The organism is Comamonas sp. BIGb0152 (genome assembly GCF_024809975.1).
GTDB lineage: Bacteria > Pseudomonadota > Gammaproteobacteria > Burkholderiales > Burkholderiaceae_C > Comamonas.
The window spans coordinates 565971-680465 of sequence record NZ_JANUDY010000002.1 but is presented as its reverse complement, the minus strand read 5'-3'; the positions used below and the strand labels follow the sequence as shown (position 1 = coordinate 680465).

Genomic DNA, 114495 nt, shown 5'->3' with positions numbered 1-114495 from the left:
GCCCCCGATGGCGGCTACCTGACTTTTTGCCGCGATGCGCTGGCAGCCCAGATGAACGGTGTGCAAAAGGCGCTGTTTGTGCCTTTTGCGGGCGTGACGCTGAGTTGGGATGACTACACCGCACAGGTGCAGGAGGCCATTGCGCATACCGGCGTGCAACTGGTGGGAGCCCACCAGGACGATGCCCTGGGTCAGTTTCTGGCCGGGGATATGCAGGCGATCATCGTCGGCGGCGGCAACACCTTCCAGCTGCTGGCCGAATGCCGCAAACGGGGCTGGCTGGGGCGCATGGGCGATGCGGTGCGCTCGGGCCGCATGTCCTACACCGGCTGGAGCGCAGGCGCCAATCTGGCGGGCCTGACGATCAACACCACCAATGACATGCCCATCGTCGACCCGCAGGGCTTTGACGCGCTGGGCCTGGTGCCGTTTTGCATCAACCCCCACTACAACAACAGCCTGCCGCCTGGCCACCAAGGCGAGACCCGGGACCAGCGGCTGGCAGAGTTTTTGATCGCCAACCCGGACAAGCAGGTAGTGGCTTTGCCGGAAGGCAGCTGGCTGAGCGTGCAAGGCGGCCAAACCCAGGTGGCTGGTCAGTTTGCGGCCAAGCGCTTTACAGCGGGCAAGCCGGTGGAAGACTTACCCGTAGGGACTGCGTTAATGGTCTAGAAGATCGAGGTCTTAGACGCGTTCGAAAATAGCCGCAATGCCCTGGCCGCCACCAATGCACATGGTGACCAGCGCGTAGCGGCCGCCGGTGCGGTGCAGCTCGTGGATGGCCTTGACGGTGATGATGGCGCCCGTCGCACCAATCGGGTGGCCCAGCGAGATGCCTGAACCGTTGGGGTTGACCTTGGCCGGGTCGGCGCCCAGGCCCTTGGTCACCGCGCAGGCCTGCGCGGCAAAGGCTTCGTTGGCTTCGATGACATCCATCTGGTCCAGCTTGAGCCCCGTCTTGGCCAGCACCGCCTTGGAGGCGGGGATGGGGCCAATGCCCATGATCTTGGGATCGACACCCGCATGGGCGTAACCCACCAGGCGGACCAGGGGTTTGGCGCCGCGCGCCTTGGCAGCGGCCGCCTCCATCAGCACCACCGCAGCGGCGGCGTCATTGATGCCCGAGGCGTTGGCGGCGGTGACGGTGCCGTCTTCCTTGACGAAGACGGGCTTCATCTTTTGGAAATCTTCGATCTTGGCGCCGCTACGGAAGTGTTCGTCCTTGTCAAAGGCGATATCGCCTTTTTTGCTCTTGAGGATGACCGGCACGATCTGGCCCGCAAAGCGGTTCTCGGCCCAGGCCTGTTCGGCGCGCTGGTGGCTGCTCAGCGCCAGTTGGTCCTGGTCATCACGGCTGATGCCGAAATCCTTGGCCACGTTCTCGGCGGTAACGCCCATGTGGATGTTGTGGAAAGGATCGTGCAGCGCACCGGTCATCATGTCGATCATCTTGAAATCGCCCATGCGTGCGCCCCAGCGGCTGGTGGTGCTGGCATAAGGCGCGCGGCTCATGTTCTCGGCACCGGCACCGATGGCCACGTCATAGTCGCCCAGCAAGATCCCTTGGCTGGCCGTCACAATCGCCTGCAGGCCCGAGCCGCAGAGGCGGTTGACGTTCATCGCTGGCGTCTCTTGCGGGCAACCGCCCTGGATCGCAGCCACGCGGCTCAGGTACATGTCCTTGGGTTCCGTGTTGACCACATGGCCAAACACCACATGGCCCACGTCCTTGCCTTCAATGCCGGCGCGGGCCAGTGCATCCTTGACGACCAGCGCGCCCAGCTCGGTCGGTGGAACATCCTTGAGGCTGCCGCCAAAGGTGCCGATAGCTGTGCGCACAGCGCTGCAGACAAGTACTTCACGGGACATGGAAAGCTCTCCTGGTTGGGATTGGAATAGGGATGTTGCCTTGCAGCATTATTGCCAGCCCGGCCGCCTCTGTGCAAAACCGATGCGCACAGGGCGCGCCTTGGTGACAGCCCATGGCGGGCATGGGCGGTGCAGCACGCCCTGTGGTGCGATCAAGCCTCGCGCACGTCAGCAATCACGTTCTGGCCAAAATCGGCGCGGTCCAGCCAGGCCAGCACCTTGGCACCGGCTTCGGCCGGAGAGCTGAGTTTGCCGCCTTCATGCAGGCCTTTGAAGTTGCCCACATCCGGGAAGGCGCCGGCATCGGCATTGCGCAGCTGCACCTGCATGTCGGTGTCGATCACGCCGGGCGCGAGCGAGACGATCTTGGCGCCATGGGGTTTGTGGGCCTCTTCCAGGGCCACGCAGCGGGCATAGGCATCCATGCCGGCCTTGGCTGTGCAATACGCGGCCTGCGATGCCATGGGGCGGCGGCCCAGGCCGGATGAGACATTGAGCACTTTTTTTGGAACCGTCCAGCCCTCGGTCGCACCCAGGAACACACCGGTCAGCGCCATCGGGGATTCCAGGCCCACGCGCAGCGCATTGCGCAGGTCGGGGGTGGGCACGGCCGACAGCGGGGCGATTTGCGGTATCACGCCGGCGTTGTTGATCAAGGTGATGCTGGCCCAGTCGGCGGCATCAAGGCTGCGCAGCCAGTCGCCCAGGCGCTGGGCGGCGGTATCGGTATCGCCCAGGTCTTGTTCCCATTGGATGAGCTGAGCAGGGGCGGTAGCTGCAGCGGCCAGCTCGCTGGATGAGCGGCGCGCAATGCTGAGCACAGTGTGGCCCTGGGCCAGAAGTTGCTGGCCCATGGCCAGGCCCATGCCGCGCGAGCCGCCGGTCAGGATAGTGAGGTGTTTGGTGGTCATAACTGACTATCGTAACGGCAGAAGGGGCTGCGCGTTACGGCGTTTTTCCCGGATGCCTGCATTGGCGCGGCGGCTTGGTTAGGATGGGTAGCTTTGGAACCATAGAGACAAAGGAAGCGCAGTATGAACCAATCCAAAGTAGCCATCGTCATCGCCGGCGGATCCGGCATGGGCGCAGCGGCAGCCCGCCAGCTGCACCAGGCCGGTTATGCGCTGGGGATTTTGTCGTCCTCGGGCAAAGGCGAGGCATTGGCCCAGGAGCTGGGCGGCGTGGGGGTGACGGGTTCCAACCAGAATGTGGCCGACATGCAAAAGCTGGTGGATGCGGTGATGGCACGCTTTGGCCGCATCGATGTGCTGGTCAATGGCGCCGGCCATGGCCCCAAGGGCGATCTGCTGTCCATCAGCGATGAGGACTGGATCAAGGGCCTGGAGGTGTACTTCTTGAACGTGGTGCGCGCGACGCGCCTGGTGGCGCCGATCATGCAGCAGCAGGGCGGCGGTGCCATCATCAATATCTCGTCGGCCTGGGCGTTTGAGCCGGCGGCGCTGTTCCCCACCTCGGCCATGGCGCGCTCGGGCTTGGCGGCTTTTACCAAGATCTTCTGTGACGAATACGGCAAGCACAATATCCGCATGAACAATGTGCTGCCCGGCTGGATCGACAGCTTGCCCAAGAAGGACGAGCGCCAGGCGGCGGTGCCGCTGCAGCGCTACGGCAAGGCAGAAGAGATTGGGGCAACGGTCGCCTTTTTGGCCTCCGAAGGTGCGGCGTACATCACGGGGCAGAACATCCGGGTCGATGGCGGCCTGATGCGCCACGTATAAGGCAACCCGGCCGTTCCAGGACGGCCTTTAGAAGTCTGCTGCCAGCCGGCAGTCCAGCCGTGCACCCGTCACCGGGTGTGCAAAGCCGAGCTGCTGCGCCTGCAGCAGCAGGCGCGGCGCCATGGCTTGCACCGCCGCGCTGGCGTACAGGCCATCACCCAGCATCGCATGGCCGATGGCCTGCATGTGCAGGCGCAGTTGGTGGGTGCGGCCGGTCAGCGGCTCCAGCCACAGGCGGGTGCTGCCGGCGGGGATGGCTGGCAGGCTCGCCGCTTCTTCAGCGCTTACCGCACGCCACCAGGTCTGGCTGGGCTTGCCGCGCTCCCAGTCCACACGCTGCAAGGGGCGGCGCTCCCAGTCGGCGTTCAGCGGCAGGTCTACCAGGCTCCAGGCTTGGTGGTCCTGCGGCATTGCCGCATGCAGCGCATGGCCAGGCGCCAGAGGCTGTGCAGCCGGGCTGCCGCAGACGACGGCCGCATAGCGCTTGCGCACCGCACGCGCGGCAAAGGCATCGCCCAGCGCGCGTTGCACGGCCGGGTTGCGCGCCATCACCACCAGGCCGGAGGTGGGCTGGTCCAGCCGGTGCACCACCAGGGCATCGGGCCATTGCTGCTGGGCCCGGGCGCTCAAGCAGTCCTGCTTGTCTTCTCCCCGGCCAGGCACGCACAACAGGCCCGATGGCTTGTTCAGCACCAGCAGGTGCGCGTCGATGTATTCGGGGATCAGCATGGAAGCGGTTCTAAGAGCAGCGCCCGATTCTAAGTCCTGCAGCCTAGGTGACAGGGCGCACTGCGCGTTGCGACCGCCAGCCTGTACTGTATGTGTCGTTATAAGCGGCAGGCATTTGCGCATGTGACCCAGGCGCAGTGCGGGTTGCTACGATGCCCTTTGCCGCGCACAAGCGCTATAAAAACAGATGCATGCCGGCGGCGGGGTGCGCAGCATGGCCTGCGCGCCGCCACGGCCCATTTCCCAAGGAGACCCAATGCTAGGCCTGATGCAAAAGCAGCAACTGCTGACTTCCAACCTGCTGGAGTTTGCAGAGCGTTACCACCGCGATACCGAAATCGTCTCGCGCCGTGTGGAAGGTGATATCCACCGCTATACCTATGGGGAGTTTGCGCAGCGTTCCCGCCAGCTGGCACAGACCCTGGACGGCATGGACCTGGCAGCCGGCGCGCGCGTGGCGAGCCTGGCCTGGAATGGCTACCGCCATATGGAGCTGTACTACGGCGTGGGCGGCTCGGGCCGGGTCATTCATACCTTGAACCCCAGGCTGCACCCGGACCAGGTGGTCTGGATCGTCAACCACGCCGAAGACGAGGTGCTGTGCTTTGACAGTTGCTTTTTGCCCATCGTGCAGGCCATCCACGCGCGCTGCCCCACGGTGCGCCAATGGGTGGCGCTGTGTGATGCCGACAAACTGCCCGCCGATACCGGCATCCCCGGCCTGGTCGCCTATGAGGCCTGGATTTCCCAAGCCGATGGCGCTTACCAGTGGCCCGAGTTTGACGAAAACACCGCCTGCGGCATGTGCTACACCAGCGGCACCACGGGCAATCCCAAGGCGGTGCTGTATTCGCACCGCAGCACCACCTTGCATGCCTATGGCGCGTCGCTGCCCGATGTGATGGATATTTCGTCGCGCGATGTGGTGTTGCCGGTGGTGCCGATGTTCCACGTCAACGCCTGGGGCCTGCCGTTTTCCGGGCCGCTCAATGGCGCCAAGCTGGTGTTTCCCGGCCCGGCGCTCGATGGCCCCTCGGTCTACGCGCTGATGGAGGCGGAGAAGGTGACGTTTGCGGCCGGGGTGCCCACGGTCTGGCAAATGCTGCTGGGCCATGTGCAAAGCCAGAGCCTGCGCTTTAGCAGCCTGCAGCGCACCATCATCGGTGGCTCGGCCTGCCCGCCAGCGATGATCAAGACCTTCCAGCAAGACTATGGCGTGACGGTGCTGCACGCCTGGGGCATGACGGAGCTCAGCCCACTGGGCACCGTGTGCACCCTCAAACACAAGCACCTGGCATTGCCCGCAGAGGCGCAAGCCCAACTGCTGGCCAAGCAGGGCCGGGTGATTTATGGCGTGGATATGAAGATCATCGGGGACGATGGGCAGGACCAGCCCTGGGATGGCAAGACCTATGGCGACCTGCTGGTGCGCGGCCCTTGGGTGGTGGCGGACTACTTCCGCAACGAGGGCCCTTCGCCGCTGGTCACTGACGCACAAGGCCGAGACTGGTTCCCCACCGGCGATGTGGCGACCATCGATGCCGATGGCTTTATGCAGATCACCGACCGCAGCAAGGATGTGATCAAGTCGGGCGGTGAATGGATCAGCTCCATCGATATCGAGAATATTGCGATGGCACACCCCGCCGTCGCCATGGCCGCCTGCGTGGGCATGGCCCACCCCAAGTGGGATGAGCGGCCGGTGGTGTTTGTCGCGCTCAAGAAGGACGCAGCGGTGAGCGAGGAGGACCTGCTGGCCTTCTACCAGGGCAAGATGGCCAAGTGGCAGATTCCCGATGCCGTCCTCTTTGTGGACGCCATCCCCCTGGGCGCTACGGGCAAGATGCTCAAGACCCGGCTGCGCGAGCAGTTCAAGGACTATGTGCTGCCGACCTGAGCGTCCACCTGGACGACTCTTCACGCATACAAGGAGGCCATCGCATGGCGCGCAAGATTGGGCAACTTCTGGATTTGACGGGCAAAACAGCGTTGGTGACGGGCGGCTCGCGCGGGCTGGGGCTGCAGCTGGCCCATGCCTTGGGCGAGGCCGGTGCCAAGGTGGTGGTCAGCAGCCGCAAGGCCAGCGAGCTGGAGGCCGCAGTGGCGGAGCTGAGCGGCGCAGGCATTGATGCGCGCTGGATTGCGGCCGACTGCGCGGTGGACAGCGAGATCGAGCGCCTGGCGATCGAGGTGCTGGAGCGCGTGGGCGATGTCGATATCCTGGTCAACAATGCTGGTGCCAGCTGGGGCGCGCCGGCCGAAGACCACCCGGCCGCTGCCTGGGACAAGGTGATGAACCTGAATGTGCGCGGCTATTTTCTGCTGTCGCAGCAGCTGGCCAAGCGCTGCATGATTGCACGCAGGCAGGGCGCCATCATCAACCTGGCATCGATTGCCGGGCTGGGCGGCAACCCCGTGGGCATGAAGACCATTGCCTACAACACCAGCAAGGGGGCGGTCATCAACTTCACCCGCGCGCTGGCGGCCGAGTGGGGGCCCTACGGCATCCGCGTCAATGCCATCGCACCGGGATTTTTCCGCACCAAGATGGCCAATGGCCTGATCGACCAGATTGGCGAGGACAGCATGACCGCTGGCGTGCCGCTGGGGCGCCTGGGCGGTGATGACGATTTGAAGGGCGCGGCGGTGTTGCTGGCCAGCGATGCGGGCAAACACATCACCGGCCAGTGCCTGGCGGTGGACGGCGGCGTCAGCATCGTCACGGCGGGCTGACCTGATTCAAAGGCCAGCCGGGCTTCGGTGATCAGCTGTGGTCCGTCTGGGCCAGGTAGAACCACTCGCGGTTCACGGCGGCATCGGCCTGGGGAAAGATCACGCAGCCATCAAACGGGGCCAGAATTTGGCTGCCATCGGCGCGGGTGGCGAGCAGGTCACCCTTGGTGAAGGGGTCAAAGTTCTGCCAGTCCTTGTGCATCTGGTCGTCCGCGCTTTGGCGCATGAACACCTGGCGCATGTGGTGGGTGGTGTACTGGGCCACGGGCTCGACGGTCACATCGGCCATGTCCAGCAGGTTCAGCACCCCGGCGATGCAGCGGTCGGCGATCTCGATGGCTTGGGGCTCTTCGTGCGAGCCCGACTCCACGGTGATCGCATAGCCGCCCCGGCTGCGCATGAACTCATTGGTGCCAATGCCGTGCTCGGGGCGAATGGCGCCGCCGCTGGCTTGCACCGCCTGCTCATACACCTCCAGCCAGCCTTGCACAATCACCGGCAGACCCACGGCCTTGGCAAAAGCCTCTTCCTCTTGCTGGCGGGCAAAGGGCTCCAGGCTGCCGCTGTTGTTGAGCGGGCCGGTCATCGCAAAGGGCTGGCCATCGCCGCTGTAGGAGTGCAGATCGAGCAGGGCGTCATGGCTCTCCAGCAAAGGCGTGAGCGCATTGACCATGTGGTCCTCAAAGTTCTGCGGCTGCGCTTGGGGCACAAAGTTGCGGTTGAGGTTGCGGTCGCCTTCGCGCTCGTTCTTGATAAAGGCCTTGGGGTTGGCCACGGGCACCATGGTGAGGCGGCCGCGCTTGAGGCGCACCTGGCCCGATTCAAAACGCGCGATCCAGCGCTTGATCGCATGGGTGCCACTTTGCTCATTGCCGTGCACGGCGCCAAAGATCAGCAAAGACGGGCCTGGCACGGCCGATGCCCAGCCGTAGCTGCGCAGCGCGGCAGGTTGCTCGGCGGAGTCGCTGTGGTTCAGAGGGGTGATGTGAAAGCGAGAGACGGTCATTGCAGTTTTCCGGTGTGATGGCATGCCAGCCCGGGCCGCTGCATCACAAGCCTTGCATCCCGCCAGGGGCTGTCGCACCAGAGCAGGGCGCAAGGTTTATACCCACAACCGTGGGGCAGGGGGCGGTCTATGCCATTGGCAGCAGCACGCTGATGCCAGCGGCCATCCTACCGCATCGGGCGCTGCAGGCATCCCGTACTGCTATCAATTTTGATAAACAAAGCCACTGTTACGCAGCCAGCAGGCTGCGCCCAGACGCGGCAGCGCTACCGAAGTGCACAAAAGGCTGCCGAGGCAGCCTTTTTGGGGGTATGCGGGAACGCAGTCCCGTATCGCTTACTGGGCGCGGGTGAACACCAGATCCCAGACACCATGGCCCAGGCGCAGGCCCCGGTTTTCGAACTTGGTCAGCGGGCGGTACTCGGGCTGCGGGGCATAGCCCTCGGCGGTGTTCTTCAGGTCGGGGTTGGCCGAGAGCACCTCGAGCATCTGCTCGGCATAGGGTTGCCAGTCGGTCGCGCAATGGATGTAGCCACCGGGCTTCAAGTGGGCCACGAGCTGAGCCACAAACGGCGTCTGGATCAGGCGGCGCTTGTTGTGCTTTTTCTTGTGCCAGGGATCGGGGAAGAACACATGGATGCCATCGAGCGAGCCTGGCTGCAGCATGTTCTCCAGCACTTCCACGGCGTCATGCTGGAAGATGCGGATATTGGTGATGTCCTGCTCGCCAATGCGTTTGAGCAGTGCGCCCACGCCGGGCTCATGCACTTCGCAGCACAGAAAGTTGTCGTCCGGGCGAACGCGCGCAATGTGCGCCGTCGCCTCGCCCATGCCAAAGCCGATCTCCAAAATCACCTGGGCCTGGCGGCCAAAGGCGGCCTCGGCATCGAAGGCCTCGCCGGTGTAGGGCAGCACATAGCGGGTGCCCAGGGTTTCAAAGGCTTTGGCCTGGCCGGTGGTGGTGCGGCCTGCACGGCGCACATAGGAGCGGATGGTCTTGGGATGGGCCACATCCGCAGGCGCATGGCCAGGGGCGCTGCTGGCATCGCGTGCGTTGGTGATGATGGGCTCGGGCACGGGGCCGGCAGCAGGCGTCGAAGAAGATTGCATGGTCATGGAGGTGCCGCTCAGCACAAGCGGCAGGGTGGCGCTTGTCCCGCAAGGGGCGCTCGGCCGCGTCAAAAAAGGGGCTATTGTAGATTTTTCCAGTCTGCATTGGCAAAACGCTGGGAAATCGCCGTGTGCACTGCCGGCTAAGCGGCAGCAAAGTCGCTGCCTATAATGCCTTTTTCAATGTGAAGTCTGTCGTGATTGCAGGTCTGTATACGACAGGAAACACGGGGTAGAGGCTCGGGCGCCGCTTGCGTCTGGCGGCCTTTTTGCCCCATGGCTTCCGGTATGGGCCTGCCTTTGCGCCAGCATCTGGAGCAGCATGGACATCCTTTCGTCGTTGGAGCCGATCGTGCGCGAGCTTATCGCGCCGGGGGCCGCGCATACCGATAGCCAGGCGGTCTACCCACGCCAGGCGCTGCAGGTCTTGGGCAGCCAGGGGCTGCTGGGCCTGATCAGCGCCCCCGAAGTGGGTGGCATGGGCGCCGGCCTGCCCGAAGCCGTACAAGTGGTCGAGCGCATTGCCCAGGATTGCCCTTGCACGGCCATGGTGCTGACCATGCACTACTGCGGCGTGGCGCTGATCGAGCCTTTTGCCGAAGAAGACACCCGGCGCGCCATCGCGCAGGGCCGCCATATCACCACCTTGGCGGTCTCTGAGACCGGCTCGCGCAGCCATATCTGGGCGCCCACGGGGACGGCCGCTGCACAAGGCCAGGACACGGTGCTGCTCAATGCCCACAAAAGCATGATCACCTCGGCCGGCGAAGCCGATTCCTATGTCTGGATCTCCCGGGCGAGCAGGGGCGAGGGCAATACGCTGTGGCTGGTCGACAGCCGTCTGCCGGGCCTGCAGATTCCGTCGCGCTTTGATGGCATGGGGCTGCGCGGCAATGCCTCGTCACCGATCATCGCCCAGGATGTGGCCGTGCCGCTGGCCTGCCGCTTAGGCGAGGATGGCCAGGGCGAAGACGTCAAGGCCCGCTACCTGATGCCGTATTTCCCCACCTTGATTGCGACCACCTCGGTGGGCCTGATGCAAGGCGTGATGCGCCGCGCGGTGCAGCATGTGGCCAACACCCGCTTTGCCGAAAACGGCAGCGGCCTGGCCGACCTGCCTACCATCCGCGCCTACCTGGCCAAGGCCCAGCTCAAGGCCGACCAGGCGCGCTTGCTGCGCGATGACGCTGTGCAGGCCGTGCTGGCGGGCCGGCCTGATGCCAAAACCCGGCTCCTGCAATGCAAGGCCGCTGCGGCCGAGGCGGCGCTGGAGGTGAGCGATACCGCCATGCGCGTCTGCGGCGGCGCGGCCTTCCGCAAGGATTTGGGCATTGAGCGGCTGTTCCGCGATGCCCGCGCGGCTTCGGTGATGGCGCCCACTACCGATGTGATCTATGACCTGCTGGGCAAGGCGCTGTGCGAGGCCGCAGCCTGATCCTTTCGTGTTCCACCAACCGGAGATATACGCATCCATGACCGCTTCTTACACCACCCTCAAAATGGGCGCCGTGGCCTATGCGCCCAAGGTCATCACCATCTGGGAGGGCTTCAAGGCCCACTTCATCGAGCAGGGCTTGTACTTTGACTATGTGCTGTATTCCAACTACGAATCGCTGACCGAGGCGCTGATGGAGGGCACGGTGCAGCTGGCCTGGAACTCGCCGCTGGCCTTTGTGCGCGCCGAGTTGATGGCCCGGGCCGCTGGCCAGCAGGTGCGCTCGATCGCGATGCGCGACACCGACATGGATGTGCAGTCGCTGCTGGTGGTGCGAGCAGACAGCCCGGCGCAGACCTTGGCCGACCTGCGCGGCCAGACCCTGGGTTTTGGCGCCATTGATTCGCCCCAGGCCACCTTGATTCCGCTGGACCACCTGCGCCAACACGGCATGCTGGCGGGTAAGGACTTTCAGGCGCGCCGCTTTGATGTGCTGGGTGGCAAGCATGGCGACCATATTGGCGGTGAGCGCCTGGCGGCCAAGGCCATGGTGGCCGGCGAGATTGCCGCTTCCTGGATGGTCGCCAAGAATTACCTGGGCTTTGCCGCCGAAGGGACCTTGCCCGCGGGTGCCACACGCGTGCTCGATACCTCGCAGCCTTTTGACCACTGCAATATGACTGCCGGCCCGAGCATCAGGCCCGCCGATGCGGCGCGCTTTACCGAGATTTTGCTGGCCATGTCCTGGGACGACCCGCTGATTCGCCCCTTGCTGGAGTTGGAAGGCCTCAAGGTCTGGCACCCCGGCCGCGCCTCGGGCTATGTGCCGCTGGCTCGTGCGGTGCGCGATGAGCGCTTTTATGATGAGGCCGGCCGCATCCTGGCGGCGGACTACCGGTACTGAACCCCATGGAAAAACCGCCAGCCCCCTTCAGCAGCCCTGGCAGTCAAAGCCAGGCCGACCCCGCGAGCTTGCCGCCGGTGGATTTGGGCCGGCTGGGCTTTGATGCCGGCGCGCACCTGCTGGTCAAGCACGGCCTGGCCGCTGTCGCCGTAGGCGATGCCATCCGGGTCAGCGGCCAGGCACCGGGCTGGCAGGCGCAGTTGGCGGCCTGGTGCCAGGCCCAGGGCCATGCGCTGCAAACGCCCACCGGCTGGTTGCGCCAGCCCGCCTTGCTGGTGCGGCGTGGCAGCGCGCAAGCGGGCCGCTGGCGCCATGCGGCATTGGCGGGCCACAGTGATGCCAGCCAGCCCGGCGCGGTAGTGGCGCAGGCGGACCCGGCCTGGGGCTTGGCGGCGCGGGGAGCGGCGGTGGAGGCGGGCGCGCCGGCCTTTGCCTTTCGCCTGCAGGACAAGGCCGAGTTCTGGTCCGACCAGGCCGGGGATCTGTATGCGCAGGCGGTGGCCGCGCAATGGAATGCCGACACCGATATCGACTGGGGCCATGCGCCCGAGCCGCCAGCGGTGATCGAGGACGCCATCGTGCAGGTGATGACCTATATGGTCGAGAACGAGAATGCGGCGCTGATTGTGCCCGCCCGCTTTCTGGGCGAGCTGCACCCGCATTACCGTGAGCTGCAGGCGGCGCTGGCGATCCAGGTGGCCGACGAGGCACGCCATATCGATGTGTTCACCCGCCGCATTCGCCGCCATGGGCGTGAGCCAGCGCTGTCCACCGCAGGCGGCCAGGCCTCGTTGCACAGCCTGCTGGCGGAAAAGGATTTTTCGGTCGCAGGCTTTTTGCTCTCGGTGCTGGGCGAGGGCAGCTTTGTCAACCTGCTGCAGTTTTTGCAGACCTATGCGCCCGATCCGCTGACCCGCCAGATCTGCCGCCTGGCTGCCCGCGATGAGGCCCGCCATGTGGCGCTGGGCATGTCGCACCTGCTGCACCGCCTGAAGCAGGAGCCGGATTTTCGCCACCGTCTGGCCCAGGCGGTAGAGGCGCGCCATGATGCCTTGGCCGGCACATCAGGCCTGAACGAAGAGGTGTTTGATGCGCTGATCCTCGTGGGGGCCGGTGCCTTGTCCGCCGATGCGCTGGCGCTGGGCAGCCAGCGCGTGCAGCAGCTGATGCAGGACATGGCCGATGGCCGCTACACCAAGCTGGTGCGGCTGGGCTTTGAGCGAGGCCATGCGCAGGAGCTTGCCTCCTTGCACACGCGCAATTTCATGTAGTGGCCAGGTGGCGGCGCGCCCATTGCGCCGTCCAATCGGCCAGCGCATCGGCAATGCTGCTGGCCTGGCCAGCCTCCAGCCCCAGGTGCTGGGCGGACTGGCGCAGCACGGCCATGCGCTGCTCGGCGCTGTCCACCAGCACGGCTGGCGCGCCATATTGCTTGGAGAGCTTTTCGCCATCAGCCTGCAGCACCAGCGGTGTGTGCATGTAGCGCGGTGCCGGCAGGCCCAGCGCGCGCTGCAGCAGCAGCTGGCGCGGTGTGTTGTCGGCCAGGTCCGCGCCGCGCACCACATCGCTGATGCCTTGCTCGGCATCGTCCACCACCACGGCCAGCTGGTAGGCCCAAAGACCATCGGCGCGCTGCACCAGAAAATCACCAACGCTGGCGGCCACATCCTGCTGCAGCGGGCCCAGCCAGCGGTCTTGCCACAGCAGTTGCTGGTCGCTGTGCAGCACGGGGTGGTCGGGTTTGGCTGCCTGGTCATCCTCTGCCGCCATGGCAACCACCTGGCCTTGGTAGCGCTGTGTGTGAAAGCGCCAGCTGCGGCCGGTCTTGCCGTGCAGGCCATCGCGGCAGGTGCCCGGGTAGGGGCGCTCGCCATGGCGCTCATGCACATGGCCTTGTGCGGCGAGTGCGGCATCCATATCACGGCGCGTGCAGGCGCAGGGGTAGGCCCAAGCGGCTGCCTGCAGCTGCGCCAAGGCCTGGGCATAGAGGCCGTGGCGGGCGGATTGCCATTGGGGCGGGGCATCGGGGACCAGTTGCAGCGCATGGAGCTGGCGCAGGATTTCCTGGTCCATGCCCGGCGGGCAGCGCGGCGGGTCGATGTCTTCAATGCGCAGCAGCCAGGTGCCATGGTGGGCGCGGGCGTCCAACCAAGAGGCGAGCGCTGCCACCAGCGAGCCGGCATGCAGCGGGCCGGTGGGCGAGGGGGCAAAACGGCCGGTATAAGCGCTTGAAGTCATCGGAGGGGGAGTGTAACCCGGGTGATTCGGCACATTCGGCGCAGTCGCTGCCATCGCTGCCATCGGACCATGCAGATGCGACAACGCCACCGCAGCCAAGCCCGGTGGCGTTCAAAAGCAAGGGTCAGGAGGCGGGCGCGTTTACTCGCCCAGCACGGTCAGCGCCATCTCCAGGCCGGAGACAAAAGCGTCTTCGACCCGGTAGCCCAGGCACCAGTCGCCGCACAGGCCGATGGCGCTCTTGGCATTCCACAGGTGGCTGCGGGCCTGGCCCTTGGCATCCTTGGGCAGGGGGTTGATGGTCTTGGCGTAACCCCATTGCACGACGCGGATGTCGCTAGGGGTGGCGCGGATGCGGGTCAGCTCGGAGAAGGCCTGCAGCATCTTGGCGGCGACGCGCTGGGGTTCGTCGTTCTCATGCTTGCGCGCCCAGTCGGGGCTGGCCTGCACGGTCCAGCGCTCGACCTTGCCGCGCCCGGGTTTGGACGACTCGCGCGACAGCCAGGTGATGCGGGGGTGTTCGGTGCGGGCGGCATTCCACTGCGGACCCATATTCGTGATGCCGGGGTCTACGGCATGGGCAAAGGTCAGCAGCAGGGTCCAGCTCGGGGCGATGTAGACATCGGACAGCTGCCAGTCAGCGGGCACCGTCGTTTCGCTGTCGGCCAGCAGTTCCTGCGCTTCAGGCGAGGGGATGGCTAGCACAACGCCATCCAGCCCGGCGTAGACATGCACGCCACCATCAATATCTTCGGTGCGCAGCTGCCACTGGCTGGCGTTGAGGGCATCGCGCTCAAAGGCCAATGCATATTCGTTGAGGTGCACGGTCAGCGGCGCGGCCCAGGAGGCGACCAGGCTGTCCATCGTGGGCACACCGATCAGGTGGGCTTCCATGCCGCGCTGGGTGGTGACGGCGACCTTGCCGGTGGCGTCCAAGGTGCGGATGGCGTTGACGCTCCAGTTGCGGGTGACATGGGGCGTGGTGTCCAACGCCAGCTGAAAGCGCGGGTCGCGCACGGTAAAGAACTGGGCACCCACATCGAAGCTGCCGTGCGCGCTGTGGCGGCTGGCCATGCGGCCGCCGACCTGGGGTTGGGCCTCGATCACGGTGACCTGGTGGCCCGCCTGCTGCAAAGTGCGTGCGCAGACCACGCCGGCCATGCCGGCGCCCACCACGGCATAGTGCTTGCGGGTAGCCACAACAATGTTGGAAGAGGATGCAGATCGTTTGGGTTTGGGGGGAATGCGAGAAGACATGAAAGACTTTCTGTACTGTTTCGACAAACGATAAGGCTTCACAGATGGCTGTATGCGCAGCGCTATCTGGGGAACCACTCTACACGGTGTTTACACCCATTTTTCTCAGGATTTATCCCACATAGTGATTGCTCAGTAAAGAAGTGCGTGTGGCCTCGGACTGCAGCTGGTCCAGCCACCACTGCAGCGCCTTGCCCGGACTGGTGCCGCGCCAGGCGTAGCGCAGCTTGATCTTGCGCGGTGGGCGCATCAGCTCGCGCTCTACGAGTTGGCCGCTGCGCAGGTAAGGCAGGGTCATGTTGTCGGGCAAAAAGCCGCCGCCAATGCCGCGCAGCTGGGCTTGGAGTTTGGCCTGCATGGTATCGACGGTCAGCACATCCTGGCCGTTGAGCACGCCGATGGTCTGGCCATGGCCGCTGCGCGAGGAGTCGGCCACGGCAATGATGCGGTGCTGGCGCAGCACCTCGTCGCTGATGGGCTGCATCTCGTCGGCCAGACGGTGGTGGGGCGCTACGACATAGCGGAAGGTGATCTCGCCCAGATCGAGCTGCTGCAGGCCCGCCACATGGGAGGCATCGACGGCGATTCCAATGGCCAGGTCGGCACGGCCCGAGCTGAGTGCCTCCAGGGTGCCGGCCAGGATGGAGTCCGTGATCTTGAGCCGGGTGGGCGGCGCAATGGTGTAGAAGGCCTCGATCAGCTCCAGCAAGGTGGTGCGGGAGATAACGCCATCGACGGCAATGCGCAGCTCGGGCTCCCAGCCCGTGGCCACGCGGCGCACGCGGTTGGCCACGGCATCGACCTCGGCGAGCAGGCGCCCGCCTTCGCGCAGCAGCTCCTGGCCGGCCTCGGTGGGCCGTGCCTGGCGCGCGCTGCGGTCAAACAGCAGCACATCCAGCGCATCTTCGACCTGGCGGATGCGGTAGGTCAGCGCGCTGGGCACCAGGCCGAGCTGGCGTGCTGCGGCGGCAAAACTTCCGGTGTCGGCCACCAGCTGCAGCAAGGCCAGGGTATCGGGGGTGAGGACATCGCGATCACGCAACAAGGCCATTTGACGGTTCTTTCCTACATGCGGCACGCAGCAGATCGGTAAATCTTCGCTGCTGAGGCCGGCTTGGTTCAGGCCTGAAAACGTATTGGCAATTTCTACGCGGTGCGAGGAGATCGTTAATACGTTCTTGAAAAGCCCATCAGATTTTTTGAATGATGCCATCAAAACCGCTGCCCCGCAGGCAGGATCGGCGGTTTTACAGTCATGGACATGGTGATGAACAGCGCAATGTGCGCTGTTTGCCAGACAGGAGATCAAAAATGTTGATGGTTCGTAAATCTGCTGATCGTGGCCATGCTGACCATGGCTGGCTGCGCTCCAACCACAGCTTCTCGTTTGCCGGTTACTACGATTCCCGCTTCATGGGCTGGGGCAATCTGCGCGTGATCAATGAAGACCGGGTCGCGCCTGGCAAGGGCTTTGGCACCCATGGCCACCGCGATATGGAAATCATCAGCTATGTGCTGGAGGGCAATCTGGCCCACAAGGACAGCATGGGCCATATCGAAGGCCTGCCCCCTGGCGATGTGCAGCGCATGAGCGCCGGCACCGGTGTGGAGCACAGCGAGTTCAACCATGCGCATCAGGAAACGCACTTTCTGCAGATCTGGATTGAGCCCGATAAAAAAGGTATTGCGCCCAGCTATGCGCAAAAAACCTTTGCCGATGCGGACAAGCGTGGTCGGCTGCGCCTGATGGTCTCGCCCGATGGGGCGGATGGCTCGATCAGCATGAATGCCGACGCACGTATGTACGCCGGCCTGCTGGATGGCCAGGATGAGGCGAGTGTGGCGCTTGCGCCTGGGCGCAAGTCCTATGTGTATGTGGTGCGCGGTGAGGTGTCCGTCAATGGCACGGCGCTGCACACCGGTGATGCAGCCTATCTGGACCAGGAAACCTCGGTGCGGCTGGCGCAAGCCCGTGATGCCGAAGTGCTGGTCTTTGATCTGGCTGCTTGATGCAAGGGGGCGCTGCCATGGCGGCCAGCGCCCCCGTTTTTGGTGTGATGGTGGTGGTGTTATTTCAAGGAGAAAAATATGAACGCTTTGCAAAATCCTTTGGCCCTGCTGGGCCGCATTCTGATCGCCTGGTTCTTTCTGATCCCGGGCTGGGGCAAATTGACGGGCTTTGCCGGGGCGGTGGGCTATGCCCAGTCCGCCGGCATGCCGATGCCCGAAGTGGGCGTGGCCGTGGGCCTGGCGATTGAGATCTTGGGTGGCCTGGCCTTGCTGCTGGGCCTGGGCACACGCTATGCGGCGGCCATTCTGGCCATCTTCACGCTGGCCGCCACGATGATTTTCCATGCCTACTGGGCCGTTCCCGCCGAGGCGGTGGCGATGACCAAGCTGCTGTTCAACAAGAACATCGCCATCGTGGGCGGCCTGCTGGCCTTTGCCGCTTTTGGTGCCGGCGCCTGGAGCCTGGACGCCAAGCGCCGCGCTGCCTGACAGCGCTTTTGCAAAGCGCCGAGCCCCTTGGCCGACAGCTCAGGGCTCGGTCTTGAGGGCCGTCTTGCGCAAGCCGTCATCGACGGCGCGGCGCTCGTCAAACACAAAGCAGCTGCCCTGGTAGCCGCTGCCATCGGTTTGCTCAAAGTACTTGAGGATGCCGCCTTCGAGCTGGTAGACATGCGAGAGGCCTTCTTCCTGCATCAGGATGGCGGCCTTTTCGCAGCGGATGCCGCCGGTGCAGTAGCTGACCACCGTCTTGCCTTCCAGGTCTTGGCGGTGGGCGCGCAGCTGTTCGGGGAACTCGGTGAACTTGCGCAAGCGCCAGTCGATGGCGCCGATGAAGGCGCCTTCATCCACTTCGTAGTCATTGCGGGTGTCCAAGGTGACCACCGGGCGCCCTTCGTCGTCATGGCCTTGCTGCAGCCAGCGCTGCAGATCGCGGGGGCTGACGGAAGGCGCACGGCCACTGGCAGGGCGTATGGCCGGGTGGTCCATGCGGATGATCTCGGGCTTGACCTTGACCAGCATCTTGCGAAACGGCACCGTTTTTGACCAGCTCTCTTTGGGCTGCACATCGGCAAAGCGCGGGTCCTCGCGCAGCGCATCGACCCAGCGGTGGACGGCATCGGATGGCCCTGCCAAAAAGAAATTGATGCCTTCTTCTGCCAGCAGCACGGTCCCCTTGAGCGCCAGATCGGCGGCGCGCTGGGCGAGCAGATCGCGCAGCGCTTCGCAGTCGGGCAGGTTGACAAACTTGTAGCAGGAGATATTGAGAATCGAGGGCACGGTGGTTTCTGGCAAAGCTTCTGTTAAGAAATAGCCGCTTGCGTTGGGGCGCATGGCGGGCGGCTATTTTAGCCAGGCAAGCGCCGGCCCTTCAACACCGTGCTGGGCTGCGGCCTGGAACACCGAGGCCGCCGGGCTGGCCTAGATGGCGTATTCGATCCCGTCGTCGCTGTGCGCACGGCTCATCGCCTGCAGAAACTCGGCATCGGTGCGGTACATGCGCAGATGGGGGTTGTCCTGCAGCAAACCCGCGCGTTTGAGGCGGGCCTCCACCGGCAGCTTCATGCCCACGATATGCAGCATGCCGCCACGTTTGGCGGCCATGCGCTCCAACCGCACAAAGGCTTCAACACCGGTGATATCGATCTGGTTCATGGGCTGGGCCAGCAGCGCCAGTTGCCGGTAGTGCGCGTGCTGGGTCCAGACATTGGCGGCCCGCTCTTCCAGCGCGGCGGCCGATGCAAAGTCCAGCTCCGAATCCATGCGCAGAGCCAGCAGGTCGGGTGCCAAGGGCGGCAGTTGCCAGAGATGGCGGTCACGCAGGCTGCCGTCGGGATGCAGGCCCACCTCCACAATGCGGGGGTGCAGGCGGTTATAGAGAAAGTAGCAGGAGCTGAGCAGAATGCCCGCGAGCACGCCCCAGTAAATGCGCGGTGCGGTCAGCAAGGTGATGCCGAAGGTGGCGACCGCGATGCTGCCTTCGATACGCGAGATCTTGAACAGGTAGACAAGGGTGCGGGGCTTGACCAGGTTGGCCACGGCCGTCATCACGATGGCGGCCAGCGCAGCCTGGGGCACATGGTAGAGCGCGGGGATGAACCACAGCACCACGGCGACGACCAGCAAGATGGAAAACACATTGGCATAGCCCGTTTTGGCACCGGCCAGTAGGTTGACGGCTGAGCGCGAGAAGGATGCACTGGTGGCAAAGCTGCCAAACAGGCCGGCGCTCATCTTGGACAGGCCTTGCGCGACCAGCTCCTGGCTGCTGTCCCAGCGCGTGCCCGCCTGCTGGTGTTCAACCTGGGCGCTGGAGGCTGTCTCCAGCGCGCTGACCAGCGAAATCACCAGCACCGGCATAACGAGCAGGCCGAACTGCGACCAATCGAGCATGCCGGGCCAGACCAGCTGAGGCAGGCCCGTGGGCAGGTGGCCGACCACGGCGCCGCCCTTGTCGGCAAAGTCGGTCGCCCAGCTGATGAGACCGGTGCAGCCAATGACAAACACAGCGGAAGGAAAGGCTGGGCGCCACTTTTTGGCAAGCACCAGCAAAGCGATGCTGGCCAGGCCCAGCAGAATCGAGCGCCAATCAAACAGGCCCAGCGAAGGGTTGTCCCAAACGGTAGCCCAGTCGCTGCGCATGCCCAGCAGGCTGGGCAGCTGCGAGGCCAGAATCAGCAACGCTGCCGCCTGCGTGAAGCCGGCGAGCACGGGCGAGGTCACCAGGTTGAGCAGCCAGCCCGCGCGCACCAGGCCCAGGCTGAACTGAACCAGGCCGGCCATGATGGCCATCCAGGCGGCCAGTACCACCCATTGGGCCGAGCCCGGTTCGGCCATACCGGTAAGCGAGGCGCCGATGAGCAAGGCACTGAGGGCCGTAGGCCCAACGCCCAAACGCGGCGAGGGGCTGAACAAAATCGCAATAGCGGCCGGAATGATCGAGGCATAGATGCCGGTAATCAAAGGCATGCCGGCCAGATGCGCGTAGGCCACTCCCTGGGGCACCAGCATCAGGCCGACGGTCATCCCCGCCATGAATTCGCCCCGCAACAGCTGTTTCGTCGGTCTGGGCCAGCGCAGGAACGGGAAAATTCGGTAAATCAGGGAGGGCTGCATGGCTGCATTGTCGCTGCATAGCCCCCGGTTTGCAGCGTGGCCCCTGCGCAAGGGCGACTGCCGCCGCGCGGCCATTGCCGACCTGTGAAGAATTGCCAAGCCTGCGTGTCTTGCAGGTATAGCTTGCTGCGGCTTGTCGCAAAGCCTTGGCAGGCCGCCGCCGTGCCGCCACAATCAGCGCTGCTGCCAGTACCTTGCTGGTGCGCCTCAGCCCTTGCTGCCTTTGCCCCTGCCTCCCATGCGCTTGTTCTGCCGTCCATCCCTTAGATGCATTGCCGTTGCGGTGCTGGCGCTGGCTGCCATCGGCGCGCTGTGGCAGGGCGGGGCCCTGCAGCAGGCCTGGCGTTGGAGCCAGGGGCTGGCGCAGACGCTCGATGCTTCGGGCCTGCGGGCCAGCCAGGCGGTGGAGCGTGCCGCAAGGGCCAACCGCCGGCGGGCCGACGATGATGCCATTTCCTCGCAGGTGATGGATGCGCTGGCCGCCTCGCAAAGCGAGGAGCTGGGGGCCCTGCAGGTCGAGACCTCCCATGCCATGGTGACCCTGCGCGGTACGGTCTCGTCCCGGCCTTTGCTGGACCGGGCCGTGGCAATTGCCAACAATGCACCCGGCGTGCAGGGCGTGTTCAGCCTGATCCAGGTGCGCCCGGATGCGCTGGGTTGACGAGGCGCAGCCCTGCCTAGCCCATGGCATTAGCCCAGGCCTGGTCCGCAGGTAAGGCCATTGGCCGCATAATGCCGCCCAACGCCGATGGTCGGGGTTTTGTGCGCAGAACCCGGCACCGTCCTTTCTTTTTTGGCGGCCCAGCGCTTGCCTTATCTCTATCTAGTTTGCCGCCATGCACCAGCACGACCACTCTCATGACCATGACCCTGGTCACTGCGACCACGCGCATTGCCAGCACCACCATGCACACGGCCCCAAGCATATTTATGTGTACTCGCCCTCGGGTGCGGTGCGCGACAAAAAAGCGTTCCAGCGGGCGGTAAAGCGCCTGGAGGCCATGGGCCACCGGGTGGAGGTGGATGCAGATGCCCTGGCCTCCAGCACCCGTTTTGCCGGCGACGACGAGACGCGCCTGGCCGCCATCTCACGCGCCTGCCAAAGCGGCGCCGATGTGGCGCTGATCAGCCGTGGGGGCTATGGGATCTCGCGCCTGTTGCACCGCATCGACTACGAGCAGATCGCCTCGGCGATTGCCTCGGGTACGCGCTTTGTGGGACTGAGCGATTTCACGGCCCTGCAACTGGCGCTGTATGCCAAGACCCGCGCAGTGACCTGGGCAGGCCCGGCGCTGGTGGGGGATTTCGGCGCAGCCGACGGTGTGGACGACATCATGCAGGATTGCTTCGAAGACCTGCTGAGCGGTGCGGGCGAAGGCACGGGCTGGCGTCTGGCGCCTGAAAAGGCAGGCACGGTCACGGGCGCTTCGGCCTCGGGCGATGTCTACATCCCCAAGGCAACGCTCTGGGGCGGCAACCTGGCGATGTTGGCTTCTTTGGTGGGCACCCCGTACCTGCCCAAGGTCAAAGGCGGCGTGTTGTTTATCGAGGATGTGGGTGAGACGCCGTACAAGGTCGAACGCATGCTGACGACCCTGCTGCACGCTGGCGTGCTGGCACAGCAAAAAGCCGTGGTGTTTGGCCAGTTCAGCGATTACCAGCTGAACGCGCATGACAAGGGCTTCAAGCTGGCCAGCGTGGTGCAGTGGCTGCGTACCCAGATAGAGGCCCCGGTGTTCACCAACCTGCCTTTTGGCCATGTGCCCACCAAGGTGCTGCTGCCAGTGGGTGCCCAGGTGTCACTGAGTGTGGAAGGCCGTGATGCGCTTATTTATTGGGGCCATCAATAAGCAATCTGCATGGCTGGCGTTCGCCGCAACGGTGATTCTCTATTTTCCATGCGGCCTAGCGCGTGTTTGTGGTATCAGTGCCGTATCAGCCCCGTCTGACCATATTAAACAATTCGTAAGTTAATTGGGCGGGGCGGGACTGGTGGCGAGCCCTGGTTTGCAGTGTAATATGCAGGGTCGCTATTGATGCATAGGCTGGCGTTGCTCCTGGGGAGGAGGTAGCACCTGCCGTAACAAGAAAATCCATGACAACTGTCGCCACCGTGGTATTCATCGATATCTCGGGCAGTACCGCATTGTTCGAAACCTTGGGCAACGAGCGGGCTGCGCGAGCAGTCGCGGGCATGACGGATGCGTTCAAGCAAGTCGTCGTGCAAGCGGGCGGGAGGGTGGTCAAAACCCTGGGTGACGGTGTGCTGGCCATTTTCACCAGCAGCGCCTTGGCCGTGAGCGCCATGACCATGCTGATGCGCCGCCACTACGGTCAGTGGGATTCGCTGCCGGCTTCCCAAAAATTCCATGTCCGTGTGGGCATGAGCACCGGCGAAGTCGTGCTGATGGAGGGCGACTGCTACGGCGACTCCGTCAACATGGCTGCCCGTTTGTGCGAGAAGGCCGGCCACCGCGAAGTCTGGGCGGCGTCGTCGACGATGGAGTCTGGCGCCCGTGTCGACACCGTTTTTGTGCCCATGGGCTGGATGGATGTGCGCGGCAAGGCCGAGCAGCAAATGCTCTACCAGGTGCAATGGACCGAGCCCGAAGCCCAAGAAGTGGTGACGGCCTATGACTCCGTGCTGCCGATGAAGCCCGAGGCGGTGGTACACATGCGCCTGCGCTTGGCCTCCGGCGGTGTTGAGCGCTTTTTCAACACCCAGGAGATGCCCGTTTTTGTGGGCCGTTCTTCCGATTCGGAATGGGTGGTGCTCGACAGGCGTGTCTCTCGCCAGCATGGTCGCATCGACTGGCGGGGAGGCAATGTGATCTACACCGATTTGAGCCGCTATGGCACCTGGGTGAGTTTTGGGGCCAATCCGGCCACGGCCGTGCGCCGCGAGTCGGTGCAGTTGCATGGCGTGGGCGTGGTGTATTTCGGGGTCTCGCCCGAGGACCCGACGGCACCCAGCACGGCGTTTTCAGTCACGCCGGCCTGATTACCCGCTGCCCACTCGCTGAGTCAGGGCGTTGGCAAGGCGGCCAGCATCGCAGCCATGCTGGCCCCATCGGTGGGCCGAACCACCCTTGCCACTTCCTGGCCATCGCGCAGCAGCACCAAGGTAGGCCAGAGCTTGACGCGGTAGCTGCGCCCCAAGGGGCGGCCTGGGCCATCTTCCACTTTCAGATGCCGGATATCGGCGCGCGGGCCCAGCGCTGCTTCGATCAGCGGTTGTGCGCCCAGGCAATGGGGGCACCAGGGTGTGCCAAATTCCAGTACCGTCCAACCGGCTTGGGTATCGACATCGGCGCGCAAGGGCTCCTGGCTGAGGTGTTGGGCAGAGTAGGTCAAGATAAGGTCTCGGTGTCGCGTGGCGGATTCAGCCCTTATAGCACTGGGGTGGCGCCAGGCGCTCAGCGATGCGTCACCTGTGCATCGGCTTGTAGCCAGGCCAGTTCTTCGGGCGTATTGGCGTTGTAGAACGCCTGGGGCTCGTCAAATGGAACCAGGCAGTGCGCATGCAGGCCCGCCCACTGCCGAACACGGCGCCCGCCTTGGGCCAGAAATTGCCGGGCACTACCTGCCAGGCTGTGGTGGATCAGGCAAAACGTGGGCTGGGGCACCGGGCGCTGGCTGTCGGCGTCCGTCGCTGGGCTGCAGGCGATGGCCACCAGGCTGTTGTGGGCCACCGCCGCCTGCGCCAGGCGCTGGGCCAGGTTCTGGGGGAAATGCGGTGTGTCGCAAGCCACCGTGACCAGCCACGGGGTGGGGCAGGCGGCCAGCCCCGCCGCAAAACCTGCCAAGGGGCCGGGATAGGCTTCGGCCTCGGGAAGCGGCAGGTCTTGCAGCAGCGCGTAGCCCATGGCCTGGTAGGCATCCAAGTGGCGGTTGGCATTGATCAGCACCTGGCCTACTTGGGGTTGTAGGCGCTGGGCGCAATGCAGTGCCAAGGGCGTATTGGCCAGCAACTGCAGGCCTTTGTCCGCGCCGCCCATGCGCGAACCCTGGCCGCCGGCCAGCACCAGGCCGGTGATGTGTTCAGGGGCAATGAAGGGCAGGGGGAGGGGCATGGTCGTGGAAGGCGGTGTGGCACGGGGAGGTTGCGCAGGCCCCCGGTCGGCATCAGCCGCCGATATAGCTCATCTCGACGCGCCGGCGCTGCAGGGCCATCTCCGGGTGCAGGCTGCGCTGCTCGCTGTAGTTGTCGCTGCGCTGGCCCCAGACCTGGGCAAGCGCCTGGCGGATATCGGTGTCGCTGGCGCCATTGCGCAGCATGGCGCGCAGGTCCCAGCCCTCGCTGGCAAACAGGCACAGGAAAAGTTTGCCTTCGGTCGACAGGCGCGCACGGTTGCAGTCCTGGCAAAAGGCGTGGGTGACGCTGCTGATCAGGCCGATCTCTCCCAGGCTGGGGTCATGCTGGCCATCGGCCCCTACGTAGCCCCAGCGCACGGCGGTCTCGCCAGGCGCCGTCGCTGACAGTGGTGTGAGCGCAAAAGCAGACTGCAAGCGCTCCAGCAAGGCATCGGAGGGCAGGACTTCTTCCAGCCGCCAGCCGTTGGTGGCGCCCACATCCATGAATTCGATAAACCGCAAGGTAACACCGCTGCCCCGGAAGTGGCGCGCCATGGCAACCACTTCCTGGTCATTGACGCCACGCTTGACAACCATGTTGACCTTGATATTGGCAAAGCCCACGGCCTGCGCGGTCTCTATGCCCTGCAGCACCGTGGCCACGGGGAAATCCATGTCGTTCATCTGGCGGAACAGCGGATCGCTCAGACTGTCGAGGCTGACCGTCAAGCGCTTGAGCCCGGCGTCTTTGAGCGCTCTGGCCTTGCGCGCCAGAATGGAGCCATTGGTCGTCAAGGTCAGGTCCATGGGCGAGCCATCGAGCGTATCGAGCTGCGCCAACTGGGCAATCAGTGCTTCCAGGTTTTTGCGCAGCAGCGGCTCGCCGCCGGTGATGCGCAGCTTGCCGACGCCCAGCTGCGCAAACAGCCGGGCAGCGCGGGTGATCTCTTCGAAGCTGAGCAGGTCACGGTGCGGCAGGTACGCGTGGTCCTTGTCAAAAATATCCTTGGGCATGCAGTAGCTGCAGCGGAAATTGCAGCGGTCAGTCACGCTGATGCGCAGATCGCGCAAGGGGCGGCTGCGTTGGTCGTAGACATAGCCGCCACTGACCAGTGCCGCAGCCGGTGCTGCAGGCATGGCGCGGCCTGCCTCGCGCAGGCGCAGGTCAACCAGGGGAATGACGGGACGATCCATGTACTCAATGGTACTAGAGCAGGCCTGCCGATGCGGGCTTGCGGATATGCGGTGGATCAGCGGTTGGCGAAAAGTACCAATCATTGGCCGCTGGGGGCCGGACTTGGTGTAAGGTTCGCCCCCTTGTTCTCTTTTGATTTGCCTCTGCCATGACTTTGCCCAGCCACGCCCTTTCTTCGCCCGCCATGGTGGATGTTGCCGTCATCGGGGGTGGCCCGGCTGGATTGATGGCCGCCCAGCGCCTGGCCCAAAGCGGGCTGCAGGTGACGGTGTATGACGCCATGCCTTCCGTGGGGCGCAAGTTCCTGCTCGCCGGTCGTGGCGGTCTCAATCTCACCCATTCCGAGCCCATGGCCTCGTTCGTTGGACGTTATGGCTCGCAGCAGGCCGTGGTGGCTTCCTGGCTGCAGTATTTTGGCGCTGCCGAGGTGCAGGCCTGGGCCAAGGAATTGGGCGTTGAGACCTTTGTGGGCACCTCGGGCCGGGTTTTTCCCGCCGATATGAAGGCTGCGCCCTTGCTGCGGGCCTGGTTGGTAACGCTGCGAGCTGCCGGTGTGCGTTTTGCGATGCGCCACCGCTGGCTGGGCTGGGACGAAGCCGGTGCAATGCGCTTTGCCATGCCAGACGGGGAGATTCAGGTACCCGCCCGCGCGACCGTGTTGGCGCTGGGGGGCGGCAGCTGGGCACGCCTGGGCTCTGATGGTGCCTGGGTGCCGCTGCTGCAGCAGGCGGGCATCGCAACGGTGGCGCTGGAACCCGCCAACTGCGGCTTTGATGTGCGCATGCTGCCGGCGCCCGGCGGCGAGACGCAGCCGGGCTGGTCGCCTTTCTTCAGCAGCAAGTTTGCCGGCCAGCCGTTCAAATCGGTGGCCATTCGCTTTGAGGGTGAATCAGGCGCGGTTTTTGCCCGCCGGGGCGAGTTTGTGGCGACCGACACGGGCGTGGAAGGCAGCTTGGTCTATGCCGTGTCTGCGCTGCTGCGTGAGGCTGTCAAAACCCAGGGCAGTGCGACATTTTTGGTGGATTTGCTGCCCGACCACAGTGCCGAGCGCGTGCTGGCCGAGGTGCGCCATCCGCGCGGATCGCGCAGCCTGGCTAGCCACCTCAAGAGCCGTCTGGGGCTGGAGGGGATCAAGGCTGCGCTGCTGTTCGAAGTGCTGGGCAAGGACGGTATGCAGGATGCCCAGCGGCTGGCTGCCACCATCAAGGCAGCGCCCATCACGGTCACAGCCACCCGGCCAATGGATGAGGCGATCAGCACCGCAGGTGGCGTGGCATTCAATGCGCTTTCGCATGACTTGATGTGCCATGCCCGGCCCGGGCTCTTCTGCGCGGGCGAAATGCTGGACTGGGAAGCGCCGACCGGCGGTTATCTGTTGACGGCCGCCTTGTCCAGCGGCGTGCGGGCGGCCCAGGGCGCGGCGCATTTCCTCAAGGGCTAAGGCAGCCCCAGGCAGCGCCGGCTAGGACGCCGCTGCCAAACCATTCTTGAAGTGCAGCATCACGCAGGCGCGTGCTGCGGCGCTGTTGCGCGCGGCCAGCGCCTGCATCAGGGCACGGTGCTCCTGCAGTGATTCCTCAATGCGGCCGGACTTGAACAGCGAGTTGTGGCGGTTGAGCTTCATCACCTTGCGCAAGTCGGCCACCATCTGGCTGAGCCACTTGTTGTCCAGCAGCTCCAGCACGTGCATGTGAAAGCGCTCGTTGGCGATAAAGAAGGCGTCGCGCTCGTGCACAGCCGCTTCCAGCGCGTCATGCAGAGCCTGCAACTCGGCCAGCTGCTCGGCGCTGGCGTTGCTGGCCAATTCGGCGGCGGCATCGCTCTCCAGCAGGGCCAGCAGGTGGTAGACCTGGAGCAGGTCTTTTTGCGAGACCTCGGTGACATAGGCGCCTCGGCGCAATTTCATAGTCACCAGCCCTTCGGTGGCCAGTACCTTCAACGCCTCGCGCAAGGGCGTGCGGCTGATGCCGATTTCTTCGGCAATCTTCAATTCGTCGATCCAGCTGCCTGGCGGCAGTTGGTGCGCAAAAATACGTTGCCGCAATAGCTCGGCAACGTCCTGGTACAGCGCGCGTGGCGCAAAATTGGGGAGGCTCATCGGTGGCGCCATTGTACAGAAGGCGACTGAAATTCAAAATTTTGCATTCATAATTATGAATAATGTACACTTGCCTGGCGGCCGTGGGTCGGCCAATATGCACTGTCTATAACGTATTTCGAGCTTGAGACATGACTGATTCCGCGAAGCACAACACTGCATCCGAGTTTCCCAAGGCCGACCGCGCCGCTTGGGACAAGGCCGCCAGCAAATCCGCCCCTGGCGGTGATGTGGGCGCCCTCGATTGGCTCACGCCCGATGGCATCACCGTCAAGCCGCTGTACACCGCAGCCGACACGGCCGACCTGCCGTTTGCCGATACCTTGCCCGGTTTTGCGCCATATCTGCGCGGGCCCCAGGCCACCATGTACGCTGTGCGGCCCTGGACCATCCGCCAATACGCAGGCTTTTCGACCGCCGAAGAATCCAATGCCTTCTACCGCAAGGCGCTGGCCGCTGGCGGCCAGGGTGTGTCCGTCGCCTTTGACCTGGCCACCCACCGTGGTTACGACAGCGACCACCCGCGTGTGACTGGCGATGTGGGCAAAGCCGGTGTGGCCATCGATTCGGTCGAGGACATGAAGATCCTCTTCAACAGCATCCCGCTCGACAAAGTCTCGGTGTCGATGACGATGAATGGCGCGGTGCTGCCGGTGCTGGCCGGCTATGTGGTCGCGGCCGAAGAGCAGGGCGTGCCGCAGGACCAGCTCTCGGGCACCATCCAGAACGATATTCTCAAAGAGTTCATGGTGCGCAACACCTATATCTACCCGCCCAAGCCGAGCATGCGCATCATCGGCGACATCATCGAGTACACGAGCCAGAACATGCCCAAGTTCAACTCGATCTCGATCAGCGGCTACCACATGCAGGAAGCCGGTGCCAACCAGGCGCTTGAACTCGCCTTCACCCTGGCCGATGGCAAGGAGTACGTGAAAACCGCCATCGCCAAGGGCATGGATGTGGATGCCTTTGCCGGCCGCCTGTCGTTCTTCTGGGCGGTAGGCATGAATTTTTACCTGGAAATCGCCAAGATGCGCGCCGCCCGCATGCTGTGGTGCCGCATCATGACCGGCTTTGAGGCCAAGAACCCCAAGAGCCTGATGCTGCGCACCCACAGCCAGACCAGCGGCTGGAGCCTCACCGAGCAGGACCCCTACAACAATGTGGTGCGTACCACCATCGAGGCCATGGCCGCCGTGTTTGGCGGCACGCAGTCGCTGCACACCAATGCGCTCGATGAAGCCATTGCACTGCCCACCGAGTTCAGCGCCCGCATTGCGCGCAACACCCAGCTCATCATCCAGGAAGAGACCCATATCACCAACGTGATCGACCCCTGGGCCGGCAGCTACATGATGGAAAAGCTGACCCAGGACATGGCCGATGCGGCCTGGAAAATCATCGAAGAAGTCGATGCCATGGGCGGCATGACCCAGGCCGTGGACAGCGGCTGGGCCAAGCTCAAGATTGAGGCGGCCGCTGCCGAGAAGCAGGCGCGCATCGATTCGGGCAAGGAAGTGATTGTCGGCGTCAACAAGTACAAGCTGGCCAAGGAAGACCCGGTCGACATCCTTGAAGTGGACAACGTCAAGGTGCGCGACAGCCAGATTGCCCGGCTCAACCAGATCAAGGCGACGCGCGATGCGGCTGCGGTAGAGAAAGCGCTGCAGGCGCTCACGGCTGCCGCTGAATCCGGTGAAGGCAACCTGCTGGACCTGGCCATCCAGGCCGTGCGCCTGCGTGCCACCGTGGGGGAGGTGTCGGATGCGCTGGAAAAATCATATGGCCGCCACCGCGCTGACACACAAAAGGTGACTGGCGTCTACGCGGCCGCGTATGACTCTGCCGAAGGCTGGGATAACCTCAAGGGCGAGATCGCCGCGTTTGCCGAGGCGCAAGGCCGCCGCCCGCGCGTGATGATCGCCAAGCTGGGCCAGGACGGCCATGACCGGGGTGCCAAAGTAGTGGCCACGGCCTTTGCCGACCTGGGCTATGACGTAGACATGGGCCCGCTGTTCCAGACCCCCGAGGAATGCGCGCGCCAGGCCATTGAGAACGATGTGCACGCTGTCGGCGTCTCCACCTTGGCCGCCGGCCACAAGACCTTGGTGCCCGCCATCATTGAAGAGCTGAAAAAGCAGGGCGCCGACGACATCATTGTGTTTGTGGGTGGCGTGATCCCGGCGCAGGATTACGACTACCTCTACAACGCGGGTGTCAAAGGGGTGTACGGCCCCGGCACGCCGATCCCGGCCAGCGCCAAGGATGTGCTGGAGCAGATCAAGGCCAGCTTGACCGCCTGAGAGTTGATATATACCATTGATATATATCATTTTCGAAAGTGCAGCATGTCTGATCTCGCCATTGCCAAAATCTTTATGAATGGCCGTAGCCAGGCCGTTCGCCTGCCCAAGGAGTTCCGTTTTGACACCGATGAGGTGACAGTGGAGCGCCTGGCAGATGGCTCGTTGGTCTTGCGGCCCGTGCCGGTGGATGCCCATGCCGCGTGGTTGGCGCGTTTGGACGGCATAGTGGGCCGATTCGAGGGCCTGCCTGAAGAGATTGAGCGAGACAAGACACCGCCGCGTGACATCGGTCTTGACTGAAGCAGTGAGCCGCACGCCATCCTTATGCCCCGTTACTACCTTGACACCAATATCTGCATCTATGCCTGGCATCGCCAGCATGCGCCAGTGCTGGAGCGCATGCGCAGCGTCGTACACACCAGTATGGTGATACCGGCGCTGGTGGCGGCAGAGTTGGCCAGCGGCGCCATGCGAAGCATGCATCCGGACCGGAATCGCGCACTGATGGAAGCGGCACTGTCGCTATTTAGCATTGAACCTTGGGGCGGTGATGCCATCTGGCACTACGGCGAGCAGTCGGCACGGCTGCGCAAGGCCGGCACCCCCATTGGTGCCATCGACCTGATGATTGGTTGCCAAGCGCTGGCGGATCCGGATGGCATTCTGGTAACGCATAACGTACGGGAGTTTGAGCGCATTGAAGGTTTGCAGATTGAGGACTGGATGGAGGAGGCAGTATGAAACTCTGGTTCGCGCCCGTCTCCGATGCGGACTTCGAAGCGCTGTTTGCGCTGCGCATCGCCGCCATGCGCCCGAGCCTGGAGCGGCTGGGTATCTTCAATCTGGACAACGCCCGCCAGCGCTTTCAAGGCCAGTTCGACCCGCAGTACATGCAGCATATCTGTGTGGATGAGGGCGCGGGCGAAGGGCCTCAGCGCGCCGGTTTGATGACGGTGATTCCCACCCAAGACGGCCGCCTGAAACTGCAGCACCTGTACCTGCTGCCCGTCTGGCATAACCGCCGGATTGGGGACTGGGTTATGCAGCAGGTGCAGGACCGGGCGCGACGCGACGGCCGCGCCGTGTGGCTGGAGGTGCTCAACCACAGCGATGCCATCCGGTTTTACGAACGCCATGGCTTTGTGCACATCGGCGGTGACCCGATCGACCTGTTGTACCAGTGGAGCCCGGCGCAGGGAATGTGACATGGTATTTGCTCTAAAAATGATAGCTTCCGTGGTTCTCAAGACCAACGCTGGCAAGCCGCTTTTCAGCAAGGTGCAGGCATGAGCGCAGAGATAGCCGAGCGCATAGCCGCCATCACGCAGACCGGTGCGCCAGCGGTGCAGCGCCGCGCGATGGCCAAGGCGATCACCTTGCTGGAATCCACCCGTGCTGACCACCGCGCGCTGGCAGATGAACTGCTGACGGCCTTGCTGCCGCACACCGGCAAGTCATTGCGCCTGGGCATCAGCGGCGTGCCGGGCGTGGGCAAATCCACTTTTATTGAGACCTTGGGCCTGTACCTGATTGGCAAGGGCCTGCGGGTGGCGGTGCTGGCGATCGACCCCTCGTCCACCGTCTCCGGTGGCTCCATCCTGGGCGACAAAACGCGCATGGAGCAGCTGTCGATGCGGCCGGAGGCCTATATCCGGCCCAGCCCATCGAGTGGCACCTTGGGCGGGGTCGCGGAGAAGACGCGCGAGGCCACCCTGGTCTGCGAGGCCGCCGGCTATGACGTGGTGATGGTGGAAACGGTGGGTGTCGGGCAGAGCGAGATTGCGGTGCATGGCATGACGGACATGTTCTGTCTGCTGCAGCTGCCCAATGCCGGCGATGACCTGCAGGCCATCAAAAAGGGTGTGATGGAGCTGGCTGACCTGGTCGTGATCAACAAGGCCGATATCGACCCGAATGCGGCCACCCGCGCGCAGTCGCAGATCACATCGAGCCTGCGTTTGTTGGGCATGCATGGCGGGCACGACCATGCCGCCCAGGGCGCGCTGTGGCAGCCCCGGGTGATACAGATCAGCGCGCTGCTGGGGCAGGGCGTGGAGGCATTCTGGGAGGCGGTGAGCAGCTACCAGCAGATGCAAACGCACAATGGCTGCCTGGCGCAGCGGCGCGAGAAACAGTCATTGGCATGGATGTGGGAGCGCATTGACCACGGCCTCAAGCTGGCGTTCCGCGCCCACCCCGCTGTGCGCGATATGCTGCCGGAGGTACAGCGCCAAGTGGCGGCAGGCCAATTGGCGGCTTCTACAGCAGCCAGAAATTTGCTGCAGGCACAAACCGGCCTGGCAACGATTCACAAAGCGGATTGACGGGCGGCAGCGCAGCCCGGATCCAGACACAGAGACAACCTAGCTTCAAGGATGGAACATGCAAGATATCTTGGAACAACTGGAAAAAAAGCGTGAACTTGCCCGCCTGGGCGGCGGACAAAAGCGCATCGATGCGCAGCACAAAAAAGGCAAGCTCACCGCTCGTGAGCGCATTGAGCTGCTGCTCGATGACGGCACCTTTGAAGAATGGGACATGTTTGTCGAGCACCGCTGCACCGACTTTGGCATGGAAGACACCAAGATCCCGGGCGACGGCGTGGTCACCGGCTACGGCATGATCAATGGCCGCCTGGTGTTTGTGTTCAGCCAGGATTTCACCGTGTTTGGCGGCGCGCTGTCCGAAACCCATGCCGAGAAGATTTGCAAGGTGATGGACCAGGCGATGAAGGTGGGCGCGCCGGTCATCGGCCTCAATGACTCGGGCGGTGCCCGTATTCAGGAAGGTGTGGCGTCGCTGGGCGGCTATGCTGACGTGTTCCAGAAGAATGTGCTGGCCTCGGGCGTGGTGCCGCAGATCTCGATGATCATGGGCCCCTGCGCGGGCGGCGCGGTGTATTCGCCGGCGATGACGGACTTTATCTTCATGGTCAAGGATTCGAGCTATATGTTCGTCACCGGCCCGGAAGTGGTCAAGACCGTGACGCATGAGCAGGTCACCGCTGAAGAGCTGGGCGGCGCGCTCACGCACACCAGCAAGAGTGGCGTGGCCGACATGGCTTTTGACAACGATGTGGAGGCGCTGATGATGCTGCGCCGCCTCTACAACTACCTGCCACTGAACAACCGCGAAAAAGCGCCGGTGCGTGCCACCACCGACCCGGTCAGCCGCGCCGATATGTCGCTGGACACCTTGGTGCCCGAGAATCCGAACAAGCCCTACGACATGAAGGAGCTGATCCTCAAGACCGTGGACGATGGCGACTTCTTTGAGCTGCAGCCTGAATACGCCAAAAACATTCTGATTGGCTTTGCCCGCATGGCCGGGCAGACCGTGGGCATTGTGGCCAACCAGCCCCTGGTGCTGGCCGGTTGCCTAGACATCAAAAGCTCCATCAAGGCCGCGCGCTTTGTGCGCTTTTGCGATGCCTTCAATATACCCGTGGTCACCTTTGTCGATGTGCCCGGCTTCATGCCCGGCACCAGCCAAGAATACGGCGGCATCATCAAGCATGGCGCCAAGTTGTTGTATGCGTATGCAGAATGCACGGTGCCGAAAATCACCGTCATTACCCGCAAAGCCTACGGCGGTGCCTACGATGTGATGTCTTCCAAGCACCTGCGCGGCGATGTGAACCTGGCCTGGCCGCAGGCGGAAATCGCGGTGATGGGTGCCAAGGGTGCTGTCGAAATCATCTTCCGCGAAGACAAGAACGACCCGGAAAAGCTCTCCAAGCGCGAAGCCGAATACAAGAGCCGCTTTGCCAACCCCTTTGTCGCCGGTGCCCGGGGCTTTATCGACGATGTGATTCTGCCGCACGAGACGCGCAAGCGCATCTGCCGCAGCCTGGAGATGCTCAAGAACAAGCAGCTTGAGAACCCTTGGCGCAAGCACGGCAATATTCCGCTGTAAGCGCGAGCACCCTGAATGACCTCGCTCGCCGCCATCGCCTCCCCCATCGCCGCACAGCGGGCGCGCTGCGCCCTGGGCGCAGCGGTGGTGCTGGCGTTGGCCGTGGCTGCAGCCGATGTGGCGGCACAGCCCCAGTCGCAGCACTCTCCCTCTTTCGGTATGGATGCAGGCGGCCAATGCGTTGCACGCAGCGGTGCCACCCTGGCCCAGGCCTGGCAGTATGTTTTTGCCTACCAGGGCGATTGTGAAAACGGCCTGGCCCAGGGCGAGGGCAGGGCGCAGTGGCAGCCACGCAGCCCAGGCCATGCCGAGCCCATCGTCTGGCAAGGCCGTTTTGACCGGGGCATTTTTCTCAGCCGCACGGCTGTGCTGGCGGCCCGGCCCTTGGCCGACAGCCAGGTGCTGCTGGACTTGGGCCCGCTGGCCGACAGCGAAGGCAAGGGTGGGCGCCTGTGGGTACAGGCGGCGCTCGATGGCCGGCAGCCCGCAGATGCCTGCGCGCCTGTCGCCTTGCATGTGCTGGTGGATATCCATTCGGCGCTGGGCTCCGAGCAGGTCGCGCGGCAGTGGCTGCAGGCCGCCCTGCGGCACTGGCAGTTGGCCTGCACATCGGCCAAACCCACAGCGGTGCAGGGCCTGGTGCGCTTGATGCTGCACCAGGGCTTTGAGCTGGCGGTTGATGCGGACGGCCACCTGCCCGTGCCAGTAGTGCGGGCAAGTGCCTCGCTGCAGGGCCGCGAGCTGCTGTTTCAGCAGTACAGCAACAATGCCAGCGCGCAGCAGCAGCGCAATGCCGGCCAGCCCGAGCAGCGCAAAGAGTACAGCGCCAATGCGCAACGCCTGCAGGCGATGGTGCGCAAGTATGGTGCCCAGCGCGTGCTGGACCTGCCCACCTTGGACAAGAGCCTGCCCCACCTGCGCGGGCAGGTGGTGCTGGTGGGGGTGCGGCCCGAGCGGGTCTTGTCTCGCAAGAAGGCGACCGTGCGCACTGCGCACCGCGACGGCTGGGACAACACGGCTGCCGTGGTCGAGGGCCCGGAGATCGCGCAATGGGGCAAGGACAGCCGCGTGCTGGCCGTCAAGGTCCTGGGGCGCTCTACCGATGTGCGCACGCAAGACCAGGCCATATTGCAATTGCTGGGCAGTGCGCGCTGCAGCGAGGTCGATTGTGAAGACTATTTGCTCATGCCCGGCGGGCAATGGGCGCAAGACAGAGCGCTGCCGTAACGACGGCAGCATGGCGGCCAAACAAGAGATTCAACCGAGAGACGACAAACCATGTTCAGCAAAATCCTGATTGCTAATCGCGGCGAGATTGCATGCCGTGTGATCGCCACTGCCCGCACCATGGGCATCAAGACCGTTGCGGTCTACTCCGATGCGGACAAGGAAGCGCGCCATGTGAAGCTGGCCGACGAGGCCGTGCACATTGGCGCAGCCCCCAGCCGAGAGTCCTACCTGCTGGCTGACCGCATCATCGAGGCCGCCCGCCAGACCGGCGCCCAGGCCATCCACCCCGGCTACGGCTTCTTGTCGGAGAACGAGGCCTTTGCCAAGCGCTGCGAGGACGAAGGCATTGCCTTTATTGGCCCCAAGGCGCATTCGATTGCTGCCATGGGCGACAAGATCGCATCCAAGAAGCTGGCAGGCCAGGCCCAGGTCAACACCATCCCCGGCTACAACGATGCCATCGAGAACGCGGAAAAAGCCGTCGGCATTGCGCAGGGCATTGGCTACCCGGTGATGATCAAGGCATCGGCCGGCGGCGGCGGCAAAGGCCTGCGCGTGGCCTATAACGACAAAGAGGCGCTCGAAGGCTTTACCGCCTGCCAGAACGAGGCGCGCAACAGCTTTGGCGATGACCGCATCTTTATCGAAAAGTTCGTGCAGGAGCCGCGCCATATCGAGATCCAGATTCTGGGCGACAGCCACGGCAATGTGGTGTACCTGAACGAGCGGGAATGCTCCATCCAGCGCCGCCACCAAAAGGTGATCGAAGAGGCGCCATCGCCCTTCATCAGCGATGCCACCCGCAAGGCCATGGGCGAGCAGGCCGTGGCGCTGGCCAAGGCGGTGCAGTACCAAAGCGCTGGCACGGTGGAGTTTGTCGTTGGCAAGGACCAGGACTTTTACTTTCTGGAGATGAACACCCGCTTGCAGGTGGAGCACCCGGTGACCGAGTGCATCACCGGGCTGGACCTGGTCGAGCAGATGATCCGAGTGGCCGCTGGCGAGAAGCTGGCCTTCACCCAGGCCGATGTCAAGCGCGATGGCTGGGCGATCGAATGCCGCATCAATGCCGAAGACCCGTTCCGCAACTTCCTGCCATCCACCGGCCGCCTGGTGCGCTTTGAGCCGCCCAAGCAGACCATGTGGCAAGCCGATACCGCGCATTTGCAGGGCGTGCGCGTGGATACCGGTGTGTACGAGGGCGGCGAGATCCCCATGTACTACGACTCGATGATTGCCAAGCTGATCGTGCACGGCAAGGACCGCAAGGAAGCCATTGCCAAGATGCGCGAGGCGCTCAACGGCTTTGCGATCCGGGGCATCAGCTCCAACATCCCGTTCCAGGCAGCGCTGCTGGCCCATCCCCAATTTGTCTCGGGCCAGTTCAACACCGGCTTTATTGCCGAGCATTACGGCCAGGGCTTCCATGCCGAGGACGTGCCGCACGAGGACACCGATTTTCTGGTGGCGCTGGCCATGTTCCGCAACCGCCGCTACCGCGCGCGCGCTTCCACCATCAGCGGCCAGATGCTGGGCCACCAGCTGCGTGTGGGCCACAGCTACACGGCAGTGGTGCTGGGCGCCGAAGGCCAGCACAGTTTTGTGGCGGCCGAGGTGACCGATTTCGACGACGAAGCCCGCGTCTGCAAGGTCAGCATTGGTGACAAGATCTACCAGTTCAGCAGCGAAGCGCTGCTGCGTGATGTCGTCACCCACGGCAGCTGCAACGGCCAGCCCTTTACTGCACAGATCGAGCGCGGCACGGCCAAGAACCCGCTGGCCTTGCGCGTGATCCACAATGGCACGCAGCGCGACATTCTGGTGCTGTCGCAGCGCGGGGCCGAGCTGTACGAGCTGATGCCTTACAAGGCGCCCCCGGATCTGTCCAAGTTCCTGCTCTCGCCCATGCCCGGCCTCTTGGTGGATGTGGCGGTGCAGACAGGGCAGAAGGTGCAAGCGGGCGAGAAGCTGGCCGTGATCGAGGCCATGAAGATGGAAAATATTCTGTTTGCCACCCAAGACGGCGTGGTCAGCAAAGTCAGCGCCTCCAAAGGCAACTCACTGGCGGTGGACGATATCATTCTGGAATTTGAATGATCTGACTGCTTCGCCATGACGCAGACCCGCTGCCCGCAGCGGGTTTTTTTGTGGTGCCGTGTGGGTGTGACGAGAGGATCGGGAATGCTACGAGGTTTATTGGCGGCTGCCGCCCTGGTGCTGTTGGGGCTGGGCATCGTGCCCTTGGCGGCCGGGCACTTTCACCTGGGGGTGCTGGTGCCTGTGGGACTGGGTCTGGTGGGGGGCTACTTGGCCTGGCGCTGGGCCGCTGTGCAGGGCTGGTGCGCCGTCGCGCCTTGGCGGCGCTGGCTGTGGCGTGCTGCCTGGCTAGGGCTGCTGCTCTGGGTGATCAGCGTGGGCTGGCTCTGGCAGATGATCGCTGGCCTGGGGCAGACGCCCGCCGCCGTGCCGACCGTGGCCGCCATCGTGGTGCTGGGCAGTGGCACCGAAGATGGCAAACCCCGCCCGGCGCTGGCCATGCGGCTGGATACCGCTGCGCAGTTGGCCGCGTTGCAGCCCCAGGCGGTGCTGGCGGTGACGGGCGGCGTGGATTTTGGGCAGGACGAGAGCGAGGGCGCCATCATGGCGCGCTACCTGGCGCAGGTGCACGGCGTCGATCCCCAAACCATGGTGGTCGAAGAGCGCAGCACCAGCACGGTGCTGAACCTAGAATGGACGGGGCCGATGCTGCAAGCGCGGGGTGTGAACCTGGCGCAGCCCATTGCCATTGTCAGCAGTGATTTTCACCTGTGGCGTGCGCTGCAGATTGCCCGAAGCCAGGGTTTTAGCCAGCCGATTGGTGTAGCGGCACCCACGCCACTGCTCACCCGCTTCAACGTGTGGCTGCGCGAGTACTTTGCGGTGGCCAGCAGCTGGGCGCTGGGGGAGTGGTAGTGGCCTAAAAAGGTAGTAGCCTAAAAGCGCTTAGCTGCTGGCACGCCGCACCAGGTGGTAGCCCAGATCCAGCCGAGGCTGGGCCACCGGCTGGCCTTGCACCAGCTGCAGCAGCATGGTGGCGGCCTGCGCGCCAATGGCGCTGCGGGGCGTGTGGATGGTGGTGAGGGGCGGCACCATCTGGGCGCTGCCAGGCAGGTCGTTAAAACCGGCAATCGCCATCTGCGCAGGTACCGACAGACCCAAGCGGTTGGCCGCCAGCAGGGCGCCCTGGGCCAGGTCGTCGTTGCAAAAGAACACGGCATCCACGCCACCACCTAGCTGCAGCACCTGCTCCAACAGCTGGGCGCCCAGCGCAAGCGATGAGCGCTCGGGGCTCAAAATCTCCAGCCCCGGATCAGCCAGGCCGGCTTGCTGCAAGGCCTGGCGGTAGCCCTGCAGGCGCTGCATGACCCGGGCATCAAGCTGCGCGCCGCAAAAAGCAATGCGGCGGTGGCCTTGGGCCAGCAGGTGCTCGGTCATCGCGGCGCCGGCATCCGCCTGGGAGAACCCAACGCTGTAGCGCGGTGCCGGCGGATGGCTTTCGGGGTGCAGCTCCATCAAATGCACGCAGGCCGTGCCACTGGCCGCCAGCAACTGGGCGCTGCCGGCGCTGCGCTCGTAGCCGGTCAGCATCAGCCCGGCAGGGCGCATGGGCAGGTAGGCACGCAGCAGCTGCTCTTCCTCGGCGGGGCTGTAGTGCGACACCCCAATCAGCAAGTGGTAGCCCGCCGCAAACAGCACCTTGTGGGCGGCTTCGATCAGATCGACAAACAAGGTGTTGCTCAGCAACGGCACGATGACCAGCACCTGGTTGCTCTTTTGCGATGCCAGCGCGCGTGCGGCCGGGTCGGGTACATAGCCCAGGCGCAATGCGGTCTGGCGCACCTTATCGGCCAGCGCAGGTGCCACCCGGCGCTCGCCACGCAGTGCGCGAGAGACGGTCATCGGGCTCACGCCGGCGGCGTCGGCCACATCTTGCAAGGTGATGCGCCCGCTTGCGCGTGAGCGGCGATGGGCAGGTTCTGGCACCGGTTCTGGCAAAGGGGCGGGAGAGGCAGATGGGGGCAGGGGCAAACGGGTCTCCTGGGGCGCTGCAGCAAATATCCGGTATGATAGCGCTATCCCATTCTCCATGGGCAGGAATGCCATGCCCCGTTGCTGCGGCAAAGCTGGGTCGTTGCATAAATGCATGCACGCCCGGCTTTAACAGTTTTATCGCAGGCAGTGCTTATTTTTTATCTATGCTGGATAGCGCTAACACAATGAACAAACCTTCTGTTGATTCTGCTGCTCGGCGGCCCCTGGCACTGGTGGTGATGGGGGTGTCGGGATGCGGCAAATCCAGCGCGGGCGCGGCGGTAGCCCAGTGCCTGGGCTGGCGTCTGGTGGAGGGCGACAGCTACCATGCCGCTGAAAGCGTCGCCAAGATGCAGGCCGGTATTGCGCTGACCGATGCGGACCGCGCAGGCTGGCTGCAGCGCCTGGCACAACTGCTGGCCGAGGCGGGGGAGGGTGATGGCGTGGTGCTGACCTGCTCGGCCCTCAAGCGCCAGTACCGGGAGCTGTTGCGTGCCGCCCAGCCACGGTTAGGTTTTGTGTTCCTGGATCTCCGCTACGACACGGCATTGGCACGGGTGCAGCAGCGCGCCGGCCATTTCTTCTCGCCTGAGCTGGTGGCTAACCAGTTTGCGACTTTGGAAGACCCGCGCGATGAGGCGCAGGTGTTCACGGTAGATGCGGATACCCCCATCGACGCCATTGCCGCACAGGTGCAGCAATGGTTGGCTGCGCAGCAGCCTTGAGCGGCCACAAAGCCTAGCGCCAGCGCTGCAAGTGGCTGCTGTGCTATAAAAATTACATAAAGAAAAGGGGTGCAACAGCCATGTCTGCGCGCCCCATTTGATGCAAAGGATTCCCCATGATGCAGATCCACCCGGTGGTTCAAGCGGTCACCGACCGCATCCGCGCCAAGAGCGCAGACACACGCAGCGCCTATTTGGCGCAGGTCGATGCGATGGCCCAGCGCCCGCCGCAGATGCGCTCCATGGGCTGCGCCAATATTGCGCACGCCGTGGCGGGCGTGCCGGCCAATGACAAGCTGCGCATTGTCGAGATCAAGGGCCCGAACGTGGGCATTGTGACGGCCTACAACGATGTGCTCTCAGCCCATGCGCCGCTGCAGCGCTACCCCGATATCTTGAAGGACGAGGCTCGCAAGCACGGCGCCACGGCGCAGGTGGCGGGCGGCGTGCCCGCCATGTGCGATGGGGTGACGCAGGGCATGCCGGGCATGGAGCTGAGCCTGTTCAGCCGCGATGCGATTGCGATGGGCACGGCCGTGGCGTTGACCCATGACACCTTCGATGCCGCGCTGATGCTGGGGGTGTGCGACAAGATCGTGCCTGGTCTGTTGATCGGCGCCTTGCATTTTGGCCATCTGCCGATGGTGTTTGTGCCGGCCGGGCCGATGACCTCGGGCCTGTCCAACAACGACAAGGCCAAGGTGCGCGAGCTGGCCGCACAAGGCCTGGTTGGCCGCGAAAAGCTGCTGGAGGCCGAGATGGCCGCCTACCACGATGCGGGCACCTGCACCTTCTACGGCACGGCCAACAGCAACCAGATGCTGCTTGAAGCCATGGGCCTGCACGTGCCAGGCAATGCCTTTATCAACCCGGAAGATGGTGCACGCGAGCTGCTCACCCGCGAGGCCATGCGCACGGTGCTGGACATCACCGCGGGCAAGCGTTTTGCGCCGATTGGCCGGGTGGTGGATGAGCGCTGCATTGTCAACGCCATGGTGGCCTTGCTGGCAACGGGCGGCTCGACCAACCACTTGATCCACTGGGTGGCCGTGGCGCGCGCTGCGGGCATCGCCATTGACTGGAATGATTTTGAGCAGCTGTCCTCGGTCGTGCCCTTGCTCGCTCGCGTCTACCCCAATGGCGCTGCCGATGTGAACCAGTTCCAGGCCGCAGGCGGCCCCGGCTACGTGATTGGCCAGCTGTTGGCTGCAGGGCTGATGCACGGCGATGTGCTGACGGTGCGGGCAGGGGGCCTAGCGGCCTATGCCAGTGTGCCGCGTGTGGAAGCGGGCCAACTGGTCTGGCAAGCGGCCACCGAATCCGGTGACGACAGCGTGCTGCGCCCGGTCAGCGCGCCTTTCAGCCCTACTGGCGGGCTCAAGCTGCTGACGGGCAACCTGGGGCGCAGCGTGATCAAGGTCAGCGCCGTACCCGCGGATCGCCATGTGCTGCGTGCCCCCGCCTGGGTGTTCGATTCGCAGGATGCGCTGCAGGAGGCTTTTAAATCTGGCGCGCTGGAGCAGGCTTGCCAGACCAATGGGTACAACGGCGTGGTCTGCGTGGTGCGCTGGCAGGGGCCGCGTGCCAACGGCATGCCGGAGCTGCACAAGCTCACCCCACCGTTGGCGGTGCTGCAGGGCAAGGGCTACCAGGTGGCCTTGGTGACGGACGGCCGCATGAGCGGTGCCTCCGGCAAGGTGCCGGCTGCCATCCATGTGTCGCCAGAAGCTCTGGCGGGAGGCCCTCTGGCCAAAATTGAGAGCGGTGACCTGGTGTTGTTGGACGCTGAAACCGGTATCATGCAGGCCGAGGTGGATAGCGCCGTCTGGGAGGCGCGTCCGCTGGCCACGATACCGGCCGAGCAGCTGCGCGCCAATGGCCGTGGCCTGGGCCGAGAACTGTTTGCCGGATTCCGGCGCAATGCGCTGAGCGCAGAAGAAGGAGCCTGCACATGGCTGAGCAACTGACCGCCTTATCCATCATGCAAGACGCACCGGTGATTCCGGTGATCGTGCTGCGCGACGTCAACCACGCGGTGTCCATGGCCAAGGCCCTGGTCGCTGGCGGCATCCGGGTGCTGGAAGTGACCCTGCGCACCCCCCAGGGTCTGGCCTCGATCGAGGCCATCGCCAAGTCGGTGCCCGAAGCGATTGTGGGCGCAGGCACGGTGCGCAACCCGGCCGATGCGCGTGCGGCGGCCGCTGCCGGTGCGCGTTTTGCGGTCAGCCCGGGCTACACCACGAGCGTGGGCGAGGCCTGCCGTGAAGCTCGCTTGCCGCTGCTGCCCGGCGTGGCGACCAGCAGCGAAATCATGCAGGCCCAGCAAGACGGCTTCAATGAGCTCAAGTTCTTCCCCGCACTGCAAGCAGGCGGCATCAACATGCTCAAGGCCTGGCAAGGTCCCTTCGCCGAAGTGCGCTTTTGCCCCACCGGCGGTATCACGCCGACCAATGCGCCAGAGTTTTTGGCACTGAAGAATGTGGTGTGCGTGGGTGGATCCTGGCTGGTGCCCACCGACACCCTGGAGCGTGGCGACTGGGAGCACATCACCTTGCTGGCGCGTGAGGCCGCTGCCTTGCCCCGCAAAAGCGTATAACGCCCGGGTCAGTTAGCAAAGCGGCCCCAAAAAGCAAAAGGGCAGAGGCCGTTACGCGGCTTCTGCCCAAGACGCGCGAGGCGCCAGAGGTACCAAGGATTCAAAGGGCCAATGGCCGGTCATGCGGGATCCATCAACAGGCGTTTTGGCTTGCGCCTGGCACGCTGTTGTTCGGCAAGGCAGCCGGTCATCCAGGCAGGGCCCAGGCCTGCAGGTCTGCCTGGATCCGCACCAGAAGCCTTATTTTTTCGGCCGGGCCTGATCGGTTTGCGCATAGCCGGGCGACTCTTCGCTCCAGGCTTTGTACCTGCCCGAGTCAGGCTGGAATTGTTGGCCGGGGAACAGGGTGCGCTCAATGTCGCGCAACACCGTCATGCCCACGCCATTGAGCTTGAGCAAGCGCTCCGGATAAGCCTCGACCACCTGGTCGACGGTGGTTATTGCATGCCTGCCAAGGCTATTGAGCGTTCTGCGGGATAGCCGTTTGTTTAAGAGCAGTTCAGTGGCCATGGGATCTTCAATCTATATAACAGGGCAGCGATGTCTGTCCCTGGAACGAAGATAGGGCTTGCAAGCCTGCCAAGTCGCCCTCAGCCGGCTTGCTACGCCCCGCGCTCACGGGGACAAAGGTGGATACAAATCATGCGTAATCGCATTTGTTATTCATTGATTCTATCATCATATATGTAATATGTATTTGAAGTCTGGCTGAATTGGTGTCGCCCAATAGCCATTCCGAGGAAATCAATGTAATAAAATGTATTTGAATGCCGCCGGGTTTCCCGTGCTGGGCTGCACCCAGGCTGTGTTTTCTCTCACTGCCATTCTCGTATTAAAAGCAGGTATTTTCGGATCCCGAGCGTCGCCTAGTTGCGTGGTCTGCAATGAAATCGGTTTCTTAAGAGCTGAGAACGCATTGACGTCTTTGTTTTAGGCTGCAGCAGTTCAATAAACCGTTTGATTTATTACATTGGCCTATCAGCTTATGTAACCCATAAAAACGGTTAAAGTAAGATTTTCATTGCCAAAAAATACCCAATACCTGCTGGCAGTTGTCGCCAAAGCCATCTCTTCGCCCGGTTATGCCCACCCGTAAAGCTTCGTCGCTGACGATCACCTTGATTTTGCCTTTTGTGATGCTGATTGCATTGCTTACGGGTGTGCTGGGGGTGCTGTGGTATTGGACGGGGAGCAAGACGGTGTCCATGCTGTCCAAGCAACTGATGGTGGAAATGGCCGAGCGCATTGGGCAGGCGGTTGACCGGCATATCTTCAGCTCGCGCTCCATCATCGAAGCCAGCTTTCCCCGGGGTTTGCCAGCACCTGCGCGCATTGAAGATGACCTGCCTGCACTGCGCAGCCGCTTGTGGGCGGCGACATCGCTTACGCAGCGCCAGGGCGACTACGTCTATTACGGCAATAGCCTGGGCCAAGGCCTGGGGCTGCTGCGCAGCAACGAAACCCAGGCAGAGTTGCGCATCAAACTGCACGCCCAGGAGGTGCGCAGCATCTACCTGCTGCCGGGCATCCGGGCCGAGCCGCTCTTTTTGCACAAGGAAAACAATCTTTTCGATCCGCGCACGCGTCCCTGGTACCGCATGGCCCAGCAGGCGCCGGGACATATCTGGACGCCGGTGTACATCGACTTCAATGCCAAGGACCTGGTGATGACCCTGGCACGCCATGTTCTGGGAGAAGACGGCAAGGTCGCCGGTGTGGTGGCCACCGATGTGTTGTTGAACCAGTTGCGGCTGTTTGTCGATGGCCTGCATCTGGCAGAGGGTGCGCAGGCCTTCATCATGGAGCCCAACGGTGACCTGGTTGCCGCCACCGGCATGGACAACATCCGTGCACAGGCGAACCAGCAACCTAGCCGCGTGAATGCAGCCAGCGCCGGCAATCCCTTGATGGAGATCACCTACCAAAAGCTCAGGCACGAGTTTTCTGAATCGAACGAAGTGGCCCGGACGGCGCTGATTTTTGATGCCGAAGACCAGGCCATCGAGGTGGCCTACCTGCGCGTGACCGATGATGCCGGCCTCAACTGGCTGGCCGTGGTGGCGGTGCCGCACCAGCAGATGCTGGCCGGCATTCGCGCGCATGTGGTGCTGGTGATTGCCTTGGGTCTGCTGGCTCTGGGTGCGGCGCTGGCTTTGGGCCTGCACATCTTTGGTGGCCTGGCCAAAGACATGCGCTCGCTCACCTATGCCGTGCGCAGGGTGGGCCAGGGTGAGATCGATGTGCCCATTGGCGTGGAGCGCAATGATGAGATTGGCGAGCTGGCCAACAATGTCCACCACATGCGGCACCGGTTGTTTACCGATGCCCTCACAGGTGCCGCCAACCGCAGTGCGCTCAACCATATTCTGGAGACCTTGACCCGCCCTGGTGCGGCCAAGCCGGCCGTATTCGCGATTTTGTTCATCGACCTCAACCAGTTCAAGCCACTGAACGACCGCTGGGGCCATGAGAACGGCGATATGGCGCTGATCGAGGTGGTGCAGCGTTTGAAAGAGGTACTGCGCAGCAACGATGTGTTAATCCGCTTGGGCGGGGATGAGTTTGTCGCCGTGCTGCAGGGCATCTCCAGCCAAGAGCAGCTGGAGGTCGTGCAGGCCAAGATCCGTGAAGTGCTGGCCCCCGCCTTGACCAGCCTGAAGGGGCTGCCTGAAGGGGAGTTGGTCCACCTGGGCGCTTCGATCGGTCAGGCCATCTATCCGGTCGATGGCGCAGATCCGCAAAGCCTGCTCAAGCATGCCGATCTGGACATGTACAAGAACAAGCAGCAAGGCGGCGACGGCCGCTGACCGAGGGCCGCAAGGCGCAGGCAAAAAAGCCAGGCGAAGGCCTGGCTGCTTGGGTGCTGAAAACCGGCGCTCAGGGGCTTAGCGCAAACCGCCACCCGTGCCGCTTTCTGCGCGCTGGATCAATTCAATCTTGTAACCATCGGGGTCCGTCACAAAGGCGATCACGGTGGTGCCGCCTTTGACGGGGCCGGCCTCGCGGGTGACATTGCCGCCATTGGCCTTGATCTTCTCGCAAGCGGCATAGGCATCGGGCACGCCCAGGGCGATATGGCCATAGGCGTTGCCCATGTCGTAGCTCTCAGTGCCCCAGTTGTAGGTCAGCTCGATCTCAGCCTGGCCGGGGTTGCCGTCTTCATAGCCCACAAAAGCCAGCGAATACTTGTACTCGGGGTTTTCCGAGGTGCGCAGCAGGCGCATGCCCAGCACCTGGGTGTAGAAATCGATGGAGCGCTGGAGGTTGCCAACGCGCAGCATGGTGTGCAAAAGACGCATGGGGTTTTCTTTCTTGTAAAGGCAGCGGCAGCGCAGGGCTGCCGCAAGGAAGAAGGCCGACCTTCAGGGGCCAGCCAGAGCCATCCGAGTGTAGCGCCGCACAGTGGCGGGCTGCAGCCCACAAAGCACAACCCCTGCACGGGGCAGGGGTTGCAAGTACAAACGAGGTGGCGAGAATTACTCGACCTTGGCCTTTTCACGCAGCTCTTGCTGGTACTTCTGGATTTGTTGCTGGCGCAGTTGCTGCTCGATCTGGGGCTTGACTTCCTCGAACTTGGGCAGCTGTGCTTCGCGCACATCGTCCACGCGGATGATGTGGTAGCCGAACTGGGTCTTGACGGGGGTGTCCGTCATCTGGCCCTTCTTCAGCTTGGTCATGGCTTCGGAGAACTCAGGCACGTAGTTGGCTGCGTTGCCCCAGTCCAGATCGCCACCGCGCTGGCCCGATCCTGGATCCTTGGATTCCTTCTTGGCCAGGTCTTCGAACTTGGCACCCTTCTTGATTTGGGCGATCAGGGCCTTGGCCTTGTCTTCGCTGTCCACCAAGATGTGGAAGGTATGGTATTCCTTGCCCTTGTTGGTCGCGACAAACTTGTCGTACTCCGCCTTGGCAGCGGCGTCAGAGATGGGGTGGGCCTTTTCATAGGCGGCAAACAGCTCCTGGGTCAGGATGCCTTGGCGCGCCAGCTCGACTTGGCCCTTGAAGGAGTCGGTTGCATCCAGGCCCTGGGCCTTGGCGGCCTGGGCGTAGATTTCACGCTCAATGATGGCTTCCTTGATCTGGCCTTCTTGATCGGCGCTCACAGGGCGACCGCTGCGCTCCATTTGTTCCTTGAAGGTCTGCAGCAGCGACGAAGGCACGGGCTTGCCATTGACGATGCCAATGTTCTGGGCCACTGCGGGCAGCGCAGCTGAGCCAAGCAGCGCAGCTGCAACCAGACCGGACAAGAGCTGTTTTTTCATGCGAAATCCAAATCGTTTATCTGTAAAGGAAATATACACCAGTGATTTCATTGTTTTGGCGTATTGAGGACTTCAATGGCAAGGGCATGTAAACCCGCGTCAATGAATGCTTGGAGCGCATCATACACAAGGCGATGCTGGCCAATGCGTGATGTGCCGGTAAATAAGGGTGAAGCGATGCGCAGCCGAAAATGGGTGCCAAAACCGGTGCCGTTCGCGCCTACATGGCCCGCGTGCAGGCCGCTTTCATCGATCACTTCCAGTTGGGTGGGCGAGAGCTTGTCGCGCAGCGCAGCCTCAATGGCGGCGGCGGTAATGTCCTGGGGGTGCATAAGAGATAAGGAGAAAGTAGCGCTGGCGGGGTAGGGCCTTGCAGGGGTGCAGCAGGATCGCTGCACGCCAGGCCATCCGGGCTTCAGGGTTGGTCTTCGGGGCTTTGCTGGATATGGCGGCTGAGGTACATGGCCTGGCCGATGACAAACACCAGCATCAGGCCCAGGCCGCCGAACATCTTGAAAGTGACCCAGGTATCCAGGTCGTACTTGTAGGCCACCCAGATATTGACAATGCCCATGATCGTGAAAAAGAGCGCCCAGCTGTAGTTCACGGTGTTCCAGACTGCTTGTGGCAGCTGCACCTGCGACGACATCAGCTTTTGCATCAGGTTTTTATTGAAAAGCCACTGACCGCCCAACAAAACCACCGCCATCACCCAATACAGCACCGTGGGTTTCCACTTGATAAAGGACTCATCGTGAAAGAGCAGGGTGGCGCCACCAAACACCACGATCACGCCCAGGCTGATCCACTGCATGGGCTCGACCTTGCCGACTTTGAAACGCAGGTAAGCGATCTGGGCAATGGTCGCAGCAATGGCGACCCCGGTGGCCACGAACACGCCCCAGACCTTGAATGCCGCGAAAAACAGCAGGATGGGGAAAAAATCAATCAAAAATTTCATATCAGGCGATGCGGGCTGTGCGTGGCGCGGCTAAAAAGCAGGCGCGCTGTGCGGACAAGAAAGCAGGGCTTTGGGTGCTTGTGTTTCGTTGAGTAGGGCGTCTGCAGGCAAGTTGCCAATGATACGCGAGCTATTTTGGCGCCAGCTTAAGCCGGGCTGAAGCTTCCGCCCCGGTTTGCCGGGGTGTCAGAGCACCAGCCGCTGCCAAAGTTCCACACGGCGTCACACAGAGCCATCGGCGCCAGGTGTGCCCCGGTCTTATTCCGGCTTTTCAAAGTCCAGCGCGGCCGAGTTCATGCAGTAGCGCAGGCCCGTGGGCTGGGGGCCATCGGGAAACACATGGCCCAGGTGGGCGCCACACTGGGCGCAGACCGTCTCCACCCGCACCATGCCATGGCTGCGGTCCACATTTTCCTGGATCGCGCCGGGGATGGCTTCGGAGAAGCTGGGCCAGCCGCAACCGGCATCGAACTTGGTATCGCTGTCAAACAGCTTGGCGCCGCAGCAGATGCAGTGGTAGCTGCCATCGGCCCAGTGCGCCTCGTACTTGCCGGTAAAGGGGCGCTCGGTAGCCGCATGGCGGGTGACCTGGAAAGCCACCGATTCGGCTTGCTTGGATGCGAGTTCGGCCTGCCATTGGGCATCCGATTTTTGAACGGGAAAGCTCATGATGAACAGCTGATTTCAATGTGTTGCGCCCAGTCGGGCGGGAGGGCGGCCAGGTCTTCGCAGCCGGGATGCTCTGCATATGGTGTTGCCAGCACGGTTTGCAAGCGCTGAAACGGTGTCCAATTGCCCTGCTGCGCCGCAGTAATGGCCTCCTGGCCCAGATGGTTGCGCAGCACATAGCGCGGATTGGCGGCAAACATGCGCGCGGCGGTGGCGGCTGCATCGCCGGGCTGCAGCAGCGCTTGGTACTGCGCGCGCCAGGTTTCAAAGCCAGCGTCGCCATGGAACCAATGCGCCAGCGCAGGCAGGCTGTCATCGGCCACCGCTTGGGAAAGCGCACGCCAGAACAGGCTGTAGTCCGTGCGGTGCTGCTGCATCAGCGCCAGCAAGGGGTTGACCACAGCGGCCACCGCCTCGGGCGCGGTGCTGCGGGCAGGGTCCAGCCCCAGCTTGGCGCCCAGCGCGCGCTGCATGGCCGGCTCCAGCGCGGTCTTGTAGCGCTCCAAAGCCGCCAAGGTGGTCGCTTCGTCTTCGATCAGCGGTAGCAGCGCCTGGCCCAGGCAAAACAGGTTCCAGTAAGCCACTTGCGGTTGGCGCGCAAAGGCGTAGCGGCCGCCGGTATCGCTGTGGTTGCAGATATGGTTGGCGTCGTAGTGGTCCAGGAACTGGAAGGGGCCGTAGTCAATGGTCAGGCCCAGAATGCTCATGTTGTCGGTGTTCATCACGCCATGGCAAAAGCCATGCGCTTGCCACAGCGCAATCATGCGCGCCGTGCGCTCCGCCACTTCACCCAGCAGCGCGGCATAGCGCTGTGCCGAACCGCTGGCATGCGCGGCCGCTTGCGGGAGGTAGCGCTCGGCCACATAGTCGGCCAGGCGGCGCAGGCTGCCGATGTCATCCCTGGCTGCGAAATGCTCAAAATGCCCAAAACGCACAAAGCTGGGCGCCACGCGGGCCACCACGGCCGCCGTCTCTACCGTCTCGCGGTAAATAGGCTGGGGGGAGGTGACCAGAGACAGCGCGCGCGTGGTGGGCACGCCCAGGCCATGCATGGCTTCGCTGCACAGGTACTCGCGGATGGAAGAGCGCAACACTGCGCGGCCATCGCCCATGCGGGAATAGGGCGTTTTGCCCGCGCCTTTGAGCTGCAGCTCCTGGCCCTGGGCGGCTGCATCGGCACTGACCTCGCCCAGCAAGATGGCCCGGCCATCGCCTAACTGGCCGGCCCAGTGGCCAAACTGGTGGCCGCTGTAGACGCTGGCCAGCGCGTCCATGCCTGGCAGCAGCGCATTGCCGCCCAGCACCTGCGTGGCTTCGCTGCTCGCCAGCCAGTCGGGGCGCAGGCCCATGTCCTGGGCCAGCGCATCATTGCCTGCCTGCATGGCCAACTCCGGCATGGGCGTGGGTTGCAGACGGGTGTAGAAGACGGGCGGCAGGCTGGCAAAGCCGTTGTGCCATTGGCTGCCTGGCTGCAGCGCAGCCTTGGCCGAAGAGGGGGCGGGGGGGGATGACAGGCTGGAATCCATGCAGAGATTGTCTGCCTACCGGCTTTTCCCAGGTGGGGTTGTGTCTATACCGCCGCTGCCGCGCCGCAACATTATTTGACCCTGCTCTGGGCCCATAACCGCAATGGCCGGCGCTTTTGTCGGTGGTGGGCCGGGAGGGCACGTTATTATGTCGGCCTGAGTTCTACCGCTTTGTTCAATAGAAGACATCACAAAGCCGCTGGCAGCTGCGCGGATACCGGGGTTTGCCGCTGGCTGCGGCCTGCCCCGACGGTGATACCGCCAGGCAAGGCATAGCGGCCCACCCAAGAGAAAACGAGCACCGTGCGCCTCAATTCCATCAAGCTTGCTGGCTTCAAGTCCTTTGCGGAGCCCACCAACTTCATGCTTCCAGGTCAGCTGGTTGGCGTGGTTGGTCCCAATGGCTGCGGCAAGTCCAACATCATGGATGCGGTGCGCTGGGTGCTGGGCGAGTCCAAGGCCAGCGAGCTGCGTGGCGAGTCCATGCAGGACGTCATCTTCAACGGCACCACCCACCGCAAGCCGGCCAGCCGCTCCAGTGTGGAGCTGGTGTTTGACAACAGCGACCACCGCGCTGGCGGCCAGTGGAGCCAGTACACCGAGATTGCCGTCAAGCGCGTGCTCACGCGCGACGGCAGCAGCAGCTACTTCATCAACAACCTGCCGGTGCGCCGGCGCGATGTGCAGGACGTGTTTCTGGGCACAGGCCTGGGCCCGCGTGCCTACGCCATCATCGGCCAGGGCACCATCAGCCGCATCATCGAGTCGCGCCCCGAAGAGCTGCGCCTGTTCCTGGAAGAGGCCGCCGGCGTCTCCAAGTACAAGGAGCGCCGCCGCGAGACCGAAAACCGCCTCAACGACACGCGCGAGAACCTGACCCGGGTCGAAGACATCTTGCGCGAGTTGAATGCCAACCTCGACAAGCTGGAAAAGCAGGCGGAGGTGGCCGCCAAGTACAACGCGCTCAACGCCAGCGCCACCTTGAAGCAGCACCAGCTGTGGTTCTTGAAGCGCAGCGACGCCGAGCAAGAGCAGGAAAAGGTGCGCATCGATGGCCTCAAGGCCGTGAACGACCTGGAGTCGCGCCTGGCCGATCTGCGCCACGTCGAAGCCGATCTGGAGACCATTCGCCAGTCGCACTATGCAGCGGGCGATATCGTCAACCAGGCACAGGGCAAGCTCTACGAGGCCACCGCCGAAGTCGGCCGGCTTGAAGCCGAGATCCGCTATGTCGTCGAAGGCCGCCAGCGCGTCGAAAACCGCCTGGTGCAACTGGCTGAGCAGATCGCGCAGTGGACCATCCGCAAAGACGAATCCGAGGGCGAGCTGGAAAATCTCGCTGGCCAGGGCATGGACGCCGAAGAGCGCGCCGAGACACTGGCCGCCCAGCTCGAAGAGCAAAACCTGCAGCTGCCCGATATGGAAGAGGCACTGCGCCAGGCCCAGCAGCGCGCTAATGAGCAGCGCAGCTCCGTCACCCAGGTGCAGCAGCAGATCCAGGTGCTGGCCGCAGAGCAGCGCAGCTTGAACGAGCAAAGCCGGGGCCTGGAAGTGCGCAGCGAGCGTTTGCGCGGTGACCGCAATGCCATGGCCGCCCCCGACGAAACCCGTTTGCTCAATCTGCAGCAGCAAAACGAGGAAGCCGCCGAGGCCGCCGAAATTGCCGAAGCGCGCTTGATGGAGCTGCAAGACAGCGTGCCGCAGCTCGATGACACCCGGCGCAGCAAGCAGCAGCAAGTCAACCAGGAAGGCGCCAAGCAGGCCGAGCTGGCCGCACGGCTGGAGGCGCTCAAGGCGCTGCAGGAAAAGGTCAAAACCGACGGCAAGCTCCAGCCCTGGCTGGCCAAGCATGGGCTCGATGGCCTGCAAGGTTTGTGGAGCCGTATTCAGGTGGAATCCGGCTGGGAAAACGCGCTGGAAGCCGCTTTGCGTGAGCGCCTGGCGGCATTGGAAGTCAGCCGCCTGGACATGGTGCGCGGCTTTTTGGGCGCCGGCGCCCAGGATGCACCGCCTGCCCGCCTGGCTTTCTACAGCGTGCCCCAAGCGCCTGGTACTGCCCCTGCTGGCCAGATGGCGCAGCTCTCGGATTTGCTGCGTGTGCACGATGCAGGCCTGCGCGCGGTGCTGGTCGACTGGCTTTGCGGCTGCTACACCTGCCCCAGCCTGGATGAGGCGCTGGCCCAGCGCAGCCGCCTGCAGCCCGGTGAAGCCATTTTTGTGCCCACGGGCCACTCCGTCAGCCTGCACAGCGTCAGCTTTTATGCCCAGGATTCCGAGCAATCGGGCATGCTGGCCCGGGCACAGGAAATCGAGCACCTGGAAAAGGAACTGCGTGCCCAGTCGCTGATTGGTGAAGAGGCGCGCAATGCCTTGGTACGCGCCGAGAGCGCCTACGCCGATGCCTCGCAGCGCCTGGTCGCCGTGCGCGCCGAGGCCGCACAAACCCGCAACCGCGCCCATGAGCTGCAGGTCGAGACTTTGCGGCTCACCCAGCTGGCCGAACAGGCCCGGGCCCGCACGGCGCAAATTGATTCCGACCTGGGCGAGGTGGTGCAGCAGCTCGAAGAGATCCAGGAGCGGCGCATTGCGGCCGAGGCCCGTTTTGAAGAGCTGGACATGCAACTGGCCGACAGCCAGGAGCAGCATGCCCAGTTCGACGAGAAGGTGTATGACGCCGAGCGCAAACTGGCCAACGCCCGCGAGCAACTGCGTGCGCTGGAGCGCCAGTCGCAGGAAGCGGTATTTGGCCAGCGCAGCATGGAGGCGCGTCGTGCTGAGCTCAACCGCACCATGGAGACCGCGTTGCAGCAGGCCAAGGCCCTGGGCGATGAGCAGCTGCGCGCGCAAGAAGAGCAAAAGCGCCTCAACGACGCCGCTGCGCAAGGTGGCTTGCAAGATGCGCTGAACCTGAAGATGGAGCGCGAGAAAGACCTGGCCGCGCGCCGCAGCGAATACGACGATCTGACAGCCCGTCTGCGCAGCAGCGATGAGCGCCGCCAGCAGTTTGAGCGCGAGCTGCAGCCGCTGCGCGACCGGATCACCGATTTCAAGCTCAAGGAGCAAGCGGCCCAGCTGGGGCTGGAGCAGTACACCACCTTGCTGGAAGAGGCGCAGGCCGATCTGGACGCCATTGCCGCTTCGGTCAAGGATGGCCAGGTGCGGCTGACGGGCCTGCAAAGCGAGATCGACCGCCTGCACCGCGAGATTGACGCGCTGGGCGCCGTCAACCTGGCCGCGCTCGATGAGCTGAACCATGCCCGCGAGCGCAAGACCTTCCTGGACTCGCAGATGGATGACCTGACCCAGGCCATGACCACCTTGGAGGACGCGATCAAGAAGATCGATGCCGAAACCCGGCAGTTGCTCTCGGGCACCTTCGATACCGTCAACACCCATTTTGGGCGCATGTTCCCCGAACTGTTTGGTGGGGGCCAGGCCAAGCTGATCATCACCGGCGACGAGATTCTGGACTCGGGTGTGCAGGTGATGGCCCAGCCGCCTGGCAAGAAGAACCAGACCATCCATTTGCTCTCGGGCGGTGAGAAAGCGCTGACCGCGATTGCGCTGGTGTTTGCGATCTTCCAGCTCAACCCGGCGCCGTTCTGTTTGCTCGACGAGGTGGATGCACCGCTGGACGATGCCAACACGGAGCGCTATGCCAAGCTGGTGGCCTCGATGAGCCGCAGCACACAGTTTCTCTTCATCAGCCACAACAAGATCGCCATGGAGATCGCCCAGCAACTGATTGGTGTGACAATGCAGGAGCAGGGCGTCTCGCGCATTGTGGCTGTGGATATGGAATCCGCCTTGTCGATGGCGGATTCGGCGTGATAGATTTTTAAAAACGAAGTCGTATGAGTAATTTTCAACTGGCGTTGGTGATCACCTTTGGTGTCATTCTGGTTTTGTACATCGCCTACAACACCTGGTCGGCGCGCCGCAACGAGCCCAAAAAACCCCGACCCGAAGAGCCCGGCCAGTCGGGTGAATCCTCTGAGATGCGCTACGAACCCGGCTTTGACGGCCGCGCTGCGTCGTCCGCCACCGGCGACCCGGTTTTTGATGCCCAATTGGGCGGTCATGGCAGTGGCGATGCCTTTGCAGCAGGCGCCACGGCGCGCAGCGGCAACCCCGGCACCTACCTGGGCGATCGCCAGCAAATCCTTGACCCACTGACCGATGCGATTGCGCCCATCCACACCGATGGCATCGTCTCGGGCAATGCCGCGATTGCCGCCATGCCCAGCAGTTTTCGCGCCGGCAACAAGGCTTTCAACATTGAGGGCCTGAACGACAGCAGCCAGACCTGGGAGCTGCCCCGCGCCGGTGCCCGCTATACCGCCTTCCAGGCTGGCGTGCAGCTGGCCAACCGCCACGGCCCAATGAACGAGATCGAGTTTTCCGAGTTCGTGACCAAGGTCCAGCAGTTTGCCGACAGCATTGGCGCGGCGCATGACGCGCCCGATATGCTGCAGGAGGTGGCCCGCGCACGCGAGCTCGATGCCTTTGCCAGCGAGCATGATGCCCAACTGGCCTTTATGCTGCGTGCCAAGCGCGCTTCCTGGAGCCCCGGTTATGTGGCCCAGGTGGCAGCCAAGCATGGCTTTGTGCCCGCTGGGCCCGGCCGCATGGTGATGCCTTCGGGCATCGAGCAGATGCCGGCCATTTTGGCGCTGACCTATGATGCCCAAGCCGCCCTGGCCGACGACCCAGAAGCCAGCGCCTTGCGCGATGTGCTGCTGAGCCTGGATGTGCCCCATGTCGCCCGCAGCGAAAAGCCGTTTGACAAGATGCGTACCGCTGCCGAGGCGCTGTGCGCCGAGATGGACGGTGTCATCTGCGACCAAAATGGCACGCCCTTGCCGATCATGGTGGTCGACCCCATTGCCCAGGATCTGGAGAACTTGTACGACCAGCTGGAGCAGCGCGATCTGGCCGCAGGCTCGCTGGCCGCCCGGCGTTTGTTCAGCTAAGCCTGTGCCGTTTCCCCCAAGGCTGCTTGCGCAGCCTTTTTTGCTTTATGCCCGCCGCTTTATAAGCCCAGACGCTGCGGCTTTGGCCGTATAGTCGCAGGCATCAGAGCCCGCAGAGCCCCGCGCTTTGCCAGATTTTCGGAGTCAAGCCGCATGGCTGAGAATATTGATCTTTTCGCGTCGCCCGCTGCTGGCGATGCCCCCCAAGACGCCGCTGCCCAAGTGCAGGCCCTGCGCGCGCAGCTGCTGCAGTGGGCGCATGAATACTATGTGCAGGATGCGCCTTCGGTGCCCGATGGCGAGTATGACCGGGTCTACCAGCAGCTCGAAGCGCTGGAGAAAGCCCATCCCGAGCTACACAGCCCCGACTCGCCCACCCAGCGCGTCATCGGCGCCATTCTGGATGGATTGACCCCGGTGCGCCATGCGGTGCCCATGCTCAGCATCCGCACCGAAACCGACAACGAGGCCAGCGGTGCGCAGGCTTTTGATGCCCGCATCCGCAAGGAGCTGGGGCTGGATGCCGCCGATCCTGCGGTGGAGTATGTGGCCGAGCCCAAATTCGATGGCCTGGCTATGAACCTGCGCTACGAAGGTGGTCGCCTGGTGCAGGCCACCACCCGGGGCGACGGCGAAGTCGGCGAGGACGTCACCCACAATATCCGCACCATCCGCCAGATACCGCTGCAGCTGCGCCAGGATGCAGGCGCGCCGCCGGTGCTGGAGGTGCGCGGCGAAGTCTATATGCGCCGCGATGATTTCGATGCCCTCAACCGCAAGCAGGAGGCCGCGGGCGGCAAGACCTTCGTCAACCCACGCAATGCCGCAGCCGGTGCCGTGCGCCAGCTCGACTCGAACATCACCGCCCAGCGTCCGCTGTCCTTTTTTGCCTATGGCGTGGGCGAGGTCACGCCGCCGGCCCAGGGCGGTGTGCAGTGGGACAGCCACTACGCCATGCTGATGCAGCTGCGCGCCTGGGGCTTTCCGGTGGCGCCCCAGGTCTGCGTCGCCAAGGGCGCTGCCGAGTTGGTGGCTTTCCACCAGCGCATGGGGGCCGAACGTGCCAACCTGGGTTATGAGATCGATGGTGTGGTCTATAAGGTCAACAGCCGTGCGCTGCAGCAGGAGCTGGGCTTTGTCAGCCGCGAACCGCGCTGGGCCGTGGCCCACAAGTACCCGGCTCAGGAGATGGTCACCCGGCTCGAGGGCATTGATGTGCAAGTCGGCCGTACCGGCAAGCTGACGCCGGTGGCACGGCTCGCGCCGGTATTTGTGGGCGGCGTGACCGTCACCAACGCCACCTTGTCCAATGTGTTCGACATCCGCAAGAAGGGCGTTCGCATCGGTGACGATGTCATCGTGCGCCGCGCGGGCGATGTGATCCCCGAAGTTGCGGGCAGGGTGCCGGGCGAACGGGCCCAGTATGTGCCCAACTTCTCAATGCCCCGCCAATGCCCGGTTTGCGGCAGCGATGTGGTGCGTGAAAAAGGCGAGGCCAACCACCGCTGCACCGGCGGCCTGTTTTGCGTGGCCCAGCGCAAAGAGGCCATCCTGCACTACGCGCACCGCCGCGCCCTGGATATTGAAGGCCTGGGCGACAAGCTGGTCGATCAGTTGGTCGACAGCGGCGTGATCCGCAGCCTGCCCGACCTCTACAAACTGGGCATTGCCACGCTCTCGGGTCTGGAGCGTATGGCGGAAAAGTCTGCCCAGAATGTGCTGGCCGCGCTGGAGGCCTCCAAGAAAACCAGCTTGGCGCGCTTTGTGTTCGGCTTGGGGATTCGCCATGTGGGCGAGTCCACCGCCAAGGACCTGGCCAAGCACTTCGGGGTGCTCGACGCCATCATGGACGCCTCAGTCGAGGACTTGCTGCAAGTCAATGACGTAGGGCCGGTGGTGGCCAACAGCCTGCACACCTTTTTTGCCCAGCCGCACAACCGCGAAGTGGTAGAGCAGCTGCGTGCTGCGGGTGTGCATTGGGACGAAGCCGTGCCCGCAGAAAAGCCCGCGCAGATTCTGGCCGGCATGACCGTGGTGCTCACCGGCACCTTGCCCACGATGGGGCGCGATGAGGCCAAGGACCTGCTCGAAGCCGCCGGCGCCAAGGTCTCCGGCTCGGTCAGCAAGAAGACCCACTACCTGGTGGCCGGTGCGGATGCCGGCAGCAAACTGACCAAAGCCCAAGAGCTGGGCGTGAGCGTTTTGGACGAAGCGGCCATGCTGCGGCTCTTGCAAAACGGTGCGCCTTGATGGGCTGCCATCGGCTGGTTCGGCAGGGCTGCTTAGCATAGGAGGGGTTGCTAGGGATAGGGGCTTTCTCTGACATCGGTAGGCAGCAGATGTCAATACGATGAAAAAGTCAGTGGCTGCCATCCTGCAGCCCTGCTTTTTTATGCAGAGGAGATGCCGTGAGCTATACCCTGAGACAAGTTCAGACCTTGCTGACCAAGCCAGAGTTGGAGCTGTTCCAAGCCAGCCGTGCGACTGTGATCAAGGATCTGACGGAGCGCCAGCTCAGCAGCAAGATCACCCGCGCCCGAACCTTGCGCGCCAAGTACCGTGATCTCTTCCAACGCCAGACGGTGAAAACCCAGAAGGGCCCGGCTGCGGCACGTCGGCCATCGGGCAATGACAACAGCCGCACGGAGGCCAAGGCCGAGGTCATGCAAGAAGTGCTGGGGCGTTTTGAGGAGAGCTTGGCCAAGGTGCAAGCTGCGGCCCTGAAGGCCGCTGCCAAACCTGCAGCTGCCAAGCCCGCAGCAGCGAAAGGCAGCAAGACAGCGGCGCTGAAGAGTGCTGCCAAAAAGCCGGCCGCCGCAGCGAAGAAAACCACCCCCGCAGCACCGCGCAAAGCAGCCACCAAACCGGCAAGCAAAGCGACACCTGCAGTCGCGACAAAAGCTGCCGCAGTGAAGAAAGCCGCAGGCGCCAGCAAGGCCGCCAAGGCTCCGGCCAAAAAAGCGGCGTCGTCCGCTGCTGCACCGGCCAAAGCGCGCAAAACCGCTGCTGGCACTGCCAAGGTGGGCGGCAACGCCGCTGCTGCGGCCCAAGGCGCCGTACCCACCCGCCAGCCTGCAGCGGCCAGCCGGGGCAATCCCATCAAGGCCCAGCCGGTGAACAAGAAAATCAAGGCCAGTGGCCAGTCCAAAACCCGGGCCGCCCAGGCCAAGCGCGACAGCCGCTGATCAGCCATCCAAAAAATGCCGTACCCGCTTGTTGCTGGGTACGGCATTTTTCATGGAGGGCCGGCGCTGAATAGGCCCAAGGCCTAGGCAAGCCTGGGCCTCAACCGGTTCAAGGCTTCTGTTTCTTGGGGCCTCCAGGGCTGGGTGCCGCTGCCGGTTGCTGGGCCTTGGTGTAGGCCTTGGCCATCATCTCGCGCAGCAGGGCTGAGCTGGACTGCTGCATGACCCGGTTGATGTCAGCCTGTTTGCTTTGCATCAGCTGCGCATGGGGCGATTGCGGGCCCTGGTTGAGCAGCGATTGCAGCTGTGCTTCGTTGAAGTTTTGCGCATAGGCGGTCGCCAGCTGGGTGTCCCAGCGCTTTTGGTAATCGGCGGCCACGGAGCGGGTTGCGGTGATCATTGCCTGGCCCGCTTGCTGCTGGCCCATTTTGTCGATCAGCGCCTGGTACTCCGGCGATTTGGCTGCAATCTGCAAACCCACCTGCGGCAGACTGTGGCCGAGCTTGTATTTCTCAACCAAGGCCAGTGCAATGTCTTGCAGCTTGGCGGCATGGGCAAAACCGGGCAGCAGGCTGCCGGTGGCGGCCAACGCCCAGCCGCAGAGCAGGCGACGGCGAACGGCGGAGGTGGTGGTGAAAGTGTTCATCATGGCTAGCGATCCGGTCAAGACGAGGTAGGCGCGGTAGAAGGCTTGGGCGTGACCAGCGGGCCCGCAGGAGCCTCCAGGTCGATGACATGGATGTCAAACACACCGCGCTTGCGGTCTTCAAAATAGCGCTCCAGCGTGACTTTGACCGTGCGGAAAGCGATCTCGTCCCAGGGGATCTCTGCCTCGCTGAACAGTCTGGCTTCCATGGTCTCCCAGCCCGGGTTGAATTCGGTGCTTTGGAGCTGGGCCAGGTAAAACAGATGCACCTGGCCGACATGCGGCACGTTCACCAGCGAAAAAAGCGGGCCCATCGTGATGTCGGCGCCGGCTTCCTCATCGGTCTCGCGCGCTGCGCCCTGGCCGGTGGTTTCATCCAACTCCATAAAGCCGGCAGGCAAGGTCCAGTAGCCCTTGCGCGGCTCGATATTGCGCAGGCACAGCAGCACTTTGTCGTCTAGGAAGGGGACGGTACCCACCACGTTCAGCGGGTTCTCGTAGTGCACCGTGTGGCAGGCAGGGCAGATGGCGCGGATCTTGGTGTCGCCATCATCGGGCAGGCGGTGCTCAACTTTGCTGCCGCAGCGGCGGCAAAAATCAACGGGGGCGCGAGAAGTCATGCGTTCTATTGTGCTTCATGGACGCTGTGCTGGCGGCCGTGGTCAAAAAAAAGCGCCACCGCAGCGGGTGGCGCGTTGCAGTGGTATTACACCAGTGCAATTTTCAAAGGGGGCAGTCCGGTCACGCCGCCTTCGAGCACATCGCCCTTGACCACGGCGGCCACGCCTTCGGGGGTGCCGGTGAAGATCAGGTCGCCCGCTTGCAGCTCCCAGGCTTGCGAGAGCACTTCGATGGTCTCGGCGATGTTCCAGATCAGCTTTTGCACATTGCTGTGTTGGCGTTCGGCGCCGTTGACCTGGAGCCAGATCTCGGCGTTGTTGATATCACCGGCCTGGGCGGCAGGCACCAAAGGTGCCATCGGGGCGCTGGCTTCAAAGGCCTTGCCAATTTCCCAGGGGCGTCCCTGCTTTTTCATCTCGTTTTGCAGGTCGCGTCGCGTCATGTCCAGGCCCACGGCATAGCCCCAGATGTGCGCGGCTGCGTCGGCAGCCGCGATGTTCTTGCCGCCCTTGCCGATGGCCACTACCAGCTCGATTTCATGGTGCAGGTTGCTCGTCAGGGTCGGGTAAGGGATCTGGCCGGTGCTGCCAGCAGCCACGGGCACAACCGCATCGGCAGGCTTCATGAAGAAAAAGGGCGCCTCGCGGCCGGTAAAGCCCATCTCTTTGGCATGATCTTCGTAGTTGCGGCCCACGCAGTAGACGCGGCGCACGGGGAACAGCTGGTCGCTGCCGAGGACAGGCACGCCGGTTGGCGAGGCTGGAGGGATGACGTATTGGCTCATGCTGGACTTTGGTTGGAGGCGGAGAAAACCGCCCGATTGAAGCGGTGTCAAAAATTATGCGGCAAAACAAACCGCTCTGCAGAATCCCCAGCCGCGCCCATGCTGGTCTTGGCATGCCAGATCGCTACCGCTGTCATGCGGGTGACTGGGTGGCCCGCGGCTACAGCGCCCTGCGTTATGCTCGGTCGCCATGAAGCTGCACAATTATTTCCGCTCCTCGGCGTCGTACCGGGTGCGCATCGCCATGCAGGCCAAGGGCCTGGCCTATGACTACCTGCCGGTGCACCTGGTCAAGGCCGAGCACCGCGCCCCGGCCTTTGCCAGCCATGTGGGCGATGCCCTGGTGCCGGCACTGGAGACCGATGACGGCCTGTGGCTGAACCAGTCGCTGGCGGTGATCGAGTGGCTGGACGAGGCCTACCCGCAAACGGTCTCCATGCTGCCCGGCAATGCACTGGCGCGTGCACGCATCCGTGCGCTGGCCTTGCAGGTGGCCTGTGAGATCCATCCGATTAACAACCTGCGGGTGCTGGCCTACCTGACGGCTGAGCTGGGCCACAGCGATGCCGAAAAAGCCCTGTGGTACCAGCACTGGTGCCGCACCGGCCTGGAGGCCTTTGAGCGCCAGCTGGTGCTGCTGGCTGCAGAGCGCCAGGCGCAGGGTCTGGCGCCCTCGCGCTTTTGCTGGGGCGATACCTTGACCATGGCCGACTGCGCCTTGGTGCCGCAGATCTTCAATGCCCAGCGCTTTAAGGTCAGTTTCGATGGCCTGCCGCTGACCATGGCGGCGTATGAGGCGGCGTTGGCGACCGATGCGGTGCAAAAGGCCCAACCTGCCGTCTGCCCGGATGCCCAGCCATGAGTGCGGCTGCACAATCCGCCTTCCCCAGCGACTGGCTGCTGCCGCAGTGGCCCACACCGCCGGGTGTGTTTGCGTTGTGCACCACCCGGGGTGGCGGCGCCAGTGAGGGCCTGTTTGGCGCCTCCAACCTGAGCTTTAATGTGGGCGATGTGCCGGGCCATGTACAGCACAACCGGCAGCTGCTTGCCCAGGCCATGCAGGCGCTGGAACTGCAGGCCGGGCATGGTGCGGACAAGGCCAGGCCACGCCAGCCGGTGTTTGTGCGCCAGGTGCATGGCAGCCATGTGCAGGTGCTGGGCGAGGGCGGAGGCCAGGAGCAGCCAGCGGATGCCAGTGTCAGCGATGTGCCCGGGCTGGGCTGCACCGTCATGGCGGCCGATTGCCTGCCAGTTCTGTTTTGCCACCAGCACCTGCCGGTGGTGGGTGCAGCTCACGCCGGTTGGCGCGGTTTGTTGGGGCAGGGTGGAACAGGGGTGCTGGAGAACTGCTTTGCCGCCTATGCGGAGCGCGTTCGCCAACAAGCGGGCCAGGCAAGCTTGAGCAATGCGCAGATTGCCACGCAGACTTTGGCCTGGCTGGGCCCTTGCATCAGCCAGCCGGCGTTTGAGGTGGGCGCCGAGGTGCAATCCGCTTTTGTGGGGCAAGACCCGGACTGTGCAAGCCTGTTTGCTGCTGGTAACCCGGGCAAGTTTTTTGCCAACCTGAGCGGCCTGGCCCGCCACCGGTTGCAGCGCAGCGGCATCCAGCAGCTGTATGGCAACGATGGCAGCCAAGACTGGTGCACGGTGGCCAATGCGGCGCGATTTTTCTCGCACCGCCGCGATGGTGCCCCTGGGCTGCTGGGTGGAACAGGGCGCTTTGCCGCCTGCATCTGGATTGGCTAAGCAGACAAAAAGAATATAAACGTACTCATTTTGATAAAAATGCGTACTTTATGAATCTTTTTGGTAAAAGAAATGCTGCTTAATATACTCTTTGTGATTGAAAAGAGTAGAATGGGTAACATGACTAGCTCTTTAATCGCCACCTTGGTGGCAACACGCAAAGCCCAGCAACTGACCCAGGCCCAATTGGCCGAGCAAGCCGGGCTCTCGCGCATGGCGGTGCAGCGCACCGAGACCGGTGATGTGGATCCGCGCTACTCGACCGTGGCTGAAATGGCCCGTGTGCTGGGGCTGGAGTTGGTGGCAGTGCCCGCCGATCTGCTGCCCGCACTGCAGGCCTTTATCCAGTCGGGCGGTAAATATCTGGGCCAGCCCACCGGCGCCGATGCCCCGCTGTCGGTGGTGGATAGGCTGGCGGCGCCGACGCGCTGAGCACCACTGGATTCGGGCGATGCCATGAGCACATCCATCCGCTACTTGCGGCTCTACATGCACCAGCCTGCAAGCCTGGGTGGTGGGCGGCGGCCCATCGGCTACCTGTCGCAGTACGGCGATATCTTGCGTGTCTCGTTTGAAGACAGCTACATCGAGGATCCCAACCGGCCTGCGCTGTCGCTGAGCTACCAAGGCGCATCAGAGCCCGACACCCAGCGCATTTTGCGTGCGGCCCGCGATGCCCGGCTGGTGCGCACCGATGGCCGCTGGCCGGTGTACTTTCAGAACCTCTTGCCCGAAGGCCATAACCGCCAACGCCTGGCAGCCGAGCGGGGCTGCTCACCCGATGACGAGTTTGAGCTGCTGGCCGCTGCCGGCCATGACCTGATGGGCGGGCTGGAGGTGGAGCCCATGCCGCGCGACGAAGCCATCCCGGATGTGGTGCGCCACTGGCACACCTCCCAAGGGCTGGATGTGCTGGAGCCGGGCTTTGTGGAGTTTCCGGTGGCGGATGCGGCATCGTTGCCAGGCATTGTCACCAAGTTCAGTGCGGTGCAGGACGGCCGGCGCTACACGGTACGCCGCAAAGGTGCTGCGGGCAGCGTGATCCTCAAGCTTCCCAGCACCCAGCATCCCGACCTGGTGGCCAATGAATTCAGCTGCTACCAGCTATGCCAGGCTTTGGGGCTGACCACGGCTGACGTGCAGATCATCAGCCGCGCCCAAGCCGATTTGCCTGAGCACCTGCCTTTTGACGAGATTTTGGCCGTGCAGCGCTTTGACCACCTGCCCGATGGCAGCCGTGTGCATATGGAGGAGTTCAACCAGGCGCTGGGTTATGCGCCGCGCCACAAATATGGCAAAGGCCTGCAGCAGGACTGGCCCACCATGCTGCGCGTTCTCGACCGCTTGAGCCCGCAACCCGTGGCGGATACGCGCGAGTTTCTGGCGCGCACCGTGGCCGCCATTTTGATGGGCAATACCGATGCACACCTGAAGAACTGGGCGCTGGTCTACCCCGATGGGAGGCATCCGCGCCTAGCACCCGTTTATGACTGCGTTTGCGTGGCGGCGTTCTTTGAAGGATCGGCCGCGCAGCAGTATGCCGTTAACAAGGCCATCGACCGTACGATGCGGGCGCTGCGCTGGGACGATGTGGCCGCCTTGCTGAATGCCGCCGGTTTGTTGCGCGTACCCCGCCATATTGCCTTGCTCAAAGAGGTGGTGCGGCAGGCGCAGCACAGCTGGCCCAGCCTGTTAGCGCAGGCCCCTGCAGGCATGGCGGCGGTGGTGCAAGAGCGGCTGCGCGGTGGCGTGGCGCTTGCGGGCAGTTAGGGGGCCTCTGCAAAACTCTCTGCCATGGGCTGAACGCGGTCTCGGGCGATCCACATCCATCCCCTTTGGGCGAGGGTTTTGCAGCGCCTGCGTAGGCGCTTGCACATATTTCCTGGTCGGCTGTCGCTTGCAGGTCAGGGTTTGCCCCAGGGTTCCTTGCAAAAGCGTTATGCTCTCGGCTTGCTTGTTGCCGGAGCCTGTGCTGTGCTGCCCTTTGAAGTTGAAATTCCCTTTGTCAGCCACCTGGGCTTTCGCTTGCACCGCTGGGAAAACGGCGAGGCAGAGCTCCATTACCAAGCCCGGCCCGAGCACCTCAACAGCTTCGAAGTCACCCATGGCGGTGCGTCGATGACCTTGCTGGATGTGACCATGGCCCATGCCGCGCGCAGCGCCATCCCCGGCAGCGGGGCGGTGACCATAGAGATGAAGACCAGCTTTATGGCTCCGGCCAAAGGTGGCTTGGTGGCCAAGGGCAAGCTGCTCTCGCGCAGCAACCGCATGGCTTTTTGCGAAGCCTGGCTGTACGACGAGCAAGGTGTCTTGTGCAGCCATGCGACGGGCACCTTCAAGTACGTGATGCCCGAGGTGGTGCAGTCCTTGCAGGCCGCCAAAAAACAGATCAAGACCGACTGACCATCGGATCGGCCGGGTGGATAGACGGCGGGGCCACAGCCGTTTCCCAAGGTTCCTGATAGATGAACAGAACATGCCAAAGCCTTCTTCAACCGCAGACCAGCTGAGCTGGTCCTTCCAAACTTTTTCCGAACTGAGCCCGCAGCAGCTGTATGACTTGCTGCATGTGCGCTGCCAGGTCTTCATTGCAGAGCAGGTGGCGTTTCAGGACCTGGACTACAAGGACCAAAGCGGCTGGCACTTGTCGGGGCGTGATGCAGCCGGTGTATTGCAAGCCTATGTGCGTGTGCTGCCGCCGGGCCTGGCCTACGCGGAGCCATCCATTGGCCGCGTTGCCGTCATGCAGGCGGTGCGCGGCACGGGCGTGGGCTGGGAGCTGATGCGCCATGCCATGGCGGAGACGGACCGGCTCTGGCCAGGCTCTGCCATTCGCATCGGGGCCCAGGCCTATTTGCAGAAGTTCTATGAAGGCTGTGGTTTTGAAGTGGTCTCTGACCTCTACCTGGAGGACGATATCCCGCACCTGACCATGCTCTACGCCGGTCCATCGCAAACCCAGGCAGCCAGCACACGATGACAAACACGGCATTGGTCTGGTCGGCAGCCCGCTGCGCTGCATCGGTGGTCCCGCATGGCCATTAGCAACGTTCAAGCCTCCTATTCACAGGAGGGCCTGCCCATGCGCGAGCGGCGTTGGGCTATGTTGGTGATTGTGCTGGGCTTGATTGTGGCGGTGCTCGACGGCAGCATCATGAACCTGGCGCTTCCCACGGTCGCTAAGCAATTGAATGCATCCCCAGCCGAAGCCATCTGGATCATCAATGCCTACCAGCTGGGCACCCTGGGCTTGCTGCTGCCGCTGGCGGCCTTGGGTGAGCGCATTGGCTACCGCAAGGTCTACCTGATCGGTCTGGTGTGCTTTACCTTGGCATCTGCGGTTGCCATGCTGGCCCAGTCGCTGTGGCTGCTGATTGCAGCGCGGGGCCTGCAAGGCATGGGTGCCGCAGGGGTGATGGCCGTCAATGCAGCGTTGGTGCGTTTGACCTACCCGGCAGCCAAGCTGGGCAAGGGCATGGCGCTCAACTCGCTGGTGGTGGCCATCTCCTCCGTCGCTGGGCCAGGTGTTGCGGCGCTCATTTTGTCGGTGGCCAGTTGGCCCTGGCTGTTTGCCATCAATGTGCCTTTGGGGATCTTGACCTTGTGGCTGGGCCGCAAGGCCTTGCCGCGCAATCCACAGCAGCTGCTGGATGCGCCGCATGCCAAATTGACGCCGATTGATGTGGTGCTGAACTTTGCGATGTTCTCGCTGGTGTTTTTGGGCGCGGAACGCATCGGCGCGCGGCATGGCATGGAGTCGGGTGGCTCGGCCGCATCGGGCTGGCTGATGCTGGGCCTGGGCCTGCTGCTGGGTGCCTGGTATGTGCTGCGCCAGCGCAAGCTCAGCCTGCCTTTGCTGCCGCTGGATTTGCTGCGCATTCCCATTTTTGCGCTGTCCATGGGCGCCTCGGTGGGGGCCTTTGCGGCGCAGATGCTGTCCTTCATCGCGCTGCCATTTTTGCTGCTCGATGCGCTGCAGCGCAGCCATTTTGCGGCGGGCATGCTGATGACGGCCTGGTCGGTGGCCATTGTGCTGGTGGCTCCGATGGCAGGGCGCTTGATAGGCCGGGTGGAAGACGGCTTGCTGGGCGGCATTGGCATGGCCATCCTGGCGCTGGGCCTGCTGAGCCTGGCACTGCTGCCGCTGGACCCGAGCGATCTCAATATCGGTTGGCGCATGGCCTTGTGTGGCCTTGGCTTTGGCCTTTTTCAGTCGCCCAACAACCACACCATCGTGACCTCTGCACCGCTGGCACGTGCGGGTGCTGCTAGCGGCATGCTGGGAACGGCCCGCCTGACCGGGCAATCCCTGGGTGCTGTGCTGGTGGCCATCATCTTTACCATGTGGCCCGTCTCCAGCGGACACGGCACGACGGTGGCGCTGTATCTGGCTGCCGGTTTTGCGGCGATGTCGGGGGTGTTCAGCAGCCTGCGCCTGCGCCATTCAGCGCACTAGGACGGATCTGGCGGGGGCGGGGCAGACGCCGAGGCTTCTCGGGCAGCCGCTTCTGCCCGGTGGCGGCCGCGGCGCCGGGCCGGCGTGCCGGCAATGAACAGCAGCAAACCCAGTGGCAGCGCACCATAGAGCAAGAGCGTAAAAAACGCCCCCAGCACGCTGCCCTGGGGGCTGGCGGCTTCCACCACCGCCATCAAGACCACCACATAAAGCCAGGCTATCGCGATCAGGTACATGCCCTGGAATTTACCCGAAGTTGTGGACCACCGGCACGCGGCTGCCATTTTTTGCCTCTAAGATGCACAGAGTTCCATGCCCTGCATGGTGCCTGACCAGGGAGACGATGATGACGCAGCAACCGTATTGGGGACTGGGCAGCGACCAGATCCAGCAACTCAGCCAGATGACCAAGCAATGGATGGAGCGCATGCAGTCCTTGCAGACCATGGCCCCGCCGTTCAATGCCATGGGCGCTCCCACGGGGCTGATGGCCGGGCTGGGGCAGGCCCCAGCGGCCACCCCTGCCGTCAGTTTTGACATGGAAAAACTCCAGGCCATTCAAGCGCAGTATGCGCAGGCGGCGCTGGCTTTGTGGACCGAAGGCGCCAAAGGCGAGGTGGCCCTGCCCAAGGACCGCCGCTTCGCCGGCGATGCCTGGCAGCAAAACCCAGTCTCCACTTTCACCGCTGCCAGCTATGCGCTGCATGCCAAGACCATGATGGACATGGTCGATGCCGTGCAAGGCGATGAAAAAACCCGTTCACGTGTCCGTTTCGGTGTGGAGCAATGGCTGGCGGCAACGGCCCCCAGCAACTTTCTGGCCTTCAATGCCGAAGCGCAGAAAAAGGCGCTCGACACCCAGGGGCAGAGCATTGCGCAGGGCTTGCAGAACATGCTGGCCGACATGCGCCAAGGCCATGTCTCGATGACGGACGAGTCGCTGTTCGAGGTCGGCAAGAATGTGGCTACCAGCGAAGGGGCGGTGGTCTTCCAAAACGAGCTGTTCCAGCTGATCGAGTACAAGCCGCTGACCACCCAGGTCTATGAGCGGCCGATGCTGTTTGTGCCGCCCTGCATCAACAAGTACTACATCCTGGATTTGCAACCGGACAACTCGCTGATCCGCCACAGCGTCGCGCAGGGCCACCGCACCTTTGTCGTCAGCTGGCGCAACCCGGATGCCAGCCTGGGCGGCAAGGGCTGGGACGACTATATCGGCAGCGCCGTGCTTGAGGCGATCGAGGTGGTCAAGGCCATCTCTGGCCGCCCACAGATCAATGCGCTGGGCTTTTGCGTGGGCGGCACCATGCTGGTCAATGCGCTGGCCGTGCTGGCGGCACGGGGCGATGATTCGGTGGCCAGCGCCACCTTGCTCACCACCCTGGTTGATTTTGAAGACACGGGCATTCTCGATGTCTTCATTGACGAGAATTTCGTCAAGTTCCGCGAGCTGACCCTGGGCCAGAATGGCCTGATGGCGGGCCAGGAGCTGGCCTCCACCTTCAGTTTTCTGCGTCCTGTCGACCTGGTGTGGAACTATGTGGTCGGCAACTACCTCAAGGGTGAAACCCCGCCGCCATTCGATCTGCTGTACTGGAACAGCGATTGCACCAATCTGCCTGGGCCGTATTACGCCTGGTACCTGCGCAATTTCTACCTGGAAAACAAGCTGGTTCAGCCCGGAGCCCTCACCGTGTGCGGCGAGAAAATTGATGTCAGCCAGATCGACATGCCCATTTATCTCTACGGCTCGCGGGAAGACCATATCGTGCCCATTGGTGCAGCCTATGCCTCCAGCCAGGTGCTGGGGGGCGACAAGCGCTTTGTCATGGGTGCATCGGGCCATATCGCCGGTGTCATCAACCCGCCCGCCAAAAACAAGCGCAGCCACTGGTTGCGTGAGGATGGCCAGCTGCCGGCCGATATTGATGCATGGATCGCCGGTGCCGAGGAACTGCCTGGCAGCTGGTGGACGGACTGGAGCCAGTGGTTGGCGGGGCATTCCGGCAAAAAAGTGGCGGCACCCAAAAGCTATGGCCGTGCCCGCACCGCCTACCAGGCGCTGGAGCCGGCACCAGGGAGCTATGTCCAGGCCAAGGCCTGATCACCACGCGCAGGCAGCCTGGTTGCAACAGCCGGGTCGCCATTCAAATGCTGCGGTGCAATAATTAGCACCGCATTGCAGCCTGACAAGACGGCCTCAGTGCCTATTTTGAAAAGGAAAAAATCATGGAAGACATCGTCATCATCTCGGCCGTGCGTACGGCTGTCGGTAAATTTGGCGGCTCGCTGGCCAAGGTGCCTGCCACCGACCTGGGCGCTACAGTGATCCAGGAGGCGCTGACCCGTGCCAAGGTCGCGCCTGACCAGGTCGATGAAGTCATCATGGGCCAGGTGCTGGCCGCTGGCGTGGGGCAAAACCCAGCCCGCCAGGCAATGATCAAGGCTGGCGTGGACAAGAAGACGCCCGCACTGACGATCAATGCCGTCTGTGGCTCTGGTCTCAAGGCGGTGATGCTCGCGGCCCAGGCCGTGGGGCAGGGCGATGCCGAGATCGTGGTGGCCGGTGGCCAGGAAAACATGAGCCTCTCGCCCCACGTGCTCAATGGCTCGCGTGACGGCCAGCGCATGGGCGATTGGAAGATGACCGACACGATGATCGTTGACGGCCTCTGGGACGTCTACAACCAGTACCACATGGGTATCACCGCCGAGAACGTGGCCAAAGAGTTCCATATCGACCGCGACAAGCAGGATGCCTTTGCACTGGCCAGCCAGCAAAAAGCAGCCGCTGCGCAGGACGCCGGCAAGTTTGACGAAGAAGTGGTCACCGTGCTGATACCGCAGCGCAAGGGCGATCCGGTGGCCTTCAAGGCGGATGAATACATCAACCGCAAGACCAATGGCGAAGCACTGGCCAGCCTCAAGCCCGCTTTCGACAAGGCCGGTTCGGTGACCGCCGGCAATGCCTCTGGTCTGAACGATGGTGCCGCTGCGCTGGTGATCGCCAGTGGCAAAAAAGCCAAGGAACTGGGCGCTGAGCCGCTGGCCCGCATTGCAGGTTTTGCCACCGTAGGCCTGGACCCCAAGATCATGGGCATGGGCCCCCTGCATGCCGTGCGCAAGGTGCTGGCCAAAACCGGCTGGAAGGCGGAAGAGGTGGATCTTTTCGAACTCAATGAAGCCTTTGCCGCACAAGCCTGCGCGGTGAACCAGGAGCTGGAGCTGGACACCAGCAAGGTCAATGTGAACGGCGGCGCCATTGCCATCGGCCACCCCATCGGTGCATCCGGTGCGCGCATTCTGGTCACCTTGCTGCACGAGATGAAGCGCCGTGGTTCCAAGCGCGGTATCGCTGGCCTGTGCATTGGCGGCGGCATGGGCGTGGCACTGGCCGTAGAACGCCTTTGAGTGCAACGCCGCCGCGCAACCACCAACCGCCCGCATGGGCGGTTTTTTTATCGCTGCTTGCCATGCCTATGCCCGGCTTCTTTCAGTTTGACGGGCGCTGGCCCTGCGCTCGTTACTCCGGATTCATAGACCAATGCTGTGTAGCAAGCAGGGTGATGAATACCTGACTATGGCTCGGTATTTATTGATAGGGTTATCCATTAAATCCGCGAAAACGATCAAAACCGCGCCTGTTTAAGGCTCGTTTGTGATCGTAATCGGGGTCAAAATTACCGTTATTTGCCGTGACTGCAAGAATTTGTTTGCTTGGCGTAAACGAGAATTTTTGCACCAGCTTTCTTGGTTACAGTGAGAGTTCGCAAGCATTCCAAGCAAAACCAAGGAGATGTCAATGAGTCAAAAAGTGGCCTATGTAACCGGCGGTATGGGAGGCATTGGGACGGCCATTTGCCAGCGTTTGCACAAAGACGGATTCAAGGTGATTGCGGGCTGCGGCCCCACCCGTGACTTCGAAAAATGGTTGGGCGAGCAAAAAGCGCTGGGCTATGAATTCCACGCCTCAGTGGGCAATGTCGGCAATTGGGAATCTACCGTGGAGGCGTTTGCCAAGACCAAGGCAGAGCATGGCAGCATCGATGTGTTGGTGAACAATGCCGGCATTACCCGCGACCGCATGTTCATGAAGATGACGCCCGAGGACTGGCAGGCAGTGATCGAGACCAATCTGAACTCCATGTTCAACGTGACCAAGCAGGTCGTGGCCGACATGGTGGAAAAAGGATGGGGCCGGATCGTCAATATCAGCTCCGTCAATGGCGCCAAGGGCCAGGCAGGCCAGACCAACTACTCGGCTGCCAAGGCCGGCATGCATGGCTTCTCGATGGCCCTGGCCCAGGAATTGGCAGGCAAGGGCGTCACCGTCAACACCGTCAGCCCCGGCTATATCGGCACTGACATGGTCAAGTCCATCCGCCCCGATGTGCTGGAGAAAATCGTGGGCACCATTCCCATGAAGCGCCTGGGGGAGCCCAACGAGATTGCTGCGATCATCGCCTGGCTGGCATCGGTCGATGGTGGCTATGCAACAGGTGCAGAGTTCTCGGTCAATGGTGGTTTGCACACGCATTGATGGCAAATACAAAGCCATGAAAAACGCGCCTTACAAGGCGCGTTTTAGTTTTGTATGGAGCGGGTGATGGGAATCGAACCCACATTATTTGCTTGGGAAGCAAGAGTCCTACCACTGAACGACACCCGCGTCTCGGGCAGATTGTAGCGGGAGAAGGCGTCGGCGCGCCATCACTGGTTGCCGTATTTCTGCGCAGCCCCGCCGGCAGAGCTTCAGTTGCTTTTCTTACCCGGGAGCTGCCAAGCCTGCTTTTTGTCATCCAGTGGCTGGAGCTTCCATTTTTGCAACTCTGCGTCACGCTCCTTGTCACGCCGCACATCAATGCGCTTGGCCGTGTGTCTGGCAACCACGGCCAGTTTCTGCAAATCCGTTTCGCGCAGCGTGGGGTCGGGCTCGGTGCTGAAGCAGCACAGCGTGCCGTAGATCTGGCCATCGGCCAGGATGATGGGGCTGCTCAGATGTGCGCCAACGCGAAAGGGCGTGGCGGGGAGCTTGGCTGACTCGATGTGCTCGGCGGCGTCATGCACCAGCGGCGGCAGGCGGCCATCGAGCACGCATTGGCAAAAGGACTGCTCCAGCGACGAGCCACCGCCGGTCTTGATCAAGGCCTTGTCAGGGTGGTGATCCACATGCTTGAACATGCGCTGGCCGTTGTAGATCTCGGAGACAAAAATCACGTCCATCTTCAGGTGTTCGCGCAGGCCGTGCAACACCTCCTTGACGTTCTGGTCAATCAGTTCATCGGAGGACTCTGCCGTGGCCACCAGCAGTTCGCTCATCGATACTTCCAGCGCGTCAGGTGCGTAATCCCATAGATGGATAGCCATAGATACTCTCTCTATTTCCATGCGCTACCCGCTAGCGCATCTTCGACGCGTTTCATGATAACGGCAGAGAAAAGCAGCCGCAGGCCCTGGCGCGTGAATGAATTACTCTTTTACATGATGAACAAGCCGTACTTGGCTTGGCGGCTCCATCAGTCCGTGGGGTCAAGCCAGACCAGCCGGCCTTGACCGAGTTCATTCATGCGGCTAACAAAGTCGGGGACCTGCGATGCCACCAGCGCAATGTCGGCCAGCACATCATGGCCGTGGGTCACTTCCAGCAACTGGGCGTTTGCGGCGCTGACTTCACGTCGCATGCCGCCTTCTAGGGCATAAGGCAGCCGACACAGCAGGCGGGCCATGGTCTGGCGCTCGATTTTTTCTGCCAGCAGCATGGCCTGGGCGATAGCATCGGTGTAGGCCCGCACCAGGCCGCCGGCACCCAGTTTGACGCCACCAAAATAACGCACGACGGTGGCCAGTGCGCCCTCGATCTGCTGGTGGCGCAGGACATCGAGCATCGGCCGGCCTGCGGTGCCACTGGGCTCGCCATCATCGACTGCGGCCGACTGGCCGCCCGCCATCAATGCCCAACACACATGGTTGGCACCCGGGTGCTGGGCGCGCAGGCCCTGCACAATCAGCAGGGCTTGCGCACGGTCCTCAACGGGCTGAACACAGCCAATGAAGCGGCTTTTCTTGATGACCAGTTCGCTATGAACCGCCTGGGCCAAGGTATAGGGCATGCGTGGCGAGAAGAAGACGTTTGCTTACAGTGTTATGCGTCAACGTCGCGGAGATGTCATGCGTTAGACACATATCATTGTTTCAATGACAGAAGTGCTCCAGTGATGGAGTTGCTACTGCAGCGGAGACCCATCGTGCAGCGAGGCTGCGAGTCTACCCCGATTTTTTTAGAACCACTCCTACCCACCGACTGACACATTAGCCTGGAGCGATCATGCAACACCAACTGCAAACCAATTTGGATTCCTTGAACAACCATGGGTTCGGACGTGCAGGTTGGGAGACGCCCGCCTATGTGACCGAAGTGTGCGCTGCCCTGCCAACCACCCCCAGTGCCAACGATGATGGCGGCTATATCGATCTGGCCCAGCGCGTGCGCGAAGGCGGTGAGTGGTAAGCCACTGAAGCGCATCCGTCTGTGGGCGGGCTTTGCCGCTCTTTGATTCGATCCGCAAGCGCAAACAGGCAGCAGAAGCTGCCTTTTTTATTTGCAGTGAACGGGGCAGCCATGCGACAATGTGCGGCTATTTGATGCAGCGCAATAAAGTCTGACGTTTGAGCCGGCTTGTGCACATGGCCAGCGCTGCCGCCCTGGCATGGGGCTTGCATCCACAGATGCTCCGAAATACATAGCATCAATACCCGTACAAATGCGTGCTACGGGCTATTTTTATAGAATATCGGACCCTGCCGTTCCTGGCTCCGAGCCTCTGCGCGCATTACCCCACGACTGTTGTTGCCCATGTCTGCCCCGATTGATGTCTCTTTCTTTGAACGCGCTGCCAAGCCGCTGACCAGCTACAAGCCCTATTGGGCCAAACGCTTTGGCCCTGCGCCATTCTTGCCCATGAGCCGGGCCGAGATGGACCAGCTGGGCTGGGATAGCTGCGACATCATCTTGGTGACCGGCGATGCCTATGTGGACCACCCCAGTTTTGGCATGGCGGTGATTGGCCGTGTGTTGGAAGCGCAGGGCTTTCGCGTGGGCATCATTGCGCAACCCGACTGGCAAAGTGCCGAGGCCTTCAAGGCTTTGGGCAAGCCCAATCTGTTTTGGGGTGTGACCGCGGGCAATATGGATTCGATGATCAACCGTTATACGGCGGATCGCAAAATCCGTTCAGACGATGCCTACACCCCCGGCGATGTGGGTGGCAAACGCCCGGACCGCGCCGCCATTGTTTACAGCCAGCGCTGCCGCGAAGCCTACAAGGATGTGCCGATTGTGCTGGGCGGCATCGAGGGTTCGCTGCGCCGCATCGCCCACTACGACTACTGGAGCGACAAGGTACGCCGCTCGATCGTGGTGGACAGCAAGTGCGATATCTTGCTCTACGGCAACGCCGAGCGCGCGCTGGTCGAAGTGGCCCACCGCATTGCCGCGCGCGAGCCGGTGGAGAACATCACCGATGTGCGTGGCACGTCGTTCTTCCGCCGCGCCTCTGAAGAAGGCTGGTTCGAGGTGGATTCGACCACGGTCGATGAGCCCGGTGAGGTGGAACCCCACATCAACCCCTACATGACGACCAGCGAGCAGGCGGAGGCCCAGGGCCAAAGCTGCGCGAAGGAAGATGCCGAGAAAGAGGGCGCCGATGCCTCCGCTGGTGCAGCGGCTAGTGGCGGCGGCTCGGGCGGTGCTGCGAGCTTGTCAAATGTGCAGCCCCTGACGTTTGTGCCCAACCTCTCGCTGCGCCACAAATCCAAGATGCCGGCGCGCGACCGCACGGTGTTGCGCCTGCCGAGCTATGAAGAGGTCAAAAGCGACCCGATTCTCTATGCCCATGCCAACCGCGTGCTGCACCTGGAGACCAACCCCGGCAATGCCCGTGCACTGGTGCAAGCCCACGGCGAAGGCACCACGGCGCGCGATGTCTGGATGAACCCGCCACCCATTCCGCTCACCACCGCCGAGATGGACTGGGTGTTTGGTTTGACCTATGCCCGCAGCCCGCACCCGTCCTATGCCGACGAGAACGGCAGCCACGAGGCCGCCACCAAGATCCCGGCTTGGGAGATGATCCGCACCTCGGTCAACATCATGCGTGGCTGCTTTGGCGGTTGCACTTTCTGCTCCATCACCGAGCATGAAGGCCGCATCATCCAAAGCCGCTCGGAAGACTCCATCATCCAGGAGCTTGAAGACATCCGCGACAAGGTCAAGGGCTTCACCGGCACCATCTCGGACCTCGGTGGCCCCACCGCCAATATGTACCGCCTGGGCTGCAAGAGCCCGCAGATCGAGGCTGCCTGCCGCAAGCCTAGCTGCGTATTCCCCGGCATCTGCCCGAACCTGCATACCGACCACGGCCCGCTGATCAAGATCTACCGCCGCGCCCGCAAGCTGCCCGGCATCAAGAAGATTCTGATCGGCTCGGGCCTGCGCTATGACCTGGCGGTCAAGTCGCCCGAGTACATCAAGGAGCTGGTGCAGCACCATGTGGGCGGCTACCTGAAGATTGCTCCCGAGCACACCGAGGCAGGACCGCTGGGCAAGATGATGAAGCCCGGCATTGGCAGCTATGACCGCTTCAAGCAGCTGTTTGAGAAGTTCAGCGAAGAGGCGGGCAAGAAGCAGTTTCTGATTCCCTACTTCATCGCCGCCCACCCGGGCACCAGCGATGAGGACATGATGAACCTGGCCATCTGGCTCAAGAAGAATGGCTTCCGTGCCGACCAGGTGCAGACCTTCTACCCCAGCCCCATGGCCACGGCCACGGCCATGTACCACAGCGGCCGCAATACGCTGACCAAGGTGCGCCGGCAGATGCGGGACGAGGCCGAAGAGCGCGTGGACATTGTGCGCGGTGAGAAGCGCCGCCGTCTACACAAGGCTTTCTTGCGCTACCACGACCCCAATAACTGGCCGATACTGCGTGAAGCGCTCAAGACCATGGGCCGTGCCGATCTGATCGGCAATGGCAAGCAGCACCTGATCCCGACCTTCCAGCCGCTGGTGGATGGCAGCTACCAAAGTGCGCGCAAGAAAAACAGCACCAGCTCCAAAAGCGGCAGTGGCCTGGGCTACACCACCAACAAGGATGGTAAGGCCGTGGCGCTGGCACCGCGCCGCCCGCAAGAGCAGCAAGAGCCCAAGGGCGATGTGCGTTTTCGCAGTGCCCAGCCACAAGCGGGCCAGCTGCTGACCCAGCACACCGGCTTGCCGCCGCGTGCGGGTGTGCGTGCTGCCGCAGGCAAGCCTGGCCCGGCCAGAAAACCCGGTGCGGCCCGCAAGCCTGGTCGTTAAGCCAGCTTCGCAGCTGCGCTAGTACCGCAAAAAGGCGCCAAGCACGATGGGCTTGGCGCCTTTGTTTTGTCAGCGGGTGCAGGCATCTGTGCTGGCGGTCACAGCCCTTCAGTCCAGCAGCTTTCGCCCCAGGTGGTGGAGTGTCGCAATGCCGGAGACCACCAGCAGCAGGCCTGCCCAGACACCGCTGACTGGCACGGACTGCACCACGCCTGACCGCTTGCTGCTCCCCAGCGTGTGGAGGGCTTGCTGGCTGGCTGTATCTGCAGCACCGCTTGGGCTGGCGTGCTCGGCCTGGACCGAGGCGACGCGCAGCGCTGCCAGCGCTGGCGATGGGGCATTGTCCGCAACCCCAATGCCCCAAGGGCTGCTGCCGACAGGCACGGTCTCCAGCAGCTGCTGGGTGGCGGTGTCGATGATAGACATGGTGTTGCCCCCTTGGTTGCTGACATAGGCGTGGGTACCCAGCGGGTTGAAGGCCACTTGCTGCGGTGCGCTGCCCAAGGCAATCCATGCCGCTACCGCATGCTTGCGCGTATCCATCACCGCGACCGTGCTATCGCCCTGGTTGATGACATAGGCTTGGCTGCCTGCAGGATGGAAGGCCAGGTCGCTGGGTGAGCGGCCCACGGCGACGGATGCGGACACGGTGTGGGTCCGCGTGTCAATCACGGTCACGCTGCCCTGGTTGCCGTGCGAATCAGCGTGGAGCACATAGACAAAGCCACCGCTGGGGTGGACCTTGATGGCAGTCGGCTCAGCGCCGATGCGGATATGGTCGAGCACGGCGCTGTTCAAGGGGTCGATCACGGTCACCCTGGCGCTTCCCGGATCATTTTGCGGTTCCAGCGAATAAAGGCGCTCCCCATCGGGGCTGAGGGCCAAGCCCTGCGTTTTTTGCGCACCGCTAGCAAAGCTGCGCAGGACCTGGAGGGTGGACGTGTCGATGACGGCGATCATCGCTCCGCCCGGTGTATTGGTATCGGCATAGGCCAAGGGTCCGTGGGGATGGAGGGCGACACCATTGCTGGTGGCGTTCAAAGAAATGCGCGTCAGCAAGCTGCGCTTGTCCAGGTCCAGCACGGTGAGGGTGGTGGACCAGATACTGGACAAGTAAGCGCGGCGGCCATCTTGGCTGATCGTAATGCGGTGGGGGGAGGCCATTCCTGCGGGAATCGTTGAGACAACGCGGTTGTGGGCCACATCGACCACCGAGACATTGCTGTCCTGGCGGTTGACAACGTAGGCAAGCGGCGCAGCTTGGGCCAGCGCTGCCAGACAACACAAGGCCATGGTGCAGGCCCAGAGCAGGGTGATTTTTAACGCCCTCTCTGCATTGGTAAACATGATTGCTAATGAGTGATTAATTAATAATATTAATGTACACCAGCGACTAGAAAAAATACATAAACAAATTCATGGGCTTAAGATTGTTCGCAATTGGTGGTGTATGCACCAGTGCACGCAGCGGTGCGGCATGGCGCCCATGCTGAGAACCTGCCAGGTATGCGACGGGCCGCGCCTCGGTCTGCGCCATGGCTGAGCTGGACCTCGCTGCAGCTTGCCGCTCCAGTTAGCAACGCGGAGGGGCGCCCAGAATCATCCGATAGCGGTAGTACAGCACGGGGCTGCCGCATCAGGCGCTGGCCGGCGCTTAGCAGCAGCGGCAATCGCGGCCTGCGTCAACAGCTAGTGCAGGCTGTTGGTAGGCGGCGCAGCGGCAGTCGGGTCAGAGAAGGGCTGGGGACGGCTGATGGCATAGCCTTGTGCGTAGTCGATGCCCATGCTGCGCAAGGCCTCGACAATCTCTGGGGTCGAGGCAAACTCGGCAATGGTCTTCATGCCCAGCGCATGGCCCAGGTGGTTGATGGCTTCGACCATCGCCCGGTGGGCCGGCTCGTGCAGCATGTCCTTGACGATGGCGCCATCGATTTTGAGGAAATCCACAGGCAGGTTCTTCAGCGAACTAAAGGACGAGACACCGGCACCGAAGTCGTCCATGGAGAAGCGGCAGCCCAAGGCCTTGAGTGCATTGACCAGACGAATGGCATTGGGCAAATGCGTGATAGCCGCCGTCTCGGTGATCTCGAAGCACAAGGTATGCGGGTCAACGCCATGCAGCGCGATCTGTTCTTGCAAAAAGCCGAGCAGGCGCTCGTCACCCAGCGATGTTCCCGAGAGGTTGATTGCGCAGCAGGAAATGGCCGGAGCCTGTGCGGTTTTTTGCAGATGCGCCAAGGTCTGCAGCGTTTGCTTGACCACCCAGCGGTCCACCATCGGCATCAGGCCATAGCGCTCCGCAGCCGGGATAAAAAGCACCGGGCTGATGATATTGCCGTCGGGCAAGCGCATGCGTATTTGCACCTCGATATGCAAACCGCCTCCGGCCGCTGCATCGGCCGTGCTGCTGAGCGCGCCAATCGCCTGCGCGTACAGGCAAAAGTGCCCGCCTTCGAGCGCAGACTTGATGCGTTCCACCCACTCCATCTCGCCGACATAGCGGGCAATCTCCTGGTCCACCCCCGGATCGTAGGCGTACACCGTATTGCGGCCCCGCTGCTTGGCGCCGTAGCTGGCCATGTCGGCCACGCGCAGCACTTCTGCGACCGAGCTAAGCGGGGAGGCGAGCTTGACCAGACCAATGCTGATGCCCGCGCTCAGGCTGCGCTCGCCCCATTGGATACGCACGTTTTGCGCCGCATCGCGGATTTGCTCGGCGAGGCGCTGGGCCTCGTCAAAGTCGCAGTGGGTGAGCAAGATGGCAAACTCGTCGCCGCCGACGCGGGCCAAAGTGTCTCCTGCACGCAGGCAGCGCTGCAGCATGGCGCTGATGGCCCGCAGCATGGCATCCCCGGCCATGTGGCCAGCCGTGTCGTTAATGACCTTGAACTGGTCCAGGTCCAGGTACATGATGGCATTGCCCGTGGCATGCACTGGGCCATGGGCGGTCTGTGCCAGCAGCAGCCCCAGCAGGCGTTCGAACTCATAACGGTTGACCAGCCCGGTGAGCTGGTCATGGGTGGCCTGCCAGGCCAGCTCGCGGATATAGCTTTGCTCCTGGCTCACATCGTGCAAGACAAACACGGCCTCGATGGTGCCGTCCTGGTCCCCGATGGGGGTGAAGGCGAGCTTGACTTCACGCGTGTGGTGCTGCGCGTCGTAGAGCCTAAAAATGGTGTCGCGCGGGTGTTCACGGCCCTGAAGCGCCTCTGAAATGGCGGTTTGAACCAGGGGAATGGCCAGGTCCTGACTCGGGCTGCTCGGCGGCGCTGCATGCATGTGCTGCGCCAGCTCGCAGGACAAAAGCTCGTCAAGCGACAGGCCCAGAAGCTCCTCGGCTGCGCGGTTCATGTACATCACATGGCCTGCTGCATCCGTGGTGATCACCGCCTCGCCAATGGCGGCCAAGGTGGTGGATGCACGTTCACTGACGATATCCAGCTCATCTTCGGCGCGCGCCGTCTTACGCTGCAGCCGCCAGGTGTGGCCCATCAGCAAGCTGAGCATGGCCACTGCAATGCCGATATTGATGGACCAGAGCCAGGCATTGAGGGTGCGGGACGTGTCACCCAGTACTTTGTTGAAGGCCCGCTCCGCTTCGGAAAGCTGTATCTGCAGCGCATTGATCTGGGCCAGCCAGCTTTGCTTTTGTGCCGGCGTGGGCGGCGCCAGCTGCAAGCAGGCGTAGATGTCTCCCGCCAGGGTTTGGAGCGCCTGCAGGGGCTCATCGCTGTCCCGCCAGCGCGCCAGCAATTGGCCAATAGTCTCGGTGTGTTTGAAATACACGGTCAGCCAGATCAGCGCATTGATCTCTTCGGGCTCGTTGTGTCCCTGCAGCAGCAGCATGGAGGCTTGCGGCCTCGCGGGATAGCCTTGTTCTTCCAGCATGAGCCGCGCCTGCAGATCGCTCAGCGGAATATGCAGGCCTTGGTGAAACTGCTCATAGGCGGCAGGATCGGCGCTGACCGCATAGCGCGCCAGTGCGTAAGTGGCATCTTTCTGGCCTTTGCTCCACTGGCTCTCGCCAGAGCTGAAGGCCCGCATGGCGCCCAAGATGTGCAGGCTGGAGATGGCCAGCACGGTCTGCACAATCGCCAGCGCCACAAATGGCCAAATGCTTTGCAGCAAGCGCTGTTTGCGCCGGGGCGCGGCAAGATGGGCCGCAGGCTTCGGCTTGGCGGGCTGCATAAGGGACGATAAATGGCTTAAAAAGGGCATGGCTGTCCTGATGGGGCGCAGGAAAGCCGCGTCGGCACGGCCAGTGGGGCGCGCGAACGGTACGTCAGGCGAGGGGGAGCAGCAGGCATGGTGGGCGCATTTCAAGGCAGCGAGACGCTGCCTAAAAAATCATTGAAATATAGTAATACGCTATTCGATGATTGAGTCTTGTTAATTGTAGTTATTAAGGGAAAACACTGTGCACCTTTCTGCCATGGTTTTAGCAGCAATGTGTAAACGGTGTGGAGCAATTCATACAGAAGCAGGGAGGCCCTGGCGCGGACCTGGGGTCGCGATTGGCACCGCCAGCGGTCCCAAGCCTTGGCACAATGGCTGCTGCACACGCATTACACATTCAAGTGAAGGAGCCACAGGCATGTCCGCGCAACGTCCATTTAAGGTATTGGGAATTCAGCAGGTCGCCATTGGCGGCACTGACAAGGAACGCATGAAAAAACTCTGGGTGGAGATGCTGGGTCTGTCACAAATATCTACGTTTCGCAGTGAGCGCGAGAATGTCGATGAGGACATTCTGGCCATGGGCAAGGGCGCGTTCGCCGTTGAGGTGGACATCATGCAGCCGCTCGATATCGACAAAAAACCTGCCGTGCATGCCACCCCGCTCAACCATATCGGCCTGTGGATTGACGACCTGCCAAAAGCGGTGGAATGGCTGAGCGCCCAAGGCGTGCGCTTTGCGCCAGGGGGCATCCGCCCAGGCGCTGCCGGCCATGACATCTGCTTTCTGCACCCCAAGAGCAACGACGAGTTCCCCATTGCCGGCGAAGGGGTGTTGATCGAGTTGGTGCAAGCCCCCGCCGATGTGATTGCCGCCTTGTCTTGAGAGGAGCGCAACCATGGCCGAAACCCCTTTGTTCAACAACTGCGTGGTCCCCGTGCTGCGCAGCTTTGACGACCAGCGAGCCAGCGAGTTCTACCAAGGCTTTTTGGGCTTTGTGCAGGATTGGACACACCGCTTTGGCGATGACTTCCCGCTTTACCAGCAGCTCAGTCTGCGTAGCCCCGCTGGCCAAGCATGCGTGCTGCACCTGAGCGAGCACCATGGCGATGCCTGCCCCGGCAGTACGGTGCGCATCGCCTGGTCGCAGCTCCAGGCTTTTCAGCAAAGCCTGATCGCTAAAAACTACCGCCATGCCAAGCCGGGGCTGCAGTCCATGCCCTGGGGCATGCTGGAGATGCGCATTGCCGATCCCTTTGGCAACCACCTGGTGTTTTTTGAAGATCTGCCGCCTTCGTCAGAGCACGTGGCCAGCTGATCTGGCCCCCGGCAAACCCACAGCCGCCTCACCCCTGGCGGCTTTTTTACGCCTGGCCTGGCGCGCAGCCCAGCGGCACCCGCCTGGTGCTGGCAAAGACCCTTGGTGCTGCTGGGGCTAAAGCAGCGCTGCGCCGTCAATAAGCTCCCAAATACTGCCAAGGCGGATCGCAAAAATCCAGCGCTGGAGTGGGGTACCAGGCCTGCAAGGCGTTCTGCGCTGTCTCCGCTCCCTTAACTGCTTGCAACTGGCTGTCTTGTTGCCGCCACCGACCAGGGCCAGCCTTGCAAAATGCGCGCGGTTGGCACTGCAATAGCAGCTGTTGCACGGATGCACTGTCTTCTTGCCGGCAACATGCCTTCAACAGCGCGTTAAATTAAGCGCAGCGCAAATCTGCCATGGCATGCGTTGGCCGGCGCTGGCCCATCACCCACAGAAGCGCTGGCCTTGTACACAATAAGTGCCATACCCAGGCATTCCGCACTGGATAGCGATTCAGGAGGCGTCCATGTCCAGCACAGCAACACCAGAACCAGCACCCGCACCAGCCATTGGCACCGCAAGCCTTCATTGGCACCGCAGAACCGAGGCGACGGTACCACCCGCCCCAGAGCCCTGGCCCATGGCCCAAGTGCAGGCGCTGTTTGACCTGCCGTTTATGGTGCTGATGCGCCGTGCACAGGCCGTGCACGAGGTGCATTGGCCTGCAGGCGATATCGAACTGGCCACTTTGCTGTCCGTCAAGACCGGGGGCTGCCCCGAAAACTGTGGTTACTGCCCGCAGTCGGCTGCGTATGAGACAGGGGTCAAGGCCGACAAGCTGATGGACCTTGCCGAGGTCACCCGCGCCGCCCAAGCGGCCAAGGATGCCGGGGCCAGCCGCTTTTGCATGGGCGCTGCCTGGCGCGCGCCCAAGGACCGGGATATTGCGCAGGTCAGCGCGATGATTGCTGCTGTCAAGGCGCTGGGGTTGCAAAGCTGTGCCACCTTGGGGATGTTGGCAGCCCACCAAGCACAGGCGCTGAGCGAGGCAGGGCTGGACTACTACAACCACAACCTGGACACCGGGCCGGCGTACTACCGCGATGTGGTCAGCACGCGGCAGTACCAAGAGCGGCTCGATACATTGGCCCATGTCCGGGCCGCAGGCATCAGCGTGTGCTGCGGCGGCATTGTGGGCATGGGCGAGACGCCGGTGGACCGCGCGGCACTGCTGGCCCAGTTGGCCAATATGCAGCCTTATCCGGAGTCGGTGCCCATCAACAGCCTGGTGCGCGTGCCCGGCACGCCCTTGGCGGACAGCGAGCCCGTCGACCCGCTGGATTTTGTCCGCGTGATTGCCGTCGCCCGCATTGTGATGCCCCAGGCCCGCATACGCCTGTCAGCCGGCCGCCAGCAGCTGGGCGAGGCCGTGCAAACGCTGTGCTTTATGGCCGGCGCCAATTCCATCTTTTATGGCGACAAGCTGCTGGTCACCGGCAACCCGGAGGCGGATAGCGATGCACGGCTGCTGGCCAAGCTGGGCCTTGCCAGCCTGAAAGTGGCGAGCTGAAGGCAGGGGCGGCTGCCTGCCCGGGTCGGAGGCGGATGCAAAAAAGGCCAGCAAACGCTGCTGGCCTCGTGCTGGCTCTGCGGTCTGTGGATCAGCGGCCGCTGGCTTGCGCCTTCAGCGCCTGCGCGATCTCGGTGACCAAAGCCGGGCCCCGGTAGATCAAACCGGTATAGATCTGCACCACATCCGCACCGGCCTTGATTTTCTCCACGGCATCGGCCCCGCTCAAGATGCCGCCTACACCGATGATGGGAAACTGCGGGCCAAGCGCTGCGCGCAGTTGGCGGACCACCGCATTGCTGGCCTCAAACACGGGCCTACCCGAGAGACCGCCCGCTTCCTGCGCATGCGGCAGGCCTTGCACGGCATCGCGGCTGATGGTGGTGTTGGTGGCGATCACGCCGTCCATGCCATGGGCCTTGAGGCTGTTGGCAATCACGCTGACCTGCTCTTCGGTCAGATCGGGGGCGATCTTCAAAAACACCGGCTTGTGCTGGCCATGCGCGCGCGTCAGCTGCTCGCGGCGCTGCACGAGGGCGCTGAGCAGCGCGTCCAGCGCCTCATCGCTTTGCAGTGCGCGCAGGTTCTTGGTATTGGGCGAGCTAATATTGACCGTGATGTAGTCCGCGTGGGGGTAAACGGCATCCAGGCACAGCAGGTAGTCGATGGTGGCGTTTTCAATCGGGGTGGCGGCATTCTTGCCAATATTGAGTCCCAGCAGCAGCGGTGAGGCCTGCTTGCGGAACTGGGCCTTCTTCACATTGGTCACAAAAGCGGCCAAGCCCTCGTTGTTGAAACCCAGGCGGTTGATCAGCGCATCGCGCTCAGGGATACGGAACATGCGCGGCTTGGGGTTGCCAGGCTGTGCCAAGGGCGTGACCGTGCCCACCTCGACAAAGCCAAAGCCCATGGCACCCAGGCCATCGATGGCGCGTGCGTTTTTGTCCAAACCCGCAGCCATACCCACGCGGTTGGGAAACTGCAGCCCCGCCAAAGTGATGGGGTCGCTCACCCGGCTCTGGCGCCAGGCGCAGGCCAGCGGGGTGTTCTGGCCCTTGGCCAGCATGTCCATCGTGAAGTCATGGGCCGCTTCTGGCTGCATGCCAAACAGAACGGCGCGGGAGAGGGAGTAGGGGATCAGGGACATGGGATGGGATAATCAAGGCGTTGTTTGTATTTTCGCTGATCTGATCGCACTACCATGACACAAGACGAATTAAAGGCCGAGGTTGGCCGCGCAGCTCTGCAATATGTGGTTGCCGGAGAAATCGTAGGCGTGGGCACCGGCTCCACCGTGAACAAGTTCATTGATGCGCTGGCATCCATCAAGGACCAGATCCCCGGCGCTGTCTCCAGCTCCGTAGCCAGTACCGAACGCCTGCAGGCGCTGGGCATCAAGGTGTTTGACGCCAATGAAGTCGAGCGTCTTGCGGTCTACATCGACGGTGCCGATGAAATCGACCACCAGGGCTTTATGGTCAAGGGCGGCGGTGCGGCCTTGACGCGCGAGAAGATCGTGGCGGCCCTGGCTGACCGCTTTATCTGCATTGCCGATGGCTCCAAGCAGGTGCAAACCTTGGGTGTTTTCCCCTTGCCGGTGGAAGTCATCCCGATGGCGGCGACCCAGATTGCGCGCCGTTTTGCGGGCAAGGGCGGCCAGGCCACCTTGCGTCTCAAGGACGGCCAGCCGCTGGTGACCGACAACGGCCAGCACATCCTTGATGTCACGGGCCTGGCGATTGCCGATCCTGCCGCCTTTGAATCGGAAGTGAACCAATGGCCAGGCGTGGTCACGGTCGGCGTGTTCGCCCTCCAGAAGGCCTCCGTCTGCCTGCTGGGCACCGAGCAGGGCGTGCAGACCCTGGAGTTTTAAAGTACCCAGGCGCTCAAAAACAATGGCCCGACCCAGGCGATGCCGGGTCGGGCCATTGTTTTGTGTGCGCAATGCTGGTGCTTAGAAAACGATGCCTGTCGGATTGTTTGGGGTGACCCGCTGAGGCTCGACATTGGGGCTGCCCGATGGGGCAGCGCCGCCGGCTTCCGCTGGCTGCGTACCCGCTGGGGCGGTCGGCGCAATCACCTTGGGAATCATCGGCTGCGCAGGCGCTGGCCGGTAGCTGGAAGGCAGTTTGGATTGCGCGGGGTAGCCAGCGGCATCCAGGTAAGCGCTCCAGTCGTTCTCGTTGAAGCCGCTCAGGTGCTGGCTGCCCAAGGTGGCGAAGGGGATCGTGCCATCAGCGTTGAGCTTGCGCAGCGCCTGGATCTCTTGGTTGGAGGTGACCGTTTTTTCCGCAAAGGGTACGCCACGGCTCAACAGGTAGCGGCGTGCGGTGTCGCAGGCGCCGCAGTCCTTGCTGGTGTAGAAGGTCAGGGGGTACTTGGTGGCGGCTTGCTTGACCTCAAGGGGCAAGTCATTGAGCCGTGTGCCCGCAGGTTCGGTGACGGCGCCCGTCGATACCGATTGGCTCGGTGTATCCGCGGTGGGCGCACGGTCCGAAAACGTGACCCTTCCATCCGGCCCCACGATGCGGTACACCGCTTGTGCGTTTGCCAAGCCAGCGGCGCAGGCCAGTGCGGTGCCGACCAGCATGCTGCCCAAAGCCATTGTCTTCATGCGTTTCCCTCTCTATAGCTGTTGTGGCGCCATTATGCCTGGGTGGCACCGAGGCTGGTTACCGCCTGCAAGCACCCGCCAAGGTGCCCGACAGGCATGCGCTCAGGCGCCCAGTGGCTCGGCCATGCCCTGGTGGCGAAGCAGGGCATCGAGCTGGGGCTCGCGGCCACGGAAGGCCTTGAACGACTCCATGGCTGGGCGGCTGCCACCGGCTTCCAAAATGGCGTGCAGGTAGCGCTGGCCGACCTCGCGGTCCACCACATCGCTGCTGCCGCGCTGCTTCGCCGCTTCTTCAAAGCTGGCAAAGGCATCGGCTGATAGCACCTCAGCCCACTTGTAGCTGTAGTAGCCCGCGGCATAGCCACCGGCGAAGACATGGGTGAAGGTGTTGGGCATGCGGTTGAAGTCAGGCTGGTCGAGCACGGCCACCTGGCGGCGCACATCGCGCATCACGCCATAAATGGCATCCGCGTTGATGCCGTCACCCGACAGTTCGGTATGGATACGCATGTCAAACAGCGAGAACTCGATCTGGCGCAAGGTCTGCATGCCCGATTGGAAATTCTTGGCCGCAATCATCTTGTCGTACAGTGCGCGTGGCAGTGGCTCGCCGGTGTCCACGTGGGCGGTCATATGGCGCAGCACTTCCCACTCCCAGCAGAAGTTCTCCATGAACTGGCTGGGCAGCTCGACCGCATCCCACTCCACACCACCAATGCCGGAGACATCGCGCTCGTTGACCTGCGTGAGCATGTGGTGCAGGCCGTGGCCGGTTTCATGGAAGAGAGTGATGACGTCATCGTGCGTCAAAAGAGCCGGCTTGCCATCGACGCCCGCTGCAAAGTTGCACACCAGGTGGGCAATCGGGGTTTGCAGCTGGCCGTTGTCGGGGCGCAGCCAGCGGGTGCGCACATCGTCCATCCAGGCGCCGCCGCGCTTGCCGTTGCGGGCAGGGGGGTCCAGGTAGAACTGGCCGACCAGCACGCCATCGCGCTCGATGCGGTAGAAGGCCACATCCTGGTTCCAGACGGGGGCCAGGTCAGCCTTGATCTGCACACCAAACAAGGTCTCGACAATGCGGAACAGGCCCGCCAGCACCTTGGGCGCCGGGAAGTACTGCTTGAGCTCCTGCTCGCTGAAGGCGTAGCGCGCTTCTTTCAGGTGCTCGCCGATGTAGCCCCAGTCCCAGGCCTGCGGATCACTCAGGCCCAGCTCGGTGCGGGCATAGTCGCGCAGGTCTTGCACATCTTTTTGGCCATAGGGCTTGGCCTTGCTGGCCAGCTCCTGCAAAAACGCCATCACCTGGGCTGAGGACTGCGCCATCTTGGGCGCTACCGACAGCTCGCCAAAGCTGGGGTAGCCCAGCAGATGCGCTTCTTGCTCACGGATTTTCAAGATATCGACCATCAGCGGCGTGTTGTCCAGCTTGCTATCGCCAAATTCACTGGCCCGCGTGGTGTAGGCGCGGTAGAGCTTTTCGCGCAGCGCGCTGCTCTTGGCAAACTGCATCACCGGCAGGTAGCTGGGGATCTTCAAGGTCAGCTTGTAGCCAGGCTTGTCGTCCGCCTGAGCAGCTGCACGGGCGGCCTGAATGACGTCCTGCGGCACGCCAGCCAGCTCGCTCAGTTCTGCATAGTAGGCAAACTGGTCGGTCGAGTCCATCGCGTTCTCGCTGTACTTCTGGCAAGCGATGGCGCTTTTCTCTTGCAGCGCTGCATAGGTCTCGCGCGCTTGGCCTTGCAGCTCGGCACCGCCCAGCACAAAGTTGCGCATGGCGTTGTCCCAGGCCTGTTTTTGCTCGCTATTCAAGCTTGCCGGGTCGATGGCCTTGTACTTGGCATACAGCGCTTCGTCGGCACCCAGCTGCGTCCAAAAAGCGGTGACTTTGGGCATCTCTGCGTTGTAGGCGGCACGCAATTCAGGGGTATCGGCGACCGAGTTGAGGTGGCCGACCATGCCCCAGGCACGGCCCAGCTTTTCGGTGGTGACGTCGAGCACCTTGGCGATCTCGTTCCATTGCGCAGGAAAGTCGGGCGCCGTCACTGTCTTGAGGGCCGCTTCACTCTCAACCAGAAGCTGGTCAATGGCGGGAGCAATGTGTTCAGGTTGAACCTGGTCAAAGCGGGGCAGGCCGCTGAAGTCGAGCAATGGATTGGTCATGGTGCTGTCTATATGGGGCCGATGAGCCCGCAATCAATGCCATGTTGGCACAGGCTGCGAGGCATGATGGCGCTTGGGTCATTGCCTTTCATTTAAGCACAAAAAAAGCTGCTGGCACCTGCAACGCGGATGCCAACAGCTATCGTTTTCATAGTTTTACCGCAGCGCCAAATCGCTGCGGGATCGAGGCGATTTTGGGGAGATCAGGCGCGCTCGGCCGACTCCAGGGTGTTGACCATCAGCATGGTGATGGTCATGGGCCCCACGCCACCGGGCACGGGGGTGATGTAACCGGCCACCTCTTTGACACCGTCAAAATCCACATCGCCGCAGAGCTTGCCTTCGGCATTGCGGTTCATGCCCACATCGATCACCACGGCACCGGGCTTGACCATGTCGGCAGTCAGCACGTTCAGCTTGCCAACGGCGGCCACGACGATGTCGGCCTGGCGGGTCATTGCCGCCAGGTCAGCGGTGCCGCTGTGGGTGATGGTGACGGTGGCGTTGGCCGCCAGCAGCATCATGGCCATGGGCTTGCCCACGATGTTGGAGCGGCCAATCACCACCGCATGCTTGCCGCGCAGGTCCTTCATGCCAATCGATTCGAGCATTTTCATGCAGCCGTAAGGGGTGCAGGCCTTGAAGCCCACTTCACCGACCATCAAGGCACCGGCGCTGGCCACATGGAAGCCGTCCACATCCTTGCTGGGCGAGATGGCTTCGATGACCTTGTGGTCATCGATGTGCTTGGGCAGCGGCAGCTGCACCAGGATGCCATGGATGCTGGGGTCGTTGTTCAACGCCTCCACGCGGGCCAGCAACTCGGCCTCGGTCATGCTGGCATCGTATTTCTCCAGCACCGAGTGAAAGCCACACTCTTCGCAGGACTTGACCTTGTTGCGCACATACACCTGGCTGGCCTGGTTGTCGCCCACCAAGATGACCGCCAGGCCGGGAACGATGCCCTTGGTCTTGAGCTGGTCGGCCCGCGCCTTGACATCGGCACGCAGTTGCTGGGAAAGGGCCTTGCCATCGATCAATTGAGCAGTCATGTGGTCATCCAAAAAGGTTGCGCGTTGTCCAAGAGCCGGGCGAGCCCCCAGCACGGTGCGCGGAATTGAAAAATGCGCCGTACCGGAGCCGGTACAGGCGCATTGCGCTATGAATAGCGTCGCTAAAGCGTCATTCTCAGGGCGCGAAGGCCGCTAATTTATCACGATGCCTTGGCTGCTGCATTCGAGCCCAGGGCAATCTTGAGCAGATCGGCCACGGTATTGGCACCCAGCTTTTCCATGATGTTGGCACGGTGTGCCTCCACCGTCTTGATGCTGATGCCCAGGTCATCGGCGATCTGCTTGTTCAAGCGGCCGGCCACAATGCGCTCAAGCACTTGCGACTCGCGGCCGGTGAGCTTGGCCAGCAGCGCATCGCGGCTGGCCGCTTGCTGGTGGCCGGCGAAGGCATCGCGCGCCTGGTCGAGCATGCGCTCCACCAAAGCATCGAGCTGGGCCTCGTCAAAAGGCTTTTGGATGAAATCCATTGCGCCTTTTTTCATCGTGTCCACCGCCATCGGCACATCGCCGTGGCCGGTAATGAAGACGATGGGCAGCGGCGACTTGTTTTCGATCAAACGGTCTTGCAGCTCCAACCCGCTCATGCCACCCATGCGGATGTCGACAATCAGGCATGCAACTTCGCGAGCGTCGTAGCGTGCCAAAAAGGACTCGGCCGAATCAAAGCAGCGTACGCGGTAATCTTTGCCTTCCAGCAGCCATTGAAGCGAGTCACGAACCGCTTCATCATCATCGACTACGTAGACCGTGCCCTTTTTGGGGATCAAGCTCATGCACAATTCCTTCTATCAGTGTTGGTATAGCGCTGGCTAATCAGCCGATTCCGCTTGGGAGGCCACCGGAATCCAGAAGCTGAAATTACAGCCTGTCACCTCTGGCCCATTGTAGAGGTTCTCGGCCTGCATCCGGCCATGGTGAGATTCCACAATACTGCGACACAGATTGAGGCCGATTCCCATACCTTCACTCTTGGTAGAGAAGAAGGCCTGGAACAATCGCTCCAGTGCCTCGGGTGACAGACCGCGCCCTGTATCTTGAACGGAAAACTCTATCACATCCGTGGCCTCGATTTTTCGAGGAACCACACGAAGCTCGACCATGCGCTGGTGCGCCGGACGCTCGGCATTGGCAATGGATTCGGCACCGTTCTTCATCAGATTGATCAGCACCTGTTCAATCAGAATGCTGTCCACCTGCACCTTGGGCAGGCGGGCTGCCACATGGTAAGAGAGCCGCACATTGTGGCGCTTGAGCTCGATCGAGCCCAGCTCCACCGCTTCGCTCACGATATCGCCGACATCGGCCAGCGCGCGGTTGGGTTCGCTGCGTTTGACAAAGGAGCGGATGCGGTGGATCACCTGCCCGGCACGCTGTGCCTGGTGGGCGGTCTTCTCCAGCGCGCCTAACAGGGCTTCCTCGCTCAGGCTGCCGTTCTTGACGCGGGTGATCATGCCCGAGCAGTAGTTGCTGATCGCTGACAGCGGCTGGTTCAACTCATGGGCCACGCTGGAAGCCATCTCGCCCATGGTCACCAGGCGGCTCACCGTGGCGGCTTTCTCGGCCTGGCGTGCGGATTGCTCTTCGGCATGGCGGCGCGGGGTGATGTCGGTGGCGATCACCATCTGCGCCAGGCGACCATCAACCCAGTTGAGGTAGCGCGAGCGCACTTCCAGCCATTTGCCCAGCTCGGCAATGTAGATCTCGGCATTGCCGCTGACGGCGGTCGTGATCTCGTCACTGGGCAGGCCCATCAGCCCGTCTTCATCGTCCATGCTGGTGCTGGCATTGCTGTTGCTTGGCAGCACGCCAGCCTGCGCCACCAATTGCAGATGGCCCACCGTTTGCGAGCCAAACCATTGGCGGTAGAGCTTGTTGGCAAACAGCAGCTCGGCGCTGCCCAGCGGCGCGACCGAGACCGAGGCATCCAGCGCCTCCAGCACGATGGTGAAACGCTCATACGAGGCCGACAGCTGCTCGCGGATGCGGTTGGGCTCGGTGATGTCGGTCATCGAGGTCATCCAGCCGGTCTGGCGGCCGTGGCCATCGATCAGCGGCGAGACATAGAGGCGCGCTTCGAACATGGAGCCGTTCTTGCGCTTGACCCGCATCTGAAAGCCACCGGGAAACACCTTGCCGCTCATCTCGTCGATCAGCATGTCGTGGTAGGTGCTCTGGTCACCCTCGGGCCAATAGGGGTAGGGCGGGAGCTTGCCCACCAGCTCTTCTTCGCTCCAGCCGGTCATCTGGCAAAAGGCGGCATTCACATAAGAGATGCGGCCTTGCAGATCGAGCGCGCGCATGCCCGTGAGCACGCTGTTTTCCATCGCGCGGCGGAAATTGGTCTCGCCCTGCAGGGCTTCTTGGGCGCGGATGCGCTTGCGGGTGTGGCGCCAGGTTGCCACCAGCAGCCAGGCCGTCATAAAGCTCAGCACACAGACCAGCCAGAACAGGCCGTTGCTGACCAGGCCGAGCGAGGTGTGGTAGCCCTGTGCGCGCAGTTTCAAGCTGTTGCCCACCGGTGCCACCGGCATATCAAACTCGTTGGGTACGGCGCGCCAAGGCAGCAGCCGCTGGGCGGCGAGGCGGGGGGTGAGCGGTGTCCCGGCCAGGGTGGTGCCTTTGCCATCTTGCAAAGTGACGGCGTAGCGCGCCAGGATCTCGGTGGGGGTGCCATAGCGCAGCAGGTTCTCGATCGAGAACTCGGCCAGCAGCACGCCGCCAAAGCGGCCCTTCTGGCTGATGGGCACTTCCAGCAGCAGCATGGGCGCGGTCTCGGTGGTCGCCAGCGGCTGGGAGAACACCGGTTGCTGCAGGTCACGGGCCATGTCAAAGAGCTCCAGCAACTCCTTTTTCTGGATCACCTCGTCCAGCGTGAGCAGGTTCTCGGCCGCCACACTGGGGCCAAACTGCGTCGCGCGCACTTGGCGCGCGCTGTCAATCCAGGTCAGGGCCTGCAGCTCGGCGTACTGGCTGATCAGGGTATCGGCCCGGTCGTTGAAGCCATTTTTGTCGACGTCCTGGTTGCCCACATCGCGGGCAAGACGCATCAGCTGCTCCTGGCGTTCGGACAGCCGCAGGCGGATGCGCTGCTGCGCATATTCCACGTCCCGGCGCATGGCTTCGCGCTCGCGCTCCAGCTCCTCGCTGCGCAGGTACCAAAATGCCGCCACGATGGCAATGAAAAACATCACCACCGCCACCAAGGGGGCAATGGCGGCATAGCGGTCCTGACGCGAAGGTGACAGCCCGCGCCACCAGGTCTGCCACATCTGCACCAAGCGGGGGCGACTAGGGCTGGATGGGGTGGCGGAGCGCTCGGTCGAATTCATGGCCGCAAGTGTAGACGAGGGCAGGATGAACTCGCCTTCAGTACGGATCACTGCGAGCGGCATCGGACAGAAATTCTAGGGATGGGCCCCATCCGCCAAGTCCCGGTTTGCGCCGAGGCATGCGCTGCGTTCTGTACGGCTTAGCTGCGCCTGCGGCCTGCCAAGCCGGGGGTGGCCCCGGGATTCAGTCCCACCAAACTTCTGCCTGGATGCCAAAACTGGTGGCGCTGCTGCGGCCCTTGGCACCAAAGCTGCTGGAGTTCGCACGGGCAGCTGCCTGGTTCCAGTTCGCATGGGTGACGTAGAGCCGCAGCTCCGGGCGCGTCCAGAAGTCGGTGTTCGGCGAGAAGGCCAGGGCCAGGGTGGCCTTGTTGAGGGTTTGCAGAGGCTGGTTTTTGCTACTGCGCCGGGTCGTGCCAAATTCAGCCAGCAGCTTGGTGTACTGCGCGATGCCATACGACATCCTGCCCCCGAGTGAGAAATCCCGGGTTGCTGCGCTGTGGTCTGGGCGCACGGATTGAAAGCCGACCAAGGCTTGCCCGCCCCATTTTCCGCGTTGAAATTGGAGCGTATCGAGTAGGCGGTACTGTCGCGCGCCGGCTTGCTGCGCCGCATTGGCCACGAAAGCCCCAGGCGTCGCAGGCACAGGCACAGGCTCCGATCCGAAGCTGGCAGCGTTTTGGAGGCTGCTGAGCCCCAGGTTGTAGAACTTGCCGTTGATCGCGGCGTGCCCGCTGGAGGTCTGCAGGACCACGGTATTGTTCAACCCGGGCGTCAGAAAGTCTTTTTGCTGGTGCATCAGTCCGAGGGCTGCCCCGTTGCGCCCTTGGGCGAAGTCGCCAGACACCATGGCGGCTGTCAGGGTGAGCTTGCCATTGTGGTTGCTGGGAATGTCTTGCCATTGCAGGTTAAAGCGCTTGGCCTTGTTGGGGTTGCCACCCTTGTTGTCAATGGAGTCGGCGGTATAGACGGCGGCATTGAGCCGGCCCAGGCCGCCCAAAGCGATGTCATCGATACCGGCGCCGTAGTTGTCACCGTCTTCTACCACCCAGTGGTCAACCAGGTGTACATCCTGGATGCGGTGGTAACGCTGGCCTGCCCAGAAAGTGGCGGTGCTGCCCAAAATACCGCTGAGCGAGACATAGGCCTGGGCGGTGCCGCTTTTGCCGTTGTAGAGGGTGGGCATATAGAAAACCCCCAGCTTGATGCCGTCCCCAAAGGCGAATTTCTTGCCAATGCCGAACTCCAGGTAGTTGTCGCCTTCGTTACCAAGGCGGTATTTCTGCAGATCCCCACCGAGCGAATAACCGCCCTTGGGCTGGCCGCTGGAGGCCCCGTAGGCACCCCCACGGCCATAGCCCCAGAACTCAAGCCCCGTTGCTTCATGGATCTTGCTGACGAGCTCCTTGGTGGGATCACGGCGCTCGGGCTGTGCAGGCGCGTTCGACGGAAGCTGCAACGCTTGGGCCGCGCCCGGCATGCAGGCCAATAGCAGCATGGCAGCAGGTAGATGGTCTAGCCTTTTCCTCATGGCGTTCTCCTTCGTTGGTCAAAGTTGGGGGAAATCACACGGTGTCTTCAGGCAAACGCATCCCCTGCGCCACCGGTGCAGGCCGGTGTCGATGGAAGCGGATGGAGGAAGGAGGAGGGCCGCGAAAGGGCGCTAGCTATGGGGCGTCGCGAGGCGGTCCTGGGTATCCGGCAGCAGCATCCACGCGTGCGCCGGATCGTTTTTGAATTTCCAGCAACGGCTTGGCCCAGCCATCACGTTGAGGTAATAGAGGTCGTAGCCGTGGGGCGCCACCACCGGGTGGTAGCCGCGCGGCACCATCACGGTGTCGTGGTTCTCGACCGCCATGGATTCATCGAGGCTGCGATCGTCGGTGTAGACCCGTTGAAACGCGAAGCCTTGGGGCGGATTGAGCCGGTGGTAGTAGGTTTCTTCCAGCATCGTCTCTTCGGGCAGCGCATCGCGCTCGTGCTTGTGCGGCGGATAGCTGGAGGCGTTACCCGCTGGCGTGAGCACCTCCACCACCAGCAGGTGGGCGGCGCGTGGGTCTTCCTGCGGCAGGATGTCGCAAACATGGCGGGTGTTGCTGCCCTGGCCGCGCACCGAGCGTTTCATCGCAGCTGAATCAAGCACAAACGCCCCGCGCTTTTGGCTGCCGGCAGGGGCGCTACACAGCGCTAGCTCGGCATCACGCAGCGCGTGGATGTGGATGGATGCATGGCCTGGGGCATACAGTGCTGCCGGCGATACCGGATCAAACACGCTGTCGCGTGTGCCCAATTGCCGGTAGCGCTGCGCGTCCACTTCCATGTCTACCGTGCCAGTCAGCACCACGATGCACAGCTCGCGTTCTTCGGTCGAGAAGCGCTCCGTGTCGCCTTTTTTCAGGCGCAGCACCTTGAAGCCGACATGGGCCCAGCCCGCGCGCGCAGGGGTGACGTCGACGATGGTGCGGCCTTGGGCTGCCGCTTTGATGAGAAGGGGACTGAGTGCCATGTCAGTGCACCTCCGCCTGGGTGACGCCGAGTGTGTTGACGATGCGGCGCAGGGTTTCGTAGCCTTTCTTGGCGTAGGCGTAGCTGGGCGCGACGGCCGGGTCCTGCTCGGCCTCGACCACGAGCCAGCCTTCGTAGTTGGCCTCATGCAGTGCGCTTAGCACGGCGTTGAAATCCAGGTCGCCGTCGCCTGGAACGGTGAAGGTGCCATTGAGCACCCCGGCAAGAAAAGACAAGCCTTGGTTACGCGTCTGCTGGATCACGCTTGCGCGCACGTCCTTGCAATGCACATGTGCTACGCGCTGGATGTGCTTGCGCAGCAGCGCAACCGGGTCACCCGCCCCGCCATAAAAGGCATGGCCAGTGTCAAACAGCAATGACACGCAATCGGGATCCGTCAGCGCCATCAGGCGGTCGATATCCTGCGGCGACTCCACGTAGGCGCCCATATGGTGGTGGTAGGCCAGCGTGATGCCGTACCTTATTTTTATCTGCGCGCCAAATACATTGAGGCGCGCGGCATAGGCGGCCCATTGCGCCTGGTCTGTGAAGCGGGGGCGCTTGGACAGGGGGATGTCCATGCGCCCCTGGATGGAACCCGTCACCTCGCCATACACCAGCAGCTTGCAGCCGTTGAAGTGCAGCTTTTTCAGGTGGGCGCTGCAGCGCTTGACTTCGTCCTCCACGGTGCTCTGGGCCAGGTGGCCGGAGTACCAGCCAGAGACGCAAGCCAGCCCGTACTCGGCCAAGACGGCCTTCAGTGCGGCGGGATCGCTGGGGAACTTGTTACCCAGCTCAAAGCCGGTGTAGCCAATGTCGGCGCCCTCACGCAGTGCGGTAGACAGTGGCGTATCGCCGCCCAGGGCGGGCAGGTCATCGTTCATCCAGGACAGGGGGTTGATGCCGATAGGGACGTTCCAGGGGTTCATGGCGGGCTTTCCTCTCGGGATAGGACTCACAGTTTTTGACTGCGCTTGGCACGTTCGTAGCGTGCCCGTGCATCGTTGACTTCGGCACAGGCAGACACCTCGGGGATCGCTACCTCCCACCAGCAGCCGCCGTCGGCAGTGCTGCGCTCGGCGCTGGTGTCGATCACGATCACCTGGGTGCCGCTGGCGGCACGGGCCGCAAGAAGCGCTTGGCGAAGGGCGTCGATGTTTTGTACATGCACCGCCTCTGCGCCCATGCTGCGCGCGTGTGCCGCGAAGTCGATGGCCGAGGCCGTGCCGCCTTCGGCGACACAGTCATCGAGCATGTTGTTGAAGCGGGGCGAGCCGCTGGCGCGCTGCAGCCGGTGAATGCATGCGTAGCCCCGGTTGTCCAACACCACCACCAGCAGCTTGCGGCCCAGCAGTACCGAGGTGGCGATCTCCGAATTCATCATCATGTAGGAGCCATCGCCCACCATGACGATCACTTCCTTGTCGGGCCGCGCGAGCTTGGCGCCCAGGCCGCCGGCGATCTCATAACCCATGGTGGAGTAGCCGTACTCCACGTGGTAGCCGCCCGGGGTGCTGGTGCGCCAAAGCTTGTGGAGCTCGGCCGGCAGGGTGCCGGCGGCACACACCACCATGTCGTTCGCGGCGGAGTCGGGGGCCGAGTCTTGCACCGCAGCGATGACTTCGGCGTCGCAGGGCAGCTCGCCGGGCAAGGGCGTGGTGGTCAGCTCGGTCACGCGTGCGGCCCAGTGGGCCGCAAGATCGCGGGCGCGCGCGGTCCAGGTCGGCGCTGCTTGCCAGCGGCCCAGCGCAGCATGCAGCTGTTCAAGTCCCGTGCGCGCATCAGCGACCAGTGCGCTACAGCCGCGCTTGCGGGCATCGAAACCCTGTACGTTCAAGCTCAGCATCGGCACCGGACCCCATAGGCTGTTGGAGCCCGTGGTGAAGTCCTGCAGCCGCGTGCCGATGGCAAACACCAAGTCTGCTTCTCGTGCAAGCGTGTTCGCCGCGGGGGACCCGGTCACGCCGATGGCGCCCACGTTGAGGGGATGCGCCCAGGGCAGGCTACCCTTGCCGGCCTGGGTCTCGGCAACGGGCATGCCGTAGGTCTCGGCGAAGGCGCGCAGCGCCTCCCATGCCTGGCTGTAGAGCAGCCCGCCGCCTGCGACAAGCAGCGGCCGCTGTGCGCTGCGCAGCAGGTGGATGGCATGCGCAAGCTCGTCGCCATCGGGGGGCATGCGCCGAAAGCGCAGCGTCTCGGGATGCAGGAAGTGCGCAGGACAGTCGAAAGCCTGGCTCTGCACGTCCTGCGGCAGCGCCAGGCAAACGGGGCCGCAGGTTGCCGGGTCAACCATGGTTTGGATGGCGCGGGGCAGCGCCACCAGCAGTTGTTCCGGTCGCATGATGCGGTCAAAGTACCGGGTAACGGGCCGCAGGCAATCGTTGACGCTCAGATCGCCGTGGTGGAAGTCCTCCAGCTGCTGCAGCACCGGGTCTGGCGCGCGGGAGGCGAAGATATCGCCGGGGAGCAGCAATACCGGTAAGCGATTGACATGGGCCAGCGCGGCGGAGGTCACCAGGTTGGTGGCCCCCGGGCCAATCGAGGTGGTGACCGCCAGAATTCTCTGGCGAAACTGCGCTTTTGCATAGGCTACTGCGGCATTGGCCATGCCCTGTTCGTTGTGGGCGCGCCAGGTTGGCAGAGTCTGGCGCTCTGCTGCCAGCGCTTCGCCCAGCCCTGCCACGTTGCCGTGGCCGAAGATCGAGAAAACGCCTGCGACGTAGGGTTGCAGGCTGCCGTCGGCCATTTCCACGCGCAGCGCGGCCAGGTGGCGCACCAGCGCCTGAGCCATGGTGATGCGTTGTGTCTTGCTCATGGTCTGGTCCTCAGGCGTCTTGCATCGGTGGCTGGATGCCTGTTGCGCGGCTGGCATCCCATGCTTGCACCAGCCTACGAAAGTTGCTGGCGACGTCGTGCACCAGGCGGTCGTCGTCAATCTGGTTTTTGAGCCAGCGCAGGCTGGGGCCCGTCCACAGGGTGCGCCCGACCATAAAGCCTTTGATGATCGGATTGCTTGCTTGTGCGAAGCTCCTGGCCAAATAGTCCAGCGGCTGGTTCAGGCCCAAGATCACGACACCGCGGCATGCGGGATCCCGCTCTGCAATCACTGTGGCCAGCCGGTCCCATGCACCCGAAGACAGTGGCGCTAGCTTCCACCACTCGGGCTTGAGGCCCAGGTTGTACAAGCGCTGGATGGAGCGCAGCACCAGCGCGTCGCGTTGCACCTCGGTCTGGTCTTCAGGCAGTAGTTCTGCCGGAGGCACAACCTCCAGGAGCAGTTCGTGGCCGCTGACGCGGGTGGCCTCCCACAAGGTGCGCAATTGCGCCTCTTGCTGCAGCCTGAGTGCGACGGGGTCGTCGGGATGGTAGTAGATAAGACACTTCACGACATGCTCCGCTGGCCAGTTCAGGAGTTGCGAGGCCAAAGAAGCTGTCTGGTCAAATTGCAGCGGGCGTGAAAGTGGCAGCTCCACCGGGCGACCGACGAACCAGCCCCGGCCGGTGGCGGCCGCCAGTGCATCGGCACCGTACACACCGTCGATCAGCACACCTACCCGCCCTTGCAAAGCGTGGCTGGCTTCCACCTCGGCAGTGGCTTTGACCAGCAACTGCTTGAGGGCGGGCAGGCGGGATTCATCGCAGCCGGCCTCGCGTGCCATATCGGCAAACTGGGCCCGGTGGTCAAAGGCCAGTACCACCACCGAGGGCCAGGGCGTGCGTGCGGCGGTGGTGCGGTGCAGGTGGGCCAGCTGTGCATCCGCATCGACCTTGGGATGGCGACTGCCACTGAACCAGTGCTTGAGCTCGGGCATCGTCGGCATGGCCGCCGAGCAGGCGTGGCGTGACACCACGATGGCGCCACAGGCATTGGCTTGCCTGGCGGCCTGCTGAAAATCCATGCCGCGCAACAGCCTGCTGAGCAGGCCTGCGGCGAAGGCATCTCCGGCGCCCAGAACGTTGAGTACCTCGACACGCTCACCGCGCACCGTGGGCGCATCCTCGATGCGCTCGGGCACCGCGCCAGGAATAAAGCAGCAGCCAGCCGCGCCCAGCTTGACGACCATGGCAGCGGCTGTCACACAGCGCACCGCGCGCAAAGAGGCCATCAGGTCGTCAGGCACCCCTCCGGCGATGAGAAACTCCTCTTCGGTCCCGATCAGCAGATCAAAGCGCGGCAACATCGCTTGCAGCCTGGCGGTGACTGCCGCATCGGCCACGTAGCGGTTGGCGCCTTCACCGGGCTGGGTCAGGCCCCACAACACCGGTCGGTAGTCAATGTCGAGCACCCGTAGCACGCCGTGCTGGCAGGCATGGTCCAGTGCCACGACCGACGCCTTTTGCACGGTAGGCGTGCTCAGGTGCGTTCCGGTGATCAGCAGCGCACGGCATTGCGCAATAAAGTTCCCATCGATCTGCGCGGCGTCCAGTGCCATGTCTGCGCAATTTTCACGGTAGAAGAGCAGGGGGAAGGTGTCGCGGTCCTTGATGCCCAGCAGCACAAGTGCTGTCAGGCGTTGCGCATCGGTCTGGATCTGCGAGACATCGCAGCCTTCTCGCAGCAGTGCTTCGCGCAAGAATCGGCCCATCTGCTCATCACCTACGCGCGAGATCATCGCGGTGCGCAGGCCCAGCCGGGCAGCTCCGAAGGCGATGTTGGCGGACGAGCCGCCCAGGTAGCGGGCAAAGCTGGTGGCATCCTCCAGTCTGCTGCCAATCTGCTGGGCATAGAGGTCCACCGCAAGCCGACCCAGGCAGACCAGGTCAAATCTGCGGCCCTGAGGGATGGGGAGGGTTGGGGGGCTGGTCATAGGGATGGATGAGATGGCTCAGGGTTGAACAATCCAAGGCAAGCGGCAGCCCATGGACGTGGAGGCGGGGATGCGGGCTGGGCCAAAGCAGCGCTGGCGATGGCGATTGCGCAGCCCAGGCGCTTGGCCATGGCGGCATTGCGCAAGCGCTTGGTGGCTACAGCCGCCAGCGCGTGGATGGCCGGGTGCCGCAGGGGAAAAGCTTTTTTTCTGCGCATCACTGCTTGGCACCACGGCGCGATTTAGCGTAGGTGTCGAATGCGACGGCGATCACGATGATGATGCCGATGACCACCTGCTGGTAGTAAGCGGAGACGTTCAGCATGACCAGGCCATTGAGGAGCACCCCCAGCAGCAATGACCCAATGATGGTTCCGCCCACACCGCCCAGGCCGCCAAACAGGCTGGTGCCCCCGATGACGACGGCCGCAATCACGCGCAACTCATAGGACACGCCCGCGACCGCTTCTGCCGATCCCAGGCGCGCTGCCAGAAGGAAACCGCTCAAACCCGCCAGCAGGCCCACCAGCACATAGACACTCACCAAGATGCGCTTGACGTTGAGGCCCGACAGCCGAGCGGCTTCGGGGTTGCCGCCAACCGCATAGATGGAGCGACCGTAGCGTGTATAGCGCAAGGTGATGTAGCCCAACGCGGATACAAAGATGAACACCAGCACGGGAACCGGCACACCGAACACGTTGCCGCGGCCCCACCAGCGCAGACCCTCATCAAAGCCGCTGATGGGGCCTCCGTCGTTCAGAATCAGTGTTGCCCCCCGCCAGATGGTCATGCCGCCCAGAGACACGATGAAGGGCGGCACATTGAGCCAGGTGACCGTCTTGCCCTGCAGGTAGCCCGCTGCCGTTCCTACCGCACAGGCCACGAGCAGTGCGACGAGCCAGCTCATGGGGAAGGCACCGCCCAGGGCCATGACCACGGCGGCGGCACACATCGCTGAGAATGCCAGCAAGGAGCCGACAGCCAGGTCCACGCCGCCGGTCAAGATCACACAGGTCATGCCGACAGCGATGATCCCGTAGATCGACACCTCCGTCAGAATGTTGGAGACGTTGCGCAGGGAGATGAAGCGCGGGTTTTGCGTGGCGAACAGCACAATCAGCAGCACCAGGAATAGCAATACGCCATAGCGTTCTAGGAAGGCGACGATGTCGAATTTGCGCGGTTGAGGAAGCTTGAGGGCCGCAGTGGTGTCGGTCATGCTGATTTGTCTCCGTTTTCTTGGCTCAGGCAGCCACCGCCTGTGGCGCGGGCGGCTGGGGAGCCCCCAGCGCCATCAGGTGCATCAGTTTTTCTTCGGTGGCTTCGCTACCCAACACGGAGCCGGTGATGGCACCGTTTTTAAAGGTCACAATGCGGTCGCTCACGGCCATGACTTCTGCGAGCTCCGACGAAATGACGATCACGGCCACGCCTTTGGCGGCCATGTCGAACAGCACTTGGTGAACTTCGGCCTTGGCCCCGACATCGATGCCGCGCGTCGGCTCGTCCACGATCAAGACCTTTGGATTCAGTGCCATGCAGCGAGCCAGCAAGACCTTTTGTTGGTTTCCCCCCGACAAGGTGCCAATGGTGACCTGGTCGCTGGACATCTTGATGGACAGTTTGCGGCGGTACTCCTCGATCATCCGGGTCTCTGCCGCCTCGTCGATGAACCAGCGCATCTTGCTGAGGCGGCTGAGACTGGGCAGGGTCATGTTCTGCCGGATCGAGTGCATCAGAAAGCAGCCTTGCTGCTTGCGGTCTTCTGGCACCAGAACGATTCCGGCATCGATACCGTCCCTGGGCGAGCGCAGCGTCAGTTGGTGATTCATGAGGCGAACGGTGCCGCTATCGCAGGGGTCAGCACCGAAGATCACACGCGCCATCTCGGTACGGCCGGCACCCACCAGCCCTGCAAACCCGACGATTTCGCCAGCACGCACCTGCACCGACATGTCTACCAGTGGTGTGGGGCTGGTCCCGGAAACCGCCTTCAGCCGGGTCACGCCTTCGACCATGAGGACGACCTCTCCGATGTGGTCTGGGGAGCGGCGCTTGATGCCCACCACGTCGCGGCCGACCATCTGCCGCACCAAATCTCGGACCGCCACATCGGCCACCGACCCGGTGCAGACGTATTGGCCGTCACGAAAGACAGAGTAGCGGTCGCAAATGGTTTTGACCTCGTTGAGCTTGTGCGACACATAGATGATCGCGATGGCGCGGGAGCGCAGGTTTCGGACGATGTCCAGCAGTTGCTCAACCTCACGCCCGCTCAAGGCCGCCGTGGGCTCATCCATGATGATCAGCTTGGCCTGGAAGGTCATGGCTTTGGCGATCTCGACCATCTGCTGCCTGGCCACGCTCAGCGAGCGCACTTCCGCCCTCGGGTCAAGGTCGATCTTGAGGTCCTGGATCACGCGCTCCGCGTCGGCGTAGAGCTTTGACCAATCAATCAAGCCGTGGCGCAGGGGCTCACGACCGATATACATGTTCTCCGCCACGGTCAAACCGGGTAGCAGGTTGAATTCCTGGTAGATCGTGACGATGCCTTTTTGTTGGCGCTGCATCGGGCTGTCCGTTGGGCAGAGCAGGGCGCCATCGAACTCGATGGTTCCTGCGTCCGCCGGTTGCGCACCGGCCAGGATTTTTAAGAGCGTTGACTTGCCGGCACCGTTTTCGCCGAGCAAGGCGTGCACTTCGCCTTTGGCGACATGGAGCTGCACATCGTCCAGCGCTTTGACACCGGGGAAGGATTTGCGAATCCCCCGGGCTTGTAACAAGCTGACAGTCATCTTGACTCCTTGTGCTTGGAAGGGGCGATGGCCAGGCGCTGAATGCGGTTAGGAAGGCGCTGAAGAACCTGGGCCCAGTCAGATGGATTACGAATCTCCCGAGACCGTGTGGAGACCTCGGCAGGAAGGCGCTGGCGTGCTACTTGACTTCGTTGAATCGCGCTGCCTCAGAGAGGTTGGCTTTGGTGATCAGAATCGGCGCGATGGCTGTCGACTTCATGGCCGTCTGGTCACGCAGGTGGGCCACCAGCATCTGGAGCGCGGTACGGATCTGTCGGCCAGGGCTTTGTTCGACGGTGGCGGCCATTTCCCCATCGCGCACCTTCTTGAGCGCATCGGGTGAGGCGTCATAGCCCAGCACCTGGATGCCGAGATTTGCCAGCCCTGACGATTGAATGGCTTCGGCGGCCCCCAGTGCCATGTCGTCATTGGCGGAGACGATGACTTGCGGAGGCGTGCCGCTGAGCGAGGTGAGAATGTTCAAGGTCACCGTCAGTCCCTGATCACGGGCCCAGTTCGCCGTTTGCTCGGCGACGATCTGGTACTGGGGGCCCGCTTTCGCAAAGCTGTCGTGTACGCCTTTGGCGCGATCAATCGCTGAGCTGCTGCCCGGCTGACCGGTCAAGAAGACGATGCGGGCTCCATCGGGGAAGTTCTGGATGACCCAGTCTGCCATCATCCTGCCGCCTGCGACGTTGTCTGCGCCGACATGCGCAATGTCCTGTTTGGCACCATCAACGCGGCGATCGACGGTCAGCACGGGCACCTTGTCGTCCAGCACTTCGTTCAGCGCATAGACCATGGCTTTGGCATCCGTGGGCGCAATGATGATGCCGTCCACCCCCCTGGTCAGCGCGTTAGAGACATCGGCGCTTTGTTTGGGGGAGCTTGCCTGACCATCAATCACACTGAGTTTCACCTTCAGCTTTTTTGCTTCGTCCTGCAGTTCACGGTTCATGAACACGAAGAACGGTTCCGCCATGTTGTGGAAGAGGGCCGCGATGCGCTCGTTGTCGGCGTAGGCGGGAGAGGAGGGCTGTGCCAGTGCGAGGGCTGCAACGGTGGCCACGGCATAGATCGCTTTGCGAATAGGGGTTTTACTCATAGCTTGCTCCTTGATTTATTGCTTTTATAGTAGATATAATCTATCGACATTGCAAATATTTTTCTATTTATTTTCCTAGTAGAAACCCGGTTCTATTTTCGGCAAGCCTGATCTGCACCATGGAATGGGTAGCCGTTCTCGTCGTTCTCCGCATTTTTCAACCATGAAACAAGTTGCCCTCTTTGGCGCGGGTCGCATCGGCCAGATCCATGCGTCCAACCTCGCCGCGCTGCCCGGTGTGCAGTTGCGCTATATCAGCGACCCGGTGGTCCAGAGTGCGCAATCGCTGGCCCATGCCCTGGGTGCGCAGGCAGCGTCGGTTGCGCAGGCACTGAGCGATCCTGATGTGGACGCCGTGGTCATCGCTTCACCAACCGACACGCACAGCGACCTGATCGTTCGCGCTGCAGCCGCGCGCAAGCACATCTTTTGCGAGAAGCCGGTGGATCTCTCAGTGGCGCGGGCAGAGGCGTGCGAGGCGGCCGTGCAGCAGGCCGGGGTGGCCTGCATGATGGGGTTTCAGCGCCGGTTCGATCCCACCTTCAATGCGCTCAAGCGCCGTCTGTGCGCGGGTGAGATTGGTGCGCCGGAGCTGCTCGCCATCACCAGCCGCGACCCCGCTCCGCCGCCCATTGCCTACCTTCAGCAATCGGGCGGCATCTTTCGCGACATGCTGATCCATGATTTCGACCTGTTTCGCTGGATTCTTTGCGTCGACGGAGGCGACGAAGCGGTGTGGTTAAGCGCCACAGGTGCCTGCCTTGGCGATCCAGCCATCGCCCAGGCCGGCGATATTGATACTGCCCTGGTCAGCATCCGCACGCGTTCTGGCAGGCTGTGCCAGATCAATGCATCGCGCCGCGCGGTTTATGGTTATGACCAGCGCTTTGAAGTGCTGGGCTCCAAAGGGCTGCTGGTGGCGGGCAACCACCGGGCGACCGAGGTGCTGAGGATGGATGCGGGTGGCGCACAGACCGACGGTCCGGATGCCTTCTTTTTAGAGCGCTATCGTGCAGCGTATCGGCTAGAAATTGCGCATTTCTTCGAGCAAATCCACGCCAAAAGCAGCTTTCGTACATCGATACACGATGGTGTGGCCGCGCAGAAGCTCGCCGATGCGGCGGCCCTGTCATTTGCGTCCGGCCGGCCCGTCGCGCTGGATGCATGAATGGATCTGGAAGATGAGTCCTATCCTTTGCCCTACACCGCCGCTGCGCATCGGCATTGCCGGTTTGGGCCGCTTGGGGCGGCGCCATGCCGAGAACCTCGCCTACCGCATTCGCAACACCCGCCTGGTCTGGGCTTGCAGCCCGATTGCCTCGGAACTCGACGACGCGCGCAGCCAGCTGGGCATCGAGCATGTGACGAGCGACTTTGACCGCATGGTCCACGCGCCCGATGTCGACGCCATCGTCCTGGTCACGCCCACCGCTTTGCACGCCCAACAAACCATTGCGGCGCTTGAGGCCGGCAAGCATGTTTTTGTCGAGAAGCCATTGGCACTGGAGGTGGCGGACTGCGAACGCGTTGAAGCCGTGGCCGCCCAGCACCCGGACCGCGTGGCCATGGTGGGTTTTGTACGCCGCTTTGATGCCAGTTATCGCCGCGCCTATGACCACATACGCCAAGGCGCCATTGGCCAGCCCTTTCTGGTGCGCTCGCAGACCTGCGACATGAATGATCCTTCGGGCTTCTTTGTGCGCTATGCGGCGCAGTCCGGAGGCATTTTCATGGATTGCAGCGTCCATGACATCGATCTTGCGCGCTGGATACTGGGCAACCCGCGTGCGCTGCGTGCCTATGCCTCCGGCACCATCGCCATCCATACGGGCCTTGCCGCGCATGCGGACGTCGACAACGGCCTGGCCATCGTGGATTTCGAGGGGGGCGGGCGAGCGGTGTTCTACGCCTCGCGCACTTTCGCGCACGGCCATGAAACGCAGACCGAGATCATGGGCTCCGCTGGCAAGCTGCTCATCGGCCATGGTGCCGAGCGGGACCGTCTGGTCACCAGCGACTGCCATGGCGTGCGGCATGCGTCGACCAGCGATTTTTTCGAGCGCTTCAGCGATGCGTTCCTCAACGAGATGGATGCCTTTGTCTCTGCTTGCCGAGGCGAATCGGCGCTGAACCTGAGCCTGTCGGATGCCACGGAGGCCACGCGCATCGGTCAGGCCATCACCCGGTCACTGCGCAGTGGCCAGGTCGAGATATTTTGAAAGGGGCAGGGTAGAAGGGGAATGGCCTTGCTATCCTGACACCATGCGCACCGCAACCCCTTCCCCAAACTCTGTCGAGCAATTGCTCAAAGCCTTGGAGAGCGAATACAAGGGGCTGAGCAAGCAGCTCAAGCGGATCGGCAAATACATCGAGGCACACCACGCGCACCTGGGTCTCGAAGGCATTCAGGATGTGGCGACGGCTTGCGGCGTGCAGCCTTCGGCCGTGGTGCGTTTTGCCAAACATTTTGGCTTTTCCGGTTTTGCCGAAATGCAGAAGATGTTTCGCCAGGCGATTGCGGAGCAACTGGCGCCAGACCGCAATTACCAAACCCGCATTCGTGATGGGATCCGAACCGGCGTGCCCTTGGCCAGCGTCGATATAGCGCAGGAGTTTCTGAAAGCCAGTGTCGACGGAATTCATACCTTGATGGACAGCTTGGCACTCAGCGATCTGGACAAGGCCGTCGAGCTGCTGGCTGAGGCCGAGTCGATCTGGCTTCTGGGCATGCGCCGTTCATTTCCGGTAGCCGTCTATCTAGACTACGCATTGCAGCACACGGACAAACGGATTTTTCTGGTCGATGGCATGGGCTGCATGCAGCAAGGGCAATTGCGATCCCTGCGTGCGGGTGATGTGCTGCTGGCCGTCTCCTTCCCGCCTTACGCGGCAGAGACACTGGATCTTTTCCGCCATGCACATGCGCGTGGGGGTCGCATCATTGCGATCACGGACTGCCGTCTGAGTCCGCTGGCAGAGTTGGCGCAGGCATGCCTGTTTGTGCAGGACAACGCCAGGTTTGGGTTCCGTTCGCTCACCAGCACGATTGGCCTGGCACAGAGTCTATTCATTGCCCTGGCTTATCGTCTGGAACTGAACCGGGCAGATGCCGACTTTCTGGGTGTCGGGCGCTAAGCGCCCACTGCTACAAGCTTGGATGCGGGGGCGCCTGGCCAGCCACCCCGGGCTTGTTATACGCTGGTACGGTTTGCCGCTTGATCCCGAGTTGGGGGCGCCTAGTCGGGGGCGCCTAGCCGAGGGAACCCAGGCAGAGGCGCCCAGTCGGGGACGCCCAGTCTCAACCCCAAGCCTTTGTTTTGCTGGGTCTTGCCACCCGTTCTAGCTGCTTGTTTCTTGGTGCTTGCTTGTTTGCTGCACCCAGGTGGGCTCTGTGCCGGGTCTGGGTGGTGGTCTGGTGCAGATCCGCGCCAAGCGTGGCCCAAATGTTGGAAGGTGGGCGAGCGTTGGGCCTTGCAGGCATTTGTCAAGCCATAACCGGCTTGGTCTTTTGGCCAAGGCTGGCCTGCAGGCTAGGATGGAGGACGGTGGGGCGCGGCCGGTTGTCGAATGCAGCGGTCGGCCGCTGACCGCGTTGCACACATGGATGTCCTTCAGGGCAGCGCTACAGGCGTTTAGCGCAGTTCTGCCATTGTGCATTTGCAGCAATTTCCCATAATGTGAAAATGAAGACCGCTATTTGAAATCTTCAAAAAATGTGAGAAACTCTGGCACAGTCATTCATAGCAGATCACTTGAAGGAGACGCCAGCATGTCCGAACCATCCGAACAAAAAGCCGTCAACGGCCCCACCCGTACCGATGACCTAGAAACCCGAGAATGGATGGACGCGCTGTCCGCTGTGATCGACCGTGAAGGCGCAGATTACGCCCACTCGCTGATTGAGCAACTGCTGGAGCACGCGCGCCAGAACAGCGTCGATCTGCCTTTCTCTGCCAAGACCGGCTACGTCAACACCATCGAGACCGAGCAAGAAGCCCGCAGCCCAGGCAATCTGGAGATTGAACAGCGCCTGCGCGCCTATATGCGTTGGAACGCCATGGCCATGGTGGTCAAGGCCAACCGCATTCATCCGCCCGAAGGCGGCGATCTGGGCGGCCACATCGGCTCCTTTGCCTCGTTGGCCAGCATGTTTGGCGCCGGCTTCAACCATTTCTGGCACGCCGAGAGCGACAACCACGGCGGCGACTGCCTCTACATCCAAGGCCACGTATCGCCCGGCATCTATGCCCGCGCCTACCTGGAAGGCCGCATCAGCGAAGAGCAACTGCTGAACTTCCGCCAGGAAGTGGACGGCAAGGGCCTGTCGAGCTATCCGCACCCCAAGCTGATGCCCGATTTCTGGCAGTTCCCCACCGTCTCGATGGGCCTGGGCCCCATCATGGCGATCTACCAGGCTCGCTTTTTGAAGTACCTGCACGCCCGTGGCATTGCCAACACCGAAAACCGCAAGGTGTGGGTGTTCTGCGGCGACGGCGAAATGGACGAAGTCGAATCGCTGGGCGCCATCGGCCTGGCTGCACGTGAAAACCTGGACAACCTGATCTTCGTGATCAACTGCAACCTCCAGCGCCTCGATGGCCCGGTGCGTGGCAACGGCAAGATCATCCAAGAGCTGGAAGGCGAATTCCGAGGCTCTGGCTGGAACGTGATCAAGCTGGTCTGGGGCAAGGGCTGGGATGCCTTGCTGGCCAAGGACCATGACGGCGCGCTGCGCAAGATCATGATGGAGTGCAACGACGGCGACTACCAGGCCTTCAAGGCCAATGACGGTGCCTATGTGCGCAAGAACTTCTTCGGCCGCGATCCGCGCACCCTGAAGATGGTCGAGCACATGAGCGACGACGAGATCTGGAACCTGCAGCGCGGCGGCCACGACTCGCAAAAGGTTTACGCAGCGTTCCATGCCGCACAAAACCACCAGGGTCAACCGACGGTGCTGCTGGTCAAGACCGTCAAGGGCTTTGGCATGGGCAAGGTGGGCGAGGGCAAGAACAATGTCCACCAGACCAAGAAGCTGGCTGACGAGGACATCAAAGCCTTCCGCGACCGTTTCAATATCCCGATTCCAGACAGCCAGATCGCGGATCTGCCTTTCTACAAGCCAGCGGACGACACGCCGGAGATGAAGTACCTGCACGAGCGCCGCAAGGCCTTGGGCGGCTACCTGCCCAAGCGCCGCGTGAAGGCCGACGAGCAGTTCACCGTGCCACCGCTGGACACCTTCAAGGCGGTGCTCGAAGCCACGCCCGAAGGCCGCGAGATCTCGACCACGCAAGCCTATGTGCGTTTCCTGACCCAGCTGCTGCGCGACAAAGAGATCGGCCCCCGCGTGGTGCCTATCTTGGTGGACGAGGCACGTACCTTCGGTATGGAAGGCCTGTTCCGCCAGATCGGCATCTACAACCCGCATGGCCAGCAGTACACCCCCGTCGACAAAGACCAGGTGATGTACTACAAGGAAGACACCAAGGGTCAGATCCTGCAAGAAGGCATCAATGAAGCGGGCGGCATGTCCAGCTGGATCGCTGCGGCAACCAGCTACAGCCACAGCAACCGCATCATGATTCCGTTTTACATCTACTACTCGATGTTCGGATTCCAGCGCATTGGCGATCTGGCCTGGGCAGCGGGCGATTTGCAGGCACGCGGCTTCTTGCTGGGCGGCACCTCGGGCCGTACCACCTTGAACGGTGAAGGCCTGCAGCACGAAGACGGCCACAGCCACATCCTGGCGGGCACCATCCCCAACTGCATCAGCTACGACCCGACCTTCGCACACGAAGTGGCGGTGATCATGCACGAAGGTCTGCGCCGCATGGTGCAGAACCAGGAAAACATCTTCTACTACCTGACCTTGCTCAACGAGAACTATCCCATGCCAGGCCTCACGACCGGCACCGAGGAAAAGATCCTCAAGGGCATGTACTTGTGCAAGGCCGGTGGCGCGGGCGAGCTGCGCGTGCAACTGCTGGGCTCGGGCACCATCCTGCGCGAATCCTTTGTTGCCCAAGAGCTGCTGGCCGCCGATTGGGGCGTGACTGCCGATATCTGGAGCTGCCCATCGTTCAACGAACTGACCCGTGATGGCCAGGACGCTGATCGCTGGAACCTGCTGCACCCGCTGGAGACCCCCAAGGTGCCGTTTGTGACCGCCGAGCTGGCAGGCAGCACCGGTCCCGTGATCGCCTCGACCGATTACATGAAGGCCTACGCCGAGCAGATTCGTCCCTTCATCCCTGCGGGCCGCACTTACAAGGTGCTGGGTACGGACGGCTTTGGCCGCTCGGACTTCCGCCGCAAGCTGCGCGAGCACTTCGAGATCGACCGCCACTACATCGTGGTCGCCGCTCTCAAGGCGCTGGCTGAAGACGGCAAGCTGCCCGCACAAAAGGTCGCAGACGCGATTGCCAAGTACGGCATCAACGCCGACAAGATCAACCCGCTGTACGCCTAAATTGCACCAGGAGACACCACAATGGCATTGATTGACATTCAAGTCCCCGATATTGGCGACTTCGCAGAAGTGGGCGTGATCGAGTTGCTCGTCAAGCCCGGTGACACCGTCACCAAGGACCAGTCGCTGATCACCGTCGAGTCCGACAAGGCCTCGATGGAGATCCCATCCAGCCACGCTGGCGTGGTCAAGGAAATCATCGTCAAGATTGGCGACAAGATTGCCGAAGGCTCGGTCATCATCAAGCTGGAAGCCGCTGATGCCGCCGCTACTGCACCGGCTGCGCAAGCACCGGCAGCGGCTGCTGCTGCACCGGCCGCATCGGCTGCACCTGCACCTGCTCCCGCGCCCCAGGCTGCTGCAGCAGCGCCTGCAGCTTCGGGCCCGGTCGAGGTCAAGGTCCCCGATATCGGCGACTTCAAGGACGTGGCCGTGATTGAGCTGCTGGTCAAGGTGGGCGATACCGTCACCGAAGAGCAGTCGCTGTTCACCGTCGAGTCCGACAAGGCTTCGATGGAGATCCCATCGCCCGCCGCTGGCGTGATCAAGGAGCTCAAGGTCAAGATCGGCGACACCATCAATGTCGGCGATCTGGTCGCGATTCTGGAGGGCAGCGCCGCTGCTGCACCAGTGTCGGCACCGGCCGCGCAGGCTCCTGCAGCGGCTGCCGCCACCAGTGCAGCCGCCCCAGCCGCAGCGCCCGTCGCCGCCGCCCCCGCTGCTGCCGTGCCCGCCCACAACCCCACCGTGCCCCCATCGGGTGCCATGCCGTATGCATCGCCATCGGTGCGCAAGTTTGCGCGCGAGCTGGGCGTGCCGCTGGAAGAGGTCAAGGGCTCGGGCAACAAGGGCCGTATCACCGCTGACGATGTGCAAGCCTTCACCAAGCAGGTGATGGCCGGCGCCGTGCAGACCAAGGCCCAGGCGGCCAAGGCGCCTGCCGGTGGCTCTGGTGCTGGTCTCGATCTGCTGCCCTGGCCCAAGGTCGATTTCAGCAAGTTCGGCACGGTCGAGCGCAAAGATCTGTCGCGCATCAAGAAGATCTCGGGCGCCAACCTGCACCGCAACTGGGTGATGATCCCGCACGTCACCAACAACGACGAAGCCGACATCACCGAGCTCGAAGCCTTCCGCGTCTCCACCAACAAGGAAAACGAGAAGAGCGGCGTCAAGGTCACCATGCTGGCCTTTGTGATCAAGGCCCTGGTCTCTGCACTCAAGAAGTTCCCTGAGTTCAACACCAGCCTGGATGGCGACACCCTGGTCTACAAGCAGTACTTCAACATCGGCTTTGCGGCTGACACGCCCAACGGCCTGGTGGTGCCCGTGCTCAAGGATGCAGACAAGAAGGGCATCATCCAGATCAGCGCAGAAATGGGCGAGCTGGCCAAGAAAGCACGCGATGGCAAACTGGGCGCGGCCGACATGCAAGGCGGCTGTATCTCCATCTCGTCGCTGGGCGGCATTGGTGGCACCCACTTCACCCCCATCGTCAACGCACCTGAAGTGGCCATCCTGGGCCTGTCCAAATCCGGCATGAAGCCGGTCTGGGACGGCAAGCAGTTTGTGCCCCGCCTGATGCTGCCTTTGAGCCTGTCGTACGACCACCGCGTCATCGACGGCGCATCGGCTGCACGTTTCAATGCCTACTTGGGCCAGGTGCTGGCGGACTACCGCCGCATCATCCTGTAATCGGAGACCCACACTATGGCAATCGTAGATATCAAAGTCCCCGACATTGGTGATTTCGCCGAGGTGGGCGTGATCGAGCTGCTGGTGCAACCCGGTGACACCGTCGCCAAGGACCAGTCGCTGATCACCGTCGAATCGGACAAGGCCTCGATGGAAATCCCGGCCAGCCATGCTGGCGTTGTCAAAGAGCTCAAGGTCAAGATCGGCGACAAGATCGCCGAAGGCTCGGTGATCCTGTCGCTGGAAGCGGCAGAGGGCGCAGCCGCTGCACCGGCAGCTGCGGCTTCGTCTCCCGCACCTGCTGCTGCACAAGCTGCGCCTGCTCCAGCAGCGCAAGCCGCAGCGCCGGCCCCCGCCCCCGCTGCCAGCAACTACAGCGGCCAGGTTGATGAAGACTGCGACGTGGTCGTGCTCGGCGGTGGCCCAGGCGGCTACTCGGCGGCCTTCCGCGCGGCTGACTTGGGCCTCAAAGTGGTGCTGGTCGAGCGCTACAAGACCCTGGGCGGCGTCTGCCTGAACGTGGGCTGCATCCCATCGAAGGCATTGCTGCATGTGGCGGCGGTCATGGACGAGGTCAAGCACCTGGAAGTGGCGGGCATCAAGTTCGCCGCGCCTGAGGTCAATATCGACACCTTGCGCGGCCACAAAGAGAAGGTCATCGGCAAGCTGACCGGCGGCCTGGGCCAAATGGCCAAGATGCGCAAGGTCACCATCGTGCGCGGCTATGGCAACTTCGTCAGCGCCAACCACATCGAAGTGCAGGAAACCTCGGGCGACGGCCAGGACCAGACCGGCACCAAGAAGGTCGTGCAGTTCAAGAAGGCCATCATTGCTGCAGGCTCGCAAGCCGTGCATCTGCCCTTTATGCCCAAGGACGAGCGCGTGGTGGACTCCACCGGCGCGCTGGATCTGAAGGCCGTGCCCAAGCGCATGCTGATTCTGGGCGGCGGCATCATCGGCCTGGAAATGGGCACGGTGTACAGCACCCTGGGCGCACGCCTGGATGTGGTGGAGATGATGGACGGCCTGATGCAGGGCGCTGACCGTGACCTGGTCAAGGTCTGGCAGAAGATGAACGCGCCGCGCTTTGACAACATCATGGTCAACACCAAGACCGTGGCTGCCGAAGCAACGCCCGAAGGCATCAAGGTGAGCTTCGAGCCCGCCAAGGACGGCGTGACCGTGCCCGAACCCCAGGTCTACGACCTGGTGCTGCAAGCCGTGGGCCGCACGCCCAATGGCAAGAAGATCGGCGCCGAGGCCGCTGGCGTGTCCGTGACGGATCGCGGCTTTATCAATGTCGACATCCAGATGCGCACCAATGTGCCCAACATCTTCGCAATCGGCGACATCGTCGGCCAACCCATGCTGGCACACAAGGCCGTGCATGAAGCGCATGTGGCCGCAGAAGTCATCGCTGGCGAGCTGCAAGGCAACAAGGAGCTGGCAGCAGCCGCCTTCAACGCCCGCGTGATCCCATCGGTGGCCTATACCGATCCCGAAGTGGCATGGGTCGGTCTGACCGAAGACCAGGCCAAGGCCCAAGGCATCAAGGTCAAGAAGGGCTTGTTCCCCTGGGCCGCCTCCGGCCGCGCCATTGCCAACGGCCGCGACGAAGGCTTTACCAAGCTGCTGTTCGACGACTCGCCCGAGGCCCATGGCCACGGCAAGATCCTGGGCGGCGGCATGGTCGGCACGCACGCTGGCGACATGATCGGCGAGATCGCGCTGGCCATCGAGATGGGTGCAGACACCGTGGACATCGGCAAGACCATCCACCCGCACCCCACCTTGGGCGAGAGCATTGGCATGGCCGCAGAAGTGGCCCATGGCACGTGCACGGATGTGCCACCGGTGCGCAAGTAAGACCAGCAGGTCTTGATCCCCACCGCAAAAGACAGCCTCCGGGCTGTCTTTTTTTGCATGGAGCAGCCCGTTCAGCAGGGCTGCAGACTAGGCTGTTGGCTTATTCGTAGTCAAACTCCGCCCGGTAGTCATCCGGGTTGATGCCCTCGGCCCGTAGCGGCTCCACCAGGCGAAAACGCGTGACTTTGGCCGAGGCGGTGATATAGCCTTTGATGACCAGCTCGCGGGTCACGGGGCTGTGCGCCTCTTGGGCCAACTGCTCGATCACGCGGGTGGTTTTGCGCCGAGCGAGCATGCGAAAGAAGGCCGGCACATGGGCGAGCAGGCGCTGCAGCAGTTCCTCGGCCTCGGGCGTCCATTCGCCTTGCTTGGGCAGCTCGGGCACAAAGCCCCATTCGTCTTCCGTCAGCGCGCGCCACAGCACGATGGCGTGGCCATCGGCATCGCTGACGCAGGCCATTTCTTCGAGTTCGGGCGTGCGCATCGGCGCATAGCGCGGAGCGCTGCCTGCCGCCAGCAGGCGCTGGTAGGCCTGGCCCACATCGGCCACCTGCAGGCGCACGGTGATCTGCGACTCCACTGCGGGCACCTGCAAAAGCCGCAGCATGGCGCTGCCGGTGTCGATGTCCACATAGCCCTCGCCGCTGCGCGCCGGGGCAAAGCCGATGACATCGCGCCAAAGGCGTGTGGCCTTTTCCAGATCGGAGCAGGGAAGGACAAGGTGGCTGATTCCAAAAAACATGGCATGCGCTGGTAAAAATAACAGCGCTGATGATAGCGGCCTGGCTGCCGCATCGATCAGAACTGATCGCTTCATGCGCCGCTACCCGTGCCGGCCCGTAGTTGTCTTGGAGACATGCCTAGCCAGCCATAAGCCGCCGGATGCGCGAAGATCATGGCCGTAGAAAACGACGCAGCCCCAAGCGCGTGATGGGGCGATAAGCCCACACGCGCGAGCCCGGACCAGGAGACCCCGCCCATGACACCCTTTGCATTTGCATCCGCCCCCACCGTTGCCGTTGCCATTGCCGCTTTGCTGGCAGGCATTGCCGCGCCCGCGTCAGCGGCCTACCCGGACAAACCCATCAAGCTGATCGTGCCGTTTCCGCCCGGCCAGGCCACCGATATCTTTGCCCGCGCGCTGGCCGAGAAACTGGGCCAAAAGCTGGGCCAGCCGTTAGTGGTGGAGAACAAGGCCGGCGCGGGCAGCAATATTGGCTCCGAGCAGGTGGTGCGCAGCACAGCCGATGGCTATACCTTGCTGGTGGCCGGCAGTGCCATGGCGGTCAACCAGACGCTCTACAAAAAAGTGAACTTCGACCCGCGCGTGGACCTGGTGGGAATCACCCTCATTGCCAAGGTGCCGCTGGTGTTTCTGGCCAACCCCGCCACGGGGATCAAGAGCATGAACGACCTGGTCGCCAAGGCCCGCGCCGAGCCCGGCAAGCTGAGCTATGCCAGCGCCGGCATTGGCGGTACCCA

Annotated in this window: 98 protein-coding genes and 1 tRNA gene (2 of these 99 running past the window's edge); 53 read left to right on the top strand and 46 right to left on the bottom strand. The window is 62.8% G+C overall.

Going from position 1 to position 114495, the window contains the following annotated elements:
- Positions 1 to 672: the 3' portion of a dipeptidase PepE gene (gene pepE, locus M2375_RS06525; protein ID WP_259164673.1), read on the top strand. Its footprint begins 30 nt before the window's first position; the window shows 672 of its 702 coding nt (coding positions 31-702); its start codon lies beyond the left edge, outside the window; it ends in the stop codon at positions 670 to 672.
- A 12-nt stretch (positions 673 to 684) separates the two neighbouring features.
- On the opposite strand, the gene bktB is transcribed toward pepE, so the two are convergent.
- Together bktB and M2375_RS06515 are read right to left on the bottom strand one after the other, a co-directional pair.
- A complete protein-coding gene (gene bktB, locus M2375_RS06520; protein ID WP_259164672.1) occupies positions 685 to 1869 on the bottom strand; it encodes a beta-ketothiolase BktB in 1185 nt (394 codons plus the stop codon).
- A gap of 152 nt (positions 1870 to 2021) precedes the next feature.
- Entirely contained in the window at positions 2022 to 2780 is a 759-nt protein-coding gene (locus tag M2375_RS06515; RefSeq protein ID WP_259164671.1) for an SDR family NAD(P)-dependent oxidoreductase, read from the bottom strand.
- 123 nt (positions 2781 to 2903) lie between these two features.
- On the opposite strand from M2375_RS06515, the gene M2375_RS06510 reads away from it, so the two are divergent.
- The gene (locus tag M2375_RS06510; protein ID WP_259164670.1) at positions 2904 to 3608 is read left to right on the top strand and encodes an SDR family oxidoreductase; all 705 of its coding nucleotides are present in this window, start codon (positions 2904 to 2906) and stop codon (positions 3606 to 3608) included.
- Between the two features lie 27 nt (positions 3609 to 3635).
- Here M2375_RS06510 and M2375_RS06505 read toward each other — a convergent pair whose 3' ends face one another.
- Positions 3636 to 4337, bottom strand: coding sequence for a pseudouridine synthase (locus M2375_RS06505; protein ID WP_259164669.1), 702 nt, complete (start codon positions 4335 to 4337; stop codon positions 3636 to 3638).
- A 256-nt stretch (positions 4338 to 4593) separates the two neighbouring features.
- Between M2375_RS06505 and M2375_RS06500 the strand changes: the two genes are divergently transcribed.
- Both M2375_RS06500 and M2375_RS06495 read left to right on the top strand, forming a co-directional pair.
- Positions 4594 to 6234 carry a 3-(methylthio)propionyl-CoA ligase gene (locus M2375_RS06500; protein ID WP_259164668.1) on the top strand — a complete coding sequence of 547 codons (1641 nt, stop codon included), beginning with the start codon at positions 4594 to 4596 and terminating at the stop codon, positions 6232 to 6234.
- Positions 6235 to 6278: 44 nt separating this feature from the next.
- Positions 6279 to 7070 carry an SDR family oxidoreductase gene (locus M2375_RS06495; RefSeq protein ID WP_259164667.1) on the top strand — a complete coding sequence of 264 codons (792 nt, stop codon included), beginning with the start codon at positions 6279 to 6281 and terminating at the stop codon, positions 7068 to 7070.
- A 31-nt stretch (positions 7071 to 7101) separates the two neighbouring features.
- Here the strand turns inward: M2375_RS06495 and M2375_RS06490 are convergent, their stop codons facing one another.
- Entirely contained in the window at positions 7102 to 8076 is a 975-nt protein-coding gene (locus tag M2375_RS06490) for a succinylglutamate desuccinylase/aspartoacylase family protein (RefSeq protein WP_259164665.1), read from the bottom strand.
- A gap of 336 nt (positions 8077 to 8412) precedes the next feature.
- Positions 8413 to 9186 (bottom strand): tRNA (guanosine(46)-N7)-methyltransferase TrmB, encoded by a 774-nt coding sequence (gene trmB / locus M2375_RS06485; protein ID WP_404979279.1) that lies wholly within the window; start codon positions 9184 to 9186, stop codon positions 8413 to 8415.
- Positions 9187 to 9508: 322 nt separating this feature from the next.
- Between trmB and M2375_RS06480 the strand changes: the two genes are divergently transcribed.
- From M2375_RS06480 to M2375_RS06470, 3 genes are read left to right on the top strand one after another with little or no spacing between them, the layout of a single operon-like run.
- Positions 9509 to 10621, top strand: coding sequence for an acyl-CoA dehydrogenase family protein (locus M2375_RS06480; RefSeq protein ID WP_259164663.1), 1113 nt, complete (start codon positions 9509 to 9511; stop codon positions 10619 to 10621).
- Between the two features lie 37 nt (positions 10622 to 10658).
- Positions 10659 to 11525, top strand: coding sequence for a phosphate/phosphite/phosphonate ABC transporter substrate-binding protein (locus tag M2375_RS06475; protein WP_259164662.1), 867 nt, complete (start codon positions 10659 to 10661; stop codon positions 11523 to 11525).
- A gap of 5 nt (positions 11526 to 11530) precedes the next feature.
- A complete protein-coding gene (locus M2375_RS06470) occupies positions 11531 to 12796 on the top strand; it encodes a ferritin-like domain-containing protein (protein WP_259164661.1) in 1266 nt (421 codons plus the stop codon).
- Here the strand turns inward: M2375_RS06470 and gluQRS are convergent.
- From gluQRS to M2375_RS06455, 3 genes are all read right to left on the bottom strand, one after another.
- Positions 12789 to 13763, bottom strand: coding sequence for a tRNA glutamyl-Q(34) synthetase GluQRS (gene gluQRS / locus M2375_RS06465; RefSeq protein ID WP_259164660.1), 975 nt, complete (start codon positions 13761 to 13763; stop codon positions 12789 to 12791). The two genes, M2375_RS06470 and gluQRS, sit on opposite strands and share 8 nt — an antisense overlap.
- 141 nt (positions 13764 to 13904) lie before the next feature.
- Positions 13905 to 15020: an NAD(P)/FAD-dependent oxidoreductase gene (locus tag M2375_RS06460; protein ID WP_259164659.1), complete on the bottom strand. Its 1116-nt coding sequence runs from the start codon at positions 15018 to 15020 to the stop codon at positions 13905 to 13907.
- A gap of 112 nt (positions 15021 to 15132) precedes the next feature.
- The gene (locus tag M2375_RS06455) at positions 15133 to 16065 is read right to left on the bottom strand and encodes a LysR family transcriptional regulator (protein ID WP_259164792.1); all 933 of its coding nucleotides are present in this window, start codon (positions 16063 to 16065) and stop codon (positions 15133 to 15135) included.
- 266 nt (positions 16066 to 16331) lie between these two features.
- Between M2375_RS06455 and M2375_RS06450 the strand changes: the two genes are divergently transcribed.
- Positions 16332 to 17030: a pirin family protein gene (locus M2375_RS06450; RefSeq protein ID WP_259164657.1), complete on the top strand. Its 699-nt coding sequence runs from the start codon at positions 16332 to 16334 to the stop codon at positions 17028 to 17030.
- 78 nt (positions 17031 to 17108) lie between these two features.
- Positions 17109 to 17519 (top strand): DoxX family protein, encoded by a 411-nt coding sequence (locus tag M2375_RS06445; protein ID WP_259164656.1) that lies wholly within the window; start codon positions 17109 to 17111, stop codon positions 17517 to 17519.
- 39 nt (positions 17520 to 17558) lie between these two features.
- Here M2375_RS06445 and M2375_RS06440 read toward each other — a convergent pair whose 3' ends face one another.
- Both M2375_RS06440 and M2375_RS06435 read right to left on the bottom strand, forming a co-directional pair.
- Positions 17559 to 18308: a sulfurtransferase gene (locus M2375_RS06440; RefSeq protein ID WP_259164791.1), complete on the bottom strand. Its 750-nt coding sequence runs from the start codon at positions 18306 to 18308 to the stop codon at positions 17559 to 17561.
- Between the two features lie 141 nt (positions 18309 to 18449).
- Positions 18450 to 20144, bottom strand: a complete 1695-nt coding sequence (locus M2375_RS06435; protein WP_259164655.1) for a SulP family inorganic anion transporter — start codon at positions 20142 to 20144, stop codon at positions 18450 to 18452.
- Between the two features lie 238 nt (positions 20145 to 20382).
- Between M2375_RS06435 and M2375_RS06430 the strand changes: the two genes are divergently transcribed.
- From M2375_RS06430 to M2375_RS06420, 3 genes are all read left to right on the top strand, one after another.
- A complete protein-coding gene (locus tag M2375_RS06430) occupies positions 20383 to 20805 on the top strand; it encodes a BON domain-containing protein (protein WP_259164654.1) in 423 nt (140 codons plus the stop codon).
- Between the two features lie 175 nt (positions 20806 to 20980).
- Complete coding sequence (locus M2375_RS06425; RefSeq protein ID WP_259164653.1) at positions 20981 to 21994, top strand: LD-carboxypeptidase; 1014 nt, start codon at positions 20981 to 20983, stop codon at positions 21992 to 21994.
- Positions 21995 to 22239: 245 nt separating this feature from the next.
- Positions 22240 to 23145 (top strand): adenylate/guanylate cyclase domain-containing protein, encoded by a 906-nt coding sequence (locus M2375_RS06420; protein WP_259164652.1) that lies wholly within the window; start codon positions 22240 to 22242, stop codon positions 23143 to 23145.
- A 23-nt stretch (positions 23146 to 23168) separates the two neighbouring features.
- On the opposite strand, the gene M2375_RS06415 is transcribed toward M2375_RS06420, so the two are convergent.
- The 3 genes from M2375_RS06415 to moaA all read right to left on the bottom strand — a co-directional run bounded on the left by M2375_RS06415 (position 23169) and on the right by moaA (position 25355).
- Positions 23169 to 23498, bottom strand: a complete 330-nt coding sequence (locus tag M2375_RS06415) for a thioredoxin family protein (RefSeq protein ID WP_259164651.1) — start codon at positions 23496 to 23498, stop codon at positions 23169 to 23171.
- A 62-nt stretch (positions 23499 to 23560) separates the two neighbouring features.
- On the bottom strand, positions 23561 to 24217 hold the full coding sequence (mobA, locus tag M2375_RS06410; protein ID WP_259164650.1) for a molybdenum cofactor guanylyltransferase MobA: 657 nt from the start codon (positions 24215 to 24217) through the stop codon (positions 23561 to 23563).
- 52 nt (positions 24218 to 24269) lie between these two features.
- On the bottom strand, positions 24270 to 25355 hold the full coding sequence (moaA, locus tag M2375_RS06405) for a GTP 3',8-cyclase MoaA (RefSeq protein ID WP_404979284.1): 1086 nt from the start codon (positions 25353 to 25355) through the stop codon (positions 24270 to 24272).
- 206 nt (positions 25356 to 25561) lie between these two features.
- Between moaA and M2375_RS06400 the strand changes: the two genes are divergently transcribed.
- Positions 25562 to 26854, top strand: coding sequence for a TIGR03862 family flavoprotein (locus M2375_RS06400; RefSeq protein ID WP_259164647.1), 1293 nt, complete (start codon positions 25562 to 25564; stop codon positions 26852 to 26854).
- A gap of 21 nt (positions 26855 to 26875) precedes the next feature.
- Here the strand turns inward: M2375_RS06400 and M2375_RS06395 are convergent, their stop codons facing one another.
- Positions 26876 to 27511 (bottom strand): GntR family transcriptional regulator, encoded by a 636-nt coding sequence (locus M2375_RS06395; protein ID WP_259164646.1) that lies wholly within the window; start codon positions 27509 to 27511, stop codon positions 26876 to 26878.
- Between the two features lie 131 nt (positions 27512 to 27642).
- Here M2375_RS06395 and scpA point away from each other — a divergent pair, with 131 nt between their 5' ends.
- From scpA to M2375_RS06350, 9 genes are all read left to right on the top strand, one after another.
- A complete protein-coding gene (gene scpA, locus M2375_RS06390) occupies positions 27643 to 29817 on the top strand; it encodes a methylmalonyl-CoA mutase (RefSeq protein ID WP_259164645.1) in 2175 nt (724 codons plus the stop codon).
- Between the two features lie 45 nt (positions 29818 to 29862).
- Positions 29863 to 30120 carry an antitoxin gene (locus tag M2375_RS06385; RefSeq protein ID WP_259164643.1) on the top strand — a complete coding sequence of 86 codons (258 nt, stop codon included), beginning with the start codon at positions 29863 to 29865 and terminating at the stop codon, positions 30118 to 30120.
- Positions 30121 to 30144: 24 nt separating this feature from the next.
- The gene (locus M2375_RS06380) at positions 30145 to 30561 is read left to right on the top strand and encodes a PIN domain-containing protein (RefSeq protein WP_259164642.1); all 417 of its coding nucleotides are present in this window, start codon (positions 30145 to 30147) and stop codon (positions 30559 to 30561) included.
- A complete protein-coding gene (locus M2375_RS06375; protein WP_259164640.1) occupies positions 30558 to 31025 on the top strand; it encodes an N-acetyltransferase in 468 nt (155 codons plus the stop codon). Before M2375_RS06380 ends, M2375_RS06375 begins: the two co-directional genes overlap by 4 nt.
- A gap of 81 nt (positions 31026 to 31106) precedes the next feature.
- Positions 31107 to 32144 (top strand): methylmalonyl Co-A mutase-associated GTPase MeaB, encoded by a 1038-nt coding sequence (meaB, locus tag M2375_RS06370; protein ID WP_259164639.1) that lies wholly within the window; start codon positions 31107 to 31109, stop codon positions 32142 to 32144.
- A 58-nt stretch (positions 32145 to 32202) separates the two neighbouring features.
- The gene (locus M2375_RS06365) at positions 32203 to 33735 is read left to right on the top strand and encodes an acyl-CoA carboxylase subunit beta (protein ID WP_259164638.1); all 1533 of its coding nucleotides are present in this window, start codon (positions 32203 to 32205) and stop codon (positions 33733 to 33735) included.
- A 15-nt stretch (positions 33736 to 33750) separates the two neighbouring features.
- Positions 33751 to 34962 carry a hypothetical protein gene (locus M2375_RS06360; protein ID WP_259164636.1) on the top strand — a complete coding sequence of 404 codons (1212 nt, stop codon included), beginning with the start codon at positions 33751 to 33753 and terminating at the stop codon, positions 34960 to 34962.
- A gap of 51 nt (positions 34963 to 35013) precedes the next feature.
- Positions 35014 to 37062 (top strand): acetyl/propionyl/methylcrotonyl-CoA carboxylase subunit alpha, encoded by a 2049-nt coding sequence (locus M2375_RS06355; protein ID WP_259164635.1) that lies wholly within the window; start codon positions 35014 to 35016, stop codon positions 37060 to 37062.
- Between the two features lie 84 nt (positions 37063 to 37146).
- Positions 37147 to 37917, top strand: a complete 771-nt coding sequence (locus tag M2375_RS06350) for a YdcF family protein (protein ID WP_259164634.1) — start codon at positions 37147 to 37149, stop codon at positions 37915 to 37917.
- Positions 37918 to 37947: 30 nt separating this feature from the next.
- On the opposite strand, the gene M2375_RS06345 is transcribed toward M2375_RS06350, so the two are convergent.
- Positions 37948 to 38988, bottom strand: coding sequence for a LacI family DNA-binding transcriptional regulator (locus M2375_RS06345; protein WP_259164633.1), 1041 nt, complete (start codon positions 38986 to 38988; stop codon positions 37948 to 37950).
- Positions 38989 to 39221: 233 nt separating this feature from the next.
- Between M2375_RS06345 and M2375_RS06340 the strand changes: the two genes are divergently transcribed.
- From M2375_RS06340 to eda, 3 genes are all read left to right on the top strand, one after another.
- Positions 39222 to 39761, top strand: a complete 540-nt coding sequence (locus M2375_RS06340) for a gluconokinase (RefSeq protein ID WP_259164632.1) — start codon at positions 39222 to 39224, stop codon at positions 39759 to 39761.
- Between the two features lie 119 nt (positions 39762 to 39880).
- A complete protein-coding gene (gene edd / locus M2375_RS06335) occupies positions 39881 to 41728 on the top strand; it encodes a phosphogluconate dehydratase (protein ID WP_259164790.1) in 1848 nt (615 codons plus the stop codon).
- Positions 41713 to 42357, top strand: a complete 645-nt coding sequence (gene eda / locus M2375_RS06330) for a bifunctional 4-hydroxy-2-oxoglutarate aldolase/2-dehydro-3-deoxy-phosphogluconate aldolase (RefSeq protein ID WP_259164631.1) — start codon at positions 41713 to 41715, stop codon at positions 42355 to 42357. The genes edd and eda overlap by 16 nt, the downstream gene beginning before the upstream one ends.
- 240 nt (positions 42358 to 42597) lie before the next feature.
- Here eda and M2375_RS06325 read toward each other — a convergent pair whose 3' ends face one another.
- The gene (locus tag M2375_RS06325) at positions 42598 to 42867 is read right to left on the bottom strand and encodes a DNA-directed RNA polymerase subunit alpha C-terminal domain-containing protein (RefSeq protein ID WP_259164629.1); all 270 of its coding nucleotides are present in this window, start codon (positions 42865 to 42867) and stop codon (positions 42598 to 42600) included.
- Positions 42868 to 43439: 572 nt separating this feature from the next.
- On the opposite strand from M2375_RS06325, the gene M2375_RS06320 reads away from it, so the two are divergent.
- Positions 43440 to 45164, top strand: a complete 1725-nt coding sequence (locus M2375_RS06320; protein ID WP_259164628.1) for a diguanylate cyclase domain-containing protein — start codon at positions 43440 to 43442, stop codon at positions 45162 to 45164.
- Between the two features lie 78 nt (positions 45165 to 45242).
- On the opposite strand, the gene gloA is transcribed toward M2375_RS06320, so the two are convergent.
- From gloA to M2375_RS06290, 6 genes are all read right to left on the bottom strand, one after another.
- Positions 45243 to 45656 (bottom strand): lactoylglutathione lyase, encoded by a 414-nt coding sequence (gene gloA, locus M2375_RS06315; protein ID WP_259164627.1) that lies wholly within the window; start codon positions 45654 to 45656, stop codon positions 45243 to 45245.
- 177 nt (positions 45657 to 45833) lie between these two features.
- On the bottom strand, positions 45834 to 46619 hold the full coding sequence (locus M2375_RS06310) for a peptidylprolyl isomerase (RefSeq protein ID WP_259164626.1): 786 nt from the start codon (positions 46617 to 46619) through the stop codon (positions 45834 to 45836).
- Between the two features lie 47 nt (positions 46620 to 46666).
- The gene (locus tag M2375_RS06305; protein WP_259164625.1) at positions 46667 to 46951 is read right to left on the bottom strand and encodes a BolA family transcriptional regulator; all 285 of its coding nucleotides are present in this window, start codon (positions 46949 to 46951) and stop codon (positions 46667 to 46669) included.
- 83 nt (positions 46952 to 47034) lie between these two features.
- Positions 47035 to 47580, bottom strand: coding sequence for a septation protein A (locus M2375_RS06300; RefSeq protein WP_259164624.1), 546 nt, complete (start codon positions 47578 to 47580; stop codon positions 47035 to 47037).
- A 258-nt stretch (positions 47581 to 47838) separates the two neighbouring features.
- Positions 47839 to 48249, bottom strand: a complete 411-nt coding sequence (gene msrB, locus M2375_RS06295) for a peptide-methionine (R)-S-oxide reductase MsrB (RefSeq protein WP_259164623.1) — start codon at positions 48247 to 48249, stop codon at positions 47839 to 47841.
- On the bottom strand, positions 48246 to 49775 hold the full coding sequence (locus M2375_RS06290; protein ID WP_259164622.1) for a YdiU family protein: 1530 nt from the start codon (positions 49773 to 49775) through the stop codon (positions 48246 to 48248). The genes msrB and M2375_RS06290 overlap by 4 nt, the downstream gene beginning before the upstream one ends.
- 303 nt (positions 49776 to 50078) lie before the next feature.
- Between M2375_RS06290 and smc the strand changes: the two genes are divergently transcribed.
- The 4 genes from smc to M2375_RS06270 all read left to right on the top strand — a co-directional run bounded on the left by smc (position 50079) and on the right by M2375_RS06270 (position 57933).
- Positions 50079 to 53606, top strand: a complete 3528-nt coding sequence (gene smc, locus M2375_RS06285; RefSeq protein WP_259164621.1) for a chromosome segregation protein SMC — start codon at positions 50079 to 50081, stop codon at positions 53604 to 53606.
- A gap of 23 nt (positions 53607 to 53629) precedes the next feature.
- Positions 53630 to 54748: a cell division protein ZipA C-terminal FtsZ-binding domain-containing protein gene (locus M2375_RS06280; protein WP_259164620.1), complete on the top strand. Its 1119-nt coding sequence runs from the start codon at positions 53630 to 53632 to the stop codon at positions 54746 to 54748.
- Between the two features lie 153 nt (positions 54749 to 54901).
- Positions 54902 to 56998, top strand: a complete 2097-nt coding sequence (gene ligA / locus M2375_RS06275) for an NAD-dependent DNA ligase LigA (protein WP_259164619.1) — start codon at positions 54902 to 54904, stop codon at positions 56996 to 56998.
- Between the two features lie 158 nt (positions 56999 to 57156).
- On the top strand, positions 57157 to 57933 hold the full coding sequence (locus M2375_RS06270; RefSeq protein WP_259164618.1) for a hypothetical protein: 777 nt from the start codon (positions 57157 to 57159) through the stop codon (positions 57931 to 57933).
- 109 nt (positions 57934 to 58042) lie between these two features.
- Here the strand turns inward: M2375_RS06270 and M2375_RS06265 are convergent, their stop codons facing one another.
- From M2375_RS06265 to M2375_RS06255, 3 genes are all read right to left on the bottom strand, one after another.
- The gene (locus M2375_RS06265) at positions 58043 to 58582 is read right to left on the bottom strand and encodes a hypothetical protein (protein ID WP_259164617.1); all 540 of its coding nucleotides are present in this window, start codon (positions 58580 to 58582) and stop codon (positions 58043 to 58045) included.
- 14 nt (positions 58583 to 58596) lie between these two features.
- On the bottom strand, positions 58597 to 59199 hold the full coding sequence (locus M2375_RS06260; RefSeq protein ID WP_259164616.1) for an NUDIX hydrolase: 603 nt from the start codon (positions 59197 to 59199) through the stop codon (positions 58597 to 58599).
- Positions 59200 to 59285: 86 nt separating this feature from the next.
- Positions 59286 to 59984, bottom strand: coding sequence for a fumarylacetoacetate hydrolase family protein (locus M2375_RS06255; RefSeq protein ID WP_259164615.1), 699 nt, complete (start codon positions 59982 to 59984; stop codon positions 59286 to 59288).
- A 190-nt stretch (positions 59985 to 60174) separates the two neighbouring features.
- Between M2375_RS06255 and maiA the strand changes: the two genes are divergently transcribed.
- The 7 genes from maiA to M2375_RS06220 all read left to right on the top strand — a co-directional run bounded on the left by maiA (position 60175) and on the right by M2375_RS06220 (position 66186).
- On the top strand, positions 60175 to 60846 hold the full coding sequence (maiA, locus tag M2375_RS06250; protein WP_259164614.1) for a maleylacetoacetate isomerase: 672 nt from the start codon (positions 60175 to 60177) through the stop codon (positions 60844 to 60846).
- Positions 60843 to 61730 carry a polyphenol oxidase family protein gene (locus tag M2375_RS06245; RefSeq protein WP_259164612.1) on the top strand — a complete coding sequence of 296 codons (888 nt, stop codon included), beginning with the start codon at positions 60843 to 60845 and terminating at the stop codon, positions 61728 to 61730. Before maiA ends, M2375_RS06245 begins: the two co-directional genes overlap by 4 nt.
- A 120-nt stretch (positions 61731 to 61850) precedes the next feature.
- A complete protein-coding gene (locus tag M2375_RS06240) occupies positions 61851 to 62162 on the top strand; it encodes a helix-turn-helix transcriptional regulator (protein WP_259164611.1) in 312 nt (103 codons plus the stop codon).
- 24 nt (positions 62163 to 62186) lie between these two features.
- Entirely contained in the window at positions 62187 to 63500 is a 1314-nt protein-coding gene (locus tag M2375_RS06235; protein ID WP_259164610.1) for a type II toxin-antitoxin system HipA family toxin, read from the top strand.
- 204 nt (positions 63501 to 63704) lie between these two features.
- The gene (locus M2375_RS06230) at positions 63705 to 64133 is read left to right on the top strand and encodes a PaaI family thioesterase (RefSeq protein ID WP_259164609.1); all 429 of its coding nucleotides are present in this window, start codon (positions 63705 to 63707) and stop codon (positions 64131 to 64133) included.
- A gap of 73 nt (positions 64134 to 64206) precedes the next feature.
- Entirely contained in the window at positions 64207 to 64710 is a 504-nt protein-coding gene (locus tag M2375_RS06225) for a GNAT family N-acetyltransferase (RefSeq protein ID WP_259164608.1), read from the top strand.
- A 54-nt stretch (positions 64711 to 64764) separates the two neighbouring features.
- The gene (locus tag M2375_RS06220; RefSeq protein WP_259164607.1) at positions 64765 to 66186 is read left to right on the top strand and encodes an MFS transporter; all 1422 of its coding nucleotides are present in this window, start codon (positions 64765 to 64767) and stop codon (positions 66184 to 66186) included.
- On the opposite strand, the gene M2375_RS06215 is transcribed toward M2375_RS06220, so the two are convergent.
- Entirely contained in the window at positions 66183 to 66422 is a 240-nt protein-coding gene (locus tag M2375_RS06215; RefSeq protein WP_259164605.1) for a hypothetical protein, read from the bottom strand. The genes M2375_RS06220 and M2375_RS06215 overlap by 4 nt on opposite strands.
- Before the next feature lie 110 nt (positions 66423 to 66532).
- On the opposite strand from M2375_RS06215, the gene M2375_RS06210 reads away from it, so the two are divergent.
- The 3 genes from M2375_RS06210 (at position 66533) to phbB (ending at position 70726) form a co-directional block, all read left to right on the top strand.
- Positions 66533 to 68290 (top strand): alpha/beta hydrolase, encoded by a 1758-nt coding sequence (locus tag M2375_RS06210; RefSeq protein ID WP_259164604.1) that lies wholly within the window; start codon positions 66533 to 66535, stop codon positions 68288 to 68290.
- Between the two features lie 125 nt (positions 68291 to 68415).
- Complete coding sequence (locus M2375_RS06205; RefSeq protein WP_259164603.1) at positions 68416 to 69597, top strand: acetyl-CoA C-acetyltransferase; 1182 nt, start codon at positions 68416 to 68418, stop codon at positions 69595 to 69597.
- Between the two features lie 391 nt (positions 69598 to 69988).
- Positions 69989 to 70726: an acetoacetyl-CoA reductase gene (gene phbB, locus M2375_RS06200; RefSeq protein ID WP_259164602.1), complete on the top strand. Its 738-nt coding sequence runs from the start codon at positions 69989 to 69991 to the stop codon at positions 70724 to 70726.
- A gap of 55 nt (positions 70727 to 70781) precedes the next feature.
- Here the strand turns inward: phbB and M2375_RS06195 are convergent.
- The 3 genes from M2375_RS06195 to M2375_RS06185 all read right to left on the bottom strand — a co-directional run bounded on the left by M2375_RS06195 (position 70782) and on the right by M2375_RS06185 (position 72296).
- Positions 70782 to 70855, bottom strand: a tRNA-Gly gene (locus tag M2375_RS06195).
- 83 nt (positions 70856 to 70938) lie between these two features.
- Complete coding sequence (locus tag M2375_RS06190; protein ID WP_259164601.1) at positions 70939 to 71553, bottom strand: GAF domain-containing protein; 615 nt, start codon at positions 71551 to 71553, stop codon at positions 70939 to 70941.
- A gap of 149 nt (positions 71554 to 71702) precedes the next feature.
- Positions 71703 to 72296, bottom strand: a complete 594-nt coding sequence (locus M2375_RS06185) for a YigZ family protein (RefSeq protein ID WP_259164600.1) — start codon at positions 72294 to 72296, stop codon at positions 71703 to 71705.
- A 215-nt stretch (positions 72297 to 72511) separates the two neighbouring features.
- On the opposite strand from M2375_RS06185, the gene M2375_RS06180 reads away from it, so the two are divergent.
- Positions 72512 to 72694 carry a hypothetical protein gene (locus M2375_RS06180; RefSeq protein ID WP_259164599.1) on the top strand — a complete coding sequence of 61 codons (183 nt, stop codon included), beginning with the start codon at positions 72512 to 72514 and terminating at the stop codon, positions 72692 to 72694.
- A gap of 345 nt (positions 72695 to 73039) precedes the next feature.
- Positions 73040 to 75541 carry a YgiQ family radical SAM protein gene (locus tag M2375_RS06175; RefSeq protein ID WP_259164597.1) on the top strand — a complete coding sequence of 834 codons (2502 nt, stop codon included), beginning with the start codon at positions 73040 to 73042 and terminating at the stop codon, positions 75539 to 75541.
- Positions 75542 to 75649: 108 nt separating this feature from the next.
- Here the strand turns inward: M2375_RS06175 and M2375_RS06170 are convergent, their stop codons facing one another.
- Both M2375_RS06170 and M2375_RS06165 read right to left on the bottom strand, forming a co-directional pair.
- Positions 75650 to 76888, bottom strand: coding sequence for a YncE family protein (locus M2375_RS06170; RefSeq protein WP_259164596.1), 1239 nt, complete (start codon positions 76886 to 76888; stop codon positions 75650 to 75652).
- A gap of 342 nt (positions 76889 to 77230) precedes the next feature.
- Positions 77231 to 79669 (bottom strand): bifunctional diguanylate cyclase/phosphodiesterase, encoded by a 2439-nt coding sequence (locus M2375_RS06165; protein WP_259164595.1) that lies wholly within the window; start codon positions 79667 to 79669, stop codon positions 77231 to 77233.
- Positions 79670 to 80135: 466 nt separating this feature from the next.
- Here M2375_RS06165 and M2375_RS06160 point away from each other — a divergent pair, with 466 nt between their 5' ends.
- The 3 genes from M2375_RS06160 to bioB all read left to right on the top strand — a co-directional run bounded on the left by M2375_RS06160 (position 80136) and on the right by bioB (position 82588).
- Entirely contained in the window at positions 80136 to 80603 is a 468-nt protein-coding gene (locus M2375_RS06160) for a VOC family protein (protein WP_259164594.1), read from the top strand.
- 13 nt (positions 80604 to 80616) lie between these two features.
- Complete coding sequence (locus M2375_RS06155; RefSeq protein ID WP_259164593.1) at positions 80617 to 81036, top strand: glyoxalase superfamily protein; 420 nt, start codon at positions 80617 to 80619, stop codon at positions 81034 to 81036.
- A gap of 508 nt (positions 81037 to 81544) precedes the next feature.
- On the top strand, positions 81545 to 82588 hold the full coding sequence (gene bioB, locus M2375_RS06150) for a biotin synthase BioB (protein WP_259164592.1): 1044 nt from the start codon (positions 81545 to 81547) through the stop codon (positions 82586 to 82588).
- 91 nt (positions 82589 to 82679) lie between these two features.
- On the opposite strand, the gene M2375_RS06145 is transcribed toward bioB, so the two are convergent.
- Positions 82680 to 83735: a quinone-dependent dihydroorotate dehydrogenase gene (locus tag M2375_RS06145; RefSeq protein ID WP_259164590.1), complete on the bottom strand. Its 1056-nt coding sequence runs from the start codon at positions 83733 to 83735 to the stop codon at positions 82680 to 82682.
- A 54-nt stretch (positions 83736 to 83789) separates the two neighbouring features.
- Between M2375_RS06145 and rpiA the strand changes: the two genes are divergently transcribed.
- Positions 83790 to 84461: a ribose-5-phosphate isomerase RpiA gene (gene rpiA, locus M2375_RS06140; RefSeq protein ID WP_259164588.1), complete on the top strand. Its 672-nt coding sequence runs from the start codon at positions 83790 to 83792 to the stop codon at positions 84459 to 84461.
- A gap of 81 nt (positions 84462 to 84542) precedes the next feature.
- Here the strand turns inward: rpiA and M2375_RS06135 are convergent, their stop codons facing one another.
- The 13 genes from M2375_RS06135 to M2375_RS06075 all read right to left on the bottom strand — a co-directional run bounded on the left by M2375_RS06135 (position 84543) and on the right by M2375_RS06075 (position 102980).
- Positions 84543 to 85202 (bottom strand): glutaredoxin family protein, encoded by a 660-nt coding sequence (locus M2375_RS06135; protein ID WP_259164587.1) that lies wholly within the window; start codon positions 85200 to 85202, stop codon positions 84543 to 84545.
- Between the two features lie 102 nt (positions 85203 to 85304).
- Complete coding sequence (locus M2375_RS06130) at positions 85305 to 87362, bottom strand: M3 family metallopeptidase (protein WP_259164586.1); 2058 nt, start codon at positions 87360 to 87362, stop codon at positions 85305 to 85307.
- A 203-nt stretch (positions 87363 to 87565) separates the two neighbouring features.
- Positions 87566 to 88414: a bifunctional methylenetetrahydrofolate dehydrogenase/methenyltetrahydrofolate cyclohydrolase FolD gene (folD, locus tag M2375_RS06125; RefSeq protein WP_259164585.1), complete on the bottom strand. Its 849-nt coding sequence runs from the start codon at positions 88412 to 88414 to the stop codon at positions 87566 to 87568.
- Between the two features lie 161 nt (positions 88415 to 88575).
- Positions 88576 to 89208: a response regulator transcription factor gene (locus M2375_RS06120; protein WP_259164584.1), complete on the bottom strand. Its 633-nt coding sequence runs from the start codon at positions 89206 to 89208 to the stop codon at positions 88576 to 88578.
- Between the two features lie 36 nt (positions 89209 to 89244).
- On the bottom strand, positions 89245 to 91704 hold the full coding sequence (locus tag M2375_RS06115) for a PAS domain S-box protein (RefSeq protein ID WP_404979283.1): 2460 nt from the start codon (positions 91702 to 91704) through the stop codon (positions 89245 to 89247).
- 244 nt (positions 91705 to 91948) lie between these two features.
- On the bottom strand, positions 91949 to 93295 hold the full coding sequence (locus M2375_RS06110) for a carbohydrate porin (RefSeq protein ID WP_259164583.1): 1347 nt from the start codon (positions 93293 to 93295) through the stop codon (positions 91949 to 91951).
- Between the two features lie 132 nt (positions 93296 to 93427).
- The gene (gene iolB, locus M2375_RS06105; RefSeq protein WP_259164582.1) at positions 93428 to 94270 is read right to left on the bottom strand and encodes a 5-deoxy-glucuronate isomerase; all 843 of its coding nucleotides are present in this window, start codon (positions 94268 to 94270) and stop codon (positions 93428 to 93430) included.
- 1 nt (position 94271) lies between these two features.
- Positions 94272 to 95198 carry a myo-inosose-2 dehydratase gene (gene iolE, locus M2375_RS06100; protein WP_259164581.1) on the bottom strand — a complete coding sequence of 309 codons (927 nt, stop codon included), beginning with the start codon at positions 95196 to 95198 and terminating at the stop codon, positions 94272 to 94274.
- 26 nt (positions 95199 to 95224) lie between these two features.
- Positions 95225 to 97084 (bottom strand): 3D-(3,5/4)-trihydroxycyclohexane-1,2-dione acylhydrolase (decyclizing), encoded by a 1860-nt coding sequence (iolD, locus tag M2375_RS06095; protein WP_259164580.1) that lies wholly within the window; start codon positions 97082 to 97084, stop codon positions 95225 to 95227.
- A gap of 10 nt (positions 97085 to 97094) precedes the next feature.
- Positions 97095 to 99077, bottom strand: a complete 1983-nt coding sequence (gene iolC, locus M2375_RS06090) for a 5-dehydro-2-deoxygluconokinase (protein ID WP_259164579.1) — start codon at positions 99075 to 99077, stop codon at positions 97095 to 97097.
- A gap of 217 nt (positions 99078 to 99294) precedes the next feature.
- The gene (locus M2375_RS06085; RefSeq protein ID WP_259164578.1) at positions 99295 to 100299 is read right to left on the bottom strand and encodes an ABC transporter permease; all 1005 of its coding nucleotides are present in this window, start codon (positions 100297 to 100299) and stop codon (positions 99295 to 99297) included.
- A 25-nt stretch (positions 100300 to 100324) separates the two neighbouring features.
- Positions 100325 to 101875 carry a sugar ABC transporter ATP-binding protein gene (locus M2375_RS06080; RefSeq protein WP_259164577.1) on the bottom strand — a complete coding sequence of 517 codons (1551 nt, stop codon included), beginning with the start codon at positions 101873 to 101875 and terminating at the stop codon, positions 100325 to 100327.
- 139 nt (positions 101876 to 102014) lie between these two features.
- Positions 102015 to 102980: a sugar ABC transporter substrate-binding protein gene (locus M2375_RS06075; protein WP_259164576.1), complete on the bottom strand. Its 966-nt coding sequence runs from the start codon at positions 102978 to 102980 to the stop codon at positions 102015 to 102017.
- Positions 102981 to 103143: 163 nt separating this feature from the next.
- Here M2375_RS06075 and iolG point away from each other — a divergent pair, with 163 nt between their 5' ends.
- From iolG to lpdA, 6 genes are all read left to right on the top strand, one after another.
- Positions 103144 to 104148 carry an inositol 2-dehydrogenase gene (iolG, locus tag M2375_RS06070; RefSeq protein WP_259164575.1) on the top strand — a complete coding sequence of 335 codons (1005 nt, stop codon included), beginning with the start codon at positions 103144 to 103146 and terminating at the stop codon, positions 104146 to 104148.
- A gap of 13 nt (positions 104149 to 104161) precedes the next feature.
- A complete protein-coding gene (locus M2375_RS06065) occupies positions 104162 to 105199 on the top strand; it encodes a Gfo/Idh/MocA family oxidoreductase (protein ID WP_259164574.1) in 1038 nt (345 codons plus the stop codon).
- Positions 105200 to 105242: 43 nt separating this feature from the next.
- Positions 105243 to 106115, top strand: coding sequence for a MurR/RpiR family transcriptional regulator (locus M2375_RS06060; protein WP_259164572.1), 873 nt, complete (start codon positions 105243 to 105245; stop codon positions 106113 to 106115).
- A 634-nt stretch (positions 106116 to 106749) separates the two neighbouring features.
- Positions 106750 to 109455, top strand: a complete 2706-nt coding sequence (gene aceE, locus M2375_RS06055; RefSeq protein ID WP_259164571.1) for a pyruvate dehydrogenase (acetyl-transferring), homodimeric type — start codon at positions 106750 to 106752, stop codon at positions 109453 to 109455.
- Positions 109456 to 109476: 21 nt separating this feature from the next.
- Positions 109477 to 111147 carry a dihydrolipoyllysine-residue acetyltransferase gene (gene aceF / locus M2375_RS06050; RefSeq protein WP_259164570.1) on the top strand — a complete coding sequence of 557 codons (1671 nt, stop codon included), beginning with the start codon at positions 109477 to 109479 and terminating at the stop codon, positions 111145 to 111147.
- Between the two features lie 15 nt (positions 111148 to 111162).
- A complete protein-coding gene (gene lpdA / locus M2375_RS06045; protein ID WP_259164569.1) occupies positions 111163 to 113013 on the top strand; it encodes a dihydrolipoyl dehydrogenase in 1851 nt (616 codons plus the stop codon).
- A 100-nt stretch (positions 113014 to 113113) separates the two neighbouring features.
- On the opposite strand, the gene M2375_RS06040 is transcribed toward lpdA, so the two are convergent.
- Positions 113114 to 113755: a DUF2621 family protein gene (locus M2375_RS06040; protein WP_259164568.1), complete on the bottom strand. Its 642-nt coding sequence runs from the start codon at positions 113753 to 113755 to the stop codon at positions 113114 to 113116.
- A gap of 237 nt (positions 113756 to 113992) precedes the next feature.
- Here M2375_RS06040 and M2375_RS06035 point away from each other — a divergent pair, with 237 nt between their 5' ends.
- Positions 113993 to 114495, top strand: partial view of a tripartite tricarboxylate transporter substrate binding protein gene (locus M2375_RS06035; protein ID WP_259164567.1) — the 5' portion only. 490 nt of this gene lie beyond the right edge of the window; 503 of the gene's 993 nt are visible here — the first part of the coding sequence; the start codon lies at positions 113993 to 113995; its stop codon lies beyond the right edge, outside the window.

Bases quoted from the DNA above. Each gene is read 5' to 3' on its own strand.
- M2375_RS06280 (WP_259164620.1), top strand. From the start codon at position 53,630: ATGAGTAATTTTCAACTGGCGTTGGTGATCACCTTTGGTGTCATTCTG.
- M2375_RS06075 (WP_259164576.1), bottom strand. From the start codon at position 102,980: ATGAGTAAAACCCCTATTCGCAAAGCGATCTATGCCGTGGCCACCGTT.
- M2375_RS06135 (WP_259164587.1), bottom strand. From the start codon at position 85,202: ATGAAGACAATGGCTTTGGGCAGCATGCTGGTCGGCACCGCACTGGCC.
- M2375_RS06205 (WP_259164603.1), top strand. From the start codon at position 68,416: ATGGAAGACATCGTCATCATCTCGGCCGTGCGTACGGCTGTCGGTAAA.
- M2375_RS06155 (WP_259164593.1), top strand. From the start codon at position 80,617: ATGGCCGAAACCCCTTTGTTCAACAACTGCGTGGTCCCCGTGCTGCGC.
- lpdA (WP_259164569.1), top strand. From the start codon at position 111,163: ATGGCAATCGTAGATATCAAAGTCCCCGACATTGGTGATTTCGCCGAG.
- M2375_RS06495 (WP_259164667.1), top strand. From the start codon at position 6,279: ATGGCGCGCAAGATTGGGCAACTTCTGGATTTGACGGGCAAAACAGCG.
- rpiA (WP_259164588.1), top strand. From the start codon at position 83,790: ATGACACAAGACGAATTAAAGGCCGAGGTTGGCCGCGCAGCTCTGCAA.
- M2375_RS06425 (WP_259164653.1), top strand. From the start codon at position 20,981: ATGCACCAGCACGACCACTCTCATGACCATGACCCTGGTCACTGCGAC.
- M2375_RS06110 (WP_259164583.1), bottom strand. From the start codon at position 93,295: ATGAGGAAAAGGCTAGACCATCTACCTGCTGCCATGCTGCTATTGGCC.
- M2375_RS06325 (WP_259164629.1), bottom strand. From the start codon at position 42,867: ATGGCCACTGAACTGCTCTTAAACAAACGGCTATCCCGCAGAACGCTC.
- M2375_RS06300 (WP_259164624.1), bottom strand. From the start codon at position 47,580: ATGAAATTTTTGATTGATTTTTTCCCCATCCTGCTGTTTTTCGCGGCA.
- iolC (WP_259164579.1), bottom strand. From the start codon at position 99,077: ATGACCAGCCCCCCAACCCTCCCCATCCCTCAGGGCCGCAGATTTGAC.
- M2375_RS06320 (WP_259164628.1), top strand. From the start codon at position 43,440: ATGCCCACCCGTAAAGCTTCGTCGCTGACGATCACCTTGATTTTGCCT.
- M2375_RS06395 (WP_259164646.1), bottom strand. From the start codon at position 27,511: ATGAGCCTCCCCAATTTTGCGCCACGCGCGCTGTACCAGGACGTTGCC.
- M2375_RS06220 (WP_259164607.1), top strand. From the start codon at position 64,765: ATGGCCATTAGCAACGTTCAAGCCTCCTATTCACAGGAGGGCCTGCCC.
- M2375_RS06290 (WP_259164622.1), bottom strand. From the start codon at position 49,775: ATGGATTCCAGCCTGTCATCCCCCCCCGCCCCCTCTTCGGCCAAGGCT.
- msrB (WP_259164623.1), bottom strand. From the start codon at position 48,249: ATGAGCTTTCCCGTTCAAAAATCGGATGCCCAATGGCAGGCCGAACTC.
- M2375_RS06235 (WP_259164610.1), top strand. From the start codon at position 62,187: ATGAGCACATCCATCCGCTACTTGCGGCTCTACATGCACCAGCCTGCA.
- M2375_RS06120 (WP_259164584.1), bottom strand. From the start codon at position 89,208: ATGAGCTTGATCCCCAAAAAGGGCACGGTCTACGTAGTCGATGATGAT.
- moaA (WP_404979284.1), bottom strand. From the start codon at position 25,355: ATGCCTGCAGCACCGGCTGCGGCACTGGTCAGTGGCGGCTATGTCTAC.
- M2375_RS06360 (WP_259164636.1), top strand. From the start codon at position 33,751: ATGACCTCGCTCGCCGCCATCGCCTCCCCCATCGCCGCACAGCGGGCG.
- M2375_RS06245 (WP_259164612.1), top strand. From the start codon at position 60,843: ATGAGTGCGGCTGCACAATCCGCCTTCCCCAGCGACTGGCTGCTGCCG.
- M2375_RS06060 (WP_259164572.1), top strand. From the start codon at position 105,243: ATGCGCACCGCAACCCCTTCCCCAAACTCTGTCGAGCAATTGCTCAAA.
- M2375_RS06340 (WP_259164632.1), top strand. From the start codon at position 39,222: ATGAACAAACCTTCTGTTGATTCTGCTGCTCGGCGGCCCCTGGCACTG.
- M2375_RS06255 (WP_259164615.1), bottom strand. From the start codon at position 59,984: ATGAGCCAATACGTCATCCCTCCAGCCTCGCCAACCGGCGTGCCTGTC.
- M2375_RS06240 (WP_259164611.1), top strand. From the start codon at position 61,851: ATGACTAGCTCTTTAATCGCCACCTTGGTGGCAACACGCAAAGCCCAG.
- M2375_RS06365 (WP_259164638.1), top strand. From the start codon at position 32,203: ATGCAAGATATCTTGGAACAACTGGAAAAAAAGCGTGAACTTGCCCGC.
- M2375_RS06260 (WP_259164616.1), bottom strand. From the start codon at position 59,199: ATGACTTCTCGCGCCCCCGTTGATTTTTGCCGCCGCTGCGGCAGCAAA.
- M2375_RS06145 (WP_259164590.1), bottom strand. From the start codon at position 83,735: ATGTCCCTGATCCCCTACTCCCTCTCCCGCGCCGTTCTGTTTGGCATG.
- M2375_RS06350 (WP_259164634.1), top strand. From the start codon at position 37,147: ATGCTACGAGGTTTATTGGCGGCTGCCGCCCTGGTGCTGTTGGGGCTG.
- iolG (WP_259164575.1), top strand. From the start codon at position 103,144: ATGAAACAAGTTGCCCTCTTTGGCGCGGGTCGCATCGGCCAGATCCAT.
- M2375_RS06355 (WP_259164635.1), top strand. From the start codon at position 35,014: ATGTTCAGCAAAATCCTGATTGCTAATCGCGGCGAGATTGCATGCCGT.
- aceE (WP_259164571.1), top strand. From the start codon at position 106,750: ATGTCCGAACCATCCGAACAAAAAGCCGTCAACGGCCCCACCCGTACC.
- M2375_RS06310 (WP_259164626.1), bottom strand. From the start codon at position 46,619: ATGAAAAAACAGCTCTTGTCCGGTCTGGTTGCAGCTGCGCTGCTTGGC.
- M2375_RS06160 (WP_259164594.1), top strand. From the start codon at position 80,136: ATGTCCGCGCAACGTCCATTTAAGGTATTGGGAATTCAGCAGGTCGCC.
- M2375_RS06170 (WP_259164596.1), bottom strand. From the start codon at position 76,888: ATGTTTACCAATGCAGAGAGGGCGTTAAAAATCACCCTGCTCTGGGCC.
- phbB (WP_259164602.1), top strand. From the start codon at position 69,989: ATGAGTCAAAAAGTGGCCTATGTAACCGGCGGTATGGGAGGCATTGGG.
- M2375_RS06435 (WP_259164655.1), bottom strand. From the start codon at position 20,144: ATGCAGCCCTCCCTGATTTACCGAATTTTCCCGTTCCTGCGCTGGCCC.
- M2375_RS06185 (WP_259164600.1), bottom strand. From the start codon at position 72,296: ATGCCCTATACCTTGGCCCAGGCGGTTCATAGCGAACTGGTCATCAAG.
- meaB (WP_259164639.1), top strand. From the start codon at position 31,107: ATGAGCGCAGAGATAGCCGAGCGCATAGCCGCCATCACGCAGACCGGT.
- M2375_RS06385 (WP_259164643.1), top strand. From the start codon at position 29,863: ATGTCTGATCTCGCCATTGCCAAAATCTTTATGAATGGCCGTAGCCAG.
- M2375_RS06515 (WP_259164671.1), bottom strand. From the start codon at position 2,780: ATGACCACCAAACACCTCACTATCCTGACCGGCGGCTCGCGCGGCATG.
- M2375_RS06115 (WP_404979283.1), bottom strand. From the start codon at position 91,704: ATGTGGCAGACCTGGTGGCGCGGGCTGTCACCTTCGCGTCAGGACCGC.
- iolD (WP_259164580.1), bottom strand. From the start codon at position 97,084: ATGAGCAAGACACAACGCATCACCATGGCTCAGGCGCTGGTGCGCCAC.
- gloA (WP_259164627.1), bottom strand. From the start codon at position 45,656: ATGCGTCTTTTGCACACCATGCTGCGCGTTGGCAACCTCCAGCGCTCC.
- M2375_RS06080 (WP_259164577.1), bottom strand. From the start codon at position 101,875: ATGACTGTCAGCTTGTTACAAGCCCGGGGGATTCGCAAATCCTTCCCC.
- M2375_RS06040 (WP_259164568.1), bottom strand. From the start codon at position 113,755: ATGTTTTTTGGAATCAGCCACCTTGTCCTTCCCTGCTCCGATCTGGAA.
- M2375_RS06265 (WP_259164617.1), bottom strand. From the start codon at position 58,582: ATGATGAACACTTTCACCACCACCTCCGCCGTTCGCCGTCGCCTGCTC.
- M2375_RS06500 (WP_259164668.1), top strand. From the start codon at position 4,594: ATGCTAGGCCTGATGCAAAAGCAGCAACTGCTGACTTCCAACCTGCTG.
- trmB (WP_404979279.1), bottom strand. From the start codon at position 9,186: ATGCAATCTTCTTCGACGCCTGCTGCCGGCCCCGTGCCCGAGCCCATC.
- M2375_RS06305 (WP_259164625.1), bottom strand. From the start codon at position 46,951: ATGCACCCCCAGGACATTACCGCCGCCGCCATTGAGGCTGCGCTGCGC.
- M2375_RS06130 (WP_259164586.1), bottom strand. From the start codon at position 87,362: ATGACCAATCCATTGCTCGACTTCAGCGGCCTGCCCCGCTTTGACCAG.
- M2375_RS06175 (WP_259164597.1), top strand. From the start codon at position 73,040: ATGTCTGCCCCGATTGATGTCTCTTTCTTTGAACGCGCTGCCAAGCCG.
- M2375_RS06210 (WP_259164604.1), top strand. From the start codon at position 66,533: ATGACGCAGCAACCGTATTGGGGACTGGGCAGCGACCAGATCCAGCAA.
- maiA (WP_259164614.1), top strand. From the start codon at position 60,175: ATGAAGCTGCACAATTATTTCCGCTCCTCGGCGTCGTACCGGGTGCGC.
- M2375_RS06085 (WP_259164578.1), bottom strand. From the start codon at position 100,299: ATGACCGACACCACTGCGGCCCTCAAGCTTCCTCAACCGCGCAAATTC.
- M2375_RS06420 (WP_259164652.1), top strand. From the start codon at position 22,240: ATGACAACTGTCGCCACCGTGGTATTCATCGATATCTCGGGCAGTACC.
- M2375_RS06180 (WP_259164599.1), top strand. From the start codon at position 72,512: ATGCAACACCAACTGCAAACCAATTTGGATTCCTTGAACAACCATGGG.
- M2375_RS06225 (WP_259164608.1), top strand. From the start codon at position 64,207: ATGCCAAAGCCTTCTTCAACCGCAGACCAGCTGAGCTGGTCCTTCCAA.
- M2375_RS06380 (WP_259164642.1), top strand. From the start codon at position 30,145: ATGCCCCGTTACTACCTTGACACCAATATCTGCATCTATGCCTGGCAT.
- M2375_RS06400 (WP_259164647.1), top strand. From the start codon at position 25,562: ATGACTTTGCCCAGCCACGCCCTTTCTTCGCCCGCCATGGTGGATGTT.
- iolE (WP_259164581.1), bottom strand. From the start codon at position 95,198: ATGAACCCCTGGAACGTCCCTATCGGCATCAACCCCCTGTCCTGGATG.
- M2375_RS06480 (WP_259164663.1), top strand. From the start codon at position 9,509: ATGGACATCCTTTCGTCGTTGGAGCCGATCGTGCGCGAGCTTATCGCG.
- bioB (WP_259164592.1), top strand. From the start codon at position 81,545: ATGTCCAGCACAGCAACACCAGAACCAGCACCCGCACCAGCCATTGGC.
- M2375_RS06215 (WP_259164605.1), bottom strand. From the start codon at position 66,422: ATGTACCTGATCGCGATAGCCTGGCTTTATGTGGTGGTCTTGATGGCG.
- M2375_RS06450 (WP_259164657.1), top strand. From the start codon at position 16,332: ATGTTGATGGTTCGTAAATCTGCTGATCGTGGCCATGCTGACCATGGC.
- M2375_RS06445 (WP_259164656.1), top strand. From the start codon at position 17,109: ATGAACGCTTTGCAAAATCCTTTGGCCCTGCTGGGCCGCATTCTGATC.
- mobA (WP_259164650.1), bottom strand. From the start codon at position 24,217: ATGCCCCTCCCCCTGCCCTTCATTGCCCCTGAACACATCACCGGCCTG.
- M2375_RS06430 (WP_259164654.1), top strand. From the start codon at position 20,383: ATGCGCTTGTTCTGCCGTCCATCCCTTAGATGCATTGCCGTTGCGGTG.
- M2375_RS06490 (WP_259164665.1), bottom strand. From the start codon at position 8,076: ATGACCGTCTCTCGCTTTCACATCACCCCTCTGAACCACAGCGACTCC.
- edd (WP_259164790.1), top strand. From the start codon at position 39,881: ATGCAGATCCACCCGGTGGTTCAAGCGGTCACCGACCGCATCCGCGCC.
- M2375_RS06190 (WP_259164601.1), bottom strand. From the start codon at position 71,553: ATGGCTATCCATCTATGGGATTACGCACCTGACGCGCTGGAAGTATCG.
- M2375_RS06505 (WP_259164669.1), bottom strand. From the start codon at position 4,337: ATGCTGATCCCCGAATACATCGACGCGCACCTGCTGGTGCTGAACAAG.
- folD (WP_259164585.1), bottom strand. From the start codon at position 88,414: ATGACTGCTCAATTGATCGATGGCAAGGCCCTTTCCCAGCAACTGCGT.
- M2375_RS06460 (WP_259164659.1), bottom strand. From the start codon at position 15,020: ATGTCTTCTCGCATTCCCCCCAAACCCAAACGATCTGCATCCTCTTCC.
- eda (WP_259164631.1), top strand. From the start codon at position 41,713: ATGGCTGAGCAACTGACCGCCTTATCCATCATGCAAGACGCACCGGTG.
- gluQRS (WP_259164660.1), bottom strand. From the start codon at position 13,763: ATGACTTCAAGCGCTTATACCGGCCGTTTTGCCCCCTCGCCCACCGGC.
- M2375_RS06475 (WP_259164662.1), top strand. From the start codon at position 10,659: ATGACCGCTTCTTACACCACCCTCAAAATGGGCGCCGTGGCCTATGCG.
- bktB (WP_259164672.1), bottom strand. From the start codon at position 1,869: ATGTCCCGTGAAGTACTTGTCTGCAGCGCTGTGCGCACAGCTATCGGC.
- M2375_RS06375 (WP_259164640.1), top strand. From the start codon at position 30,558: ATGAAACTCTGGTTCGCGCCCGTCTCCGATGCGGACTTCGAAGCGCTG.
- scpA (WP_259164645.1), top strand. From the start codon at position 27,643: ATGACTGATTCCGCGAAGCACAACACTGCATCCGAGTTTCCCAAGGCC.
- iolB (WP_259164582.1), bottom strand. From the start codon at position 94,270: ATGGCACTCAGTCCCCTTCTCATCAAAGCGGCAGCCCAAGGCCGCACC.
- M2375_RS06470 (WP_259164661.1), top strand. From the start codon at position 11,531: ATGGAAAAACCGCCAGCCCCCTTCAGCAGCCCTGGCAGTCAAAGCCAG.
- aceF (WP_259164570.1), top strand. From the start codon at position 109,477: ATGGCATTGATTGACATTCAAGTCCCCGATATTGGCGACTTCGCAGAA.
- M2375_RS06065 (WP_259164574.1), top strand. From the start codon at position 104,162: ATGAGTCCTATCCTTTGCCCTACACCGCCGCTGCGCATCGGCATTGCC.
- ligA (WP_259164619.1), top strand. From the start codon at position 54,902: ATGGCTGAGAATATTGATCTTTTCGCGTCGCCCGCTGCTGGCGATGCC.
- M2375_RS06510 (WP_259164670.1), top strand. From the start codon at position 2,904: ATGAACCAATCCAAAGTAGCCATCGTCATCGCCGGCGGATCCGGCATG.